This window comes from Synechococcus sp. CCAP 1479/10, from assembly GCF_019038515.1.
Lineage (GTDB): Bacteria > Cyanobacteriota > Cyanobacteriia > PCC-6307 > Cyanobiaceae > Cyanobium.
In genome coordinates this window covers 1-84,848 of the sequence record NZ_JAFKRJ010000003.1, presented here as the reverse complement: position 1 = coordinate 84,848, position 84,848 = coordinate 1, and the positions used below count along the sequence as shown (strand labels likewise).

At 68.5% G+C, this 84,848-nt stretch carries 96 protein-coding genes, 2 pseudogenes and 1 riboswitch; of the genes and pseudogenes, 50 read left to right on the top strand and 48 right to left on the bottom strand.

The features are described 5' to 3' along the window. Together KUG39_RS17200 and KUG39_RS01025 are read left to right on the top strand one after the other, a co-directional pair. Positions 1-112 (top strand): annotated as a pseudogene (locus KUG39_RS17200) (Crp/Fnr family transcriptional regulator); the annotation flags it as partial. A gap of 6 nt (positions 113-118) precedes the next feature. Continuing rightward, positions 119-391, top strand: a complete 273-nt coding sequence (locus KUG39_RS01025; protein ID WP_094584089.1) for a hypothetical protein — start codon at positions 119-121, stop codon at positions 389-391. Positions 392-431: 40 nt separating this feature from the next. On the opposite strand, the gene KUG39_RS01020 is transcribed toward KUG39_RS01025, so the two are convergent. Beyond that, positions 432-1,007 (bottom strand): ferritin, encoded by a 576-nt coding sequence (locus tag KUG39_RS01020; protein WP_216912151.1) that lies wholly within the window; start codon positions 1,005-1,007, stop codon positions 432-434. Between the two features lie 143 nt (positions 1,008-1,150). On the opposite strand from KUG39_RS01020, the gene KUG39_RS01015 reads away from it, so the two are divergent. After that, on the top strand, positions 1,151-1,654 hold the full coding sequence (locus KUG39_RS01015) for a hypothetical protein (protein WP_216912149.1): 504 nt from the start codon (positions 1,151-1,153) through the stop codon (positions 1,652-1,654). Here KUG39_RS01015 and KUG39_RS01010 read toward each other — a convergent pair. The 3 genes from KUG39_RS01010 to KUG39_RS01000 form a co-directional block, all read right to left on the bottom strand. After that, positions 1,579-2,616: a histone deacetylase family protein gene (locus KUG39_RS01010; RefSeq protein WP_286192826.1), complete on the bottom strand. Its 1,038-nt coding sequence runs from the start codon at positions 2,614-2,616 to the stop codon at positions 1,579-1,581. The genes KUG39_RS01015 and KUG39_RS01010 overlap by 76 nt on opposite strands. Beyond that, positions 2,541-2,816 (bottom strand): DUF1830 domain-containing protein, encoded by a 276-nt coding sequence (locus KUG39_RS01005; protein ID WP_233133757.1) that lies wholly within the window; start codon positions 2,814-2,816, stop codon positions 2,541-2,543. Before KUG39_RS01005 ends, KUG39_RS01010 begins: the two co-directional genes overlap by 76 nt. 159 nt (positions 2,817-2,975) lie before the next feature. Then, the gene (locus KUG39_RS01000; RefSeq protein WP_216912147.1) at positions 2,976-3,278 is read right to left on the bottom strand and encodes a DUF8638 family protein; all 303 of its coding nucleotides are present in this window, start codon (positions 3,276-3,278) and stop codon (positions 2,976-2,978) included. 206 nt (positions 3,279-3,484) lie between these two features. On the opposite strand from KUG39_RS01000, the gene KUG39_RS00995 reads away from it, so the two are divergent. Next, a complete protein-coding gene (locus KUG39_RS00995) occupies positions 3,485-3,925 on the top strand; it encodes a DCC1-like thiol-disulfide oxidoreductase family protein (RefSeq protein WP_190612444.1) in 441 nt (146 codons plus the stop codon). A 26-nt stretch (positions 3,926-3,951) separates the two neighbouring features. On the opposite strand, the gene KUG39_RS00990 is transcribed toward KUG39_RS00995, so the two are convergent. From KUG39_RS00990 to KUG39_RS00980, 3 genes are all read right to left on the bottom strand, one after another. Continuing rightward, the gene (locus tag KUG39_RS00990) at positions 3,952-4,629 is read right to left on the bottom strand and encodes a M23 family metallopeptidase (protein WP_216912146.1); all 678 of its coding nucleotides are present in this window, start codon (positions 4,627-4,629) and stop codon (positions 3,952-3,954) included. A 100-nt stretch (positions 4,630-4,729) separates the two neighbouring features. Then, the gene (locus KUG39_RS00985; RefSeq protein WP_216912145.1) at positions 4,730-5,437 is read right to left on the bottom strand and encodes a hypothetical protein; all 708 of its coding nucleotides are present in this window, start codon (positions 5,435-5,437) and stop codon (positions 4,730-4,732) included. An 18-nt stretch (positions 5,438-5,455) separates the two neighbouring features. After that, a complete protein-coding gene (locus KUG39_RS00980) occupies positions 5,456-5,950 on the bottom strand; it encodes an RDD family protein (RefSeq protein ID WP_216912144.1) in 495 nt (164 codons plus the stop codon). Between the two features lie 44 nt (positions 5,951-5,994). On the opposite strand from KUG39_RS00980, the gene KUG39_RS00975 reads away from it, so the two are divergent. Both KUG39_RS00975 and KUG39_RS00970 read left to right on the top strand, forming a co-directional pair. Continuing rightward, complete coding sequence (locus KUG39_RS00975; protein ID WP_216912143.1) at positions 5,995-6,231, top strand: hypothetical protein; 237 nt, start codon at positions 5,995-5,997, stop codon at positions 6,229-6,231. A gap of 61 nt (positions 6,232-6,292) precedes the next feature. Next, positions 6,293-6,697: a molecular chaperone DnaJ gene (locus tag KUG39_RS00970; RefSeq protein ID WP_216912142.1), complete on the top strand. Its 405-nt coding sequence runs from the start codon at positions 6,293-6,295 to the stop codon at positions 6,695-6,697. Between the two features lie 39 nt (positions 6,698-6,736). Here KUG39_RS00970 and KUG39_RS00965 read toward each other — a convergent pair whose 3' ends face one another. The 7 genes from KUG39_RS00965 to KUG39_RS00935 form a co-directional block, all read right to left on the bottom strand. Next, positions 6,737-7,363 carry a methyltransferase family protein gene (locus KUG39_RS00965; RefSeq protein ID WP_286192825.1) on the bottom strand — a complete coding sequence of 209 codons (627 nt, stop codon included), beginning with the start codon at positions 7,361-7,363 and terminating at the stop codon, positions 6,737-6,739. 65 nt (positions 7,364-7,428) lie between these two features. Next, entirely contained in the window at positions 7,429-8,397 is a 969-nt protein-coding gene (locus tag KUG39_RS00960; protein WP_216912140.1) for a lytic transglycosylase domain-containing protein, read from the bottom strand. 38 nt (positions 8,398-8,435) lie between these two features. Continuing rightward, positions 8,436-10,493, bottom strand: coding sequence for an alpha-amylase family glycosyl hydrolase (locus KUG39_RS00955; RefSeq protein ID WP_353617305.1), 2,058 nt, complete (start codon positions 10,491-10,493; stop codon positions 8,436-8,438). After that, complete coding sequence (locus KUG39_RS00950) at positions 10,393-11,316, bottom strand: PfkB family carbohydrate kinase (RefSeq protein WP_216912138.1); 924 nt, start codon at positions 11,314-11,316, stop codon at positions 10,393-10,395. Before KUG39_RS00950 ends, KUG39_RS00955 begins: the two co-directional genes overlap by 101 nt. Before the next feature lie 3 nt (positions 11,317-11,319). Beyond that, complete coding sequence (locus tag KUG39_RS00945) at positions 11,320-12,156, bottom strand: HAD-IIB family hydrolase (protein WP_216912136.1); 837 nt, start codon at positions 12,154-12,156, stop codon at positions 11,320-11,322. Positions 12,157-12,178: 22 nt separating this feature from the next. Continuing rightward, complete coding sequence (locus tag KUG39_RS00940) at positions 12,179-14,320, bottom strand: HAD family hydrolase (RefSeq protein WP_216912134.1); 2,142 nt, start codon at positions 14,318-14,320, stop codon at positions 12,179-12,181. A gap of 73 nt (positions 14,321-14,393) precedes the next feature. Beyond that, on the bottom strand, positions 14,394-14,642 hold the full coding sequence (locus KUG39_RS00935; protein ID WP_190612448.1) for a chlorophyll a/b-binding protein: 249 nt from the start codon (positions 14,640-14,642) through the stop codon (positions 14,394-14,396). Between the two features lie 146 nt (positions 14,643-14,788). Between KUG39_RS00935 and KUG39_RS00930 the strand changes: the two genes are divergently transcribed. Further along, positions 14,789-15,088: a hypothetical protein gene (locus tag KUG39_RS00930; protein WP_216912132.1), complete on the top strand. Its 300-nt coding sequence runs from the start codon at positions 14,789-14,791 to the stop codon at positions 15,086-15,088. On the opposite strand, the gene KUG39_RS00925 is transcribed toward KUG39_RS00930, so the two are convergent. Together KUG39_RS00925 and KUG39_RS00920 are read right to left on the bottom strand one after the other, a co-directional pair. Then, positions 15,069-16,025, bottom strand: a complete 957-nt coding sequence (locus tag KUG39_RS00925; protein ID WP_216912130.1) for an isopenicillin N synthase family dioxygenase — start codon at positions 16,023-16,025, stop codon at positions 15,069-15,071. The genes KUG39_RS00930 and KUG39_RS00925 overlap by 20 nt on opposite strands. Positions 16,026-16,037: 12 nt before the next feature. Continuing rightward, positions 16,038-16,844: a prohibitin family protein gene (locus KUG39_RS00920; protein WP_216912128.1), complete on the bottom strand. Its 807-nt coding sequence runs from the start codon at positions 16,842-16,844 to the stop codon at positions 16,038-16,040. 95 nt (positions 16,845-16,939) lie between these two features. On the opposite strand from KUG39_RS00920, the gene KUG39_RS00915 reads away from it, so the two are divergent. Genes KUG39_RS00915 through KUG39_RS00905 form a run of 3 tightly spaced genes read left to right on the top strand, consistent with a single transcriptional unit; the run spans position 16,940 to position 20,890 of the window. Further along, positions 16,940-17,884: an AEC family transporter gene (locus tag KUG39_RS00915; protein ID WP_216912126.1), complete on the top strand. Its 945-nt coding sequence runs from the start codon at positions 16,940-16,942 to the stop codon at positions 17,882-17,884. 36 nt (positions 17,885-17,920) lie between these two features. Then, entirely contained in the window at positions 17,921-18,502 is a 582-nt protein-coding gene (locus KUG39_RS00910) for a rhomboid family intramembrane serine protease (RefSeq protein WP_094584070.1), read from the top strand. A gap of 6 nt (positions 18,503-18,508) precedes the next feature. Beyond that, on the top strand, positions 18,509-20,890 hold the full coding sequence (locus KUG39_RS00905) for a CPBP family glutamic-type intramembrane protease (protein ID WP_216912125.1): 2,382 nt from the start codon (positions 18,509-18,511) through the stop codon (positions 20,888-20,890). Here the strand turns inward: KUG39_RS00905 and ppk2 are convergent. The 3 genes from ppk2 to KUG39_RS00890 form a co-directional block, all read right to left on the bottom strand. After that, on the bottom strand, positions 20,881-21,849 hold the full coding sequence (gene ppk2 / locus KUG39_RS00900) for a polyphosphate kinase 2 (RefSeq protein WP_216912124.1): 969 nt from the start codon (positions 21,847-21,849) through the stop codon (positions 20,881-20,883). The two genes, KUG39_RS00905 and ppk2, sit on opposite strands and share 10 nt — an antisense overlap. A 105-nt stretch (positions 21,850-21,954) precedes the next feature. Next, entirely contained in the window at positions 21,955-22,161 is a 207-nt protein-coding gene (locus tag KUG39_RS00895; protein WP_094584067.1) for a hypothetical protein, read from the bottom strand. A gap of 71 nt (positions 22,162-22,232) precedes the next feature. Continuing rightward, the gene (locus tag KUG39_RS00890; RefSeq protein ID WP_190612454.1) at positions 22,233-22,370 is read right to left on the bottom strand and encodes a hypothetical protein; all 138 of its coding nucleotides are present in this window, start codon (positions 22,368-22,370) and stop codon (positions 22,233-22,235) included. A gap of 226 nt (positions 22,371-22,596) precedes the next feature. Here KUG39_RS00890 and KUG39_RS00885 point away from each other — a divergent pair, with 226 nt between their 5' ends. The 9 genes from KUG39_RS00885 (at position 22,597) to KUG39_RS00845 (ending at position 30,597) form a co-directional block, all read left to right on the top strand. Continuing rightward, positions 22,597-22,875, top strand: coding sequence for a DUF3136 domain-containing protein (locus KUG39_RS00885; protein WP_094584066.1), 279 nt, complete (start codon positions 22,597-22,599; stop codon positions 22,873-22,875). A 68-nt stretch (positions 22,876-22,943) separates the two neighbouring features. Beyond that, positions 22,944-23,103: riboswitch (guanidine-I (ykkC/yxkD leader) on the top strand. A 31-nt stretch (positions 23,104-23,134) separates the two neighbouring features. Next, a complete protein-coding gene (speB, locus tag KUG39_RS00880) occupies positions 23,135-24,349 on the top strand; it encodes an agmatinase (RefSeq protein ID WP_216912123.1) in 1,215 nt (404 codons plus the stop codon). 3 nt (positions 24,350-24,352) lie between these two features. Further along, positions 24,353-24,748, top strand: coding sequence for a hydrogenase maturation nickel metallochaperone HypA/HybF (locus KUG39_RS00875; protein WP_216912122.1), 396 nt, complete (start codon positions 24,353-24,355; stop codon positions 24,746-24,748). Positions 24,749-24,754: 6 nt separating this feature from the next. Next, a complete protein-coding gene (gene hypB, locus KUG39_RS00870) occupies positions 24,755-25,456 on the top strand; it encodes a hydrogenase nickel incorporation protein HypB (protein WP_216912121.1) in 702 nt (233 codons plus the stop codon). Next, on the top strand, positions 25,456-26,820 hold the full coding sequence (gene glnT, locus KUG39_RS00865) for a type III glutamate--ammonia ligase (protein WP_216912120.1): 1,365 nt from the start codon (positions 25,456-25,458) through the stop codon (positions 26,818-26,820). The genes hypB and glnT (KUG39_RS00865) overlap by 1 nt, the downstream gene beginning before the upstream one ends. 127 nt (positions 26,821-26,947) lie before the next feature. Next, a complete protein-coding gene (locus KUG39_RS00860) occupies positions 26,948-27,958 on the top strand; it encodes an ABC transporter substrate-binding protein (protein ID WP_216912119.1) in 1,011 nt (336 codons plus the stop codon). Between the two features lie 5 nt (positions 27,959-27,963). Further along, positions 27,964-28,740, top strand: a complete 777-nt coding sequence (locus tag KUG39_RS00855) for an ABC transporter permease (protein WP_216912117.1) — start codon at positions 27,964-27,966, stop codon at positions 28,738-28,740. A gap of 5 nt (positions 28,741-28,745) precedes the next feature. Further along, a complete protein-coding gene (locus tag KUG39_RS00850) occupies positions 28,746-29,513 on the top strand; it encodes an ABC transporter ATP-binding protein (protein ID WP_216912115.1) in 768 nt (255 codons plus the stop codon). Between the two features lie 34 nt (positions 29,514-29,547). Beyond that, on the top strand, positions 29,548-30,597 hold the full coding sequence (locus tag KUG39_RS00845; protein WP_216912113.1) for an aromatic ring-hydroxylating oxygenase subunit alpha: 1,050 nt from the start codon (positions 29,548-29,550) through the stop codon (positions 30,595-30,597). On the opposite strand, the gene KUG39_RS00840 is transcribed toward KUG39_RS00845, so the two are convergent. Next, positions 30,546-30,761: a hypothetical protein gene (locus tag KUG39_RS00840; RefSeq protein WP_216912111.1), complete on the bottom strand. Its 216-nt coding sequence runs from the start codon at positions 30,759-30,761 to the stop codon at positions 30,546-30,548. The genes KUG39_RS00845 and KUG39_RS00840 overlap by 52 nt on opposite strands. A 16-nt stretch (positions 30,762-30,777) precedes the next feature. Beyond that, positions 30,778-31,638: a sugar phosphate isomerase/epimerase family protein gene (locus tag KUG39_RS00835; protein ID WP_353617304.1), complete on the bottom strand. Its 861-nt coding sequence runs from the start codon at positions 31,636-31,638 to the stop codon at positions 30,778-30,780. A gap of 171 nt (positions 31,639-31,809) precedes the next feature. Between KUG39_RS00835 and KUG39_RS00830 the strand changes: the two genes are divergently transcribed. From KUG39_RS00830 to KUG39_RS00815, 4 genes are all read left to right on the top strand, one after another. Continuing rightward, the gene (locus tag KUG39_RS00830) at positions 31,810-32,781 is read left to right on the top strand and encodes a fatty acid desaturase (protein ID WP_353617303.1); all 972 of its coding nucleotides are present in this window, start codon (positions 31,810-31,812) and stop codon (positions 32,779-32,781) included. Positions 32,782-32,792: 11 nt separating this feature from the next. Continuing rightward, positions 32,793-33,878, top strand: coding sequence for an alpha/beta fold hydrolase (locus tag KUG39_RS00825; protein ID WP_216912109.1), 1,086 nt, complete (start codon positions 32,793-32,795; stop codon positions 33,876-33,878). 114 nt (positions 33,879-33,992) lie between these two features. Continuing rightward, positions 33,993-35,240, top strand: a complete 1,248-nt coding sequence (glnT, locus tag KUG39_RS00820) for a type III glutamate--ammonia ligase (protein ID WP_216912107.1) — start codon at positions 33,993-33,995, stop codon at positions 35,238-35,240. A gap of 680 nt (positions 35,241-35,920) precedes the next feature. Further along, complete coding sequence (locus KUG39_RS00815) at positions 35,921-37,921, top strand: glycosyltransferase family 2 protein (RefSeq protein WP_216912105.1); 2,001 nt, start codon at positions 35,921-35,923, stop codon at positions 37,919-37,921. On the opposite strand, the gene KUG39_RS00810 is transcribed toward KUG39_RS00815, so the two are convergent. Beyond that, positions 37,830-38,186, bottom strand: coding sequence for a winged helix-turn-helix transcriptional regulator (locus KUG39_RS00810; RefSeq protein WP_353617302.1), 357 nt, complete (start codon positions 38,184-38,186; stop codon positions 37,830-37,832). The genes KUG39_RS00815 and KUG39_RS00810 overlap by 92 nt on opposite strands. Before the next feature lie 146 nt (positions 38,187-38,332). Between KUG39_RS00810 and KUG39_RS00805 the strand changes: the two genes are divergently transcribed. The 10 genes from KUG39_RS00805 (at position 38,333) to KUG39_RS00760 (ending at position 46,170) form a co-directional block, all read left to right on the top strand. Further along, positions 38,333-39,400 (top strand): alkene reductase, encoded by a 1,068-nt coding sequence (locus KUG39_RS00805; RefSeq protein ID WP_216912103.1) that lies wholly within the window; start codon positions 38,333-38,335, stop codon positions 39,398-39,400. 1 nt (position 39,401) lies between these two features. Further along, entirely contained in the window at positions 39,402-39,920 is a 519-nt protein-coding gene (locus KUG39_RS00800) for an NAD(P)H-dependent oxidoreductase (protein WP_094584053.1), read from the top strand. A gap of 11 nt (positions 39,921-39,931) precedes the next feature. Further along, the gene (locus tag KUG39_RS00795; protein ID WP_216912101.1) at positions 39,932-40,624 is read left to right on the top strand and encodes a pirin family protein; all 693 of its coding nucleotides are present in this window, start codon (positions 39,932-39,934) and stop codon (positions 40,622-40,624) included. Positions 40,625-40,696: 72 nt separating this feature from the next. Beyond that, positions 40,697-41,062 (top strand): hypothetical protein, encoded by a 366-nt coding sequence (locus KUG39_RS00790; RefSeq protein WP_094584051.1) that lies wholly within the window; start codon positions 40,697-40,699, stop codon positions 41,060-41,062. A 13-nt stretch (positions 41,063-41,075) separates the two neighbouring features. Then, a complete protein-coding gene (locus tag KUG39_RS00785) occupies positions 41,076-41,504 on the top strand; it encodes a Hepatitis C virus core protein (protein WP_094584050.1) in 429 nt (142 codons plus the stop codon). A gap of 105 nt (positions 41,505-41,609) precedes the next feature. Next, positions 41,610-43,778, top strand: a complete 2,169-nt coding sequence (locus KUG39_RS00780) for a glutamine synthetase III family protein (protein ID WP_094584049.1) — start codon at positions 41,610-41,612, stop codon at positions 43,776-43,778. Between the two features lie 136 nt (positions 43,779-43,914). After that, a complete protein-coding gene (locus tag KUG39_RS00775; RefSeq protein ID WP_190612406.1) occupies positions 43,915-44,151 on the top strand; it encodes a DUF3136 domain-containing protein in 237 nt (78 codons plus the stop codon). 110 nt (positions 44,152-44,261) lie between these two features. Then, positions 44,262-44,681, top strand: coding sequence for a tellurite resistance TerB family protein (locus tag KUG39_RS00770; RefSeq protein ID WP_233133751.1), 420 nt, complete (start codon positions 44,262-44,264; stop codon positions 44,679-44,681). Next, complete coding sequence (locus KUG39_RS00765; protein ID WP_216912099.1) at positions 44,678-45,811, top strand: FAD-dependent oxidoreductase; 1,134 nt, start codon at positions 44,678-44,680, stop codon at positions 45,809-45,811. The genes KUG39_RS00770 and KUG39_RS00765 overlap by 4 nt, the downstream gene beginning before the upstream one ends. Before the next feature lie 86 nt (positions 45,812-45,897). Further along, positions 45,898-46,170: a hypothetical protein gene (locus KUG39_RS00760; RefSeq protein WP_353615196.1), complete on the top strand. Its 273-nt coding sequence runs from the start codon at positions 45,898-45,900 to the stop codon at positions 46,168-46,170. A 22-nt stretch (positions 46,171-46,192) separates the two neighbouring features. Here the strand turns inward: KUG39_RS00760 and KUG39_RS00755 are convergent, their stop codons facing one another. From KUG39_RS00755 to KUG39_RS00745, 3 genes are read right to left on the bottom strand one after another with little or no spacing between them, the layout of a single operon-like run. Then, positions 46,193-46,471: a DUF427 domain-containing protein gene (locus KUG39_RS00755; RefSeq protein ID WP_216912163.1), complete on the bottom strand. Its 279-nt coding sequence runs from the start codon at positions 46,469-46,471 to the stop codon at positions 46,193-46,195. Positions 46,472-46,530: 59 nt separating this feature from the next. Beyond that, positions 46,531-47,109 (bottom strand): DUF2808 domain-containing protein, encoded by a 579-nt coding sequence (locus KUG39_RS00750; RefSeq protein ID WP_286192822.1) that lies wholly within the window; start codon positions 47,107-47,109, stop codon positions 46,531-46,533. Between the two features lie 26 nt (positions 47,110-47,135). Further along, positions 47,136-48,416: a glutathione S-transferase family protein gene (locus KUG39_RS00745; RefSeq protein WP_216912095.1), complete on the bottom strand. Its 1,281-nt coding sequence runs from the start codon at positions 48,414-48,416 to the stop codon at positions 47,136-47,138. Between the two features lie 116 nt (positions 48,417-48,532). Between KUG39_RS00745 and cpcB (KUG39_RS00740) the strand changes: the two genes are divergently transcribed. The 4 genes from cpcB (KUG39_RS00740) to KUG39_RS00725 all read left to right on the top strand — a co-directional run bounded on the left by cpcB (KUG39_RS00740) (position 48,533) and on the right by KUG39_RS00725 (position 51,946). After that, entirely contained in the window at positions 48,533-49,051 is a 519-nt protein-coding gene (gene cpcB, locus KUG39_RS00740; protein WP_094584041.1) for a C-phycocyanin subunit beta, read from the top strand. Between the two features lie 201 nt (positions 49,052-49,252). Beyond that, positions 49,253-50,662 carry an ammonium transporter gene (locus KUG39_RS00735; protein WP_286192821.1) on the top strand — a complete coding sequence of 470 codons (1,410 nt, stop codon included), beginning with the start codon at positions 49,253-49,255 and terminating at the stop codon, positions 50,660-50,662. Positions 50,663-50,676: 14 nt separating this feature from the next. After that, complete coding sequence (locus KUG39_RS00730) at positions 50,677-51,015, top strand: P-II family nitrogen regulator (protein ID WP_094584039.1); 339 nt, start codon at positions 50,677-50,679, stop codon at positions 51,013-51,015. Between the two features lie 208 nt (positions 51,016-51,223). Beyond that, a complete protein-coding gene (locus tag KUG39_RS00725) occupies positions 51,224-51,946 on the top strand; it encodes an SDR family NAD(P)-dependent oxidoreductase (protein ID WP_216912161.1) in 723 nt (240 codons plus the stop codon). 6 nt (positions 51,947-51,952) lie between these two features. Here KUG39_RS00725 and hemN read toward each other — a convergent pair whose 3' ends face one another. Both hemN and KUG39_RS00715 read right to left on the bottom strand, forming a co-directional pair. Further along, positions 51,953-53,323 (bottom strand): oxygen-independent coproporphyrinogen III oxidase, encoded by a 1,371-nt coding sequence (gene hemN / locus KUG39_RS00720; RefSeq protein ID WP_216912091.1) that lies wholly within the window; start codon positions 53,321-53,323, stop codon positions 51,953-51,955. 77 nt (positions 53,324-53,400) lie between these two features. Then, the gene (locus KUG39_RS00715; RefSeq protein ID WP_216912090.1) at positions 53,401-54,090 is read right to left on the bottom strand and encodes a biliverdin-producing heme oxygenase; all 690 of its coding nucleotides are present in this window, start codon (positions 54,088-54,090) and stop codon (positions 53,401-53,403) included. Between the two features lie 149 nt (positions 54,091-54,239). On the opposite strand from KUG39_RS00715, the gene KUG39_RS00710 reads away from it, so the two are divergent. From KUG39_RS00710 to KUG39_RS00695, 4 genes are all read left to right on the top strand, one after another. After that, positions 54,240-54,665, top strand: coding sequence for a hypothetical protein (locus KUG39_RS00710; protein WP_216912088.1), 426 nt, complete (start codon positions 54,240-54,242; stop codon positions 54,663-54,665). 203 nt (positions 54,666-54,868) lie between these two features. Beyond that, entirely contained in the window at positions 54,869-55,909 is a 1,041-nt protein-coding gene (locus KUG39_RS00705; RefSeq protein ID WP_216912086.1) for an L-lactate dehydrogenase, read from the top strand. A gap of 262 nt (positions 55,910-56,171) precedes the next feature. Further along, positions 56,172-56,750: a beta-class carbonic anhydrase gene (locus KUG39_RS00700; protein WP_216912084.1), complete on the top strand. Its 579-nt coding sequence runs from the start codon at positions 56,172-56,174 to the stop codon at positions 56,748-56,750. 49 nt (positions 56,751-56,799) lie between these two features. Continuing rightward, a complete protein-coding gene (locus KUG39_RS00695; RefSeq protein WP_216912082.1) occupies positions 56,800-58,095 on the top strand; it encodes a bifunctional o-acetylhomoserine/o-acetylserine sulfhydrylase in 1,296 nt (431 codons plus the stop codon). Positions 58,096-58,179: 84 nt separating this feature from the next. On the opposite strand, the gene cpcA is transcribed toward KUG39_RS00695, so the two are convergent. From cpcA to acsF, 9 genes are all read right to left on the bottom strand, one after another. After that, on the bottom strand, positions 58,180-58,671 hold the full coding sequence (cpcA, locus tag KUG39_RS00690) for a C-phycocyanin subunit alpha (protein WP_216912080.1): 492 nt from the start codon (positions 58,669-58,671) through the stop codon (positions 58,180-58,182). A gap of 38 nt (positions 58,672-58,709) precedes the next feature. After that, a complete protein-coding gene (cpcB, locus tag KUG39_RS00685; RefSeq protein WP_106222827.1) occupies positions 58,710-59,231 on the bottom strand; it encodes a C-phycocyanin subunit beta in 522 nt (173 codons plus the stop codon). Positions 59,232-59,675: 444 nt separating this feature from the next. After that, on the bottom strand, positions 59,676-60,920 hold the full coding sequence (locus tag KUG39_RS00680) for a cysteine desulfurase (RefSeq protein WP_286192820.1): 1,245 nt from the start codon (positions 60,918-60,920) through the stop codon (positions 59,676-59,678). Positions 60,921-61,395: 475 nt separating this feature from the next. Next, a complete protein-coding gene (locus KUG39_RS00675; RefSeq protein ID WP_216912078.1) occupies positions 61,396-62,325 on the bottom strand; it encodes a family 2A encapsulin nanocompartment shell protein in 930 nt (309 codons plus the stop codon). 151 nt (positions 62,326-62,476) lie between these two features. After that, the gene (gene epsC, locus KUG39_RS00670) at positions 62,477-63,505 is read right to left on the bottom strand and encodes a serine O-acetyltransferase EpsC (protein ID WP_353617299.1); all 1,029 of its coding nucleotides are present in this window, start codon (positions 63,503-63,505) and stop codon (positions 62,477-62,479) included. Continuing rightward, entirely contained in the window at positions 63,483-63,860 is a 378-nt protein-coding gene (locus KUG39_RS00665) for a rhodanese-like domain-containing protein (RefSeq protein ID WP_216912076.1), read from the bottom strand. The genes epsC and KUG39_RS00665 overlap by 23 nt, the downstream gene beginning before the upstream one ends. An 89-nt stretch (positions 63,861-63,949) precedes the next feature. Next, positions 63,950-64,963, bottom strand: coding sequence for a cysteine synthase A (gene cysK, locus KUG39_RS00660; protein WP_216912074.1), 1,014 nt, complete (start codon positions 64,961-64,963; stop codon positions 63,950-63,952). Positions 64,964-65,022: 59 nt separating this feature from the next. After that, positions 65,023-65,712 carry a long-chain fatty aldehyde decarbonylase gene (locus KUG39_RS00655; RefSeq protein WP_286192819.1) on the bottom strand — a complete coding sequence of 230 codons (690 nt, stop codon included), beginning with the start codon at positions 65,710-65,712 and terminating at the stop codon, positions 65,023-65,025. Positions 65,713-65,788: 76 nt separating this feature from the next. Next, on the bottom strand, positions 65,789-66,817 hold the full coding sequence (gene acsF / locus KUG39_RS00650) for a magnesium-protoporphyrin IX monomethyl ester (oxidative) cyclase (protein WP_216912072.1): 1,029 nt from the start codon (positions 66,815-66,817) through the stop codon (positions 65,789-65,791). A gap of 146 nt (positions 66,818-66,963) precedes the next feature. On the opposite strand from acsF, the gene KUG39_RS00645 reads away from it, so the two are divergent. From KUG39_RS00645 to gorA, 3 genes are read left to right on the top strand one after another with little or no spacing between them, the layout of a single operon-like run. Then, on the top strand, positions 66,964-67,269 hold the full coding sequence (locus tag KUG39_RS00645) for an ArsR/SmtB family transcription factor (RefSeq protein ID WP_094584033.1): 306 nt from the start codon (positions 66,964-66,966) through the stop codon (positions 67,267-67,269). After that, entirely contained in the window at positions 67,247-67,927 is a 681-nt protein-coding gene (locus tag KUG39_RS00640) for a pentapeptide repeat-containing protein (protein WP_216912061.1), read from the top strand. Before KUG39_RS00645 ends, KUG39_RS00640 begins: the two co-directional genes overlap by 23 nt. Beyond that, a complete protein-coding gene (gorA, locus tag KUG39_RS00635; protein WP_216912059.1) occupies positions 67,924-69,282 on the top strand; it encodes a glutathione-disulfide reductase in 1,359 nt (452 codons plus the stop codon). The genes KUG39_RS00640 and gorA overlap by 4 nt, the downstream gene beginning before the upstream one ends. Positions 69,283-69,297: 15 nt before the next feature. Here the strand turns inward: gorA and KUG39_RS00630 are convergent, their stop codons facing one another. The 3 genes from KUG39_RS00630 to cysK (KUG39_RS00620) all read right to left on the bottom strand — a co-directional run bounded on the left by KUG39_RS00630 (position 69,298) and on the right by cysK (KUG39_RS00620) (position 71,127). Beyond that, entirely contained in the window at positions 69,298-69,579 is a 282-nt protein-coding gene (locus KUG39_RS00630; protein WP_094584030.1) for a 2Fe-2S iron-sulfur cluster-binding protein, read from the bottom strand. Between the two features lie 95 nt (positions 69,580-69,674). Continuing rightward, entirely contained in the window at positions 69,675-70,109 is a 435-nt protein-coding gene (locus tag KUG39_RS00625; protein ID WP_216912057.1) for a hypothetical protein, read from the bottom strand. Positions 70,110-70,146: 37 nt separating this feature from the next. Then, positions 70,147-71,127 carry a cysteine synthase A gene (gene cysK, locus KUG39_RS00620; protein WP_190612432.1) on the bottom strand — a complete coding sequence of 327 codons (981 nt, stop codon included), beginning with the start codon at positions 71,125-71,127 and terminating at the stop codon, positions 70,147-70,149. Positions 71,128-71,262: 135 nt separating this feature from the next. Between cysK (KUG39_RS00620) and KUG39_RS17510 the strand changes: the two genes are divergently transcribed. Genes KUG39_RS17510 through KUG39_RS00600 form a run of 4 tightly spaced genes read left to right on the top strand, consistent with a single transcriptional unit; the run spans position 71,263 to position 73,224 of the window. After that, entirely contained in the window at positions 71,263-71,760 is a 498-nt protein-coding gene (locus KUG39_RS17510) for a MotA/TolQ/ExbB proton channel family protein (protein ID WP_216912055.1), read from the top strand. Beyond that, a complete protein-coding gene (locus KUG39_RS00610; RefSeq protein ID WP_094584026.1) occupies positions 71,757-72,110 on the top strand; it encodes a hypothetical protein in 354 nt (117 codons plus the stop codon). The genes KUG39_RS17510 and KUG39_RS00610 overlap by 4 nt, the downstream gene beginning before the upstream one ends. After that, the gene (locus KUG39_RS00605) at positions 72,107-72,472 is read left to right on the top strand and encodes an ExbD/TolR family protein (protein ID WP_094584025.1); all 366 of its coding nucleotides are present in this window, start codon (positions 72,107-72,109) and stop codon (positions 72,470-72,472) included. Before KUG39_RS00610 ends, KUG39_RS00605 begins: the two co-directional genes overlap by 4 nt. Continuing rightward, entirely contained in the window at positions 72,469-73,224 is a 756-nt protein-coding gene (locus tag KUG39_RS00600; RefSeq protein WP_216912053.1) for a hypothetical protein, read from the top strand. Before KUG39_RS00605 ends, KUG39_RS00600 begins: the two co-directional genes overlap by 4 nt. 13 nt (positions 73,225-73,237) lie before the next feature. Here the strand turns inward: KUG39_RS00600 and KUG39_RS00595 are convergent, their stop codons facing one another. The 7 genes from KUG39_RS00595 to corA all read right to left on the bottom strand — a co-directional run bounded on the left by KUG39_RS00595 (position 73,238) and on the right by corA (position 80,229). After that, complete coding sequence (locus KUG39_RS00595; protein WP_216912153.1) at positions 73,238-74,410, bottom strand: aminotransferase class I/II-fold pyridoxal phosphate-dependent enzyme; 1,173 nt, start codon at positions 74,408-74,410, stop codon at positions 73,238-73,240. A gap of 34 nt (positions 74,411-74,444) precedes the next feature. Beyond that, positions 74,445-75,545 carry a sensor histidine kinase gene (locus KUG39_RS00590; RefSeq protein ID WP_094584022.1) on the bottom strand — a complete coding sequence of 367 codons (1,101 nt, stop codon included), beginning with the start codon at positions 75,543-75,545 and terminating at the stop codon, positions 74,445-74,447. Further along, positions 75,546-76,238: a response regulator transcription factor gene (locus KUG39_RS00585; RefSeq protein ID WP_216912051.1), complete on the bottom strand. Its 693-nt coding sequence runs from the start codon at positions 76,236-76,238 to the stop codon at positions 75,546-75,548. Positions 76,239-76,282: 44 nt separating this feature from the next. Beyond that, on the bottom strand, positions 76,283-76,915 hold the full coding sequence (ptrA, locus tag KUG39_RS00580; protein ID WP_094584020.1) for a Crp/Fnr family transcriptional regulator PtrA: 633 nt from the start codon (positions 76,913-76,915) through the stop codon (positions 76,283-76,285). A gap of 77 nt (positions 76,916-76,992) precedes the next feature. After that, positions 76,993-77,952 (bottom strand): CHAD domain-containing protein, encoded by a 960-nt coding sequence (locus tag KUG39_RS00575; RefSeq protein ID WP_094584019.1) that lies wholly within the window; start codon positions 77,950-77,952, stop codon positions 76,993-76,995. A gap of 17 nt (positions 77,953-77,969) precedes the next feature. Beyond that, complete coding sequence (locus tag KUG39_RS00570; RefSeq protein ID WP_094584018.1) at positions 77,970-79,001, bottom strand: PstS family phosphate ABC transporter substrate-binding protein; 1,032 nt, start codon at positions 78,999-79,001, stop codon at positions 77,970-77,972. 130 nt (positions 79,002-79,131) lie between these two features. Continuing rightward, positions 79,132-80,229 carry a magnesium/cobalt transporter CorA gene (gene corA, locus KUG39_RS00565; RefSeq protein ID WP_233133746.1) on the bottom strand — a complete coding sequence of 366 codons (1,098 nt, stop codon included), beginning with the start codon at positions 80,227-80,229 and terminating at the stop codon, positions 79,132-79,134. Between the two features lie 220 nt (positions 80,230-80,449). On the opposite strand from corA, the gene KUG39_RS00560 reads away from it, so the two are divergent. Continuing rightward, the gene (locus KUG39_RS00560; protein ID WP_094584197.1) at positions 80,450-80,665 is read left to right on the top strand and encodes a DUF7219 family protein; all 216 of its coding nucleotides are present in this window, start codon (positions 80,450-80,452) and stop codon (positions 80,663-80,665) included. 44 nt (positions 80,666-80,709) lie between these two features. On the opposite strand, the gene KUG39_RS00555 is transcribed toward KUG39_RS00560, so the two are convergent. Together KUG39_RS00555 and KUG39_RS00550 are read right to left on the bottom strand one after the other, a co-directional pair. Further along, positions 80,710-82,419, bottom strand: a complete 1,710-nt coding sequence (locus tag KUG39_RS00555) for a pyruvate kinase (RefSeq protein WP_216912043.1) — start codon at positions 82,417-82,419, stop codon at positions 80,710-80,712. Next, positions 82,416-84,356, bottom strand: a complete 1,941-nt coding sequence (locus tag KUG39_RS00550; RefSeq protein ID WP_216912041.1) for an NAD-binding protein — start codon at positions 84,354-84,356, stop codon at positions 82,416-82,418. The genes KUG39_RS00555 and KUG39_RS00550 overlap by 4 nt, the downstream gene beginning before the upstream one ends. A 132-nt stretch (positions 84,357-84,488) precedes the next feature. Between KUG39_RS00550 and KUG39_RS00545 the strand changes: the two are divergent. Further along, positions 84,489-84,848, top strand: a pseudogene (locus KUG39_RS00545) (glycogen phosphorylase); the annotation flags it as partial.

The following is an 84,848-nucleotide window of genomic DNA, read 5'->3' as shown; positions in this document are numbered from 1 at the left end:
CACCCGGCTGATCTCCCGCATCCGGGCCGCCGACCTGATGCAGGTCCCCAGCGGCGAGACCAGCCTGCGCCTGGCACCGGCCCTGGTGGATGGCGCTCCCCTGGCGGCCTGAACCGCGATGGCCGCCCCGATCCACACCGGCGACAGTCTCATCGGCAGCCTCTGCCGCGACATGGCCGCCGTGCGCCAGAGCTGGCAGCGGCTGAAGGGGCAAGGGGCCGCCTGCCGCGACGAACGGCTCCGCCTGAGGCTTGGCCGTGAAACCCGCCGACTCGAGCAACGCCGCCTGGAACTGCAGCGCCAGGCCCATGCACTGACGCGTCTGCCCCTACGCGATCCCCTCGGCGCCGCCTTTCTGCTGGAGATCACCAGCCGGCCCCTGGCCGCCTGATCCGCCGGGGGGAAGGGGGCCGTTCCCCGAGGGTTCAGACCTAAGCAGCGACCGCCGCCTGGGCCGCCGCCAGTTCCCCATCGATCAGCAGCATCGAGGCAGCCTCCTGGCGCCCGAAGCGCACCCGACCGAGCAGGTGGGCCGCGCCGTTCTCGGCGGCGATCTGGCCCTGGATCATCGGGTCGAGGAAGACGGTGGTGCGCACGTCGCCGGCGCGCTCGGCCATGGAATAGAGGAGCTGCAGGGACGTGGTGACATCGGCCTCGAGGCGGAAGGCGTCCGCCAGCACAGCCTCGAAATCGCTCCAGCTCTGGCAGGGGGCGGGCAGCTCCCCGAGGTCCACCGTCTGGCCGCGGGCGATCAGGTAATCGGCCAGCAGGCCGGCATGCTGCTGTTCACCACGGGACTCGGCCATGAGGTGGGCGGCGAAGCCACGCAGTTCCCGCTCAGCGAACCAGAGGGCCATGGCCCAGTAGGCGGCGCTGGCCTTGCGCTCCAGACCCAGGTGGTCCTGCAGACCCTCCAGCAGCCCGGCATCCATGGGCTGGGCCATGGGCCTCCCGGCGGGCCCGGTGGCCACCGCGGTGCTGGGCAGGGAGGAGGTCGTGGAGGTCATCACAAGCAGCCTGGGGGGAAGGACCCATGGACCGTCCGCCCAATGTAAGGAGCCTGGCAACGAACCGGCCCATCAAGAACCGAGCCATTCCGCACGCGTCGCAGGCGGGGCTGCCCAGACTCAGGGGGCCCTGGAACGTCCCCATGGCCACCGTTGTCGACCACGCCCTGCGTCTGCGCAGCCTCTGGATCGCCTGGCTGCTGGCGATGCTGTTCCATGTGGAGCTGGGCCTGATGCCCCTGTTCCACGGGATCTCCCCGGAGATCCACGGCCATGTGGCGGCCGCCCGGCTGCCGCTGCTGTTCGGCGCCATGCTGGCGTACTTCCTGGTGCCCCTGGCTGCGGTCGTGCTGATCGCCTACGCCGCCAGTGATCCGGGCCAGCCGCGCCGCTGGCGCCACTGGCGCTCTGCCCATTTCTGGCTGAGCGTTGTCTATACCCTCACCAACCTGCCCCACCTGGCCGCCGACATCCTGGTGCCGGACGCCCGGGCCGACCAGATCGTGCTGATGCTGGCGATGGTGCTGATCGGCCTGCTGATCAACCGCGAGGCCTGGTTCTGGTGGCGTGGTCAGCGCGGCCCGCTGTCCCCCAGCAGGCAGGCCACGTGGGCGACACTGGCCGACGCCAGGCCCTTCAGGTCGTAGCCGCCCTCCAGGGCGGACACCAGACGGCCCTGGGCATGGTCGCCAGCAATGGTGAGCAGCAGCTGGGTCAGGGCCGTGAAATCCCCGTCCTGCAGCAAGAAATCCCCCAGGGGATCGCCGGCCCTGGAATCGAAACCGGCCGAGATCAGCACGAAGTCCGGGGCGAAGGCCTCCGCCAGCGGCAGGAGCTCCTCCCGCCAGGCGGCCACCAGCTCGGGCCCCGACGTTCCGGCCGGCAGGGGGCAGTTGCGGGTGGTGCCGGCCCCGGCCCCCTCCCCCCGCTCCTGGCGGGTGCCCGACCCTGGATAGAGCGGCGACTGGTGGCTGCTGAAGAACAGCACCGAGGGGTCGCTCCAGAAGATGTCCTGGGTGCCGTTGCCGTGGTGCACGTCCCAGTCGACGACCAGGATCTTCTCGAGACCATGGACCGCCTGCAGGTGGCGGGCGGCGACGGCCACGTTGTTGTAGATGCAGAAGCCCATGCCCCGCGCCGCACTGGCATGGTGCCCAGGGGGCCTGACAACCGCATAGGCCCGGCGCACCCGCTGCTCCATGACGGCCTCCACCGCCGCCAGCACCCCCCCCGCCGCCAGCCGCGCCGTGCGCTCCGATTGGGGGCTGATGGCGGTGTCACCGGTGGAGAGCTGGTCACGGCCCGCCTGGATGTCCTCCTTGACCCGCTGCAGATACCCCGGGGTGTGGCAGCGCAGCAGCTCCGCGTCCGTGGCCGGGCGCGGTGGAAGGATCCGGCAGCGGGCCAGCAGACCGGCCCGCTCCAGGCCCTGGATCACGGCATCGACCCGGGCGGGGCACTCCGGATGCCAGGGGCCGGTGATGTGGTCGCGGTAGCTGGCGCTGCAGACGATGCCGACGTCCGCGGCCGGCGTCAGTGGGGCAGAAGGCAGACCGAACTGGCGTTGCCCCTCACCCCCACCGCTCGGCTGGGAACCTGGGGCAGCCATTCCGGACGGGGCGACACCTCACTCTGCTGCATGGCCAGGGCGTCGGCGGGGAGCTGTTCGCTGAGGACGACACCCACCGAATCCCGCGCCCAGATTTCCACATCCGTAGCGGGCGGGCAATGGAAAGTGAGCACTTCGAAGGGAAAGACAACCCGTTCGAGGAAGAAATCCTCGGGCCCACAGCAGCGGATGATCCGCATCCGTTCCGAACAGTTGCGATAGCTACAAAGTAAGGCGTCCATGGTGCCCTCCGACCTGGCTGAGACCTGACCATGGCATCAACACACGGTCCCTACGGCATGTCGGTTGCCGATGCGACGAAGAATCGGCAATGAGTGTTTCTACCGCTTAAGGGCGACTCAACTGCGCCTGAGCCAATGCGGAGCTCCGCTGAACCAGTCGCCCAGATCGTCCCGGCCGGGATCGAATCCGCCGCTGTCACAAGGGTCGCCCAGATCCAGCGAGCCCGTGAAGCGATCGAGTTCCGATTCGGGCTCACCCCGTTGCTGGGTGCGCTGGGCCCGCCGCAACCAGCTCCAGACACTGGCATCGCGATCAGCGAACTTCTGAACATAGATGCGCTCATGGAGGCTGACCGGGCGGGAATCGGCAATCCTGCCGATGATCTCCTGGAGCCTCAGACGGGTGGTTGGTGTGAGCATCTTTCCAGTCATCCATTGGCAGAGGATCTAACCGTTCTGAGGAATCGAACGGTGCCGAGGATCACAGAATCCAGCCACCTGTCAGGACTTGGTGAAATCGATCCTTCGACGCCCCTGCGCCGCTCTTCTGCCGCCGGCGCCAGAATCGAATCTTCCGATCACGCTGCCGAAGTCTCGGCCGCCCACCCTTGATCCCCCCTGCCGCGATGGGCGCCCCCCCATCCCCACCGCCCGATCCGGCCCCGCAGACCCTGGGGCTCGTCGCCCCGCAGACCCTGCGCCTCGTCTACGACGGGGGCTGTCCGTTCTGCCGTCACTTCGCCCTCAGCAGCGAACTGCGCGGCGGGATCCCCCATCTGCAGATCGTCGATGGGCGGGCCGACGCGGCCCTGCGCCATGACCTGCGGGAGCGGGGCCTGCCGCTGGCCCAGGGGGCGGTCCTGCTCCAGGGGGAGAGGGCCTGGCACGGGGCGGAGGCCGTGCGGCAGCTCTGCGCCCTGATGCGGCCCAGTGATCCCCTGCTGCAACTGCTGGTGCCGCTGTTCGACGGACCGTCCCGCAGCCGCCGCCTCTACCCCCTGCTGCTGGCAGCGCGGCGCCTGGCCCTGGCCCTGAAGCGCCTGCCGCTGGATCCGGACCACGCCTGAATGGCGAAGCCCGCCGACACCCTGGCTCAGGGCAGCGGCGGCAAGGGCGCCCGGCCCGCCACGGAGGGGCCGGTGCCGATCGTCTGCAGCAGCGGCGAGGGGTCCACAGCCACCAGCCGTCCCTGGCGCATCTGGCGCCACTCGAAGTGCAGATGGGCCGTGGTGGCCGAGCCACTGCTGCCCACCCGGCCGATGGGCTGCCCCGCCACCAGGCTCTCCCCGGGCAGAACCGCCACATCCAGCAGGTGGGCGTAAAGGCTCTGCCAGCCGAGGCCATGGTCGATCACCACGAGCAGGCCGTAGCCACCCACCTCATCCACCAGCCGCACGGTGCCGGGCAGCACGGCGAACACCGGCGTTCCCTCCGGGGCGATCAGATCGAGGCCGGTGTGCACGCGCCAGGCGTTGCGCGCCTCCGCCAGCCGCCAGCCGAACGGGGCCTGCTCGCTGGGCTGCAGGCCGAGGGGATAGCCCAGGGCCCCGGCCTGGGGCACCGGAAACGCCCCCACCGGTGCCGGCTTGTAGCGGGACCGCAGTGGATCCGGCAGACGGTCGTTCTGCCCCAGGTCCCCCACCGGCACCTCCAGGGGAATCTCCAAGGGCCGGGGCGGCGGCTCCCCCATCGCCAGCAGGGGCAGGGGCGCCAGGGACACCAGCCAGGGCAGGGCCAGCGCCGTCAGAAACCGTGGGAAGCGGGAGTCCATCCGCCTGCTGCAAGGGACCGTGAAGGCCTTGGTAACGCCCCTGGCCGCCGCTGCCAAGACGGGGATGTCGGGACGCGGATGCCCGTCGAGCCCGGCACGGTCAGGGAGCGCTGGCGGGCTCCGGGCTCTGGGGCAGCACCACCATGGCACTGGCGATGGCGGTGTCCATCACGATCCGCAGCGCCAGGCAGGGATCGATCACCTCCCGGCCCATGGTGATCGCCTTCTGGGCCACCAGGCCGTACAGGATCGGCCACTCCACCGCTTCGGGGCAGAACCGCTGGGCCAGCGGCAGCAGGGCCGGCCAGAGGCTCGGCAGCGCCTGCAGGGATTCGGGCGACGGCTGGTGGGCGTCGGGCACCTGGGGCACGCCGAAGTCCCCCTGGCCGAGGTGCTCCATCCCGTGGCGCCACAGCGCCGTCGGGTCCGGCAGGGCCGTGCAGCCCGCCTGCTGGGCGGCACCGGCGGCCAGACCCCAGGTGGAATAGGGATCGTTGAACAGGGCCTGGACCAGCCCCTCGCCCACCAGGCAGGAGCCCCCGTCCCCGGTGCCGACGACGTGCAGGCCCGAAAGCTCCGCCAGGCCGGCCGCCCTGGACCGGGCCCGCACACCGGCCTGACAGGCCTGGCCCGCCAGGGCACCGCAGACCGCCAGCAGCGATTCGACGTGCACGCCCCGGTCGGACGCCATGGCCTTCAGGAGCCGGCGGCTGATCTCTTCGGCACCGATCCGGGCCCCCACCAGGGGGTCCTGGGCGCGGCGGGCGGCGATGGCCTCATCGAGGGGATCGGGGGAGGGAGCTGTCATGGCCGCAGGGGACGGATGTCAGGGAGGTCCAGCACCAGCGTTCCCGGCCCCGGTCGCGCGATGGGGCACACGGATCACCACCGTGCCGGCGAGCTTGTCGTGCCAGCCCTGGTGCCGGGGATCCCAGGCGATCCAGAGGAAACCCAGGAGCAGGGGCAGGGTCGAGAGGATGTAGCCCCCATAGCGCAGGCACCACTGACGCAGGCCGGGCTCGCCGCCGGTTCCGGCATCGACGATTCTCAGGCGGAGCATCAACTTGCCGGGCGTGCCCTGCTTCCAGCGCCAGAACAGGATCACCACCAGGGCCGACACCACCGTGCTGAGAACCAGCACCGCCGTCTCGTCCGGCACGATGAAAACCAGGAGCGGCAGGGGGGCGGTGATGATCAGCATCAGCACCGAATCGATCAGCGAGGCCGCCGTACGGACCCGGAATCCCGCGTAGGCGATGGCCGGGGCGGGGGAGGTTTCGCTGCGCTCCATCGGGCCATCTTCTCCTCCCGAGAGCGACATGGGGCGGAGTGGTGTTAGGACTGTGGAGATTCTGTCCTTGGCCAATGAGAGCCCTTACCTTCCTCTTCGCCCTGATGGTGGGTCTGGCCATGGCGTTTCTCGCTCCGGCGATGGCCGGCGGCCACGACCAGGCCCCCGCAGCGATGGTGGCTCCCGAGTTGGCCGATGCGGCGGCCACGGATCTTCTGGCCACCGATCTCCTCGCCAGCGATCTGCTCTCCAGCGACCTGCTCGCCGAACTGAGCATCGATCCGGCCCCCGGCCTTGACGTCGCGGCCTGAGTCGCGACCACCCTCTCAACCCAACCTCATCAACGCAACGGTCGGGCTGGCACCTGAACCCATGGCTCGCACCCTGCTTGACCCCCGCCTGACCCTGGTCTCCCTGCGGCCGGAGCAGCCCGACAGCGCTCCCTCGGACAGGCCCGATGAGCCGCTCGGCAAGGGCTTTGCAGCCTCACGCACCCGCGGCCAGGGAAAGGCCACCGGCACCAAGGGGCGCCGCAAGAAGGGCACGGGCCTCTCCGCCGCCGACCACGGCCCCCTGGGCCGAAGCCCCAGCCTGGAGGCCATCGAGGCCAGGGCCCGTCTCGGGCTGGCGCTGGCGGGCCGGCTCCGGGAAGCCGATGTGACCGTGGCCTGGAAGAGGGCCGCCGCCGAGCATCACCCCGACCGGGGCGGCCGCCACGCCACGATGCAGGCGGTCAATGGCGCCAGGGATGTGCTGCTCGGCAGGGGTCTCGGCTGAGGCCAGGCGTTGGGGCCCTGCCCTTCTTCCCCTGCAGCGCTAGACGAGCCCGGGCAGCAGCCACCAGCTGCTCTGGCGATAGGCCTCGAACGCGGGATAGCGCTCGGCCATGGAGGCTTCCTTGCGGATCATGCGAGGGAGGTAGAGCGCCAGCACCGAGGCGGGCAGCAGCCAGGCCCACGGCGAACCGGCGATCACCGCGAAGCTGCTGTAGCGGAGCAGGTCGCCCAGGTAGTTGACATGGCGGACCCGGCGCCAGGCCCCGTCCGCCACCAGGGTGGCCCCCAGGGCCTTGGCGGTGCCCTTCTGCACATCGGCCGCCGTGTTCAGCAGCGATCCGAAGATATACAGGCTGAGCCCCAGGGCGATCGTCAGCGGGCCGATGGGCACCGGATTGGCCATGGCCAGCCAGCCGGGCACGGCGTAGAACACCCCGACGTAGAGCACCACCGCGACGGCCTGCGGCGGCTGAACCACCTCGGTGAAGAGCTGGGTGGTGCGCCAGGGGAACAGCACCTCCTCCAGCAGCCACCAGAGGCAGTAGCTGATGTGGAGGGCGAGGTAGATCGCGACCCGCCCGGAGTCCAGCCCCAGCACCAGGGCCGGCACCAGCAGCCCCACGATCGTGGTCACCTTGGCGATGTTGATCGCTTGCAGCTGGGTCATGGGCCGCTGGGTCATGGGGAAGCCGGGTCATCGGAGCCCAGCGGGATCCCATGCTGGCAGGCCCCTCAGGGTGCTGGAGGGGCCGAGGCGGGGAAGCGCTTCAGGTAGGTGGCGACCGGAAGGGGGCGGGGCTGGTTGTAGCCCACCGGCAGCCAGAGGTCGCCGGCGGAGGAGGCGTAATGGATCTCCCAGTGGTACAGGCCCGTGAAGGCCTGGGGATCCATGCGCAGCAGCTCGGCGTAGAGCAGCACGGCCCTGACGTAATGCCGGCTGTTGTTGTAGCCCCAGAGCCCCCGGCGGATGTCCCGCAGGCCACCGCGCCGCACCAGGTAGCGGGCGGCGGCGTGGATCGCGTCTTCGGGATCGCGGATGTCGCCCTTGCCGACGCCCGGCTGGGCCCAGGTGGTGGGAAGGAACTGCATCGGGCCCCGGGCGTCGGCGACGGAGACGCCATCGATGCGGCCCATGCCCGTTTCGACCAGGTTGATGGCGGCCAGGACCTCCCAGGGGATGCCGGTGGCGGCGGAGGCCTCCCGGTAGTACCGCAGCAGGTCGGCGGCGGGCTCGGGCGGGATGATCCGCCAGGCGGGAACGACGGACGGGCGCCGCCCCCCCCGATGCATGGCAAGAAACTCCCGGCGGGCCGCCACGTGGCGGTCCATCACCCCCTGCCAGCGGACCGGCAGGAAGGCCCGCACCCGGGTGGCCAGGGCCGGTTCGGTGGCGAGCCGGCGGTAGATGACCTGCTGGCGGTGCCCCAGCTCGCCCAGGAGTTCGGCCGGGGTTTCGGCGGAGCGGAGGGCCAGCTCGGCGGCGGCCAGCTGGGAGGCGATGGCGGCTGGGTCCGCCGGCAGCCGGGGATAGGCGCGCGGGGCTGGCTGCGGCGGCGATGGCTCCGGCGTCGCGGGTGTTGTCGCGGCTGGAGTGGACGCTGCGGGGGTGCTGCCGCTGGGGGGCGGCTGCACCGACACGGTGACGGCCACCGCCGCCGAGGCCAGCAGCAGGGCCAGCAGAACGGGGGTGACGACGCGCATGGGCAGGGGAAGCGTCGGGCGGGGGGAGAATCGGGCGCTCAGGTCTTGGTCAGCCAGTAGAACTGGTAAGCCTGCAGCACGATGCGACTGCCGGACTGGGACGGCCGCCGGCCCGAGTGAAGATCGACCAGTCCATCGTGGCTGCTGAAGACCGGCGGCACCAGGCTTTCGAGATCGAAGAACCGGGGCTGGTCGTTGAAGTTGGCCACCACCAGCACCAGCTCCGATGGCCGCAGGTGGTTGGTGCGCACAAAGGCCAGCAGATGGTCGTTCTCCAGGGGCAGGATCTGGCGATTGTTGAAATCGGCAAAGGCTGAGATCTCCTTGCGGATCGCGATCATCTTCTTCATCGCCGAGAAGATCGCATGCTCCACGGTCCCCTGCTTCCATCGGAGCTCGGCCCTGGTCCAGTCGATCTTCGGGCGATGCACCCAGCGGGTGTCATTGCACTTGCTGGGGTCGGCGTAGAAGCTGTAATCGTTCAGCACGCCAAGGGCATCGCCGTTGTAGATGAGCGGGATACCCCCGAACGACAAAATGACCCCATGCATCAGCAGGATGCGGCTGATGGCGGTGGCGATCAGCTGCTGATCCTTCGATTCGAGGGCCGACTCCAGACCGACGAGGGAGGCCAGGGAACCGCAGATTCGCGCATCACCCGTGGTGTCATTGGGCATGAAGATGAGCCCGCGGGGAATCGCATCGAAGTCCCCCTTGAAATACTCAATCAGAAAACGCCGGTGGGCACGGGGGTCGTAGCCCACCTGTTCGATGTCACTGTCATCGAAACCGAAACCGATGTCGTCATGGCAGCGGACGTAGTTCAGCCAGGTGGCCCGCTCCAGCTTGCTGGGCAGGCTCTTGAGGCCCTGGCAGAGGAGTCGGGTGTTGCGGGTGGCCACACCGTCCCAGAGCAAGGCCATCAGGGTGGCGTTGTAGGCAATCTCACATTCCTTGGCCACGATGGCGTCTTCACCGAAGTATTTGGTGATTTCGGTGGGGGCCACGATGGCCTCGGCGATGAACAGGACACCCGGGGCGGTCACCTGGCAGCAGTCCTTCATCAACTGCAGGATGAGGTGGGCCTTGCGTTCGTTCTGGCAGCTGGTGCCGAGCTTCTTCCAGAGAAAGGCAACGGCATCGAGCCGCAGAACATCCACACCCTGGTTGGCCCAGAACAGCAGCACATCGAGCATTTCGATGAACACCGCCGGGTTGGAGTAGTTGAGGTCCCACTGGTATTCGTGGAAGACCGTCATCACCCACTTCTGCATCTCCCCATTCCAGGTGAAGTTACCCGGATCGCTCTCGGGGAACACCTCGGGCATGCTCTGCTCGAAGACATCAGGAATATCCCGGTTGTCAAAGACGTGGTAATAATCCTGATAATGTTGTTCACCGTCCATGGCACGCTGGGCCCATTCGTGCTCATCCGATGTGTGGTTCAGCACGATATCCAGCACCAGCAGAATCTCACGATTTCTGAACTCGTCGGCAATCCTGCGCAGGTCATCAAGCGTGCCGACCCTGGCATCGATGCGGCGGAAGTCACTGATCGCATAGCCACCGTCGCTCTTTCCGGCTGGGCACATCAGGATCGGAAGGATGTGCACCATGTTGATCCCCAGCTCCTGGAAGTAGCCGATCTTGCTGGCCAGATCAGGAAGATTCTCGGCGAAGCCATTGGAGTAAACAGCCATTCCGACCCACTTCTGGGAGAGGAACCAGTTGTAGTCATCCTCTCTCAGAATATCGAGCGCTTCAAGATCTGGCGAACGGTCGATGTAGCCACGGGCCATGGTTTCGACCAGGCGCAGAAGCTGGAACTTGAAGTCGTCACGATGGCCATAGAGGGTGACGAACAACGAATGGATGGCGTAGAAGTTGGCGCCCAGCCTTGTGTAGAAGTGACGCAAGTCCTGGCGTCGGATCTCTGGACGCAGATCATCCAGGATGGAATTCAGCAGGGAGTGGGAAATCTGTTCGTACATCGGATCAGCCAACCCCCCATGACGCCAGAAACTGCGTGTAGACCGACGGGTCATCGATGGTGGCACCCCGCTGTGACACCAGGGCCGCGGCGAAATCGCCGGCACGGGCGACGGTCTCGGCCCATGGCCACCCCTGGCTGAGCCCCAGCAGCAGGACGGCGGCGAACCCGTCCCCCGCACCCACCGTGTCGACGACGGGGCCAGCGGCGGCGGCGGCGACGGAAACGATCGCGCCGCCACGCCAGTGCAGGGCACCGAGGGCACCGCGGGTGACCACCAGGGTCTCCAGCCGGTGACGTTCGGCAAAACGGTGCATGGAGGCGGCCAGGGCATCCCGATCGTCCTCGGGGGGCGCGTCGTCCTCGGGCGGCGCGTCGTTGCTCAGCAGGGCCAGCTCCGCCGCATTGAGCTTGACGTGATCGGCATCGTCCACCAGGGGCAGAACCGTCTCGATCGACCACCAGGGACGGCGCAGGTTCACATCCAGGACGATCGGACCTTGGTGCAGTGACTTCAGGGACGCCAGGGCAGCCGCCGAGGGGGGATGGCGAAGGGCCAGGGTGCCGTGATACAGGAGGCCTGTGCCCGGAACCATGGACGGTTCGGGCGGATCGATGAAGTCGTAGGCGCTGCCCGACACGATCGCGTAGCAGGGCTCGCCATTCACGAGGGTGACGCTCACCCGGCCGGTGGCATGGATCGGGTCGGTCTGCAGAGCGGAGACATCCAGGCCCCAGTGCCCCATGGCGGAGCGGATCCGCTCGCCCCTGGCATCCCTGCCGACCCGGCTGACAAGTCGGGAAGAGAGACCAAAACCCCTGAGGTGCCAGGCCACATTGAAGGGCGCACCACCAAGAACTTCGGTGCCATCCGGAAAACAATCAAACAGAACTTCTCCAAAGACGGTGATCGGACATCGCGTCGGCATCGTTCAATCCAGCTCCGGAATGGCTTCGGCATGAAAATGGCCGATCCCTTCCAGGATGCCGGCACTGTAGTTGCCGTTCATGCCCAGAAAGCCACCTCTGGCAAGATACAAAAACTCAGACGTACCTTTTCGGGCCGACTCCCGCACAGCCTGCTCGGCCACATCCGGATGGGCATTGGCAACCAGCACGGCCGGCAGCCCGCTGGTGAGCACGCAGAGATCATTGCCGCTGTCACCGGCATAGAGCGTCTGTTCAGCTGAAAAGCCCTGCTCCCGCATCAGAAACTCGACCGCATGGAGCTTTCCGGCCCGCTGCGGCAGGACATCCAACAGACCGACACGCGACGATTCATCGTTGCTGAAGATGAGCGTGGTCGCGATCGCCAGGGGCTCAAGGCAGGCGTGGATGGCCCTGGTGAGGGCGGGGAGATCGGCCAGCGGTGAAAGGAAGAAACTGAGCTTGTGGGCGTTCTGCCTGTCCTCGGGCTGCAGCACCAGGCCGGGACATCCCCCCAGAAGGGCGCCCAGCTGGCCCGCGGAACAGCCCTGCCAATCTGCGGCGATGTACCGCGACCAGGCGTCCAGAAGGGACCAGCCATCGCCGTCCCTGACGTGGATGGAACTGCCGACGTCGCCGATGATCCAGTCCGGCTGGGGCAGGTCATAGTCCCGAATCGATTGCTCGATCAAGGCCAGATGCCGGCCGCTGACATAGGCCAGCGAGAACCCCGACTGGCGGAGCACCCTGGCGAGCATGGCTCGGGCCCCCTCCGATTCGGGCAGCTCACCATTGGGAAGCAGGGTACGATCCAGGTCCGTGCAGAGCAGCAGACGTCGCATCGGCGGGAGGTGCGGGGACTGCTCATCGCCCGAAGAAGTCATAGTGGTCGATGGCCTCGAGGATTCCAGCGGCATGGGATCTGGCAGAGAAATAGACCCGTTCGGCGTCACTGAGCTGGGCCAGTTCCTGACGATGGGGGCTGTCGACCACCACGCCAAGGGTCTGGCCACGGAGCATGTCTTCATCATCACGGGATCCACCGTTCACCAGAACATGCTGCAGGGGAATCTTCCACTGGTTGGCGACATAGCGCAGGGCCTGGCCCTTGGAGGCACGGGCCGGAACGAAGTCAAGAAACTGGCCGAACGAGAGGCTGGTATGGGCAGAGAGCTCATGCTGCCGCAGCAGGGTGAGAATCTCCTCCATGGCAGGCGCCTGCTGGGGATCATAGAAATAGGAGAGCTTGAATCGGCTCTGATGTTCCTTCGCCTGCAGGGTCAGACCGGGCAGTGGATCCATCAGGCGTTTGAGAGCCTGGGGTGTCCAGAGATGATCAATGTGGTGGATCCAGGAGATGTCCGTCGTCAACTGGGGTGGGGTATAGATCTCGGTTCCCAGGCTTGTGATCAGCACATCGGGCATAGGGATGGCATGAATCTTCAGGAGCTTGAGCACCGAGTTGAGCCGTCGTCCGGTGGCAATCCCGAACAGAACCCTGCGGTGCTGCTCCCTCATCAGCTTCACGAAGCGGGAGAGGGCCTCCGGATCACCCAGAAGGGTGTTGTCGATGGCGGTGAAGATGGCGCGGGTTCTTGTCTGAACGGCGGGCGGCTTCGCCAGCGGGGCCGGACGGGCCACGACTCGCTTCTGAACGATCAGATCCTCCACCAGTTTCAGATACCGGCTGGCATGGGCTTCCCAGGAATAGAACCTGGCAATCGTCGTCAGGCCGTTGCTGGAAAAGGTTGACCACACAGCATCATCTTCGAGAATCATCAGCAGGGCGCCGGCAATCGATGCTTCATCAAGAGGATCAATCAGCAGACCATTCCTGCAATTGCCGATGATGTCGACGGGTCCACCGACTTCCGTCGCCACGAGCGGCAGTCCACTGGCCGCCGCCTCGAGCAGGGTGAGCCCGAAGGGTTCAGTGAGGGCCGGGTTGACGAAAACCCCTCTTGAGGAGGCGGCCAGTCGATAGATCTCAGCCACATCACTGGGGGCATGGTGCTTGGGGAGGGCCACCAGGCCATTGAGCTCATGGCAGTCGATGACAAGAAGCAGCTCGGTGAGAACCTGCTGGGCGCCCTCGTTCAGCTCACGGATGTCATTTCGATTCCCGGCAACAATCACAAGATTGGCCAGCTTCTGCAGGCGCTTTGACTTGCCGTAGGCCTCCAGGAGGGTGACGATGTTCTTGCGCTCATCCGGCCTTGAGAGGGCCAGAATCATCGGCTTCTCAGGCTCCCGGAGATACTTGGCAAGGGTGCCGGCAAAGGCGACCGGGCCATCCTCGGGTGTCGGTGGATGGAACTGATTGAGGTCGGTGCCCGGGGGGATGACCGACATCTTCTCAGGGGTGTAGCAGTCGTAGAGTTCGTATTGGTCTTCAATCTCATTGTGGGTGCTGGTGATCACAAGGCTGGCACTGTTCAGCACATCTTCTTCGGCACTGATTCGCTCGGCCATCCGATAACGCTTCTGAATCTCCTCCACAGACAGACCGAGGGCCAGAAGCCGGCGCAGCTTGTCCCTGCCGAGGGAGTGGCCGGTGTGAATCAGCGGCAGACCCGTGAGATGGGACAGGCGAACACCGACATAACCGGCATCGGCGTAATGGCTGTGAAGAATGTCCGGCCGTCGCGGCTGATGATGGAGCCAACTGAAGAGCTCATCGGTGAAGGCATCGAGATGGCCCCAGAGCTCTTCCTTGGGGATGTAGAGATCCGGTCCTGCAGGAAGCCGAAGGATGCGTGCGTTGGCATCCAGAACCTCGATCGGCTTGCCGTAGTCCTTCGAGACGTCAGCATCCTTGATGCAGCGCGTGACCAGATCCACCTGGGCAACCGCAGGCTGGCGGGCCAGGGCCCTGGTCAGTTCCACCACGTATTTCGTCTGCCCGCCGGTATCGGCGTCACGGCCGAGCTCCAGATTCTCTCCACGGATCAGGCCATGGAGGCTGATCATCAGGATGTAGAGGGGGCTGCCAGCGGCTGCGGCCATCACGATTCCCGTCGGGGATGGCCGGCTGGTGAGGATGGCTTCGGCCAGGGACGATCGCCCCGGAACAGGGGCCTCAGCCCAGCAGCCAGCGCAGCATCAGGGCCAGCTGACCAAGGATTCCCCTGCCGGTGAACTCCTCGCCGATCAGGGCCGCCAGGAATCCGATCATCGCCACCCGCCCGTTGAGACGCTCGACCCCCGCCAGGGCAGCCCGGTTCCAGGGGCGGGCGGTGGTGAGGCCTTCCCCGAAGCGCTCGAGGGGCTCGTATTGAAAGGCCTGGCCGCCCGCGGCCGTGTTGCGCTCGTTCGCGCCGGTCTCCAGTGTGCTGCCTTCGCCTCTGCTGCCTTCGCCTCTGCTGCCTTCGTTCACGGATTCCGCCTCTGGGTGGGCCCAGCCTATGGGGCTCCCGCAGACCGGTGGCGCGCCGAAGCGATCCAGTTACAGTACAGGTGTACCAGAGGTCTGCCATGGCACCCGGCCAGATCGATCCAGCGGTGGCCCCCCTGAGGCGGGCCAACCCCCAGCGCTTCCGGGAGGCGCGAGCCGGGCACCTGGCCGTGGTGGCCATGGCCGGCAGGCCGTGGTTCATCGGCCGGATCTGCGAGCTCAGCGGCCCGACCCCGGCCGATTTCGCCCGGGTGCTCAACATCGACACCGGCGACATCGAGAGAATCCCGGCACCCTGGATCGTCGAACTCATGGGTGACGGCGGCCTTCTGAACGACCGCTATCCTCGCCAGCGGATGCTCAGTTCTCGAGCAGATTGATGCGGTAAAGCACCTCTTCGAGGGCATCTGCAGCGGATATGGCGCTGTAACGCTGCGGCTGATCCGGGCCGCAGCAGGAGGGCACCGGCGCCAGGACCGTCCAGGGTCTGGCATGGCAGAACTGCACGACGCTGAAGCGCTCATCGGTGGCCCCCGGCGGCGCCACCACCCGATGCCAGCCGGTGGGGATGCGGCCGTTGGAGAGACGCTCCAACATCAGCCCCGTGTTGATGATCACCCGGCCCTCCGGCGGAGCCGCCTCCACCCATTCCCCGGCCACGCGCACCTGCAGCCCCGGCCCGGTGGCCCTCGGCAGGGCTGTGATCAGATTGATGTCCCCATGGGCCGCCGCCCAGACATGCCCCTCCCCCGGTGCCTGGGCCATGGGGGGATAGCGCAGAGCCCGGGTGAGGGTGGGGGCCTCACGCACCATCTCCTCGAAGAAGCCATCACCGCAGCCCATGGCCACGGCGATCACCCGCAGAAAGCGCCGCTGCAGATCGGCGATCGCCCGGTGGAACTCCTCCAGCACGGCGGTGATGCCGGGAACGGCCGCCTCCGGCAGGACCTGCTCGGGATAGAACGCCGGGAACCGGAGCCGCAGGGGATGGCCGGCCGCCAGGGGGGCCGACCAGTTCAGCATCTCCTTCCAGTCCGGGTGATTGCTGCCGGCGGCCGTTTCCACCAGCACCTCCGTGTAACCGGTCTGACCGCTGGCGCCGGGCGCCCGGAAGCGCCGCTTGGTGTCGGCCTCGAGGGCGAAGAACCGCTGCAGGAGCCCGTAGGCGGAGTCCAGCAGGTCAACGGGCAGATCGCTGCTGGTGTAGACGAAGCCGTTGGCCAGGCTGCGCCTCACCCCATCGACGACGGCGTCGCGGGCCCTCGCGCCGCCCCGTTCGAAGGCCAACAGATCCACATCGAGAATTCCCTCGTCCATCGGGCGTCCCGCTCAGCGGCGGCCGTTGACGATCACCGGGCTGCCGCCGCCCCCGGCCGCCCCGGGCAGGGCCGGCACCACCGAGGTCTGCCCATCCCATTTATCCAGGAACAGCTTGTAGAGCACCTGGTCATCGAGGCTTGAGTTGAGGGTCTGGTACCGCTTGGCCTCCTGCTCGGCGATCAGCACCTCCGTCTGGGCCCGCAGCAACTGTTGCTCGGCGATCTGCTTCTGCTCGATCGCGGCGCGGTACTCCTCGGCAATCTGCAGGCCGGTGAGGTCCAGGCCCTGGACGGTCACGTAGTCGAACTTGCGCAGTTCCTCGGCCACCTTCTCCTGCACCAGTTCGGAGATGGAGTTCCACTCGGTGGCGATCGTCACCAGTTCGTACTGGGAGAACACCGACTTGAGGGCCTTCAGCAGGGAGGGCTGGATCACCCGCGGATAGATCTGCTGGTCGTCGGTGGCGATCGTCTCGTAGATGCGACCCGCTTCGGCGGGCTTCATGGCGTACTTCACGGTGGCGGTGGCCTGGATCACCTGCAGGTCCTTGGTGAGGGTGGAGAACTGCTCCGGCCGCACCTGGGTGCGCACATCGAAGAGGGAGGTGTTCTGGGCCAGGGGGACCTTGAAGTTGGCCCCCGGCTGCCGTGGCTCACCGGTGACCTTGCCGAGGGTGGTGACCACGGCCACGCTGCCCGCCGGCACGATGAACACCGTCTGGGTCAGCAGCACCAGGCCTGCGAGCACGGCGGCGAAGACCAGCTGCCAGAGCCCGCCGAAGCCGTTGTCGGCACCGGAGCGCATGGGGGATTGCATCGAAGACCTGGGCATCTGGGGAAGCGACGACCCTAGGCAGCGCTGCAGGCCGGGGACCGCCATGGTGGGTACGCCAGGGGTGCGGTGGAGGGCTGGTGCTGCGGTTCCTGCTCGAACTGATCCCCTGCCTGGGCCTCGGACTGCTGCTGGGGATGCGGTTCCCCGGGCTGCCCGGACGGCTGGCCCCGCCGCTGATCACCTGGGGCATTCCCATCAGCCTGGTGGCCCTGCTGCTGCGGTCGGGCTTCCAGGCCGAGCTGCTCACGGCGGCCCTGATGGCGGCGGCCGCCTCGGGCCTGGGCCTGCTGCTGCTGCGCCTGCCGGCCCTGGGCCGGTGCATCCCTGAGGGCAGCCTGCAACTGGGCTGCGTCGTGGGCAACACCGCCTACTGGGGGCTGCCCGTGGCCCTGGCCCTGCTTCCCCCCGAGGCCATCGGCTTCACGATCGCCTTCGATCTGATGGCCACGCTGATCACCTGGAGCCTCGGTCCGCTGCTGGTGGACCGGCGCGCCACCGGCGTGCGCCGCCAGCTGCGGGTGCTGGCCACCAGCCCGGCCATGCGGGGACTGGCGCTGGCCGTGCTGCTGCACCAGACCCCTTGGAGCGCGGTACTGGCCCAATGGCTGTGGTGGCCGGCCCGGCTGGTGGTCCTGGTGGCCCTGGCCCTGGTGGGGATGCGGTTGGGCCTGATGCTCCGGCGCCGCCCGGCGGGCACGGCCGGCCCCGCCGGCGGTTCGGCCCTGCTGGCGCCCCTGGTGGGCAAGCTGGTGGTGCTCCCGGCGGCCATGCTGCTGCTCGCCGTCCTGCTGGGGCTGCCCTCCCAGTTGCGGGACGCGGTGGTGCTGCAGGCGGCGGCCCCCACCGCCATCTCGGTGCTGCTGCTCACGGAAGCGGCCGCTGCCGGGCGGCAGGAGACCGCCGGAGCCGGGCGGCGGCAGGCGGCCGATGGGGTGGCGTCGCTGGTTCTCTGGAGCACCGCCCTGGCCCTGGTCTCGGTTCCGCTGTGGTGGTGGCTGCTGAGCGGTCCGCTGGGGAGCTAGGACAGGCCGACACGCACTGCCGGTTCGCCTGCAGCCATGGCCGGATCCCTTGCCCAGCGGCTCGACCGCAGCCTGTCCCGCCTGAAGGGCATGGCCGTGCTGCCGGTGCTGATCCTGGCGGTGCCCTGGGTCCAGGAGATCATCGACCAGGTCTTCTTCGGAGGCCGCTGGAACCTGCCGATGGTGCCGGGAGGGCCCTTCCTCGGGGTGCTCACCGCCCCCTTCAGCCACGGAGGCTTCGGACACCTGATCAGCAACAGCCTCTGGTTCCTGCCCCTGTCCTGGCTGGTGCTGGCCAAGAGCCGGGGCGACTACCTGGCCGTGTGGCTGGGGGTCTACGCCACGGCCATCCCCGTCTGGCTGTTCTGGCACCAGGCCAGCCATGGCCTCTCCGGGGTCATCTACGGACTGCTGGGCTACCTGCTGCTGATCGGCTGGCTGGAGCGCCGCCCCCTCTCGATCCTGCTGTCGCTCACCGCGCTGTTCGCCTACGGGGGGGCGCTGCCCAGCCTGCTGCCGTTCCTGAGTCCCCCGGGGGTGAGCTGGATCGGCCACGCCTCCGGTTTCGCCGGCGGCGTGCTGGCGGCCCTGGCGATCCACCGGGAAAGCGGCGGTTAGGACCCCATGCCGCCACCTGCCAAGCCCGGGCGGCCTCGCCCCGACCGCCGCCGCCGGCTGACCCTTCTGACGGCCGTTCTGGCCATGGTGCTGCTGGTCCTGCCCCTGGCCAGGGGTGCCCTGGGCGCGCCGCCCCCCCCACCGCCCACCAGCTACGACCTGGCCTGGCAGGCCCCCTTCAACCGTCCGGAGCACTATCCGCTGGAACGTCGGCCGGACCCGGCCCTCTACCGACCACATGGCGACTGGTTCGGGCGCCTGATCCTTCCCGCAGCGGCCGAGATGGCCCGGGGCGGCGGCGACTGGGTGTGGCTGGAGCTGGAGCAGGCCCCGGCGGGCCAAGAGGCCCTGGTCGGCCAGCGCCTGCGGCTGGGCTGGCGGGACGAGCCGGTGCTGCGGGCCCTGGTGGGCAAGGTGAGCACGCCGGTGCGGCTCGGGGCCCAGGCCCGGCTGGCGGCCCAGCAGGGCAATGTGGTGCCCACCCGCCTGGATGGGCGCAACGATGTCGGGCCGCTGCAGACCCTGGCGGGGGCCCATCCCCACGACGACATCACCGTGGCGCTCGAGGACGTGGACGTCGAGCGGCGGGACGGGGACACCGTGCTGCGGATCGCTCGCCCGCCCCTGCAGAGCACGGGCCGCTGGGTGGCTCTGGTGCGGCTGCTCTCCCGCGACCCTGCCGACCCGGAGCGCTTCCGGGTGCAGCACTACGACCGGGGCCGGGGGGACTTCGGCGGTGCGATCGAGACGGTGCGCCTGCCCCGTCAGCCCCCCGATCGCCATGGCCGGCGCTTCTTCGATCCGCAGGGACTGCTGGAGTCCCCCGTCGGCAGCGACGGCTGGTACCTCTACGGCGCCCCGGACAGCGACGGGACCTTCACCGCCCAGGCCCTGGAACCCCGCCACCTCACCCGCCTGGAGAGCGACCAGGTTCTGCGGGGCACCGCCGCCGGCCTCAACGCCATCAGCCGGACCAACTGGAGCGACAGCGAGACCCGGCGCGGCCGCTTCAGCCGGGTTGGCCTGGATCCCGATGGGGAGCACGCCCCCTGGCAACCCGGCGACCGATCCCTGCTGATCCACAACTTCGGCGGCATCGGCGGGCCCGATGGCGAGCCGATCAGCGGCTTCACGGTGACGGGGCACTTCGCCTTCGGTGCCGCCCGGGTCGTGATCGATCCCTTCAGCGGGGAGCCCCGCTTCGACCTGCGCTACCACCAGATCTACGCCAACAATCCCAACGGCATCGTCTCGGGCAGCCAGGACTGGAGCGCCTACACCGGCAACCTGCAGCGGGGCTGGCTCGGGACGCGGCCGATCTCGGACGTGCTGGTGCGCACCGACCCCCTGCTGCTGGAGGAACTGGCGATCCAGGCGGAGGTGCTGATGGCCCGCTACCGCAGCGGTGACGGCGGCGGGGTCTCGCTGGTGTCGCCGGCCATCTCCTGCGTGCAGGATTCCAGCCAGGCCCTCTGGATCGCCATCGACCAGCTGCGCCGCCGCCGCCGCGAGCTCGACGGCACCGAACTGCCCCGGCTCGCCTCCCTGGCCCGCTCCCTCGATGCCCTGCTGACGCCCTTCGGCATGGTGCGCGCCGACTGGCGCCACAACTCCTCGCTGATGGACCGGCCCGGCGATGCACCGGACCGCTTCCGGGCCAGCCCCAGCCTCTGGGATGGACTGCTCAGCTGGCGATCGATGCTGCCCCGCCGCGCCCACGACGAGATGGCCCGGGTGTTCCTGCGCCACGGGGACCCGCTCCATGTGCTGCGCACCAACCAGCTCCCCGGCGCCGACCGGCGCCTGGCCCCCCTGGCGCCGACCCAGCTCCTCGGTCAGCTGCCCGTGGTGGGGCTGGCCCTGCCCCGGCTGATGGATGCCTTCTTCACGCCCCTCGGTGGAGCCGGCCTGGCCCTGACGGCCCTGCTGCTGGGGGCCTACGCCGCCATCGCCCTGCCGCTGGGGCGCCGCAGCGGCTTCCTGCCGGCGACGGCTTCAGCGGTGCGGCCCTGGCTGCTGCTGCGCCAGGCCCCGGCCCTGCTGCTGACCCCGGCCCTGGTCGAGGAGACCCTGTTCCGGGCCGCCCTGCTGCCCCACCCCCTGGAAGGTCTCGGCATGGCGGACACCGCCGCCTGGGGGGCCCTGAGCGTGGGGCTCTTCGTCGCCTGGCATCCGCTGGCCGGCCGGCTCTGGTACCGCCGGGGCCGCAAGCTCTTCGACGACGGTCGCTTCCTGCTCCTGGCCGCCCTGCTGGGGGTGACGTGCGTGGCTGCCTACCAGCTCACCGGGTCCATCGCGGCCCCGGTGCTGATCCACTGGCTGGTGGTGCTGGTCTGGCTGGAGCTGCTCGGGGGCCGCCGCTGGCTGGTCGAGGGGGCTCAGGGATAGGCGTTGGGCACGAAGAACTGTTCGTTCATCGGGGGGCGCTGGTAGTCGGCACCGCTCTTGCGGGGGGGCAGTTCGATCGCCTTGGGTGTCATGTCCTCGTAGGGGACCTTGCTGAGCAGGTGACGGATGCAGTTGAGCCTGGCCCGGCGCTTGTCATTGGCCTCAACGGTGAACCAGGGGGCCTCCGGGATGTTGGTGTGGGCGAACATCTCATCCTTGGCCCGGGAGAACTCCACCCAGCGGTCCCGGGATTCCAGGTCCATCGGGCTGAGCTTCCAGCGGCGGGCCGGATCCTCCAGCCGGGAGCGGAAACGGGCCTCCTGCTCGTCGTCGCTGACGGAGAACCAGTACTTGATCAGGGTAATGCCGCTGCGCACCAGCATGCGCTCGAACTCCGGGCAGGAGAGCATGAATTCATTCACCTGCTCCGGCGTGCAGAAGCCCATCACCTTCTCGACGCCGGCCCGGTTATACCAGCTGCGGTCGAACAGGACGATCTCCCCGGCGGAGGGGAAATTCTCGACATAGCGCTGGAAGTACCACTGGGTCTTCTGCTGGTCGGAGGGGGTGCCGAGGGCCACCACGTTGCAGCCCCGAGGGTTGAGCGGCTCGGTGATGCGCTTGATGGTGCCGCCCTTGCCGGCCGCATCCCGGCCCTCGAACAGCAGGATCATGCGGTACCCCACATGCTTCGCCCAGTACTGCATCTTCACCAGCTCCACCTGGAGCCGGGCCAGTTCCTTCTCGTAGAACTTGCGATCCAGCTTGGGGGGGCGTCCCTCGGAATGGTTGGCGAGGTCGTCGAAGATCGGAGAGGGCCTGTAGAGATCCGACTCGCTCACGGCGGAAGCGCCGAGGCTTCGGGATTCTTTCGCCTTCGGCGGCTTGATCGTCAGGGTCTTGATCTTGAGACTTCCTTTTTCCTTTTTGCCAGGACCTTTACCCGAACCTTTGCCCATACCTTTGCCCGTACAGCCGACAGGGGTGTGCTGTCTACGGAATAGCCGATGGATGGGCTCCCGAGAGCAACAAGGAACACCCGACGGCAAAGCGAGAGATTTTCTTCATGTTGGCGCCGGTGCCGACGCGCCGCCGCCCATGGGGGAGAGGCTCGGGGAGGGCAGGTCGGAGGCGGCCACCCACTGGGCGATCAGCTGTTCCTGCCGCACCAGCCGGTAGCGGTTCCGCTCGCAGGGATGGTGCCGGTACTGATCCCGGAGGCTCTCCAGCCTGGCGACCAGGGAGTGGTAAACGGGGTGGTTCTTGTTCATCACCTCACGGGTGAGGCATCAACAGGGGGTGGGGACGGGGGGCCATCGGGCCGCCCTGGCCAGGGCGAGACTCAGACAGCGACGCTGACGCCGGGGGCCCACTGGGCGATCAGCTGCTCCTGGCGGACGACGCGGTAGCGGTTGAGCTCGTTGGGCAGGTCGCTGTACTGCTCGTTGAGGGAGCGGAGCTGCTCCAGCAGCGCGTTCATGACGGGATGGTCCTTGTACATGCCGGGAATCCTCTGCTGACAAAACCTTAACTGAATCGGAAGGGCCGCCACCCCCCTGTGCCGTCCGGGTCAGCGAACCCCCATGGCGTCCCCCTCCGGCCGGGGGAGGCCATGGGCGGGAATGTCCCCGGATGGGGGGCGCGCCCCGGCCGGCCATGGACGACAGTGGATGGATCTCTGCGGGGCCTGCCCCGAAGGATGGCCGATGACCGCCCGATCGCTTCCAGCGTCCCTACCGAAGGTCACGATCCCGAAAGTCACCATCGGTGAACTGGAGGCCAACTATTCGATGTACTGCAAGGCCCTGCGGCTGCTGGTCCGGGAAGGTCGAACCCTCAAGAAGATCCAGCGCACGGTCTGCTGGCACCGGCTCGAGCAGCTGCACCAGTGCCTGCCGAGCCAGTACAAGGACCCGGACTACCTCTTTCTGCTGCTGCGCCGCGAGACCAACCGCAAGGCGGCCGGTCTCCCCTGTCCTTCCTGAGGCGACCGCACCGATCCCGTAGCAACCGTCACAACCGTCCCGCCCGGGGGCCTTCAGGATCCCAAGGCGGAAATTGCTTCTAGGGTTCCGGTCCCCCATTGCTGGCACTGCCATTCCTGGCACTGCCAGCAGGCGTAGGGATGCCTGGTCCGAGAGAAGCGCACCCACCGAATCCGAGAACCCAGTTCTCACCGGTGTGTGGCACGGAGGGACAAAAGCCCGGGAGACCGCCCCATTCCCACCGTGCCCAGAGGTCCGAATGAACGATCCGTCCAGCGGGAGCCAGGCCGATGCGGCCGAGGCCTTCGACCGGGGGCGCCACCCCGCCGGCAGTGAAGGGGCCAGGGCCCTCGAGAAGGAAGCCGCCCTTCCCCTGACCGGCTGGCAGCAGGAGGTCGACCAGGGCCTTCGCCATGGCCTGGAGGCCGCCGAGAGCATCGTCGACCGGCGCATCTCCACCTTCTCCCGCGGTGAGCTGCCCCACTACGCCGGCATCAACACCTTCATGAAGGCCCCCTACCTGGAGGATGTGAACCGGGTTGGGGAGTTTGATGTGGCGGTGGTGGGGGTTCCCCACGACAGCGGCACCACCTACCGGCCCGGCACCCGCTTCGGTCCCCAGGGCATCCGGCGCATTTCAGCGCTGTACACCCCCTACAACTACGAGATGGGGGTCGACCTGCGCGAGCAGATCACCCTCTGCGACGTGGGTGACATCTTCACCATCCCCGCGAATAACGAGAAGAGCTTCGATCAGATCTCCAAGGGCATCGCCCACGTCTTCGCCAGCGGCGCCTTCCCGATCATCCTGGGCGGCGACCACTCGATCGGCTTCCCCACCGTCCGGGGCGTCTGCCGCCATCTCGGCGACAAGAAGGTGGGCATCATCCACTTCGATCGCCACGTCGACACCCAGGAGACCGACCTGGACGAGCGTATGCACACCACCCCGTGGTTCCATGCGACCAACATGGCCAACGCCCCGGCCGAGAACCTGGTGCAACTGGGCATCGGCGGCTGGCAGGTGCCGCGGGAAGGGGTGAAGGTCTGCCGCGAGCGGGGCACCAACGTGCTCACCGTCACCGACATCTGCGACATGGGCCTGGAGGCGGCGGCCAAGTTCGCCATCGAACGGGCCACCGACGGCACCGATTGCGTCTACATCTCCTTTGACATCGACTGCATCGATGCCGGTTTCGTGCCGGGCACCGGCTGGCCCGAGCCCGGCGGCCTGCTGCCGCGCGAGGCCCTCAAGCTGCTGGAGCTGATCGTGCGCAACGTGCCCGTCTGCGGCCTCGAGGTGGTGGAGGTCTCCCCCCCCTACGACGTCAGCGACATGACCTCCCTGATGGCCACCCGGGTCATCTGCGACACCATGGCCCACCTGGTGGTGAGTGGTCAGCTGCCCCGCAAGTCAGCCCCCGCCTGGCTCTCCAAGGACTGCAACATGCAGGTCGACCGCGCCTGGAGATAGGGCATGCATGAAGTCGACATGACGCGCTGCCTGCTGCTGTCCATGAACGAGTGGAAGCAGCAGCACGCTCCCCGGGTGCCGGCGGTGGATCGGGTCCATCTCGAAGTGGGCACCTTCACCTGCGTCGAACCCGACCAGCTGGTGGTCACCTGGGCCGATGCCGTCAAGGGCAGCTGGCTCGACGGCGCCGAGCTGGTGATCGAGTCGGTGCCCCTGGTGGGGCGCTGCGTCCGCTGCCAGGCCACCTACAGCCCCGTTCAAGCCGACGGCTTCCGCTCCCCCTGTTGCCACCACCCGATGGAGGAGATCGTCAGCGGCCGCGAACTGCGGATCCGTTCGGTCGCCTACGGCTTCGATACCGCCCCGTCCACCGCTTCCCGTCCCACAGCCGCCCGCTGATCCGCCATGCACATGCCCCTCGAAGACAGCCTCGGTCTGAATCTGCTGGCGGCCAACCAGCACCGGGCCGACCACAACCGCGAGCACTTCGACGCCTGGAACCTGCTCTGCCTCAACGTGATGAGCAGCCCCGGCGCCGGCAAGACCTCCCTGCTGGAGCGCAGCCTCGCCGCCCTCGCCGGCCGCTGGGCCATGGCCGTGCTGGAAGGCGACATGACCACCCTGCTCGACGCTGAGCGGCTGGAGGCCGTGGGGATTCCGGTGGTGCCGATCACCACCGGCCGTGCCTGCCACCTGGATGCCGCCATGGTCAGCGGCGGCCTGAAGCTGCTCCGCCAGCGGCTCGATCCCGCCGCCCTGGACATCCTCTGGGTGGAAAACGTGGGCAACCTGGTCTGCCCCGCCGAGTTCGCCATCGGTGAGCACCGCAAGGTGGCGCTCCTCAGCGTCACCGAGGGGGACGACAAGCCGCTCAAGTACCCGGTGATGTTCCGGGAAGCCGACTGCGTGCTGATCACCAAGGTGGATCTGCTGCCCCACCTGCCCGTGGATGTGGAGCGGATCGAGGCCCACATCCGCCAGGTCAACCCCCGCACCGCCGTGTTCCGCCTCTCCGCCACCACCGGAGAGGGCTTCGAGGCCTGGCACGACTGGCTCGACGCCCAGCGCCAGGCCGTTCAGACCTCCCCCGCCCTGCTGCACGCCTGATGAGTCACCAGCATCCCGCCTCCGATTCCACCTCGGCCCTGCAGGCCGACCTGCGCGCGAAGGGCGTCCGCTACGCCCTGGCCAGCTTCGTGGACCTGCACGGGGTGAGCAAGGCCAAGGCCGTGCCCCTCGAGCACCTCGACCAGATGATGGCCGGCTCCGAACTGTTCACCGGCGCGGCCCTCGACGGCGTTCCCCAGGAGGTGAGCGACGACGAGGTGGCCGCGGTCCCCGATCCCGCCAGCGTCACCGTGCTCCCCTGGCAGCCGGAGGTGGCCTGGTTCGCCAGCGATCTGCACCTGCACGGCCGCCCCTTCGACGCCTGCAGCCGCCACATCCTGGGCCGGGTGCGCCAGGAGGCCGCCGCCATGGGCTTCCGCTTCAACCTCGGCATCGAGACCGAGTTCTTTGTGCTGAAGAAGGGGGCGGCGGGGGGCTGGGTCCCCTTCAGCGACCGCGACACCCTCGACAAACCCGCCTACGACGTGCGCGGCCTGCTCGACAACCTGCCCTGGCTGGACGAGCTGGTGCAGGCGATGAACGGCCTGGGGTGGGGGGTCTATTCCTTCGACCACGAGGACGGCCCCGGCCAGTTCGAGACCGACTTCGACTACGCCGACGTGCTCACCATGGCCGACCGGCTGACCTTCTTCAAGCTGATGGCCAAGGAGATCGCCCATCGGCATGGGCTGCTGGCCACCTTCATGCCCAAGCCCTTCGGCGACCGCACCGGCAGCGGCGCCCACTTCAACATGTCCCTGGCGGACCTTCAGACCGGGGTGAACCTGTTCGCCACGCCCGAGGCGACCCCCGGGGAGGTCACCCGGCTGGCGGAGCACTTCATCGCCGGTGTGCTCCGGCACGCCCCCGCCATCTGCGCCGTGATCGCCCCGACGGTCAACAGCTACAAGCGCCTCGTCGCCCAGGGGAGCATGTCGGGGTTCACCTGGGCACCGGTGTTCGTCTGCTACGGCAACAACAACCGCACCAACATGCTGCGCATTCCCTCTCCCGGCGGCCGGGTGGAATGCCGGGCGGCCGACATCTCCTGCAACCCGTACCTGGGTGCGGCCCTGATGCTGGCCGCCGGCCTGGAGGGGATCCGCGAACAACTCGATCCCGGCGCCCCCAACCTGGTGAATGCCTACACACTCAGCGCGGCGGAGCGGGCCGAACGGGGCCTGAACATGCTGCCCCGAACCCTTGGCGAGGCGGTGGAGGCCTTCGCGGCGGATCCACTTGCCGAAAGCGTATTCGGTGATGCCATGTTCAAGGCGTTTGTCTCCTACAAACGTGAAGAGTGGGAGTCCTACCACTCTGCTGTCTCCGAATGGGAACAGCAGCGTTATCTGGAGTTCTTCTGACCCTCTCCAGCGGGGGCTCCCTTCACCCAACAACCCCACGGAACCGAACCCAGCATCCATCTGGGATCGCGTCAAAGACGCGACCCTCTCCATCTGCGCAGGCACCACCCTTTCCCCGATTTACCTGATGTTGAAAGCCACCTTGTTCCGTCGTCAACGCCGGGCCGTCGCCCTCACCCTGATGGCCGCTCTCGGGGGAGGATTGCTGGCCGGTTGCCAGCAGCCTGCGAGCCAGGAGGCGCCCGTCAAAATCGGCTACAGCGCCTGGCCGGGCTGGTTCCCCTGGAAGGTCACCGAGGTCAAGGAGCTGTTCAAGGAGCAGGGGGTGGCGGCCTCGATGCAGTGGTTCGACGGCTATCTCGATTCGATCAACGCCCTCAACGCCGGTCAGCTGGATTGCAACAGCCAGACCCTCAACGACACGATCAGTTCGGTGGCGGGTGGGGCCGATCTCCAGGTGGTGCTCCAGAACGATTTCTCCACGGGCAATGACCAGATCATCGCCGCGGCGGAGATCAAGTCGATCCCCGAGCTGAAGGGCAAGAAGGTCGCCGCCGAGGAAGGCACCGTCGACCACTTCCTGCTGCTCAAGGTGCTCAAGGATGCGGGTCTCTCCGCCAAGGACATCACCTTCGTTCCCCTCGAAACTGGCGCCGCCGCCGCGGCCTTCGCCGCAGGCAAGGTGGACGCCGCCGGCGTCTATGCCCCCTTCACCACTCAGGCCCTGAAGCGGCCGGGCAGCCGGGCCCTGGCCACGTCCAAGGATCACCCCGGGGCGATCAGCGATCTGCTCGTCTGCCGTACGGAATTCGTCGCCAAGAATCCCGAGAAGGTCCAGAAGATCGTCAACGCCTGGTTCGCCACCCTCAAGACGATCAAGGACGACCCCACCGGCACCCTGCCGATCCTGGTGGAACGCTCCGGCGTCAGCGAAGCCGAGTTCAAGGAGTACAACGCCGGCACCACCATCCAGACCCTGGAGGAAAACCGCAGCAACTTCAAGCCGGGCACCACGATGCTGTCGCTGCCCTATGCCGCCGAACAGATCAGCGTCTTCCTGGTGGAGACGGGCCTGGCCAAGACCAAGCCTGACCTCACCAACCTGCTGAACTCCCAGTTTGTCGACAACGCCCGTTGAGCACCATGGCCCGGTCCCCCGCCCTGCGTCGCTTCCTCAGCCACCCCTGGGTCCTGGGGGTGCTCGGCATCCTCACCGTCTTCCTGGTGTGGTGGCTGGTCACCGCCAGCGGCATGGTCGACAAGCTCTTCCTGCCGGGCCCTGGAGCGGTGTGGATGGCGGGAACCGACCAGTTCCAGCGCGGCATCCTGGTGGCGGATGCGGTGGCCAGCATCAAGCGGGTCTTCATCGGCTTCGCGATCTCGGCAGGGCTGGCCCTGCCGATCGGCATCGCCATGGGCACGAACCGCACCATCTGCCACTTTCTGGAACCCCTGATGGCGCTGATCCGCTATATGCCGGCGCCGGCCTTCATCCCCCTGCTGATCATTTATTTCGGCCTCGAGGAGCTGCCGAAGGTGATGCTCATCTTCATCGGCACCTTCTTCTTCAACACCCTGATGATCATGGATGCGGTGAAGTTCGTTCCCTCCGAACTGGTCGAAACGGCCCTCACCCTGGGTGGCCGGGGCCTTCCCATCCTCACCCGGGTGGTGGCTCCCTACATCGCCCCCCAGGTGCTCGACACCTACCGCATCAACATGGCCTCGGCCTGGAACCTCGTGATCGTCGCCGAACTGGTGGCCGCCAACGAGGGCCTGGGCAAACGCATCAGCCTGGCCCAGCGATTCCTGCGCACCGATGAGATCTTTGTCGGGCTGATCGTGATCGGACTGATCGGTCTGATGATCGATCTGGGTTTCCGGTTTCTGATGCGACGGGCCTGTTCCTGGGCCAACTGAATCCCATGCATCTCCAGGTTTCCCAGGTTTCCAAGAGCTTCGGCGAGGGGCGGGATCGCAAGCTCGTTCTCGAAAACATCTCTTTCGAGCTGTTTTCGGGTCAGTTCATGGCTCTGGTCGGCAGTTCGGGATCCGGCAAGTCCACCGTCATGCGCCTGATCGCCGGCCTCGAGCGGCCCAGCGAGGGCAGCATCCACCTCGATGGCGTGCCGGTCCGGCGCCCCGGCTCCGACCGCGGCATGGTGTTCCAGAAGTACAGCCTCTACCCCTGGCTCACGGCGGCCCAGAACGTCGCCTTCGGCCTGTCCCTCCAGGGACGGGGCAAGGCGGAGATCCGCGAGCGGACCGCCTACTTCCTCGACGTGGTCGGGCTGGCCGACGCGGCCCGGCTGCTGCCGCGGGAACTCTCTGGGGGCATGCAGCAGCGGGTGGCCATCGCCCGGGCCCTGGCCACCGAGCCGAAGGTGCTGCTGCTGGACGAACCGTTCGGGGCGCTGGATCTGCAGATCCGCGAATCGATGCAGGAGTTCCTCCACGACCTCTGGAAGCGCACCGGGCTTACCGCCCTGCTGATCACCCACGACATCGAGGAGGCGCTGCTGCTCGCCGGCACCGTCCACATCATGGCGCCGCGGCCCGGCAGGATTGTCCACACCGTCGACGTCCAGCTGGACCGCTCCGACCTGCGCCACCTGCGCGTGTCCCAGCCCTTCCTGGAACTGCGCGAGGAACTCGCCAGCCGCCTGCGCAGCCTGGATGGCTCCCTGCTCTGAGCGTTCCCTCCGCCCTGCCCTGACCGTTCGTTCCATGGACACCGCCACCCGGGCCGCCTTTCTGCCAACGGAGCTGTACGGCTCGGCGTCCGTGGCCGCCCTCGAGCGCGAGCACTACGCCAGCCGCTTCTGGCACCCCGTCGCCGCCGCCGCCGATCTGCCGCCGGGGCATGTGCGGGCGCTGGAGCTTCTGGGCCTGCCCGTGCTGCTAAGCCACGGCAGCGATGGCGTCGTGCGGGCCTTCCGCAACCGCTGCCCCCACCGAGCCGTGGCCTTTCGCGAGCCGGCTGAGGGCAGCGTGGCCTGCCGGAGGCTGGTATGTCCCTACCACGGCTGGACCTACGACCTGGGCGGCACGCTGCTGGCGGCCGCCCGCGAAGGGGAGTTCGTCGACCCCTTCGATCGCGGTGCCTGGCCACTCGAGGGCCTGGGCTGCCAGGTGCGCGCCTCCCTGATCTGGGTGGCCCTGGGGGCCGATCCGATCCGCCTCGACGACCAGCTCGATCTGCCGCTGCAGGAAGCCCCCGAAGCCCTGGCCCGAACCCTGGTGCCCCTGGCCTTCCACGAACAGGGGCTCGCCTGCAACTGGAAGATCGCCCACGACAACACCCTCGACGATTACCACGTCGCCATCGCCCATCCCACCACCCTGCATCGGCTGCAGGGCCCGGTTCGCGACTACCGCCATCGCTTCGGCACCTGGGCCAACGTGCTGGCCACCCCCTGGCCTGAGGCGGAGGGTGAGTTCCTCACCTTCGGCCTGCCGCCATGGAACCACCTGCTGCTGTGGCCCGACGGACGGATGGCGATGATCCAGTTCCTGCCCGAGACGCTGGACACCTGCCGCATGCAGGTGTGGCTGCTGGGCCCCGCCTCACGCCAGGCCGAAGGGGAGGCGCTGATGGCGGAGATGGTCCATTTCCTGGCCGAGGACCGGGACCTGGTGGAGTCGGCGCAGCGCGGCTACGGAGACGGGTTCCGCACCGGCCCCCCGCACAGGCTGGAGGCCCGGATCCTGCACCAGCAGGCGATCTATGCGGCGCTGCTGGAGCCCTGGTACGCGTCGGGGCGGATGCCCAGGTAGGCGGCCTCCTTGAACAGGGCGCGCTTGGCATCGGCGTCCTGGCGCTGCTCGGCGATGGCGTAGCGGGCGCGCAGCGAAGCGACCAGGGTGGCCTGGCGGGGATCGGACCCTTCGCTGGAATGGCTGGACGACGGTGAGGCGGTCGGGGCGCCGTTCACGTTCATCACGACGTAACTCTGTTCAAGATGAACACATCTTATCGCTGTCGTCGGCTAACGGCTGACTCCGTAACCACTGCGCCATCGCCGTGTTGATCGTCAGCAGATCGGCCACCGGGCGGTCAGTGAAGGGCAGGGTGGGCATGTAGCCATCCGGTCCGAATTCGGGAGTGAAGCTGGGCGGCGGCGCCCCGCGCTGGAGCGCCCTCTCGGTGAACAGGCGCCAGCAGGCCCGATGGGCCGCCAGCGCCTCCGCGTGCTCAGGGGCGAAGGGGTGGGACACCTGGGGACCCTGGGCATGGCCCACCCGGGCATGGATGTGGTCGACCCGCTCGGCCATCAACCGCACCGGCTCCAGATCCGGGGTCATCAGCCGTTCGGCCACCACGCACCAATGGCTCAGGTCGGCCGTGAGCCGCAGCCCGGGCACGGCCTCCAGCAGCGGAGCGATCGTCCAGGGCATCCCCAGGCAGCGGGACCGGTGGGTTTCGAAGCTCACCGGCAGGCCGCTGGCTGCCGCCAGGGCCTGGGCCTCGGCCAGGAAGGTCAGTTGCCGCTCCAGGGGCCAGGCATCGCTGCCGGTGAGCACGGTCACCCGGTGGGGGCGGAGGTCGGCGCAGCGGTTGAGCTGGTCCTCCAGTTCCGCCAGGTGCTGCGCCGGCGTGACGGCCAGCTGCGGCACGTAATCCCCACCGGTGACCACCTCCAGCACCAGGGGCCTGCCGGACGACAGCAGGCGGGCGGGTCCGTCCGGGTCGCCGACCAGGGACGGATGGTGGATGTTCAGCTCCAGCCCGTCGAAGCCCCCCCCTTCCGCCGTCTCCAGGGCCGTGGCGAGGGGGCCCTCGAAGCCCCAGAGCGAGAAGAACAGCAGGGAAGGCACCGGGCCTGCACGACGCAGGTCCCACTCTTCCCTGCCGCGGGGCATCAGCGCGTAACCATCCCCACAGGGCGCCACACCCGGTGGGAGTGTTCGTGACGAACGGTGTCCGGCGGACCCCGAGCGGGACAGTGGGTCGACGACGTCTCCCTCCGCCGACCAACGGCGACCTTCGTGACCGCCTCCCCACCCTCCGCGCCACCGGCGGCCGGCCCGGGCGCCGCTGCGCCGCTGCTGTCCGCTCCGCTGCTGCAGCGCCTCAACGAGCGACGGGATGGGCCCGGCTGGCGCCGGCTGGCCTTTCACCTCACCGTGCTGGGGCTGGGGGCCGTGCTCTGGGGATGGCCGATGTCTCCCGCCCTACCCACCGCAGCGTTCTTTGGCCTGCGGCTGGTGGGCCTGCTGCTGCTGGGCTGGGGCCTGGCCTTCGGCTTCTGCGCCATGCACGAATGCGGCCACCGCACCGCCTTCGCCGGTAAGGGCCTCAACGACGCCGTGGCCTGGTGGGCCGGTCTGCTGAGCTTCTACAACGCCGATTACTACCGCCGCTACCACCAGTGGCACCATCGCTACACCCACCAGCCGGGCCTCGATCCGGAGCTGGAGGACGCCCCCCCCAGCAGCCTGGCCGGTTATCTGCTCGAGCTCAGCGGGCTTCCCTGGTGGATCGGCAAGCTGCGCGGCCATGCCGCCGGCCTGCGCGGTGACTTCGGCGGCAGGCCCTACCTTCCCGCCGAGGCGGCCGCGGCCGTCACCCGTTCGATCCGGATCCAGGTCGCCGTCTACGCCGTCCTGCTGGTCGCCTCCCTCTGGCAGGGCAACGGTGCCCTGTTCTGGTTCTGGCTGCTGCCCCTGGCCGTCGGCCAGCCGCTGCTGCGCTTCGTGCTGATGGCCGAGCACGGGGGTTGCAGCACCGACACGGACGGCCTCAGCAACACCCGCACCACCCTGACGCTGCCGCCCCTGCGCTGGCTGATGTGGGACATGCCCTTCCACGTCGAGCACCACCTCTACCCCTCGGTGCCCTTCCACGCCCTCGCCGAGGCCCATGGCCATCTGGCGCCCCATCTGGTTCACACGGGGCAGGGGTACCTGGCGGTGCACCGCGACTTCCTGCGCGATCCCGCCCGACTCGCCCTCCCCTGAACCCCGCTCCCTTGCCCCCAAGCCCCGCCCCCCCGCGCCGCTTCGCGCTCGGGGACTTTCCCCTCGCCGCCGGCGGGATCCTTCCCGCCGCCTGGCTCGACTATCGGGTCTACGGAACGCTGGCAGAAGACCGCTCCAACCTGGTGCTCTACCCGAGCTCCTATGGCGCCTGGCCCGAGGACATCGACTGGGTGGTGGGGCCGATCCTCGATCCGGAGCGCTGGTGCGTGGTGCTGGTCAGCCAGTTCGGCAATGGCCGCTCCACCAGTCCCAGCAACTCAGGAGCCGGCCTGGTGGCCGGCCGCTGGCCCGTCGACCACCGTGACAACGTGGCCGCCCAGCGCCGGCTGCTGGAGGAGGTCTTCCAGGTGGGCGCACCGGCCCTGATCTACGGCTGGTCGATGGGGGCCCAGCAGGCCTACCACTGGGCCGTGCTGGAGCCGGAGCGGACCCGGCGGATCTGCTGCGTCTGCGGCACGGCGCGCACCACGGCCCACAACCGGGTGTTCCTGCTCAGCCTGCGCCAGGCCCTCACCGCCGATCCCCACTGGGATGGGCGCTGCTTCCGGGGCGTACCGGAGCAGGGGTTGCGCACCTTCGCGCTGATCTACGCCAGCTGGGCCGCCAGCCAGCCCTTCTATCGCCGCGGCGCCCATCGCCAGCTGGGCTACGCCAGCGTCGAGGCCTACGTGGAGCAGGCCTGGCTGCCGGCTTACCGCCGCCACGACCCCCATGACCTGCTGGCCATGCTCGATGTCTGGCTGGCGAACGACGTGGCGGCCGCCGCCGGGATCAGCGCCGCCGATGCCCCTGACGATGGTGCTGCCGATGGCGATCCAGAAGCCACTAGCCAAGGCGATCCCGATGCCGACCTGGCCGCGGCCCTGGGCCGGATCCGGGCCCGCACCGCCGTGATCGCCGGCCGCCACGACCTCTATTTCACCCCCGACGACTGCCAGGCCGAGGCCGCCCTGATCCGCGGTGCCCACTTCGAGGTTCTGGAGTCCGACCTGGGCCACCGGGCCGGCAATCCCCGCGACGCGCCGGCCGAGCAGCGCCAGCTGCGGGCCGCCGTGGATCGGCTCTGCACTGACTGACGCCTCTGCGCCGACTGACGGCTCTGCAACGACTGACGGCTCTGCGCTGACGGATCGCCTCCGGCCAGCCCCCACTCGCCGCCCCCACACCCGCCTCACCCCTCACCACCCCCGATGACCGATCTGGCCCGCTTCGCCGCCACCCATGGCATCCGCCACTTCCTCTTCTCCTTCTGCGACCTGTTCGGGGTGCAGCGGGCCAAGCTGGTGCCGGCGGCCGCGGCGGCCGAACTGGCCCGATCCGGGGCCGGCTTCGCCGGTTTCGCCGCCTGGCTCGACATGACCCCGGCCGATCCGGACGTGCTGGCGATCCCCGATGTCACCAGCCTGATGGTGCTCCCCTGGCAGCCGGACGTGGCCTGGGTGGCCACCGATCTGCAGGTGGAGGGCAAGGTGCTGGAGCAGTCGCCGCGCCGGGTGCTCCAGCGTCAGATCGCCCGGGCGGCGGCCATGGGCCTGCAGTTCCGCAGCGGCGTCGAGGCGGAGTTCTTCCTGATGGACACGGAACGGGACGCCATCGCCGATGGTCTCGACCGGCAGTCGAAGCCCTGCTACGACCAGCTGGCCCTGATGCGCCACTACCCGCTGATCAGCGAACTGCTGGACGGCATGGAGAGCCTCGGCTGGGGGCCGTACCAGGCCGATCACGAGGACGCCAATGGCCAGTTCGAACTGAACTGGACCTACGCCGAATCGCTGCTGACCGCCGACCGCCACGCCTTCTTCCGCGTGATGGCGGCCGCCCTGGCGGAACGCCATGGGGTGCGGGTGAGCTTCCAGCCCAAGCCGATCCCGGCCCTCACCGGCAACGGCGCCCACCTGCACGCCTCGCTCTGGGACGAAGGGGGGCGCAATGTGTTCCACGACCCTGCCGGGGAGAAGGGCCTGTCAGAGGTGGCCTACCGGTTTCTCGCCGGCCTGCTGGCCCATGCCCCGGCCCTGTGCGCCCTCACCAATCCGGTGGCCGGCAGCTACCGGCGCCTGGCACGTTCCGTCACCAGTTCCGGCGCCACCTGGTCCCCCTCCTGGATCAGCTACGGCGGCAACAACCGCACCCACATGGTGCGCATCCCCGACGACCAGCGGATCGAGCTGCGTCTCGGCGACGGCGCCGCCAACCCCTACCTGCTCCAGGCGGCGGTGCTGGCGGCGGGTCTGGACGGCATCGAACGGCGGCTCGAGCCCGGCCCCCGCAGCGATCTGAACACCTATGTGGAGGCACCGACGGGGGCGGCCTCCCTGCCCACCTGTCACGCCGATGCCCTTGAGGCCTTCCGCCACGACGCACCGCTGCGGGACTCCCTGGGGGAACCGTTCTGCACCGCCTACGAAGCCCTGGTGGCCCAGCGCAACGACGAGTGAGGGCCCAGGAAGGCGACCCAGCCCTGCGCGGGCGAAGACCAGCACGATTGCCTATGGCCAGGGCGGCCGGGAGGGATGAGAGTGAATTCAGAAACCAGGAGGCTCCAGCGATGGAAGACACCCCGCCCGGTCAGATGTCAGGAGTGTGCTGACGGCAGGCCCCTGCTCCAACAGTCTTGTTCCCTACAACGGTTTCCCGATCGTTCGCCGATTACCCGATGCATCGTTCAGGTGCCCACGGGTCCATGGAAACCGGCTCCTGGATGCCTCGGCCCCAGGTGCCTCCCCTCCGCAGCTCCGACTCCGAAACCCACCCCAGGGGACTCCCTATGGATCCCCAGCCCAGCTGACCTCTCTTTGATGGCGCGTCCATGGCGGAGGAGCATCCTCGTCTCCCTCCCCATCACCCATCCACGGTCCCCAAGGACCCGATCGTCAGCCCTTCTGATCGTCAACGCTTCCGAATGTCAACCGTCTAACCGACCGTTCAACCGGAGTCACCACCGACATCAGACAAACCGAACCACGTCAGGAACGTCACCGTTCCACCCCAAGCCCGGCGATCCTGGACGCCGGGCTTTTTCATGGGCCAGTGGCACCTGAGGCCGCGGCCATGGGCCGGCCCGATCCCGGTGCGCCGGGAGAACCGCCTAGATTTGCTTAACAATTGGTCCGGGTCGATGGCACGCCTGCCCTGGGCCGTTCTGCTGCTGACACTGCTGGGGGCCCGTTATCTGAACTGGCGCTTCAGCGCCAGCCTCAACCTGGCCACGCCGTTGTCCGCCAGCCTCAGCCTCCTGACCCTGGCGGCGGAGCTGGTCCTGCTGGCCGGGTTCTTCCTGCAACTCTGGTTCACGCTCCTGCCCGAACGGCCGGCTCCCCCCGCAGGTCCGATCCCCACGCCCGTGCCGTCGGTCGACGTGCTCGTGCCCAGCTGCGGCGAACCGGTCGAGCTGGTGGAGCGCTGCCTGCGGGGCTGCCTGGCGATGGACTACCCCAGCCACACGGTCTGGCTGCTCGACGACAGCGACCGGCAGGAGCTGGCGGAACTCTGCGACCGCCTCGGCTGCCGCTATGTCGCCCGCCGGGAGCACGCCCATGCCAAGGCCGGCAACCTCAACCACGGGCTGCGCCACTGCCAGGGGGAGCTGGTGGCGGTCTTCGACGCCGACGTCGTGCCGCTGCGACCCTTCCTGCGCCGCACGGTTGGCCTGTTCGCCGACCCGTCGGTGGGCTTCGTGCAGACGCCCCAGAGCTACATGAATGCCGATCCGGTGATGCGCAATCTGCGCCTGGAGCGCTGGCTGCTGCCGGACGAGGAAAGCTTCTACCGCTGGATCCAGCCCACCCGCCAGAACCTCAATGCCGTGGTCTGCGCCGGCACCTCCTTCCTGATGCGGCGCGAGGCGCTGGAGCGGGTGGGCGGCTTCGAGACGGCCACCCCATCGGAGGACCTGGCCACCGGCATCCGGATCACCGCCGCCGGCTACCGCAACCACTACCTCTCGGAGAAGCTGAGCGCCGGCCTGGCCCCCTTCACGGCCGCGACCATGGCGCGGCAGCGCTGCCGCTGGGGCAGCGGTTCTCTCCAGACCCTGCGCACGGGAGCCGATCCGCTGCGGATCCCCGGGCTCAGCCCCCTGCAGCGGCTCGCCTACAGCGAAGGCATCCTGCACTGGTTCACCTTCCCCGCCCAGCTGGTGCTGCTCTGCACGCCGCTCAGCCTCGGCCTGCTGGGCATCGCCCCGATCCTCTTCAGCGGCGATGCCCTGCTCACGGTCGCCATGCCGTTCGTGTTCAGCCAGCTGCTGCTCACCCGCTGGCTGAGCGGCCACGCCCGCGCCGCGATCCTGCCGGAGCTGTACCGCTGGATCTTCCTGGTGCCGATCTGTGCCGCCGTGGTCGCCACGGCCCTGGGCCGGCCGCGGCGGTTCCGGGTCACGCCAAAGGCGGTGGTCGGCCGGGACACCGGCCCGGATGCGGGCCTGCTGCTGCCGCTGCTGGCCCTGCTGGCCCTGCAGCTGGTGGCGCTCTGGAACGTGGCGCAGGGTCGGCTGCCGCTGCTGGCCGGCCAGGAGGGGCTGCTGCCGGCCTCGGCCGCCACGGTCGGGGTGGTGCTGGGCTGGAGCCTGCTCAACGGCCTGCTGCTGCTGCTGGCGATCCGCAGCTGCTGGGACCGGCCCCACCGGGATGGGGTTCCCTGGTTTGCCCTCTCGGTGCCGGTGCGGCTGCAGCACAGCGGCGGAACGGTGCACGGGCGCCTGAGGGCGGTGAGTGCCACGGGCGCCGAGCTCGGCCTGGAGAGCCCGGAGGACGCTTTGGTGCTGCAGGCGGCCGACAGCCTCAGGCTGGAGGGGCTGGTGCCGGGTCTGGCGCTGCCGTTCCTGGCGATGGCCCGGGAGGCCGGTGCCATCGGCGGGGTCTGGGGACCGCTCACCCCGCCGCAGCGGGATCAGCTGGAGACCCTGCTCTACCGCCGCGAGGGGCTGTGGCCGACCCTGCGGGCCCCCTTCGAGCTCCGCACCCTGCCCCTGGTGCTGCTGCGCACGCTGCAGCGGGTGGAGCCGGAAAGCTGGTTCCGCCGCAGCCTCATTCCCCAGCTTCCACCCCTGTCGGGGTTGCCGCTCCCCAGGCATGCAGACCTTCCAGCACGGGCAGGAGCGCCCGACCCCGCTCGCTGAGGTCGTACTCCACCCTCGGCGGCACCTCACCGAAGACGCGGCGGCAGACGACGGCATCGGCCTCCAGCTCCCGCAGCTGGGCCGTGAGCACCTTGTGGCTCACCCCCACCAGGGACCGCTGCAGGGCCGAGAAGCGCTGGGGACCCTCCCGGAGCCGGCAGAGGATCAGCAGCTTCCATCGGCCGCGCATCACCCGCAGGGCCAGCTCCGCCGGGCAGAGCTGGGAACCATCGGAGTCCAGGGAATCGGGGAGAGAGGCCGTCACAGGGATCGGGGTTACCGGCAGGTGCCCCAGGCACAAGCGGGTGCGTTCTTGTCAGTCAGGGTGGGGGTCCGCCAGAGTCCCCCCATGACCTTAACAATCCCTTACGGCCCGGGGCATCCCCGCTCCAGCCGGTCGGTCACCGCCCCATGAGCGACCTGTTCACCCCCCTGAGCGTGGGCCCGCTGCAGCTGCCCAACCGGGTGCTGATGGCCCCCCTCACCCGATGCCGGGCCGAGCCGGAGCACGTTCCAGGCCCGCTGATGGCCACCTACTACCAGCAGCGGGCCAGCGCCGGCCTGCTGATCGCCGAGGCCACGATGGTGCTGGAGGGCAACTCGGCCTTCTGGCACGAACCCGGCATCCATTCGGCGGCCCAGGTGGCGGGCTGGCGGCTCACCACCGACGCGGTCCATGCCGCCGGTGGGCGGATCGTGCTGCAGATCTGGCACGGCGGCCGGGCCTGCCACCCCCTGCTCAACGATGGCCGCCAGCCCGTGGGGCCGAGCCCGATCGCCATCACCGGCGACGAGGTGCACACCCCCGAGGGGAAACAGCCCTATGTCGTCCCCCGGGAGCTGGCCGACGACGAACTGCCCGCGATCGTGGCGGGGTTCCGCCAGGCCACCCGCAACGCCATCGACGCCGGCTTCGACGGGGTCGAGGTGCATGGCGCCAACGGCTACCTGCTCGACGCCTTCCTGCGGGACGGCAGCAATCGGCGCCAGGGTCCCTACGGCGGGCCGGTGGCCAACCGGGCCCGGCTGCTGCTCGAGGTGCTGGAGGCCGCCCGGGCCGAATCGCCCCTGGTGGGCCTGCGGATCTCGCCGCTGAACGGCTACAACGCCATGGTCGACAGCGACCCCATCGGACTGGCCGCCTGGCTGGCCCAGCGGCTGGAGAGCACCGGCCTGGATTACCTGCACGTGATGCGGGGGGACTTCCTCGGCCAGCAGCACGGCGATGTGCTCACCCCGATCCGTTCCGGCTTCAGCGGGGTGCTGGTGGGGAACATGGGCTACACGGCCGAGGAGGCCAATGCCGCCATCGCCGCCGGCCAGCTGGACGCGGTGGCCTTCGGCACGCCGTTCCTCGCCAACCCGGACCTGCCCGAGCGCCTGCGCCGCGGCGCCCCCCTGCAGTCCCCCGACCCGGCCACCTTCTACTCCCCCGGTCCGGCCGGCTACACCGACTACCCCTTCCTGGAATCCGCCTGACATGTCCCCCGATCTTCTGGTGCTCAGTGCCAGCAACGGCGAGAACCTGAAACTCGCCGAGCGTTTCGCCGCCGCCGGCCGCGCCCGCGCCATGGCCGCCGAGGTGCTCGACCTCACCACCCTGTCCCTGCCGCTCTACAACCCCCGCACCCACGCGGAGTCCGGCCTTCCCGCCGAGGTGGAGGGGCTGAGCCGCAGGCTTGAGGCCGCCCCCCGCTGGGTGATCTGCGCCCCCGAGTACAACGGCTCCCTCCCACCGGTGCTGACCAGCGCCATCGCCTGGCTCTCGGTGCAGGGGGACGGCTTCCGCACCCTGTTTAACGGTCGACCGATCGCGATCGCCACCCATTCCGGCGGTCCCGGCGTCGAAGTGCTGGCCGTGCTGCGCATCCAGCTGGCCCACCTCGGAGCCCACGTGGTGGGTCGCCAGCTCTCCAGCAGCCGCAGCAATCCCGCCAAGGACAGCAGCATCGACGACATCGTGCAGCGGCTGCAGCGCATGGAACTGATCCAACCCTGAGACCCCGCCCCATGACCCTTGTCTTCCGACCCGCCGCCGAGCGCTTCCACAGCCGTCTCGACTGGCTGGACAGCTGGCACAGCTTCTCCTTTTCCCACCACCACGATCCGGCCTGGATGGGGTTCGGACCGCTGCGGGTGATCAACGACGACACCATCGCCGCCGGCCGCGGCTTCGGCATGCATCCCCACCGGGACATGGAGATCGTCACGGTGATGGTGGATGGCCAGCTCAATCACCACGACTCCATGGGCCACAGCGAGGTGCTGCGGGCCGGAGAGGTGCAGGCGATGAGCGCCGGCACCGGCGTGGTCCACAGCGAGGTGAATCAGGGCGAGAGCCCCTGCCGGCTGCTGCAGATCTGGATCGAGCCGGATCGGGCGGGCCACCCCCCCGCCTACCGCCAGGAGCCGTTCCGGCTCCAACCTGGCTGGACGCCGCTGCTGGATCCGGATGGACGCCAGGGGGCCCTGGCCATCAACCGGCCGGTGCGGCTCTGGCGAGCCAGGGTCGGGGCGGGCGAGCGGCTGGAGCTGGCCATCGCCTCCGACGCTGCCGGCTGGCTTCAGGTGATTGATGGGGAGGGCATGGCCTTCGGCCGGCCGCTGCAGCGGGGCGACGGTCTCGGCTTCCCGGCGGCCGCTCCGGACAGCCTCCAGGCCGGCCCCGACGGAGCGGACGTGCTCCTGTTCGAACTGCGCTGAGCGGCCCCCGGCGGGCCGCGGCGGGCGCCGCCCCCCGGCACGGCCCCAGGATGGGGGGAACAGCCTGACGTCATGGCCCGCTTCCTGCTGCTCTTCAGGCCCCGGGCTCCCCTGCCGCCGACGGAGCTCATCGGTCGGCTGGATCCCCTGTTGCTGCGGTTCCACGCCGACGTGGAGCACCGCTCCCCCGCCCATCTCAGCGCCATGGTCCGGGGTGAGCACGAGACGCTGCGACTGCAGCTGATCGCCGACGTGCAGGCCAAGGCGGATGGGCCCGTGCTGGAACTGGTGCTGATGAGCAGGGAGGCCATGGGGGCGGGGGCGCCCCACACCAAGCAGCTGTTCGAGACCCTGGTGGCGATCGCCGCCGAGGTGATGCCCGACCTTGACCTGGTGTTTCGATCCGACAGGGACGGCGCTTTGCCTGACCGCAACTGAGAGAATCGACCGAATGCAGACGCTCTCGCCGACCCCTGCCGCCCTCGCGGAGCTGCAGCCGCCCCGCGGCTATCGCGTGCTCGCCTGGCTCGGTCTGGTGGCCAACCTGCTGGCCCTGCCGCTGGGCCTGGCGGCAATCCTGCTCACCAGCCTCTGGCGCACGGCCAATGTGGTCGTCTACACCAGTGCCGTGCTGCCGGCGGTGGCCCTGGGGGTGGTGGCCTGCGTCGCCCTGCTGAAGTGGCGCCTCTGGGGTCAGGTGCTGGCGATCGTGGCCCTGTCGCTGGATCTGGCGATCGAGATGGCCTACGGCATCGTGCGGCTGGCGCTGGTGGGTGAGGAACGGCTCCTGCTGGCGGTGGGCGCCCCCCTGGCCTGGGGCCTGACCCTGGCGGCCCTGGTGTTCTGGTGCCGTCCCGCGATCCGCTCCTACCTGCGCTGAGGGCCGCCGGGGCCCGGCGGGCAACCTGCCGTTCTGTATCAACGGCTCCACCCATGGGGCAGGACACAAGGATTGGATACCCTCCAGCCGACCCAAGCTGTTTCCATGCCCAGCCCCCAACGCTTCGCCGCCATTCAGGAGATTCACCAGCGCCCTCCGGTGGTGACCCCCCCCATCGAGTCGCTGGATGAGCTCTGGGCCAGCGACGTGTTCAGCCTGGCCAAGATGAAGGCGGCCCTGCCCAAGGAGATCTTCAAGTCCGTTCAGCGCACCATCAAGGAGAACGGCAAGCTCGACGTCTCGGTCGCCAACGTGGTCGCCCAGGCGATGAAGGAATGGGCCACCGGCCGCGGCGCCCTCTACTACGCCCACGTCTTCTACCCGCTCACCAACGCCACCGCCGAGAAGCACGACGGCTTCATCTCGGTGCAGGGTGACGGCTCCGTCATCACCGAGTTCACCGGCAAGGTGCTGGTGCAGGGCGAACCCGACGGCTCCTCCTTCCCCAGCGGCGGCATCCGCACCACCTTCGAGGCCCGCGGTTACACCGCCTGGGACATCACCAGCCCGGCCTTCCTGATGGAGACCCCCAACGGTCTCACCCTCTGCATCCCCACCGTCTTCATCTCCTGGACCGGTGAGGCCCTCGACAAGAAGACCCCCCTGCTGCGCTCCAACGCCGCCATGAACAAGCAGGCCCAGCGCCTGCTGCGGCTGCTCGGCGAAACCGAGGTGGCCCCGGTCAACTCCAGCTGCGGCGCCGAACAGGAATACTTCCTGGTCGACAGCGCCTACGTGCCCCTGCGTCCCGACCTGCTGCTGGCCGGCCGCACCCTGTTCGGCAAGCCCTCCGCCAAGGGCCAGCAATTCGACGACCACTACTTCGGCGCCATCCCCCTGCGGGTGCAGGTGTACATGCAGGACGTGGAGCGCCAGCTCTACAAGCTGGGGATCCCCGCCAAGACCCGCCACAACGAGGTGGCACCGGGCCAGTTCGAGATCGCCCCGTTCTTCGAGGCGGCCAACGTGGCCACGGATCACCAGCAGCTGATCATGACCATTCTCAAGAGCACGGCACGCCGCCACGGCATGAACTGCCTGCTCCATGAGAAGCCCTTCGAAGGCATCAACGGCTCCGGCAAGCACGTCAACTGGTCGGTGGGCAACCCCACCCAGGGCAACCTGCTGGATCCCGGCAGCACCCCCCACGAGAACATGCAGTTCCTGCTGTTCTGCGGCGCCGTCATCCGCGGGGTGCACAAGTTCGGTCCCCTGATGCGGGCCGTGGTGGCCACCGCCGGCAACGATCACCGCCTCGGCGCCAACGAAGCTCCCCCGGCGATCATCTCCGTCTACCTGGGCAGCCAGCTGGAGGACGTCTTCCGCCAGATCAAGGAAGGCGACGTGACGGGCTCCACCCATGCCGGCGTGATGCAGCTGGGTGTCGACACCCTGCCCGAGTTCCCCAAGGATCCCGGCGACCGCAACCGCACCTCCCCCTTCGCCTTCACCGGCAACCGCTTCGAGTTCCGGGCCGTCGGCTCCAACCAGTCGGTGGCGGGCCCCCTGGTGGCCATGAACACGATCCTGGCCGATTCGCTGGCCTACGTGAGCGACCAGCTGGAGCAGAAGATGGCCGCCGGCGAAAGCCTGCCGGGCGCCGCCTTCTCCGTGCTCAAGCAGATCATGACCGACCACGGCAACGTGGTCTTCGGCGGCGACGGCTACTCCAGCGAGTGGCACCGCATCGCCGTGGAGGAGCGGGGCCTGGAAAACCTGCCCACCACTGCCGATTCCCTGCCCGTGCTGCAGCGGCCTGAAGTGCGCGACCTGTTCGCCCAGCAGGGTGTGCTCACCCCCCTGGAACTGGAGAGCCGCTTCGAGGTCTACGCCGAGCAGTACGTGCTCGCCATCGACGTCGAGGCCAAGCTGGCGGTGCAGATCGCCCAGACCCAGATCTACCCGGCCGCCATGCGCTACCTGGGTGAGCTGGCCAGCTCCCTGCAACTGCAGACCTCCATGGGCCTCCAGGTGTCCCCGGAAACCCAGCACAAGGTCGCGTCCCTCAGCGCCAAACTGATGGAACTGAGCGGTGCCCTCGAGAGCGCCATCAGCAACGCCCCCCACGGCACCATCGCCCACATGCGCTACTCGGCCGACACCCTGATGCCGCTGATGCACCAGCTGCGGGAGGCGGTCGATGGTCTCGAGGCCCTGGTGGACGACAACCTGTGGCCCCTGCCCTCCTACCAGGAGATGCTGTTCATCCGCTGAACGGCGCACGTTCCGCTGCGGGGAGGGCCTTTCGGGGCCCTCCTTTTTTTGGCCCCACGGGGGGAGATCTCAAGATCTGCACGCTTGGTTCCCATCGGCACAGTCGCTGGCCGAGGGGAGGTGCTGGAGTCGTTGGATGAGCGTTCCCGCCGACCTCCCGGACCTGGACGAGCACTACGGCTCCTACTGCCGGGCCATGCGGATGCTGGTGCGGGAAGGCAAGAGTCTCAAGAACGTGCAGCGGACCGTCTGCTGGCAGCAGCTGGCCCGTCTGCACGACTGCCGCCCGGCCCGGTATCAGGAGCCGGATGCCCTCTATCTGAAGCTCTGCCGCGAAGGTGGTGCCGCCGGTGGAGCGGCCCCGAAGCGCTGAGGACCGGACGGCGACGAGGGGGAGCTTTTCCCGGATTCGGTCACATCGGCCACTGACAGGCACCCCTGGAGCGAACGATGACGGGTGTTCCCATGCTTTCGACGTTGTCCATGGACGCACCTACGGCCTTCGCCGCGGTCGCTCTCGCCGCCGTCTCCTGGGACGGGGCCCTCACCATGGCGGGCACACGGGCCCTTCGCCACGCCCTCGACTACCGCGCCCCCTTCAAGGGGAGGAGCGACAAGGAGATGATCAGCCTGATGGACACGCTGCTCCAGGGCCTGCGGGCCAAGGGGGCGATCGGCCTGATGGAGGAGGCAGCCGCGGTGCTGGACGACCGGCAGCGGCACACGGCCTATGCGGTGGCGGCGGAGATCATGCGCTCCGACGGCCCCCTGGAGGACCAGGAGCAGGCGATCCTCGCCGACCTGGCCGGCACCCTGCGCCTCGACCCGGAGGAGACCACCAAGGTCCTCGAGGTGATGGACGTTCTCCATGCCAGCATCCTGGAGCCTGCCGTGAGCGCATGAGTTCCGCCCCCGCCGGCCTCCGCATCGCCGTGGTGGGGGCCGGCAGTTCCGGCCTGCTGCTCGCCCTGATGCTGCAGCGCCAGGGCCACCGCGTCTCCCTGTTCGAGCGCTCCGGGCGGCTGCGCACCGAGGGCTGCGGCATCCTGCTGGTGAAGAGCGGTGTGGAGGCGGTGGCGGCCGCCGCCGTCCCGGGCCTGCTCGACGACCTGCTGGCGGGCGGCCATCCGGTGCAGCGGTTCGTGTTCCGCAACCTCAGGGGCGACCTGATCGAAGCCAGCCCGGCGGAACGGGAAGCGGGGGAGCTGCCCTCCCTGCTGATCCACCGCCGCGCCATCCTCGATGCCCTCTGGCACCATCTGGATCCCTCCGGCTTCCACGGCGACCATGCGCTCGTCGGCTGGAGCCAGAGCGAGGACGGTGTGGAGGCCCGCTTCGCCGATGGCCGCCAATGGAGGGGCGATCTGCTGGTGGGGGCCGATGGGATCTTCTCCCGCGTGGCGGCCCTGCTCTGCCCGGAGCGACGCCTGCAGTACCTGGGTGATCGGGTCTGGCGCGGGGTGGTGACGGACGCGACCTTCTGCACCGACGGGGATTTCTTCGTCTATGCCCGGGGCCGGGGCATCTACGCCAACTTCTTCGATCTGGGCCCCGACGCCCAGGGTCGGGGGCGCACCCACTGGGGCTTTTTCCAGGAGGAGGAGCTGCCCGACGACCGGGAAACCCGGCAGAGCCTGCTGGAGGAGGGGGTGCCCGCCGCCGCCCTCGCCAAGCTTCCGGCCGATGCGGCCGCGGTGATCGCCGCCACGGCCCCGGCGGGGGTGGTGGCCAACTGGTCGTTCGACATTGATCCCCTGCCCGCCCTCGTCGCCGGCCGGGTGGCTCTGATCGGCGATGCCGCCCACGCCATGAGCTCCTCCCAGGCCAGGGGGATGACGGCGGGGCTGGAGGATGCGGTGACCCTGGCGGCCCAGCTGGCGCCCGGCGCCGCCGCCACACCGCAGCTGGCTCTGCAGGCCTACCAGGAGGAGCGCCTGCCGGTGGTCCACCGCTACCAGGAGCGCAGCCGCCAGGTGAGCCATCGCACGGGCCGGAAACGCCCGCCGACCCGGGATACCGCCAGGACCCGGTAGCGGAGCAACACCGAAAGATGTTGTGAAGGTGACAGTTCGGATCTGGCACAGGGCCCAGAATGCCAATCCTGTATACGAGGCAAGACGTGGCGATCTCCTTACCTCAGTCCTCCCGCTCGCGCAGCAGCGCCCAGACCCGCAGCAACGTCCAGACGTGCCGCACCTACCGGCTGGTGGATCAACAGGGTGATCCCCATCCCATCCTCGACGACCTTTACGACTCCCTGGATGCCGCCTGGAGCGAGGCGCTGCATTGGTGGCAGGAGGAATTCGGCCCCGTGCAGGGTCCCGTCGGCATCGGCGTGGAGGTGAGCACCCTGAGCGGCGAGTGGCGCACCCTCCGTTATCCAGGCAGCTGATACCCGGAAAGCTGAGAAGGCCTCAGGCCACCGTCACGCCCTTCCAGAACGCCACCCGCCCCCGGATGTTGCTGGCCGCTTCCTTGGGCTCCGGGTAGTACCAGACGGCATTGGCATTCTCCTTGCCGTCGACGATCAGGTCGTAATAGTGCGCTTCCCCCTTCCAGCCGCAGAAGGAGCGGTGGCTGGAGGGGCGGATGCAGGCTGAATCGAGCGCATCGGCCGGGAAGTAGGCGTTGCCTTCCACCGTCACGATGTCGTCACTGCTGGCGATCACTTTTCCGTTCCAGCTGGCCTGCATCGTGGGCGTCATCAGGGGTCCCCATCCTGGCGCGTGCCCAGCCACGCCGGCCGATTCACTCACCAATCATTGGGCTGGTAGATCCTCAGGGTCCCCACCCCCACCGGACTGGGCACCGGCCCCGGGCCGGCAGGGATCGCCGTCACCTGGAAGAGGTAGGTGTCGGCCTGGACGGGGTTGAACCAGGGCCGCAGCGACACCGTCACCGTCGCGCCGGGGGGGACGGGCTCGGGGAAGCTGAGGTCGAAGCGCCGGGCAGCAGGATCGAACGCGGCCTGCACCGGGATCCGGCGCCCCTCACGGCGGGGCACCCCGAGAAAGGCGCGGGTCCGCTCGACGGCAAACGGGAACTGCCAGTCGGCACCACGGGTCTGCTGGATGGTCATGCCGCCGAGGGAGGCCCCCGCCCCCTCATCGAGGCTGAGGGTGAAGAAGTACTCCGCGGGCGACTGGCCCACGTTGGTGGTGTAGCTGGTGAGGGTGACCTTCCAGGGGGCCCGCACGAACTGGGTGCGACCGCCCAGTTCCAGGGCCTGGACGGCGGGAGCGCCGGCCGCAAGGGCCAGGCTCAGCACCGCCAGCGGCGGCACCACCCGGCTGAGGCCCGCCAGGGAAGCACGACCCGAAATGCCTGCCATGGCCTCCAACACCATCGAGGCCAACGCTAGGGGGCGGTGCCGAGGGGCCGGCCCGCGGCGGCAAGAAAGGGGGACGGATCCTGGTCGCGGCGATGCTGCACCGGGATCGGCTCCCCCGCCGCCGAGGGAGCGGCCGGATCGAGACGGGCCGTGGCCTCCAGGGAGCGGCGCAGCAGGCGGGCCGCGTGCAGCGGCATGTCCCTGGGCACGCTGATGCGATCCCTCAGGTAGCGCAGGCCACGGGCCGACCCGGGGGGAGGCGGGCAATCCTGGCCGGTGATCAGCCGGGTGAGGGCACAGCGCAACGGTCGGTCGAAGCCATCGGATCCGAGCGGATTGCGCGCCAGCAGGGGCCCACGGTGCCGGAGCACCCGGGCCAGGGCCACGGAGGCCGCGTCGGCCGGCTCGCCCTGGCTGGTCTCGGGATCGGACCCGGGTGGGGCCACGATCGGCCAGGGGCCGGCGTCGATGCGGTCGGCGAGATTCCGCTGCTCGCCGCTGCCGCTGGCATAACACCCTCCCATCTGGGGGGGCAGGTCGTGGGCGTGGGTGTGGAAGTCGCTCTGGGTACCGAGGTAGGTGGAGCGCTCCTCGAGAGCCCGGAACCAGCGATCGATGGCGGGATGGCGCTCCCGCAGCAGGTAGCCCTTGTAGTAAGCCAGGCTGGCGTTCATGCGCTCGACGTAGGGCACGAAGATCAGGTCCACCGTGCCCAGCTCCCCGACCAGAAACGGTCCTGGCTCGGCCTCGAGGGCGCTCGCGAACCGTTCGGCCCAGCGATCGAAGCCCTCCCGGCCCCGGGCCTCGTCGGCGGGCCCCCGGGCCGGGACGCAGAGCCATTGGCACCAGGCCCGGAACAGCTGACGCTCCAGCTGGCGCAGCGGCAGGGCCACGGACGAGTGCATCGCCGGCCCCAGGGGGCCGAAGCTCTCCTCGAGGGCCTCGAGGATGCGGTCGCTCTCGGTGATCAGACGACCATCGAGCTCGAGGGCCGGCAGCATGCCGCTGGGGACCCGCTCGGTGTACCAGGGCTCCTTCCGCCCGTAGCAGAACATCGTCACCTTGCTGGTGCGATGGGGAACCTGTTTCTCCTCCAGCCACAGCCAGACCTTCTGGCAGTAGGGGCACCAGGCGTGGTGGTCGCGGTACAGCGTGACCCGGACCTCAGACTCCGGGCGACCGAACAGCCGCAACCGGGCCTGGGGGCTGGTGGGACCTGCGGTCGGATCGCTCGGCGCCTGCCCGGCGGCCAGGGCCAGCGCGCCCCAGTCCATCGGCTCGGGAGGCATGCTTGCGGGGCCGGCCATGCAGAGGCTTTGGGGCCAATCACCCTAGTCAAGCTGCCAGGGGCGCTGGCTCCGGGACCTCGCACAACCCCGGCCGGCGAATCTAAAGTTCACATCCACGCTTCCAAGCAGCCCCCATGTTCGACGCCTTCACCAAGCTCGTCGCCCAGGCCGACGCCCGCGGCGAATTCCTCAGCCCCGGCCAGATCGATGCCCTGGGCGCCATGGTGGCCGAGAGCAACAAGCGGATGGACACGGTCAACCGCATCACCTCCAACGCCTCCAAGATCGTCACCAACGCCGCCCGCGACCTCTTCGACCAGCAACCCGCCCTGATCGCCCCCGGCGGCAACGCCTACACGCACCGCCGCATGGCCGCCTGCCTGCGCGACATGGAGATCGTTCTGCGCTATGTCACCTACGCGATCTTCACCGGCGATGCCTCCGTGCTTGAGGATCGCTGCCTCAACGGCCTGCGCGAGACCTACCTGGCCCTCGGCGTGCCCGGTGCCTCCGTGGCCGAAGGCATCCGCAAGATGAAGGACGCCGCCATCGCGATCGCCAATGATCGCAACGGCATCACCCCCGGCGACTGCTCCGCCCTGATGTCGGAAGTGGGCACCTACTTCGATCGCGCCGCCGCCGCCGTCGCCTGATCTGAGCGTCCGCCGCGACCATCCCGCCGGGGCACTGCCCCGGCTTTTTTGTGACCGTTCACTGGCCGGAGGGCCTGTTTGTTCGTTTGGCTACACAACCATCCTTCCCCAGCGCTGAGGGTGAAATTTGCCTTTCCCAAGGTTCACCCCCCTTTCCCGATGCATGGATCACCGACTGGTGCATCGACGTCATCCGCATTGATGACCTTCGATCGCCTTCGCGGCCGCTTTCTGGCTGGGCTTCAGGATCAACGGCTGAGGAAAATCGCCTTCTTTCTGCTGGCGGTGGGGGCCGGCATCGGTCCACTGCTCGCCGGCTCGGCCAAGGCGGCCCTGGCCATGGCTCCCACCGATGGGGCCGACACCCTCTTGATGCTGGTCGGTTCGGCCCTGGTCCTGCTGATGACCCCTGGCCTGGCCTTCTTCTACGGCGGCTTCACGCGGCCCAAGAACGTGCTGAACTGCATGATGATGAGCTTCTTCCTGATGGGGCTCATCGGGGTCCTCTGGGTGGTGATCGGCTACAGCCTGGCCTTCGACGTCGGCTTCGGCAGCCCCTTCATCGGTGGCCTGGGATCGATGTTCCTGCATGGCGTCGGCGGTGAACTCGGCGACCAGCCCCTGGCGGCAGGCTTCCCGATCAGTGCCACCTCCTTCGCCCTGTTCCAGGGCATGTTCGCGATCATCACGCCGGCCCTGATCTCAGGCGCCCTGGTGGAGCGGGTCAGCTTCAAGGCGTGGTTCTGGTTCTGCCTGATCTGGAGCCTGCTGATCTATTCCCCCATGGCCAAGATGGTCTGGGGCGGCGGTTTCATCGGTCCGTTCGGATCGATCGGCGCCATCGATTTCGCCGGTGGCACCGTGGTCCACATCGCTTCCGGCGTGGCGGCTCTCGTGGCCGCGGCCATCATCGGCCCCCGCACCACCTGGCCCAACAGCAAACGCCCGCCCCACAACGTGCCCTTCATCCTGCTGGGGGCAGGCCTGCTGTGGTTCGGCTGGTTCGGTTTCAACGGAGCCAGCATGTTCGCCTCCAAGACGGCAGGGTATCCCTTCCTCACCACCACCACCTCCGCCTCGGCCGCCCTGCTCACCTGGTGCCTGATCGAATGGTTCAAGGACGGCAAACCCACGGCCGTTGGAGCAGCCACCGGTGCCGTTGCCGGCCTGGTGGGCATCACCCCGGCGGCAGGGTTTGTGTACATGGAGCAATCGCTCCTGATCGGCATCCTCACGGCGGTGGTCTGCTTCATTGCTGTCAGGGTGAAGGCTGCCATCCAGTTCGACGATTCCCTTGACACCTTCATGGTCCACGGAGTGGGCGGGACCGTGGGCGCTCTGCTGACCGGAATTCTTGCCTCCAAGGCGCTTGTGCCTGCGGATTACTTCCCCTTGTCGGCCAAGATCCTTGAGGAATCAGGAAATTTCGGCCTGTTCATCGCCCAGTTCAAAGCCGTTATCCTCACCTATGGATTTGTCGCTCTCGGCACGGCTATTATTCTCTGGATTCTTGGGGCCCTGATGCCACTCCGCGTCAGCCCTGAAGAGGAAGAGCGCGGTCTCGACTTCGTGGCTCACGGGGAAGAGGCGTACGATCCAATGACCAACTGACGACCAAACCTTCCATGAAAATGATCACGGCCATGGTCCGCCCCTCCAAGGTGGATGCCATCAAGACTGCCCTCGTCGCCCTTGACATCATCGGCATGACGGTCACCGACTCCCGTGGATTCGGTCGCCAGAAAGGCCAGGTCGAGCGCTACAGGGGAACGGAGTTCACCGTCGAGTTCCTGCCCAAGGCAAGGATCGAGATCGTCGTTCCCACCGCCAAGCTGGACGCGGCGATCGCCGCCATCACCCAAGCCGCCCACACCGGTGAGATCGGCGACGGCAAGCTCTTCGTCACCCCGGTCGAATCGGTGATCCGGATCCGCACCGGCGAATCCGGCGAATCCACCCTCTGAGCAGCGGCCGCCGACACCGGCGCGTCCACCGTTCACCACCCGGAGCTGGCCATAACGGTCAGCTCCTTTTCTGTGGGCACCTGACGGACTCCTGATGGGATTCCGGCGGACCTCTGTGGGGCTCCAGTCCGTCTCCCGCAGCCGTCCCGCAGGCCCCCGCCCCGGCCATCCGCCAGGATTTCCGGACCCGCCGCCGCCGTCGCCGGCCATGGAGCAGCCCCGCACCCTGCTGATCAGCGGCGCCAGCCGGGGTATCGGCCGGGCGATCGCAGAACGGGCCCTGGCCGAGGGCCATCGGCTCAGCCTCGGCCTGCGCGATCCCGCCGCCCTGGCGGAGGGCCCGCTGCGGGAGGCCGCCCGTCAGGGGGGCCACCGGGTGATGGTGCATCCCTACGACGCCCGCGACCCCGGCCAGGCAACGGCCTGGGTGGCGGCGACGCTGGCCCACTTCGGCGCGATCGACGGGGTGATCCACTGCGCCGGGCTCTTCTCCCGGCTGGGCCTGCTGTTCGCGCCGGGCGGCGAAGGGGAGATCGAAGACCTGTGGCGCGTCAATCTGATGGGCCCCTGGTGGCTCACCCGGGCCGCCTGGCCGGCGCTGGTGGCCAGCGGCGACGGCCGGGTGATCACCCTGGTGTCGATGAGCGGCCAGCGGGTGAAGGGTTCCCTGGCGGCCTATCCCTGCAGCAAGTTCGCTTTGATGGCCCTGTGCCAGTCGATGCGCAACGAGGGCTGGGACGCCGGGATCCGGGTGACGGCGATCTGCCCGGGCTGGGTGAACACCGCCATGGCCTCCCAGGTGACGGCCCTGCCCGCCGACGCCATGACCCAGCCCGAGGACCTGGCCGCCCTCACCGCCCAGCTGCTGCGACTGCCCGCCAGCGCCGTGCCCTTCGAGCTGAAGATCAACTGCGTGCTGGAACCCTGCTGAGGCGGCTCAGATCAGCCGCGAGCCGGAGGCCGCCTGGCGCTGGGAGGGGTCGAACACGGCCGCCACGGTGCGGATCAGCCAGCGGCCCGCGGCGGTCACCTCCACCAGGCCCCGACCATCGGCCTGGCAGAGCCGCACCAGGCCGTCGTCGGCCAGGTCCTCAAGGGCGGCCCACTCGGCGGCGTAGCGCTCCGGGTCGATCGCCACCCGGAAATGGCACATCACCTGGCGGATCAGCTCCCGCCGCTCCAGCACCTCCGGATCACTCACCACCAGCCCCCGCTCCACCGGCAGCTGGCCGGCGGCGATGCTGGCGGCATAGGCCTTGAGATCCCGCTGGTTCTGGCTGAAGAGCCCGGGGAACTGGCTGATCGCCGTGGGACCCACCCCCAGCAGCTCCAGCTCCCCGCCGGTGGTGTAGCCCTGAAAATTGCGGTGCAGGCGCCCCTCTCTGGCCGCCACGGCCAGGCTGTCGCCGGAGAGGGCGTAGTGATCCATGCCGATGGCGTCGTAGCCGCAGCCGCCCAGGCGCGCGGCGGCACTGTCCAGCATCTGCAGTCGCTGGCGCTGGCTGGGCAGATCCTCGGCGGCGATTTTCCGCTGCAGGGGCAGCTGCTCGGGCAGGTAGGCGAAGGAGAACAGGGACACCCGGTCGGGGCGCAGGTCCTGCACCAGGGCCAGGGTGGCGTCGAACCGCTCAGGCGTCTGCAGCGGCAGACCGCAGATCAGATCCACGTTGACGCTGGCGAAACCCGCCTCCCGCATCCAGCCCATGGCCCGGCGCAGCTGGTCCACGGGCACCACCCGGTTCACCGCCTTCTGCACCAGGGGGTCGGCATCCTGGATGCCGAAGCTGATCCGCGTGAAGCCCAGACGGCGCAGCTCCATCACGTCCTGGCGGCTGAGGGCCTCCGGATTCACCTCGATGGAGGCCTCCAGATCGCTCTCCAGGTCGAAGTGGCGCTCGATCAGCTCCCAGAGCCGCCGGCGCTCGGGGATCGTCAGATAGTTGGGGGTACCCCCGCCCCAGTGCAGCTGGGCGAGGCGACGGCGCTGGCCGGAGTGGCGGCTGATCAGCTCCAGTTCCGCGGCCAGGGCCTCCAGGTAGGGTTCCACCACCTTGGAGCCGGCGCCGGTGGTGATGCGGTTGCAGCCGCAGAACCAGCAGGCGTTGCGGCAGAAGGGCACGTGCACGTAGAGCGACAGCGGCGCGTCGGTGGGGCGGGCCAGCTGGACCTCCAGATCGGCCGCGCTGACGCCCCCGTGGAACGCGGCGGCCGTGGGATAGCTCGTGTAGCGGGGAACGGGCCGGTCGTGCTTGAGCAGCAGGTCGATCGGGGTGGTGGGACGGGGGGAAACGGTGGCCGCAGGGGTCATGGGGAGGGGATGGGAGCGTGGCGGGAGCAAGAGGGGACAGGGGGGGCGGCCGGTGCGGCCAGGGGCGCGCGGGGCGGCTAGGCGGCGAGCTCCCCCAGCTCCGCCAGCAGCCGCTGGGTGTCGTGGAAGGCGATCACCGATTCCTCCAGCAGTTCCAGCTCCTCGTCTGCGCTGAGGTCCATCCGTTCGATGGCGTCATGCAGCTCCTGCTTCAGCACGGGGATGGGGCGCTGGAACTGCCAGAACTGCAGGGGCGGCAGGCCCTGGTCCGCGAGGATGGCGTTGGCCTGCTCGGCCAGTTGCTGGCCCCCGGAGAGGTCGCCGCCGTAGCGCACGTAGACGTGGGCCATGAACCGGTGCGGGGCCTGCTGGGCCAGGCGCTGCAGGTGCTCCAGCCAGATCTCGGCCGCCGCGGAAGCGGGCGTGGCCGGGACAACGGCCAGCCGGGCGATGTCCTGGTGCAGGGCCTGGCTGCGGGCCAGGTCGGCCCAGGGGAACCCCTCGGCTCCCAGGGCGGCCGCGAGCTGGGGGCCCCGGGCCTCGATCAGGCCGTAGGCGGGGGCGAGGGCGCGGATCAGGGCCGCCAGCTGGCGGGGGTGGGCCTGCCCAGCCAGCAGCGACCGGGAGAAGGACATGCCCTCGGCCTGGTGGTGGGCGGCACCGATGCGGCCATGGAGGCGACGCACCCGGGGGCCGAACCCCTTGCGGGCGAGCACATCGGCGGGGCCGGCATGGTCGGAGATGGCGACAGGGACGGCGGTGGTCATGGGGAACGGTGCTGGGGGAGAACGGGCCCGCGAGGGGCGCTGTTGCCTACGGTATAACGGTACTGTTGTTCCATGCTTCTGTAGCAACAAAATCGTTGCAGCCTCCGCATCCGCTCCCCGCCCCCATCCCCTCCGCGCCCCTCTCCGCCATGTCCGCCACCACCCAGGTCCCACCCACCGCGCCCCTGCGCTCCCTCTCCTTTCTGGTGGCCCCACTGGGGCAGCTCAGCGGGGACGGCCAGCTGCGGGAACTGATCGAGGAACGCCGTCAGCGCAAGGGCGCGGACGTGGAGCTCTGGTATCTGGGACAGGATCTGGTGGAGGAGCTGCGCCTGGCTCAGGCCTTCCGCCATCCCCCTGCGAAAGACCAGGAGCGGACGCGGCCACAGGGGCCCATCGAAGCGATCGTGGCCGGCGACGCGGCGGTGATCACCTGGCTGCAACTGCGCTTCGGCGGCTGCGCAGGCACGCTCGCTCTGCCGACAGGCTGGCTGCAGGAGCGGGCGGCAGCACTGCCGCCCGGGGCGCCGGCCGCCGACACCGCCACCAGCAGCGCTCGCGCCGACAGGGGATAGAGGGGGGATCCCGGCGCCGGGGGCCACCGGTGGCCGGCCGCGGGGAACACCCCCGGCTGTGGTCCCGGAGCCGTGACAGCGACGCTCAGGGGTGTTTCCGTTGGGCTGACGGCCCGATTCCCAGGGCGGAGGCGCAGTGAACCCGACCGCAACGAACCCGACCGCAACGACCCGTTCGAGCCACCCCCAGGCCCCTGCCGCCGGTGCCTGATCTCACCCCGGCCGTCGGCGACGCCTCAGCCGCCCCCTTCTGCAACCTGCTCCTGCCCACCGGCGCCCAGGCGCGGGGTCGCACCCTCCCCGGCCGCAAGGTCGTGATCGTGGGCTGCGGCGCCGTGGGCATGGCCTGCGCCGTGGCGATCCTGCACAGGGGCTGTCAGGAGGAGCTGGTGCTGGTGGATGTGGCCCATGACCGGCTGGAGGGGGAGGTGATGGACCTCTGCCATGGCCTGCCATTTCTGCCCCGCACCGACCTGCGGGCCGGGAGCGTGGAGGAGGAGGGACGGGATGCCGATCTGGTGGTGATCACCGCCGGTGTGGCCCAGCAGCCGGGCCAGTCGCGGCGGGAGCTGATCGAGCGCAATGCGGCCCTGTTCCGCAGGCTCGTGCCACCGATCGCGCTCCACTGCCCCCGGGCGGTGCTGCTGGTGGTGAGCAACCCGGTGGATGTGCTCACCCACATCGCCGGCCAGCTGAGCGGCTTCCCCGCCCACCGGGTGATCGGCTCAGGCACCGTGCTCGATTCGGCCCGCTTCCGCATGGCCATCAGTCGCCGGCTGGGCATCGATCCCCACGACGTCCAGGCCTGGGTGATCGGCGAACACGGCGATTCCGAGGTGCCGGTCTGGAGCCGGGTGACGGTGGCTGGCTCCGGGCTGGTGGATGGGGGCTGGGAAGGCAGCCGCACCCTGGCGGATCCTGAGCTTCAGGAGCTGTTCCACGCCGAAGTGCGCCAGGCGGCCTACGAGATCATCCGGCTCAAGGGCAGCACCTCCTGGGCGATCGGGCTGGCCACCGCCGAGATCGTCGAGGCGGTGCTGCGCAGCAAGGACCAGATGCTCACGGTGAGCAGCCGCAGCCACGGCCACTACGGCCTGCCCGATGTCTGCCTCAGCCTGCCCACGATCGTCAACGACAGCGGCGCCGCCGCCCTGGTGCAGATGGCCCTGACCGAGAAGGAGATGGGGCAGCTGCGCCACAGCGCCGAGGTGCTGCGGGGGATGCTCGATGAGGCGGGATTCTGAGGGGGAGCGAGGTGTAGTCGCAGCGCAGCGACCATGTGGTCAGGACAACGCGGCAGTCCCGCGGACTCGTGCACTCTGGTGGGGTTCTCGATAAGAGAAGGGTTGGGCAAAGGGGGAGGGAGGATGTCTATCCTTTCTTCCTTTTTTTTGTCCATTGCAGAGCACCTGCCGCAGCGTTGGTTCGTCCTACAGGGTGTCGCCTGGACGACGCGTCGACCCTCGCCTTTGACAGAGAACGGATCCATTGCTCTTGAAGCCGACCATGGGCGAACGCACCGAAATTCTGGAGGCCAATGCTGGGTATGCATCCAGCTTTGGAGACAAAGGATCACTGCCACTTCCACCGGCACGGAAGCTGGCACTGCTCACCTGCATGGATGCACGTCTGTTGCCTTCCAGGTTCGCTGGACTTCAGGAGGGGGATGCGCACGTGATTCGCAATGCGGGTGGCAGAGCCAGTGATGATGCGATTCGGTCGCTGGTGATTTCCTACAAACTGCTCGGAACCAACGAGTGGTTCGTGATTCACCACAGCAACTGCGGCATGGAGTTGTTCAGCGGGGACACGATCACCGAACTCCTGTCCCGCAGTCTGGAAACGGCTGTGCTCGGGTCCAACGGCTTTGAGGACGTGGGCCCCGGGCCAGGATCGGAGGCCGCCAGGGACATCGACTGGCTCACGATTGAGGACCTGGATCGCAGCGTGGTGGAGGACGTCCGACGGATCCGTGAGCATCCCCTGGTGCCCGGCCGAATCCCCATCCACGGCTTCATCTATCAGGTGGAAACCGGCGAGCTCCGCGAGGTACCGGCCGCCGCCGCCATCGGGGCCCCCCGCTGACGCATCGACCTTCCGACCGATCCTTCGCCCCCTCACCCGAGTTCCCTTCATGACCCAAGGCTTCGCCACCCGTCAGATCCACGCCGGCACAACCCCGGACCCCACCACCGGCGCCCGGGCCGTGCCCATCTATCAGACCACCAGCTACGTCTTCCGCGACACCGAACACGCCGCCAACCTCTTTGGGCTGCGGGAACTCGGCAACATCTACACGCGGATCATGAACCCCACCCAGGCAGCCTTCGAGGCGCGGGTGGCGGATCTTGAGGGAGGCGTGGCGGCCCTGGCCACCGCCAGCGGCCAGGCGGCCGAAACGCTCGCCCTGCTGAACCTGGCCGAACACGGCGGCCACATCGTCGCCAGCACCTCCCTCTACGGCGGCACCTACAACCTGTTCGCCTACACGTTGCCGAAACTCGGCATCGAGGTGAGCTTCGTTGACGATCCGGATGACAGCGAAGCCTGGCGGCGTCAGATCCGACCGAATACCAAGGCCTTCTTCGGGGAAAGCATCGGCAATCCCAAGGGCGACGTGTTCAACTTCGAGGCTGTCGCCGACGTGGCCCATGCCAATGGAATTCCCCTCGTGATCGACAACACCCTGCCCACGCCCTACCTGCTTCGCCCACTGGAGCATGGCGCTGACATCGTGATCCACTCGGCCACCAAATTCATCGGAGGCCATGGCACGGCGATCGGCGGGGTGATCGTGGACGGGGGACACTTCGACTACGAAGCCAGTGGGCGCTTCCCCCAATTCACCACGCCAGATCCCAGCTACCACGGCCTCGTGTTCAGCCAGCTGCCGGAGGCCCTGCACCCTGCCCGCTACATCCTGCGGGCCCGGGTCACGCTGCTGCGCGACCTCGGCCCAGCCGTGACCCCGTTCAACTCCTTCCTGTTCCTGCAGGGTCTGGAAACCCTTTCGCTGCGCCTGGAGCGGCATTCCAGCAATGCCCTGGCGGTGGCCCAGTGGCTGGAGGCCCGCCAGGACGTGGCTCGGGTGGTCTATCCGGGGCTTGCCAGCAGCCCCTGGCACCAACAGGCCAGGCGCTATCTCCCCCGGGGCCAGGGGGCGATCGTCTCGTTCGAGCTTCCCGGAGGCCTGGAGGCGGGCAAGCGCTTCGTGGAGGCCACCGAACTGTTCAGCCACCTGGCCAATGTCGGCGACGTGCGCAGCCTGATCATCCATCCGGCGAGCACAACCCATAGCCAGCTGAACGAGCAGCAGTTGGCGCAAACCGGTGTCACAGCCGGTCTGGTGAGGCTGTCGGTCGGACTGGAAACACTGGAAGACCTCCTCACCGATCTGGAGCGGGGCTTCCGGGCGACCAGGCAGCAGTGAAACCCTGCCGGAACCTGCCGGCGGCAACGCCAGCAAAAAGGGGCCCTGGCAGGGCCCCCGGTGGTCTTGCGTGGAAGGTGATCTTCAGATCAGGGCGTTGATCGCGTAGTCGATGTAGTTGTTGGCGATGACGCCGGGGTCTCCGGAGATGCCGTGGTTGGCCTTGATGTGGTTCAGGGCTTCCACGTACCAGGAGGGGGAGAGCTCGAAGGCACGGTTGATTTCGTCGAGACCGGCGATCAGGTACTCGTCGAGGGGGCCGGTGCCGCCGGCGACCAGGGAGTAGGTGATGTGACGGAGGTAGTAGCCGATGTCACGGGAGCACTTGGCCTTGCCGCGGGCATCGGAGGCGTAGTTGTTGCCCTGCAGCTGGGTGGTGTAGGGAAACTTGTTGTAGACGGCCTGGGCGGCACCGTTGACGAGTTCGTCAGCCTTGGCGGTGAGGGCCTTGGCGGCCTCAAGGGCGTTCTTGGCGCGCTCGTAGCGACCGAAGGCGGCGTTCAGCTCGGTATTGCTGAGGTACCGGCCCTGGGAATCGGCGGCAGCAACGGCTTCGGTGAGGGGAGTCTTGGACATGACGGGAGGAATTGCAGAGGTGAATGGGTGGAACGACGTCAGCTGACGGCGGCGGCGGCGCGGTCGAAGTAGGTGCCGATCTCAGAGGCCAGCGCGGAGCAGTCCCCCTGGGTGATGCCGTTGCGGTCGAGCACCAGATCGATCGCTGCGCCCTTGATCAGGCGAACGCCTTCGGCCACCGACGCTCCGGGCACACCCAGGGCCAGATAGGTTTCGCGCAGACCGTTGAGGCAGCGGTCCTCGAGGACCGAAGCATCCCCGAGATAGACCGCGTAAGTGACATAGCGGAGGATGATGTCGAGGTCGCGAAGGCAGGCGGCGACGCGACGGTGGGTGTAGGCATTGCCGCCGGGCGCGATCAGGGCGGGCTGTTGGGCGAACAGCTCGCGGGCGGCGTTGGTGACGAGGGTGGAGGCGCTGGACGTGATCCGATTCACGGCATCCAGACGCTTGAAACTGTCGGCGACGACGCCGGAAAGAGCATCCAGCTGGCCGGAATTGAGAAACTCGCCGCGGACATCTGCCTGGGCGATGAGCTTGGTGAAAGCGTCGTAGGTCATGACAGTGACTACTTCTCCCGATGTGGGGATGAGGTTGTTTGAAAGTTACGCGTACCACTCCGGCCGAATGATCCGGCCAGGAGGGTTCATCGCGTCCAGACATTCTCGTCACCTAGGGGCTGCTCTTTTCCCATTAACTTCACAAATGGTCATCACATTTTTGGCCATTGTAGCTTCAACCACAATGGCGAATGTGGACCCGATAGCCTGATCTGGCAAGAGAAGGATAACGTGCCCCCTGTTGTAGTTCTGGCCACTCCATCTTGAACCGACGCTTACAACGACCTACCCGGATCCCCTGGCAAGCCGATCTGTGGGGAGGCGGGATCCAAAGTGGTTCTCACGGCTGAAACAGAGGTGCACCGATCGTCGCCCATGGCTCGTTGGTCGCGGCTTCCGTTCGCCCGGGAACGTCCCTCCCCGGGCCTCCAGCGGGACGTCAGCTCAGGCAGCCAGCCGCCGCAACGCAGCCACCAGGGAATCCACGTCGCTGTGGGTGTTGTAGAGGCCCAGGGTCGCCCGCACAGTGCTCTCCACCCCGAAGCGACGCAGGATCGGCTGGGCGCAATGGTGGCCAGCGCGGACAGCGATTCCCTCCTGGTTGAGGGCCGAACCCACCGCCTCGGGTGCCTGCCCATCGAGCAGGAACGAGAGAACACCAGCCTTGTGATCGGCACGACCAAACAACCGCAGGCCGGGAATGGCGAGCAGCAGAGGCGTGGCATAGGCCAGAAGATCCTGCTCGGCACGATCGATCGCGTGCATGCCGATCCTCTCCACGTACTCCAGGGCCGTGGCCAGACCCACGGCGTCAGCGATGTTGCCGGTACCGGCCTCGAAGCGCTGGGGCGGATCCTGGTAGTGGGTGCGCTCAAAGGTGACGTCACGGATCATGTTGCCGCCCCCCTGCCAGGGGGGCATCGAGTGCAGCAGATCGCGCTTTCCGTACAGGACGCCGATGCCGGTGGGCCCGTAGATCTTGTGACCCGAGAACACGTAAAAATCCACATCCAGGGCCTGCACATCCACCGGCGTGTGGGCGATGCCCTGGGCCCCATCCAGCAGGACCAGGGCGCCATGCCGGTGGGCGATCGCGACCATCTCCTCAACCGGAGGGATCGTGCCGAGGGCATTGGACACCTGGGTGAAGGCGACCAGTTTCGTGCGGGAGTTGAACAGATGCTCGTACGCCTCCAGGATCACCTGGCCGGTGTCATCCACCGGGGCGATCCGCAGCCGGGCTCCCTTCTCATGGGCCAGCTGCTGCCAGGGAACGATGTTGGCGTGATGCTCCAGGTGCGTGAGCACGATCTCATCGCCCGCCTCGATGTGACGCCGACCCCACGACTGCGCCACCAGATTGATACCCTCAGTGGTACCTCGCACAAACACGATCTCCTCGCTGCTGGCGGCATGCAGAAATCGGGCACAGGTTGAGCGGGCCTGCTCATAGGCCTCGGTGGCGCGCGCCGCCAGCTCATGGGCCGCCCGATGGATGTTGGAGTTTTCGCTGCGGTAGAAGCGCTCCAGCCGCTCGATCACCGCCAGTGGCTTCTGGGTGGTGGCGCCATTGTCCAGCCACACCAGTTGCCGCCCGTGGATGGGCTCCTGCAGGATCGGAAAGTCGCGCCGCAGGTAGGCCGGATCGAGGGGTTGCGCCGTGTGGGAAGCCTGCTTGGTCAGGTCCAACGGCGAGAACTCCGCTGGTGCTACTGCCAGGGCCTCGGGTAGGGGTGACTCCGAGGTGGGGAGTCGAGGGGGGGATGGGGCGCGTTCTGCCATGAAGTAGGGCAGGTCCATGGCCACGGGGAACTGGCTGATCACCCCGTGCAACGAAGGGAAGGGATGGGGAATCTCAATGGCGAGGGGCTTCAGTGTGCGGGGATCTGCCCTTTCAGGCACCGCCTGGGGAGAGAGATGGGTTGCGGAGACGTCATCGCGCAGTTGACGGTCCACATGGAGCTCGGATCCTCCCGAAACGGCCTGGCTCATTGGCTGGTCTGTGGAAAGACCATCCGATACAGCGGGGTCAGGGACAACGGATGCAACGGATAGGGATGGATGGCCAGACAGCTGGGCCTGGATCAGCTGGGCCAAACGGCCCAACTCCGCCTCACTCGGGAAACCGTACGGAATGGCAACCTCGTCACGGGCCCCGTGATGATCAGCGGTAGTCATGCTGGTAGTGATGGAATTTGTCCACTTCAACGTTTTCGAGCACGGCGATGGCGTCTTCTGTGAGAACGGCCAGTGAGCAGTAAAGCGAAATCAGATAGGAGGCGATCGCCTTGCGTCCGATACCCATGAATTTCACCGACAGGCCCATGCCCTGTTCGCCGGGAAGGCCTGGCTGGTAAAGACCCACGACGCCCTGGCGAGCCTCACCGGTGCGCAACAACAGAATGCTGCTGCGTCCCGCCTCGATCTTCAGCTTGTCGCTGGGGATGATCGGCAGGCCCCGCCAGGTGATGAAGGGTGAGCCATAGAGGGTGACCGTCGCCGGAGGAACACCACGACGGGTGCATTCCCGGCCGAAGGCGGCAATAGTACGGGGGTGCGCCAGGAAAAAGGCCGGCTGCTTCCATACTTTGGTGATCAGTTGATCGAGATCATCAGGAGTGGGCACACCACTGATGGGCTGAAGGCGCTGGGAGGGAATAACGTTGTTGAGAAGCCCATACTCCTTGTTATTAATCAGTTCACTTTCCTGCCGCTCCTTGATCGTTTCGATCGCCAGCCTCAGCTGCTGCTGGATCTGATCATGGGGATTGCTGTAGAGATCGGAAATGCGGGTATGAATATCGACCGTCGTCGTGACGGCACTGAGAAAGTACTCACGGGGTTGCTCTTCATAATCAACAAAGGTTTCAGGAAGATCGATCTCATCTCGCTGTGAGCATGCCGTGAGGACTCGGGACTCATCCTTGACCTTGTTGACGCGGTAGATGCCGGCCTCAACCCCAACCCAGGACAGCATCGGCACCAACCATCGCGGCGAAATGCCGAGCAGTTGAGGGACGGTCTTGGTGGCATTCGCCAACTGGCGTGCCGCTGCATCACCTAAAGCGAGATGGGACGATTTGCTGGTTGCCATGGAGATTCTATCAAGCAGTGGAAAAAACTAAACTCAGAAAGCCGATTGGGAATAGAGGCCTGGGGAAGAGATAACCTCGGTGACCAGAACCGTAATCACTCAGGCATAAGGAGGCTCTTCGCCATCACATGGATGAAGACGAAGATTGTGTTCAGATGCCGCCCCCCTCTCCAAAGGTCTCAGAAAGAACTTTGGCCTGGGTGATGGTGGTGCCTGGCGGGACGCTGCTTGTCAGCCAGACATTCCCACCAATCGTTGATCCTTTTCCGATGGTTACCCTGCCCAGGATCGTAGCCCCAGAATAGATAACGACATCGTCTTCAACGATCGGATGGCGGGACTCGCCCTTGACGAGATGCCCATGCTCATCGACAGGAAAGTGTTTCGCACCCAAGGTGACGGCCTGATAGAGGCGCACATTCTTCCCAATGATGGACGTCCCACCGATCACCACGCCCGAGCCATGATCGATGAAGAAGCTATCGCCGATGACAGCCCCGGGATGAATATCCACACCCGTGGCGGAATGGGAAAGCTCAGCAATGATGCGAGCCACCACTGGCGCACCGAGGCTGTGAAGGGCATGGGCAAAGCGATGGTCGGTGATGGCCTTCATGCCTGGGTAGCAGACAAGCACCTCCTCGATACTGCTGGCGGCAGGGTCGCCTCGAAACGCCGCATTGAGGTCGGAGTCGAGCTGGGAACGGATGCGCGGAAGCTGATGGGCGAAAGCGAAAACAATCTCCGTAGCCTGCTGATCAAGCGTCGGATCCTGCCTGCCGTCATGGGGCAAGGATCGACGGGACTCGATCTCAATGCGGACCTGGTGACGGAGCTCCCGCAGGCAGGTGTCGAGCGTATGACCAACGAAGAAGTCGGTGGCCGTCGAAGAGCTTGGAACGCCCATCAGATCGGGCTCCGGGAGCCCCAGGCGATGGGGATAGAGGGAGGCTCTCAGGCCCACCAGCACCCGTTTCAGCGCATGGGTTGAAGGCAGGGGAACCAGGGTGTTTGGATGTTGCCAGCGGAGTGAAGACTGGACCCGAAGTTCCCGGAGGGAGTCGACAATTCCTGCCAGGTTCAAGCCATGATCCCCCATACCTTCAGGCTCATCGAGGAGAGATTCGGAGCGACGGTGTCGCACAGAGGTGATCACGTCAGCGCCCAGCAGCGACAGCACGCACCAGCGGATCCGGCCAGTCGCGCAGTCCCGACTGCAACGAAGCCACGGCTGTGTAAGCGAGGTCTTGAAGTTCGAGGGCTGCGAGGGCGCTTCTGTTGCCACCAGCGCAGACCACCACAACGGAATGGGATGGATCCTTGAGGATCCTAGGGATCTCTTGGGAGAGGATTGAAGCCCTCACATTGATGGCACCAGGGATGTGCCCAGCTTCAAATTCCTCTGGTTCACGGACATCGATGACTGTGGCTCCATCAGCGATCAGTTGCTTCACGCCGTTGGCATCAGACTCCCGGATCTGCGAGCGCGCCGCCGCCGCTCTCTGAAGGAAATCCGAGCCATGCAGAAGAGACATGTGGTCGCTCCGTGATCACATGATCATCCCTCGATTGGTGTGCCTGGCAACGTAGTTTCACCCACATCGCCGGGTACGTGCGACTTCAATCAAAGCGCCAGGCCATGCTCATTGAAGAGCCCTTCGAAGAGCGCTGAACTCAGATAGCGCTCGCCGGAATCCGGCAGCACCACCACGATCGTCCGACCCGCAAAGGCCTCCTCATGGGCCAGCCGCACCGCCGCTGCAGCTGCAGCACCGCTGGAGATCCCGGAAAGGATCCCCTCTTCGCGGGTGAGGCGCCGTGCAAAGGCCACCGCTTCCGCACTGCTGACCTGTTCGACCCTGTCGACCAGATCGAGATGCAGATTGGCGGGAACGAATCCCGCGCCGATCCCCTGGATCTTGTGGGGCCCTGGCTGAAGCGGCTGACCCGCCAGGGCCTGGCTGATCACCGGACTCTCCACCGGCTCCACGGCCACCGACACCAGGGGCTCGCCGAGGGTTCGCTTGATGTACTGACTGACGCCGGTGATCGTGCCGCCGGTGCCGACGCCTGCCACCAGTGCCGCCACGCGACCGCCGGTGGAGGCCCAGATCTCCGGTCCCGTGGTGTCGTGGTGAATGCGTGGGTTGGCTGCATTGGCGAACTGCTGCAGCAGCACATAGCGATGGGGATCGGATGCGGCGATGTCCTGGGCCCTGGCGATCGCACCGGCCATGCCCCGGGCACCCTCGGTCAGGACCAGCTTCGCTCCGTAGGCGATGAGGAGCTTGCGCCGCTCCAGGCTCATGGTTTCCGGCATGGTGAGGGTGATCGGGATCCCCCGCGCCGCTGCCACGAAAGCGAGGGCGATGCCTGTGTTGCCGCTGGTGGGTTCGACGATCTCCTTTCCGGGACCGAGCAGACCATCCTTTTCCGCCTGCCACACCATCGCCGCTCCGATCCGGCACTTCACCGAATAGGCGGGATTGCGTCCTTCGATCTTGGCGTAGACGATTCCCTTGGCCTCACCGACAACGCGATTGAGTCGAACCAGCGGCGTCTGGCCAATCGTGAGGCTGTTGTCTTCAAAGGCGGGAAGGGCCGCCGCCGGCGTGGCGGCGAAACCTGTGGAGGTCATGACGGGGCGACGAAAAGCCAGACCTAGCCATGGACCTCCCAATCCCGTCGTGGTGGCGATTACACCCCCACCTCCACCGCCCGGCCAGCCAGTCGCGCCACCAGCCCCCCGGCCTGGCGCGGCTCGAAGCCCACCGTCTCGATCGCCGCCTGGAAGCAGCCCACGAATTCGCCCACCAGGTCGGGGGGATCGATGCCGATGGCCGTCAGGTCGTCGCGGACGCTCTGGAGCATCGCCATCACGATCGGGACGGCCCGCTCACAGCAGGCCGCGATCGGTGCGGCCACCTCCGGGAACCAGGCGGCCAGCCAGCGTCCGCCGTACGCGAGGTGTTCGGCCTCATCGGTGAGCACCGACTCGATGATCGGCGCGGCGAAGGGGTCGGCCACCGGCTGGTAGCAGCGGTACGCGGCCACGGCGAAGCTTTCCACGATCAGGCACTGGATCACCAGGGCGCTGACGCGGTCGCCGCTGCTCACCGCCTCACGGAACAGCCGGTGCAGCGGTGCGAACAAGCGACGCGCCAGCGGCAGATCCGGGCGGATCCCCAGCTGCCTGCCGCAGCCCGAGAAGTCGCGGGCATGGTGCCCCTCCATGGCGGCGAGCCGCAGCAGGTCGTCCCGGTCCTCCGGAAGGAGGCCGGCCAGCAGGCGGAAGTGGCTGTCCGCCAGGCCCTCACCCACGATCACCAGGGCGTTGATGCGGCTGTAGGCGTCGCAGTAGGCGGCGCTCAGATGGGGCTGGGGCATGGGGGAAAACGCAAGGGAACAGAAGCTGAACGATCCGCTGGGGGAGGCCGCAGGGAAAGCCGCGGGCAGCCCGGGCTCAGCCCGCCTCCGCCCGCACCATCGGCTGCCAGAACTGCCGCCACAGCAGCCCGCCGAAGCGCAGCCTCAGGCCGATCTGGCGCCAGGGGCCGGCCCCCTGGCGGCGAGCGGCCCCCATCTCCTGGAAGCAGGCGACAAGGCGGTTCCGCAGGGCGATGAAGCCGCCGGACTCCAGATCGAACACCCAGGGGAAGGCCCGGCGGGCGGTGCGGTTGGTCTGACGCATCACCTCGGCGTCGAAGGCCTCCGGGTCCATCCCCAGGATCCGGTAGAACTCGCCGCGCTCACAGACCGTGAGGCTGTGGGTGAGAAACACCGACCACAGGAAGAAGCGACTCAGCAGCTTGCCGCGCAGCCCCTGGCGCAGGGCCGGCCAGCAGCGGATCAGCATGTTGAAGATGTCGCCATGGCGATTCTCGTCCTGGCACCAGGGCTCGAAGAAATCGAACAGCGGTGCGAAGTTGCTGTCGGGATGGGCCTTGAGGTGGCGGTCGATGAGGATGTATCGCCAGTAGCCGATCTTCTCCGACAGGAAGACGCTGTAGAGCACCCAGCTGAGGGGGAACCAGGTGATCGGTCGCTTGGTGCTGAGGCTGGGCAGGTCGATCTCGATGCCCTCGGCCACCAGGGCCCGGTTGAGGAAACCGGCATGGCGGGCCTCATCGCGGGCCATCAGCTGGAACAGCCGCCCCATCTCAGGACGCTGCGCCTGGAACAGCCGCCGGGAGAGCTCCTTGAACAGCAGGAAACCGGAGAACTCCGACACGCAGGAGCGCACCAGATAGCTCTCGTAGGCCTCCTTCTCCTCGGGGCTCAAGTCCCGGAGCCGGTCCAGCGGTGCCTTGCGATCGAAGTGGTCGCGGTTGTAGTCCGCCTCCATCTCGGCGAGCATCGCGTCGAAGGCCGGCCGCTGCGGCTCCAGATCCGTGCGGGCCGCCTTGGCGATCTGGGTCGTATAGAACCGCGGGGTCAGCAGGTCTTCCCGCAGGTGGGGCGCCGCAGCAGGGGTGGAGAGGGTGGCGGTCATCAGGGGGCGACGCGGCTGCGCGTCATAACGACATCGTGATACTACGTGATCCGGGTGAAGCAGACCTGTGGTTTCACGATTCTGTATCAACAGTCTGAGACGCAAGCGTGGTAGCCTCGCCACCATCCCGGGCTTCGCTGCGGTCGATGGAATCTCTGGCCGACTACTTCAAGGTGTTCTCCGAGCCCAACCGGCTCACCGTGCTTGAGACCCTGCGGCCGGGCCCCCTGAACGTCACGGCCGTCGTCGAGAAGACCGGCCTCAGCCAGGCCCTCGTGTCCAAGCATCTCAAGCTGCTGACGATCGCCGGGGTGGTGCGTCGCCGTCCCGAAGGCAGCCTGGTGTTCTATGAAGTGATCGACAAGGGCGTCTTCCAGCTCCTGGCCCAGGCCCGGAAGCTGATGCTCGCTTCCCGCCGCCAGCAACTCGATGCCCTTGCGGCCATCCTCTGACTGGCCCGCCGATCTGCCGGGCGACCTCCCCGCCGACCTGGAGGGCCTCAAACGCGCGCTGGCCGGGGGTCGCCGCCACTTCGCCGGCCTGCGGCTGGGGGATCTCGATGGCGTGGCCCTGGATCTGGGCGACTGCGACCTGCACGGCGGCTGCTTCAAGGAAGGTCGGTTCGGCCACGCCCGGCTGGCGGGAGCGAACGTGGAGGCCGCCTGCTTCCAGCAGGCCCTGCTCTGGGGGGCCGACCTCTCCGATCTCAAGGCCAGCGGCTCCTTCTGGCACGACGCCGACCTGTCGGCAGCCCGGCTGCAGGGGGCCGATTTCGGCGGCGCCCTGATGCACCGCTGCTGTCTGCGGGGGGTGCTCGGGGCCCACAGCCGCTGGCGGTCCACCCGGCTGGTGGAGGCCGACTTCCGCGGCGGGCTCGACCAGCCCACCGACCTGGGCGGGGCCGATTTCCAGGGGGCCGACCTCAGCTTCGCCCAGATGCAGGGGGCCCAGCTGCAGGGGAGTGATCTGCGCGGTGCCTGCCTCTACGGCACCAACATGGGAGGCGCCGACCTGCGTGATGCCGATCTGAGCGGCTGCGACCTGCGGGACACCGATCTCCGGGACGCCATGCTGGAAGGCACCGTGCTCCACGACGCCCTGCTGCCATGACCGACTGCTTCGATCTGATCGTCCTCGGGGCGGGCTCCGGTGGCCTGGCGGCCGCCAAACGGGCGGCCTCCTACGGGGCCTCGGTGGCGATCGTGGAGGGCGATCGGGTGGGGGGCACCTGCGTGATCCGCGGCTGCGTGCCCAAGAAACTGCTGGTCTACGGCTCGGCCTACCGGCACCTGCTGGCCGATGCGGCCAGCTACGGCTGGCAGCTGGATGGCTTCCGGCCCGACGCCTCCGTGCTGCTCGCCAATGTGCGCCGCGAGGTGGACCGGCTCAACCAGCTGCACATCACCCTGCTGGAGAAGGCGGGCGTCGAGCTGGTGCGGGGCTGGGGCCGCTTCGCCGATCCCCACCACATCGATGTGGTCCAGGGCGCCGAGACCACCCGTCGGCTCAAGGGGGAACGGATCCTGATCGCCGCCGGCGGCCGGCCGCACCGTCCCAGCTTCCCCGGGGCCGAACTGGGCTGGGTGAGCGACGACATGTTCCTGCAGGAGCGCTTCCCGGACCGGGTGGTGGTGGTGGGGGCGGGCTTCATCGCCTGCGAATTCGCCTGCATCCTCCATGGCCTGGGTGTGGCGGTGACCCTGCTGGTGCGGGGCGACCACCTGCTGCGGGGCTTCGACCGGGAGGCCTCCCATGCGGTGCAGGAGGCCATGGAGGCCGAAGGCATCGAGATCCGCTTCGCCCACAGCCCCGCCGCCATCACTGGCGTGCCCGGGGCCCTGGAGCTGGTCACCCAGAGCGGTGAGGTGCTGCCCTGCGGCGGCGTGCTGCTGGCCACGGGCCGGCGGCCCTTCCTCGAGGGGCTGCAGCTGGAGTGCGCCGGGGTGGCGGTGGAAGGCCACCGCATCCCGGTGGATGCCGACCAGACCACCAACGTGCCCCACATCCATGCGGTGGGCGACGTGACCGACCGCATCAACCTCACCCCGGTGGCGGTGGACGAAGGCCGGGCCTTTGCCGACACCGTCTACGGCAACAAGCCCCGCCAGGTGAACCACGACCTGGTGGCCAGTGCCGTGTTCAGCCAGCCGGAACTGGCCGGGGTGGGGCTGAGCGAGGAGGCGGCGATCGAACGCTTCGGCTCAGACGGCATCCGGGTGCACCGGGCCCGCTTCCGGCCCATGGCCCAGGCCCTGCCGGCCCGGGGCCCCCGGGTGCTGCTCAAGCTGATCCTGGAGGCGGCCACCAACAAGGTGGTGGGCTGCCACATGGTGGGCGAGCACAGCGCCGAGATCATTCAGATGGCGGCGATCGCCATCGGCATGGGGGCCACCAAGGCCGACTTCGACCGCACCATGGCCCTGCACCCCTCGGTGGCCGAGGAGTTCGTCACCATGCCCGGCTGATCGAACACAAGCGGATCAGAGATCGTCTTCGACGCCCGGCTTGATGGTGCAGTCGGAGAGGGGGTAGCTGACGCAGAGCAGGGCGAAGCCTTCGCCGATCTGGTCATCGTCGAGGAAGCTCTGGTCGGACTGGTCGACACTGCCGGAGAGGATCTTGCCGGCGCAGGTGCTGCAGGCTCCGGCGCGGCAGGAATAGGGCAGATCAATGCCCTGCTCCTCGGCCGCGTCGAGGATGTAGGTGTCGTCGGGACAGCTGAAGGACTTGCCTCCTTCCAGGCTGATCGTGAAGCTCGCCATGGTGACGCAGGAGGACGATCAGCAAATCCTTGGGGAACCTGCCCCGGCAGTGTGTATCGCAGCGAACAGCGTGCGCGGGCGGGCACACAGGGCCTTCAGGACCCGGCCCCGCCCTGGAGGTCGGCGGGGAACCCCCAGGCCCGGCGGAGTCCCGGGTCGGACAGCTCCCAGGCATGTTCGCTGGCCACCACGGCGGCCCGCACCCCTTCCCCCGTCAGCCCCCTGGCCGCCCGGGCGCACTCCAGCAGCTGGCGGAACCGCAGGCTCTCCTGCAGCAGCCGCTCGACCCGCTCCGGCCCGCCGGCGCTGGCGAGCATCGTCGGTTGCCGGGCGCAGAGTTCGAGGGTGTCGATGTGCTGCTCCAGCCAGGCGGCCTCGTAGTGGAGCATGGCGTCGCTGCAGCCCTGGAGCCGGGCGGCATACAGCGTCAGATGCTCCTCCAGCACGGCAGGATCGCCGGAGCGGTCAACCGGAGCCGGAGCGGTGGAGCGGTCATGGAGCCGCTGCATGATCTGACGCAGGTAACTCATCGGCGGTGGCCTCGCGGCGCTCGTGCGGTCGGTGGGGTCAGACGGCCGCCAGACCCCGTTCGTTGAACACGCCTTCGAACAGCACCGAACTGAGGTAACGCTCGCCGGAGTCGGGCAGCACCACCACGATCGTGCGGCCCTCGAAGGCCTTCTCCCTGGCGAGCCGCAGGGCGGCCACCGTGGCGGCGCCGCAGGAGATGCCGGCCAGGATCCCTTCCTCCTTCATCAGGCGCCGGGCCATGCTCACCGCCTCCTCGTCGCTGACGGCCTCGACCCGGTCGACCAGGCTGAGGTCGAGGTTGGCGGGGACGAACCCGGCGCCGATGCCCTGGATCTTGTGGGGACCGGGCCGGAGATCCTCGCCGGCAATGGTCTGGCGGATGACGGGGCTGTTGAACGGCTCCACCGCCACCGACACCAGCGGCTTGCCGAGGGTGGTCTTGATGTAGCGGCTGACGCCGGTGATGGTGCCGCCGGTGCCGACGCCGCAGACCAGGGCATCAACCACCCCGCCGGTGTCGGTCCAGATCTCGGGGCCGGTGGTGTCGTGGTGGATGCGGGGGTTGGCCGGGTTCACGAACTGCTGCAGCATCACCCAGCGGTCCGGTTCGGACTCCGCCAGCTCCCGGGCGGCGGCGATGGCACCCCCCATGCCCAGCCTCCCCTCGGTGAGCAGCAGGTGGGCGCCGTAGGCCGTGAGCAGCTTGCGCCGCTCCAGGCTCATCGTCTCCGGCATGGTGAGGGTGAGGGGGATGCCCCGGGAGGCGGCCACGAACGCCAGGGCGATGCCGGTGTTGCCGCTTGTGGGCTCGATCAGTTCCTTGCCGGGCCCCAGCAGTCCATCCTTCTCCGCCTGCCAGATCATTGCCGCGCCGATGCGGCACTTCACCGAATAGGCCGGATTGCGGCCCTCGATCTTGGCGAGCACCCGGGCGCCGCATCCCTCCGTGACGCGATGCAGCTCCACCAGCGGGGTCTGCCCGATGCTGAGGCTGTTATCGGCATGGATGGGGCTCATGGTGCTCCCTCTGGATCCGGTCCATGGGCACCTTAGTCAGCGCGCGATCCCAGGGGACTGTCAAGCAGCTGGGGCACGTCGTCCGGGCGACGTCGGCCCATACGATCGCCCCCGTCGGACGCAGCGTCGCCAGGGGTGAAGACACCGGTCCCCGGGATCCATGGACCCATCGCCCTGTTGCTGCTGCTGCTCTCCATCGCCGTGGTGACCGTGGTGATCGACCGGGGCCGCTACTGGTGGAACTGGTGGCGCAGCCGCTCCTCGAGGCGCCAGCAGTGGGAACGGGTGCTGGCTGACCAGGGCGGTTCGGCCGCCGGGCGCCTGCTGGAGGACTGGGAGCTGGAGATGCGTTTCGGCGAACCGCTGCTGCAGGCGGCCGTCGTGCTGGCGCCGCTGCTGGGGCTGGTGGGCACCGTGCTCGGACTGATGCAGGTGCTCGCCAGCCTCGGCCCCCAGCTGCTGCTGCCGGCAGGGGCCAACCTGGCTGGCTTCGGCCGGGTGCTGCTCAGCACGGCCCTGGGCCTGATCCTGAGCCTGATCGCCAGCACCGGCCTGTTCGCCAACCAGTGGCTGCGCCGCAGCCAGTGCCTGCGACTGCAGCGCCTCGGCCGTCCCTGGGCACCGCTGGCATGAACCACGCCCTTGCCGCCCTGGTGGGGTTGACCCTGCTGCTGTGCGGGTCGGTGGCGGCGCTGGCCGACCTGGCCCGGCAGCGACAGCCTCGGCTACGCCCCCCGGGGGGCGACTCCCTGACGGGGGCCCTCTGGATCGTGCGGGCGCCCGGCGATCGCTGGTTCGTGAACGGTGAACCCGTCTCCCACGGCCGACTGCCGGGCCTGCTGGCCTCCCAGCCGGCCGGCAGCGAGATCCACTTCCTGCCGGCGGCCCGCCTGCCCCTGGGCGAGGTGGCCCGCTCCCTGGCCCACCTGCGTTCGATCAGCCCCCAGCCGGTGGGGCTGGCCCTGCCGGAGGCGGGGCCATGAACGCCGACACCGGCCAGACACCTGCCTGGGGGGCCGCCCTGGACGCTGCGGCGCTCGGGGCGATGGCCACCGCACTGGCGCTGCTGACCCTGGCCCTGATCCTGGTTCCCCAGCGGCTGGCCCAGCGTCCGGCGAGCCAGGGGATCGTCAGCCTGCACCTGGGCGCCGACGGCCGGCTGCGGCTCTGGAACCAGTCGGTCCCGTCCGCTCAGCTGGCCGCGGTGCTGAAGGGTCTCAAGGACGGCCCTGGCCAGCCGACCCTGCGTCTGATCCCCGATCCGGATGTGCCCTGGGGAGCGGTGCAGCAGCTGATGGAGCGCCTGGGCCGCACCGACCTGCCCCTGGAGCTCCAGCTGCCATGAAAGCCAGCCTCCCCCGTCCGTGGGTCTTCCGCCTGCAGACCCTCCCCCTCCCCCGCTGGCGCCATCTGCGGCTGCCCCTGCTCGGGGCTCTGGCCCTGAACGGGCTTTTTGTCGCGGCGGCCCTGCGTCCGCCCGCCAGGACAACCCCCGCCGTGGCCGCCACGCCGCCGGATGACACCCCCGAACTGCTGCGGTTCAGCCGCCAGCAGGCACGCGAGCCTTCCCTGACGGCCCTGCCTCTGCCGCCGCTGAGCGCCCTGCCGCCCCCTCCGCCGATGGATCTGCCGGCGCAACCACGCCGCGGGGTCGCCGGCCCCCGGCGCGGCGATGGCGGCACGACAGGGAACCGGGAGCGGGCGGCGGCGGCCACCCCGGCGCCACCGGGAGCCCCCCAGGAGCGCGCCGGCTCCGGGCCGGGCGCGGAGCTGGCAACCCGGATGCTCGCCCTGGCCCTGCAGGCCCGGCCGCTCGAGGCGGCCGAGGCCACTGCCGTTGCGGCCCTCTGGGAGCAGGCGACGCCCACCCGCGAGGTCCCCTCCGGGATGGTCCCCGCTCCGGACGGGATGGAACTGCGGCGGCTGCCGCTGGCCAGGGTCCGCAGCGCCGGACTGCCGTTCAGCGATCCCCTCGCCGTGCTGGCGGGCGGCAAGATGCTGCTGCTGTGGCCCGACGGGAGCACGCTCTGGATGCTGGCGGCCGCCGGGGACAGCCGTGCCGCCAGCGACAGCCGTACCTCCAGCGCCAGGCCCTGAGCGGGGGCAGGGCTCAGTCGCCGCTGGCCTGCAGCACCGCCAGCGCCTCGAACAGGCGCCCCAGGGCCTCCGCCAGGGCGGTGGCGTCGAGCATGCCGTAGCTGAGCCGCAGCAGGGCCTGGCCGCCGGCCGGCGGCAGGCCGAAGCTGTCACCCGGCAGGGCGGCCACCCCGTGCCCCAGCACCAGATGGCGCATCAGCGGCTCGCCCCGCAGAGCGCAGGGGAACCGCAGCAGGCCATAGAAGGCGCCGTCGGGGGGGCCCAGCAGCTCCAGCGCCTGGCCGCCGGCACGGGCCGCCGCCACCGCCTCGACCAGCTGCCGGCGCCGCTCGCCCAGGGCAGCGATGTGGGGCCGGCACCAGGCCGGACCGGCCTCCAGGGCCGCCAGCGCCGCCTGCTGGCTCACCTGGGGCGGACAGATCAGCACCGTGTCCTGCACCTTGGCCAGGGCCCCCATCAGCTGGCGGGGAACCGCCGCGTAGCCCACCCGCCAGCCGGCCATGCCGTAGGCCTTTGAGAGGGAGAACAGGGACACCGTGTGCCCGCCGCTGCCTGGCAGCCGACCGGGGCTTCCGTGGGGCACCGTCCCATGGATGAAATCGGCATAGGCCTCGTCGCTCACGTGCACCAGCCCGTGGCGGTGGCACAGGGTGTTGATGGCCGCCAGCACCTCCGGCGGCGCCACCAGGCCGCTGGGATTGCTGGGGGAGATCGTCACGATGGCGCGGGTGCGTGGGGTGATCGCCGCCGCCAGCCGCTCGGGGTCGGGCACCAGCCCCGCCGCCACCGGCACGGGCACGCCGCCGGCCAGGCGGATCGCCATGGCGTGGTTGAAATAGAAGGGCAGCGGCAGCAGCACCTCGTCGCCCGGGTCGCAGAGCACCTGGGCGATGGCGTGGAAGGCCATGTTGCTGCCGGCGGTCACCAGCAGGTCGCTGCCCTCCAGATCCAGCCCCCGCACCTCGGTGAGCTCCCGCCGGACCGCCTCCAGCAGGGCCTCCTCGCCCTGCACCGGCCCGTAGCGGTCGAGCCGCCGGTCGGCCTCCAGCAGCGACCGGCCGACGGCCTGGCGCACCGCCTCCGGTGGCCCCCAGCTGACCATGCCCTGGGCCAGGGAGAGGGCGTCCGGGCGCTGACGCATCAGGGCCCCCACCTGGGCGATCACCGGGTCGGCCACCGCCGCCATCCGGCCCGCGGCTCCGGGAGCTGTCCTTCCCATCTCAGGCCACCGCAGGGAGCAGCAGTTCCATCAACGCCCCGCCCCCGGGATGGTTGGACGCCTGGATGCGGCCGCCATGGGTGACGGCGATCTGCTGGACGATCGCCAGACCCAGCCCGCTGCCGCCCCGGTCGCTGCGCACCCGGGACGGATCACCGCGGTAGAAGCGCTCGAACATGTGCTCGAGGTCGTCCTCGCTGAGCCCGGGGCCTTCGTCGCGCACCGACAGCAGGCACCAGCCCGCCGTCGCTTCGATCTCCACCCACACGGTGCCCTCCTCCGGGCTGTAGCGCAGGGCATTGTCCAGCAGGTTGAGGACGGCCCGGTGCAGCCGGGAGCCATCCCCCAGCACCGCCAGTTCGCCCTCGGCAATGAGCTCCAGGCGGATGGAACGCCGCTCGGCCAGGGGCCGCAGACCGAGCCAGACCTGCTGCACCAGCTGGGGCAGATCGACACGGCTGCGCAGGCGCACCCCCTCGGGCAGGGTGTTCTCCAGCCGGGAGAGCTCCATCAGGTCGCCCACGAGCCGCTGCAGCCGCAGCAGCTCCCGCTGCAGCCGTTCCACCAGCACCACATTGGCATCGTTGACGTGGGCGGCCAGGCTGTCACCCACCAGCAGCAGGGCCGTCAGGGGCGTCTTGAGCTCGTGGGCCACATCGCTCACCCAGCGCTCCTGCTGCTCCAGCTGGGCTTCGAGCGAACGACGACTCTGGAGCAGCAGCGCCACCCAGCCGTCGTCCCCGGGCAGGACGAACACGGCCAGCTGCTGCTCGCCGAGCTCCCAGTCGAGGCGCTGGGGACGCTCCCGCCGGCGGGCGTTGCGGACCACCTCCAGCAGCTCGGGCGAGCTGCAGACCCGATCGAGGGGTTCCTGGCGCCGCAGTCCCGCTCCGGGGGCCTCCAGCAGCCGTTCGGCCCGCTGGTTGATCAACTGGATGCGGTCGCCGCTGTCGAGGATCAGCCAGCCATCAGGGGCCTCCCCGATCCAGCGCAGCAGCTGGCGGTGCCACAGGCCGGAACGGGCCCGGCCGGGCCGGCTGGTGCGGCGCGCCAGCAGCCAACCCAGGGCCAGCCCCAGCAGCCCCGCCAGCAGAACCCCCATTCAGCCGAAGCGGTAGCCGAAGCCCCGGACGGTGATCAGGTGCTCGGGCGCCGAAGGGTTGGCCTCCAGCTTCTCCCGCAGCCAGCGGATGTGGACGTCGACGGTCTTGCTGTCGCCGAAATAGTCGTAGCCCCAGACCCGCTCCAGCAGCTTGTCGCGGCTCCAGACGCGGCGGGGGTACTGCATGAACAGCTCCAGGAGCCGGTATTCCTTGGGCGAGAGGTTGACCTCGAGGCCGTCGCGGGTGACGCGGCATTCCTCGGGGTACAGGCTGAGGTTGGCGTGCTGGAGCACCTTGGCGGCCACCTCCACCGAACGGCTGCGGCGCATCAGGGCGCGGCAGCGGGCCACCAGCTCCCGCAGGCCGAAGGGCTTGATGAGGTAGTCGTCGGCCCCCACCTCCAGCCCCAGCACCCGGTCGGTCTCGCTGTCGCGGGCGCTGACCACCAGGATGGGGGTCTGGTTGCCGGCGGAGCGCAGCTGGCGGCAGAGATCCAGTCCCCCCAGCCCGGGCAGCATCAGATCAAGCACCACCAGGGAGAATTCCTCCCCCGGAGGGCATTCCTGGAGGGTGCGCAGGGCCTCCCGGCCGTTGCCGCAGGCCGTGACCGAAAACCCCTCCAGAACGAGGACGTCGCGAATGGTCTCGCGGATCGTGTCGTCGTCCTCGACGACCAGGAGGGGGGGATGCATGACGGCATTATCGGCGTCCGCAGCGGGCAGACCCCAGAACTGTCTCAACGCCGTGGCAGATAGCTGACCACCAGACGCCGCTGGCTGTCGAGCTGCAACCAGCCCTCGTCGCGCAGGGTGCCGATCACGCGCGTGACGGTGACCCGTGTGGTCGCCAGGGCGCTGGCCACCTCCTGGTGGGTGAGGCGCAGGTTGAGGCGCAGGCCCGATTCGCAGGGCTGGCCGTACTCGCTGGCCAGCAGTTCGAGGAAGCCACGCACCCGTTCATCGACGCGTTTGAGACCCATCAGGGCGAGCAGGGCCTGGCTCTGCTGGATGCGCTGGCCGAGGGCCTCCAGCATGGCCACGGCCAGGGTGCCGTCCTGGCGGATCTCGCTGCAGCTGAGGCAGAGCAGGTCGGTGTCGGCCAGGGTGGTGGCGGCGTAGGCCTCGACGCCATTGAGGGGATCGCCGAACGGCTCGTTGGGGCCGGCCAGGCCGAGCAGCATGTCGTCGCCGTGAATGGTGATGGCGCTGAGCTTCACCATGCCGCGAACGACGAGCCAGACGTTGTTCTTCAGCAGCGGTACATGGCTCCCGGCGCTGACATGAACCAGACTGCGTTTCTGGTAGTTCGCTTCAAGAAGTTCTCGGAATCCATCCTTGCTGCCGGATTCACGGGAGGGCGTGAATACCATCGGGGAAAGCGCATCGGATGCAGCGAACTGTATGCAGCGACACCCGCCGGACGGGCAAAGGGCTGGTAGTGCTTTGGTTAAGAGCTCGGTAAGGCGAGGGCCAGCGGGGGCGCTTCCGGGTGGCTGTCGGAACGCCGTTCGAGCCAGAGCGCCATCGAGAGGCTGCGCCGGCGTTCGGGGAGGATCAACCCATCGGCTCGCTGCCGCCACTGGTCCCAGCAGACCTGGGCCCTCCGGCGCAACAGGGCCTCCAGATCCGGCAGGCTCCTGGCCAGTCCGGCCGGCAACTGATCATCGATCGCCCTCTCCAGGACATGGAGATCGTTGAGTTCTCCGAGCAGTTCCTGCAGCTCCCTCAGTTCAGCCACCCACTGCCGGCAGCGTGAGCCGGTGACGGCCCCGAGATTCTCGAGTCCGTAACGGGCGGTCTTGAGTCGTTTGCGCAGGTCGTGGACCCGCTCCATGTCCCCCTCCTGTTTGAGGATGAACCAACCCGGATGCTGGAACAGCCCGGCGATCATCGGGGCCTGCCACTCCAGGGTCCAGGCCAGCAGCGGCAGCTCCCCCAGCCGCGTGAACTCGGGATGTCGCAGCCAACCCTGCAGCTGGGACAGCAGCTTCAGGTAGCCGCTGCTCTGGAGGGTGGTGACCACCTGCTCATAGGCCAGGGCCCGTTCACGCCGGAGTTGCTTCAACACGGGCTTGAGAGCCCGTTGTTCCGTCTCGGGAAGCTCGGGCATCAGATCCTTCTCCAGCCGATCCCTGAGCACATCCAGGTCCCGCGCCATGCCGAGCCGGCGCACGGTCTTGGCCAGGCGGGGGTCAGCGACGGCCTTGGGCAGCTGCAGGGCGGGGCCGAACTGGTGCAGGCAGGTGCGCAGCCGCCGCAGCGCCACCCGCATCTGATGCAGGGGTTCGGGATCGTTGTCGGCGAGCACGGGCCCCTGCAGCGACGCGAGCTTGTGGGTGAAGCGCCCGATCAGATCGACGGCAAACGCTCCATTGCTGAACGGGTGATCATCGTGCGGGCTGGCCATGGGAGGGGCCGGAGGCCTCAGCGGGGTGTTTTCGAACGGATCTGCTGGAAGCTGCGCCGGATCGCTTCGTTGATCGAGAGCCCGACGGGCAGATCGCCCCCGAAGGAGGTGCCGATCAAGTGGCGATAAAGCTTGGATTCAACAACACGATAGGTGTCCGGAGGCAGGGGGATCACACCGGCCCGCTCGCTGAAACGCAACCCACCCTGGACCGTGAAGGTGATGAAGCGACGCACCTCGGGCCGATCCCTCAGATCCTTGTCGTTGATGTAGACGAACAAGGGTCGCGAGAGAGGCACGTAGCGCTCCTGCTGCACGTTGTCGACGGTCGGCGGCCAGGTTCCCTTGGGACCCGTGATAGCGAGCGCCTTCAACCTGGCAGCCTGAGCACGATAATAGGAAAAGCCGAAATAGCCCAGCGCCAGAGGGTTTTTCTCAACACAACTTACCAGAACGTTATCATCTTCACTGGCGGTGTAATCGGTGCGGGAATTGCGAGAATCCCCATTGATGGCCTTGTTGAAGTAATCAAACGTTCCTGAGTCGGCCCCCGGGCCGCACAGATTGATCGGCCGATCCGGCCAGGAGGCGTTCACCTGCTTCCACCGCTTGATGCGTCCCTGGGCCTTGCGGTTCCACAGGGTGGAGAGCTCGGCCGTGCTGATGCGGCTGGCCCAGCTGTTGCTGGGATGGACCACCACCGAAATGGCATCGAAGGCCAGCGGCAATTCAATGAAGGTGACCCCCTTGGCGGCACAGGCCTTCAGCTCCCTGGAGCTGATCGGACGGGAGGAGTTGCTGATCGGAATCTCTCCGCGGCAGAACCTGCGCATGCCAGCCGAGCTGCCCGTCTCCTTCAGGGCGATGGACACCGGCGAACCCTGGCGTTTCTGGAAGGCCTTGGCGGCCTCCTCCAGGATGGGGAACACCGTGCTGGAGCCCTCGATGCGCACCACCGGAGCCGTCCCCGTCTGGGCCTCCGCGGGCACCAGGGCCAGCCATGGCGTCAGCCCGACGCCGAGGAGGGCACCCAGTCCACTGAAAGCCATCACGCCCCTCGACCGGACTGTCGCAGGAAGCTTCAGGACCATGGTTCGAGACCAGCGAAGGAAGGACGCTGCGCCGATCCTGCACCAGCAAGCCGAGGGGTTGGGTTAAGGACAGATTGTGGGCGCCAGCTCAGCCCTGTCCCGTCCAGTCCTGGAACCAGCCCCGCCGCCACAACCACCAGGCCTGCACCGTGGCGATCAGAAGCATCAGCAACATGACAAACGCGTAACCATGGCGCCATTTCAGCTCGGGCATGAACTCGAAGTTCATGCCGTAGACGCCAACGATGAACGTGAGCGGCGCGAAGATGCTGGTGAGGATGGTGAGGGTCTTCATCACCTGGTTCATCCTGTTGCCCACACTGGCCGCATAGGACTGGGTGATCGCATCGCACTGACCCCGCAGCGACCCGCAGGCCTCGAACAGCTGGTCAACGAGTTCGGCCATGTCCCGGAAGCCCTCCAGGGCCTCGGTGCCCAGCAGCCGCTGGCGCTGGCGGAGCAGCAGCCTGATCTGATGGCGCAACGGCCAGATCAAGGTGCGGATGATGCGCAGATTGCTCCTGAATTCGTAGGAACGGCGCAGGATCAGGGGGCGGGGATTGCGCAGGGAGGATTCCTCCAGCGCATCCAGCCGCTGGGACATCGCCTCCAGCATCGGGAACAGATCATCGAGCAGGTCATCGATGACGAAGTGCAGGATGTCGTCCAGGTCCCGGTCGGCCAGGGACCCCGACTTGGACAGCAGCCACTCGGTGAGATCCGGGAAGGGATCCCCGCCGCAGCCCTCCTCCAGGGTGATCAGCAGGCCGGGCAGCAGCACCAGGCCCACCTGCTCACTGACGAGATGGGCCGGATCCTTGGCGAAGCTGAGCCGGTGCAGCACCACCAGCAGCACATCCTCCAGTCCGTTCACCTGGGGGCGCTGGGGCACCTCCAGCAGGGGGGCCAGCAAGACCGCCGGCACCTCGAGGCGATCGAGCAGCTGCTGGATGTAACGGCGATCACCAAGCCCCTGCAGGCGCAGCCACAGGGGGGTGCCGGCCTGGCGCAGGCTGGCCAGCCGCTCGATGGCGGGGGAGGGGGTGCGCACCGGCCCGGAATCCAGGAACAGCACCGCATCGGCCCGGGTGGGCCCGAGCCCGCCATGGACATAGAGATGGGTGGGCAGACCGGCCGGACGCTGCTCCAGGCGCTGGGAATTCAGCGCCCCTGGGGTGAGTCGCACCACGGGACTTCCGGTTGTTGCCACGATTCAACCGCAACGGCCCGATGGTGGGTATGGCAGGCGTGGCTGGGGTTTTGGGGCTGGCCCCTGGCCTTTACGGAGTCTTAAGGCTGGCTGGCTAGGTTAAGCCATTGCTCTTGACGATTCGTTGACCAACCAGCCCTCCACGGGATCATCCAACCCCGAACTCGGCCGGCAGGAACGGGATGTCCAGTCGCCCATGGAAGCCCATGGCAGCTACCGCGGCAGCGACTGGAGCCCGGAGCGGCTGATGTTTCATCAGAATCTGGAATCCTTCGCCGACCAGGTGGGGTTGATCGTCGGCCTGCAGGCCAACGGCAAGATGAGCCAGGACGAGGCCTACGCGAAAATCAAGAAGATCTGGAAAGGCCTCAAATTCACCCGCAGTTCCCTCTTCGACGAATCCACGGACTGAATCGTTTCCGCTGATTCCCAGGGGCAGGCTTCCCAGGGGCAGGCTCACGGCAGCGGGTTGCCCCCTTCACAGTTGCTCCGGAACGCCAGGCAGGTGAGCAGGGGCTGGCTGGGGTCGGCGGTTGTGCGGGCCCCGATCCCCTCCAGCACCGTCACGGTGGCCCAGAGGCAGGGCACGTGCGCCGCGCCGCAGATCCGCAGGATCTCCTCCTGAATCGGAGCCAGGGACTCCCAGCCGCACTCGATCGCCAGATCGCTGCGGGCGATCATCACGCCCACCGGGGCGCCGTGGGCCATGGCCGCCAGCAGCAGCCCAGGCAGGTTGAGAAAGGCCTGGCGGGTTTCGATCCTGAGCATCACCGCCAGATCGCCCCGGCCCCTCTCCTCCAGGCACTGGCGCAGGGTCTGGATGTCGGACTCCCGGTGCACGAAGGACGAGTTGACCATGTCGGCGTGCCGTGTCACGAACGCCAGATCCTCGATGTCCTTGGCGGTGAGGGCCGGCGTGCGCAGGTCACTGTCGGGGAACCTGATCCCCTTGTCGGAGCGGAGCCGGCTGCCCCTGGCCCGGGCCGTGGTGACCTTGAGCCGCACCTCCCGGGCTGACACCCTCCGGACCACGGCGCCGATGCGGCCATCGTCGAAGAGCACCCGCTCACCGCGGCGCAGATCGACGAACACCTCCGGCAAGGTGCAGGGGAGCGTGCCGGCACCCTGGTCCGGCTCAGGCGTCAGACGGATGGCATCGCCCGGGCGCAGCAGCCGTTCGCCGCTCACCGGCGCCAGCGGACCCACCCGCAGCCGGGCTTTGCCATGCCGCTGGCGGAACACCAGGCCGGAGGTGAAGTGGCAGGTCTTGTCGGCCTGCAGCAGCAGAACCCCATCGGGGCCACGTCGAACCACCTGGAGGGTGCGTCGGCGGCCGGAGGCATCCCGCCCCTGCAGGCGATTCCCCTGCTTCAGCCGCTTCGCCTTCGACACTCGCGCCGGCAGCAGCACGGCGTCCGTGTCCTGGGGCCGGGGCAAGGCCCCAGGCGACACCGCCAGAATCCGCACCGGCTGGGTGGGCCGCCCCATCCGGTCGCGGGGGGGACGGGCGCGGATCACCGCAGGCTGGGGGGCCAGCTGGCCGGTGCGCAGCTGCGGGCCCGCCAGGTCCATGGCGATCGCACAGGGGCGGCCGCTGGCCGCCCGGGCCGCTCTGAGCGCCTCCACCATCCGGCCCCAGACCGCGGGGTCGTCATGGGCGCAATCGATGCGGGCGATGGTCATCCCCGCCGCCAGCAGATCGGCGACCAGGGCGGGGCGCTTGGCCGCCTCCGCCGGCAGGGTGACCATGAGTCCGGCGACCCCCGGGGCCAGGGCTCCGAACAACCGGTCGCAGCGCCGCCCCAGCAGATCGGGACCGCCCAGGCCAGGGGGGCCGCCCGGCTGGTCCTGCGCCGCCGCCGCCGAAGGGCCCAGACCTTCGAGCGCTTCGAGGGCGGTGATCACCGCCTCCAGGCTGGCCAGCAGGGGGGCATCGCCATCGGTGAGGGGAGACAGGCCCCTGTGCCGCAGCGCCTTCGGCAGGCCCGGATGGGCATGGCGATGGAAGGCCATGGCGTGCAGCAGGTTGCGGGCACTGGCCCGGTGGTCGGGGTGAATGGCCTCCAGGCAGGCGGCCTCTTCCACCTCGATGCGCTCCAGGGTGGCCCTGAGGTCCCGCAAGGTGTCGAGCAGCCAGGGGGCAGGGGCTGGGGTGGGGTCCTTCACGGCCGCAGGCCCTCGCTGGCCACAGCGTCACCCACGGCAACCGCTTCCACAGCGCAGTGCAGGCCCTGGCGGCGCAGGTCCTCCGCCAGCTGTTCGGCCAGCTCCCGGTCGAGGGCCGGGGTGAGGTGCTCCCCACCGTCCAGCAGGGGGGCCATCGCCCCGGGGGCGCCCCCCAGGTGCCGCGCCAGGGACTGGAGCGCGGTGAAATGGCCCTCCGGCCGGGGGGAGCCCCGGAGGCGCAGGCGCCATCGGGGCGGATCCGGGCAGCCCAGCTCGATCCGCCGCAGCTGGCGCAGGGTGGCCAGCACCACCAGTTCATCCCCCGCCGACAGAACCAGATCGAGGGACGGCAGCACCAGGGGGGATCGGCGGCCGCGACGCAGCAGGTGGATGGTGGTGACCCCGTAGCCCTGCTCGACCCGGCTGAGATTCAGCCCCAGCAGGCCATCGCCCTGGCGGATCCGGTACCGCACCAGCAGATGGTTGGCCCCATCAATGCGGCAGATCTCCTCCACCCGTTCGCCGAACGCCGTGGCCACGACCGCATCGGCCACCAGGTCCATGCTGGAGATCACCGCCACGCCGCCCAGCAGGTCCCCGAGACGCTCGGCCGCCTCGACCGCATGGGAGAGGATCGCGTAACGGGCGTCGGGCCAGGACTTCTGCAGCTGGAAGGTCTCCTGCAGGTTGGCCAGCAGATCGACGGAGAGCAGGCCGATCCCCTCCAGCCGGCAGTGCTGCAGCGCGGCGAGGGCCGCCTCCCAGCGCTGGACGATCACCAGGCCCGGCCGCTGCAGCGCCGGCCCGGGTCGCGGATCGATCCGCAGCACCTGCAGGCCATCCCTGACCAGGTTGTCGGCCACCCGCGCGGCAAGTTCCTCCCCCTCCGCCAGCAGGATCCAGCGGCTGCCCCGCCGGAAGCGTCCGGGACGGCCCAGGCCGAAGCGCTCCCGCAGCAGCCGTTCCAGGATCACGGCCACCAGGGCGGAGGTGAGCAGCGTCCCGATCAGGGAATACAGCAGGGTGACGCCGATCAGCCAGGGGGCCGCTGCGGCGATGCCGTCCCCCGGGGGCAGCATCACGTTGACCGGATCGACGAACTCCCCCAGCAACAGCGCCAGGGTGACAAACACCCCCTGCCTCCAGCCGCCACCAGCAGAGAACAGGGCCAGCCCCAGGGCCATCAGGGCCAGGATCACCAGCAGCCCCGCCTGCTGGAGCGGGCTGCACTGCCGCCACCGCCGCAGCGGGGCCCCCAGGCTGCGCCCCAGGGCCAGCCAGCGGCCCTGGACCCGGGCGGCGGGAACGGCCTCGGCGGCACGGTGGTGGTGCGAGGCCATCGGCACCACCTGCAGGGGCCGGACCGGATCCGCGCCGTCCTGGCGCAGGCTGCGCTGCTGCCGGCGGGCCGGGTCGTTTCCCTCCACCACCAGATAGGACTCACCATCCACCCGGAAGCAGGCCTCCTGGTCGCCGGGCCGGAGGGCCTCGGTGATGGCCCCGGCCGTGAGCAGCAGGGGATCGACCACGGCCACCCCCGGCAGGCGCTCCTCAAGCAGGGCCCCGAGGCTGGCCAGCTGGCCGGAGGAGCGCACCACCAGGTCCGCCGTGGGATTCAGCAGCCTCACCTGCAGGGCCGCCTCCACGTTCACCGTGCTCTCGGTGCTCAGCAGCAGCACGGCGCGGGCCGACGCGACCCCGGCCTGCGCGAGCACGTGGGGCAGGCGCATGTCACCCAGCACCAGGGTGGATCCGAAGCGTTCCTCCAGGCGCGGATCGCGCCAGTCCGGTCGCTCACGATCCAGACACCGCAACGGCACATCGAAGGGCAGCAGGCGCAGCAGGCAGGCCTGGCCCAGGGATCCGAGGCCACAGATCAGCACCGACCCCTCCCGCTGGCTGGACGCCCCGGGAGCGGACAGCGGCGCGGGGGCCACCCCGGACTGGGCTGCAGGGTCGGAAATGGGAGCTGGGCAGGCCCCCCCATCTTCCCAAGGTGAGGGGATTCCTGCGTTCCCCGGGTCTTAACCCTCCCTGGTGATGGTCGAGGGGTGCCGTGACCATCCAGCATGACAAGCACCCTGGCCAACGTGATGGGTCTCCCCGAAGCTGGCGCCTACACCGATCCCCAGCGCAACGGCCTGACGGCGCAGGATCTGCTCGACGGCCTGATCGAGCACCTGCTCTATTCCCTCGGCCGGCGGGTGCAGAAAGCCGACCGCCATGACCTCTACATGGCGCTCAGCTACGCCGTGCGGGACCGGCTGATGACCCGCTACCTGGCCGGTACCGAGGCCATCGACGCCCACCCCAGGCGGATCGTCGCCTACCTCTCGGCCGAGTTCCTGATCGGCCCCCAGCTCGGCAACAACCTGCTGATGCTCGGCATCCAGCAGGAGGCCGCCGAGGCCCTGCGCCAGTTCGGCATC

Bases quoted from the DNA above. Each gene is read 5' to 3' on its own strand.
- KUG39_RS01025 (WP_094584089.1), top strand. From the start codon at position 119: ATGGCCGCCCCGATCCACACCGGCGACAGTCTCATCGGCAGCCTCTGC.
- KUG39_RS01020 (WP_216912151.1), bottom strand. From the start codon at position 1,007: ATGACCTCCACGACCTCCTCCCTGCCCAGCACCGCGGTGGCCACCGGG.
- KUG39_RS01015 (WP_216912149.1), top strand. From the start codon at position 1,151: ATGGCCACCGTTGTCGACCACGCCCTGCGTCTGCGCAGCCTCTGGATC.
- KUG39_RS01010 (WP_286192826.1), bottom strand. From the start codon at position 2,616: ATGGCTGCCCCAGGTTCCCAGCCGAGCGGTGGGGGTGAGGGGCAACGC.
- KUG39_RS01005 (WP_233133757.1), bottom strand. From the start codon at position 2,816: ATGCGGATCATCCGCTGCTGTGGGCCCGAGGATTTCTTCCTCGAACGG.
- KUG39_RS01000 (WP_216912147.1), bottom strand. From the start codon at position 3,278: ATGCTCACACCAACCACCCGTCTGAGGCTCCAGGAGATCATCGGCAGG.
- KUG39_RS00995 (WP_190612444.1), top strand. From the start codon at position 3,485: ATGGGCGCCCCCCCATCCCCACCGCCCGATCCGGCCCCGCAGACCCTG.
- KUG39_RS00990 (WP_216912146.1), bottom strand. From the start codon at position 4,629: ATGGACTCCCGCTTCCCACGGTTTCTGACGGCGCTGGCCCTGCCCTGG.
- KUG39_RS00985 (WP_216912145.1), bottom strand. From the start codon at position 5,437: ATGACAGCTCCCTCCCCCGATCCCCTCGATGAGGCCATCGCCGCCCGC.
- KUG39_RS00980 (WP_216912144.1), bottom strand. From the start codon at position 5,950: ATGTCGCTCTCGGGAGGAGAAGATGGCCCGATGGAGCGCAGCGAAACC.
- KUG39_RS00975 (WP_216912143.1), top strand. From the start codon at position 5,995: ATGAGAGCCCTTACCTTCCTCTTCGCCCTGATGGTGGGTCTGGCCATG.
- KUG39_RS00970 (WP_216912142.1), top strand. From the start codon at position 6,293: ATGGCTCGCACCCTGCTTGACCCCCGCCTGACCCTGGTCTCCCTGCGG.
- KUG39_RS00965 (WP_286192825.1), bottom strand. From the start codon at position 7,363: ATGACCCAGCTGCAAGCGATCAACATCGCCAAGGTGACCACGATCGTG.
- KUG39_RS00960 (WP_216912140.1), bottom strand. From the start codon at position 8,397: ATGCGCGTCGTCACCCCCGTTCTGCTGGCCCTGCTGCTGGCCTCGGCG.
- KUG39_RS00950 (WP_216912138.1), bottom strand. From the start codon at position 11,316: ATGCCGACGCGATGTCCGATCACCGTCTTTGGAGAAGTTCTGTTTGAT.
- KUG39_RS00945 (WP_216912136.1), bottom strand. From the start codon at position 12,156: ATGCGACGTCTGCTGCTCTGCACGGACCTGGATCGTACCCTGCTTCCC.
- KUG39_RS00940 (WP_216912134.1), bottom strand. From the start codon at position 14,320: ATGGCCGCAGCCGCTGGCAGCCCCCTCTACATCCTGATGATCAGCCTC.
- KUG39_RS00930 (WP_216912132.1), top strand. From the start codon at position 14,789: ATGGCACCCGGCCAGATCGATCCAGCGGTGGCCCCCCTGAGGCGGGCC.
- KUG39_RS00925 (WP_216912130.1), bottom strand. From the start codon at position 16,025: ATGGACGAGGGAATTCTCGATGTGGATCTGTTGGCCTTCGAACGGGGC.
- KUG39_RS00920 (WP_216912128.1), bottom strand. From the start codon at position 16,844: ATGCAATCCCCCATGCGCTCCGGTGCCGACAACGGCTTCGGCGGGCTC.
- KUG39_RS00910 (WP_094584070.1), top strand. From the start codon at position 17,921: ATGGCCGGATCCCTTGCCCAGCGGCTCGACCGCAGCCTGTCCCGCCTG.
- KUG39_RS00905 (WP_216912125.1), top strand. From the start codon at position 18,509: ATGCCGCCACCTGCCAAGCCCGGGCGGCCTCGCCCCGACCGCCGCCGC.
- ppk2 (WP_216912124.1), bottom strand. From the start codon at position 21,849: ATGGGCAAAGGTTCGGGTAAAGGTCCTGGCAAAAAGGAAAAAGGAAGT.
- KUG39_RS00895 (WP_094584067.1), bottom strand. From the start codon at position 22,161: ATGAACAAGAACCACCCCGTTTACCACTCCCTGGTCGCCAGGCTGGAG.
- KUG39_RS00890 (WP_190612454.1), bottom strand. From the start codon at position 22,370: ATGAACGCGCTGCTGGAGCAGCTCCGCTCCCTCAACGAGCAGTACAGC.
- KUG39_RS00885 (WP_094584066.1), top strand. From the start codon at position 22,597: ATGACCGCCCGATCGCTTCCAGCGTCCCTACCGAAGGTCACGATCCCG.
- speB (WP_216912123.1), top strand. From the start codon at position 23,135: ATGAACGATCCGTCCAGCGGGAGCCAGGCCGATGCGGCCGAGGCCTTC.
- KUG39_RS00875 (WP_216912122.1), top strand. From the start codon at position 24,353: ATGCATGAAGTCGACATGACGCGCTGCCTGCTGCTGTCCATGAACGAG.
- hypB (WP_216912121.1), top strand. From the start codon at position 24,755: ATGCACATGCCCCTCGAAGACAGCCTCGGTCTGAATCTGCTGGCGGCC.
- glnT (WP_216912120.1), top strand. From the start codon at position 25,456: ATGAGTCACCAGCATCCCGCCTCCGATTCCACCTCGGCCCTGCAGGCC.
- KUG39_RS00860 (WP_216912119.1), top strand. From the start codon at position 26,948: ATGTTGAAAGCCACCTTGTTCCGTCGTCAACGCCGGGCCGTCGCCCTC.
- KUG39_RS00855 (WP_216912117.1), top strand. From the start codon at position 27,964: ATGGCCCGGTCCCCCGCCCTGCGTCGCTTCCTCAGCCACCCCTGGGTC.
- KUG39_RS00850 (WP_216912115.1), top strand. From the start codon at position 28,746: ATGCATCTCCAGGTTTCCCAGGTTTCCAAGAGCTTCGGCGAGGGGCGG.
- KUG39_RS00845 (WP_216912113.1), top strand. From the start codon at position 29,548: ATGGACACCGCCACCCGGGCCGCCTTTCTGCCAACGGAGCTGTACGGC.
- KUG39_RS00840 (WP_216912111.1), bottom strand. From the start codon at position 30,761: ATGAACGTGAACGGCGCCCCGACCGCCTCACCGTCGTCCAGCCATTCC.
- glnT (WP_216912107.1), top strand. From the start codon at position 33,993: ATGACCGATCTGGCCCGCTTCGCCGCCACCCATGGCATCCGCCACTTC.
- KUG39_RS00815 (WP_216912105.1), top strand. From the start codon at position 35,921: ATGGCACGCCTGCCCTGGGCCGTTCTGCTGCTGACACTGCTGGGGGCC.
- KUG39_RS00805 (WP_216912103.1), top strand. From the start codon at position 38,333: ATGAGCGACCTGTTCACCCCCCTGAGCGTGGGCCCGCTGCAGCTGCCC.
- KUG39_RS00800 (WP_094584053.1), top strand. From the start codon at position 39,402: ATGTCCCCCGATCTTCTGGTGCTCAGTGCCAGCAACGGCGAGAACCTG.
- KUG39_RS00795 (WP_216912101.1), top strand. From the start codon at position 39,932: ATGACCCTTGTCTTCCGACCCGCCGCCGAGCGCTTCCACAGCCGTCTC.
- KUG39_RS00790 (WP_094584051.1), top strand. From the start codon at position 40,697: ATGGCCCGCTTCCTGCTGCTCTTCAGGCCCCGGGCTCCCCTGCCGCCG.
- KUG39_RS00785 (WP_094584050.1), top strand. From the start codon at position 41,076: ATGCAGACGCTCTCGCCGACCCCTGCCGCCCTCGCGGAGCTGCAGCCG.
- KUG39_RS00780 (WP_094584049.1), top strand. From the start codon at position 41,610: ATGCCCAGCCCCCAACGCTTCGCCGCCATTCAGGAGATTCACCAGCGC.
- KUG39_RS00775 (WP_190612406.1), top strand. From the start codon at position 43,915: ATGAGCGTTCCCGCCGACCTCCCGGACCTGGACGAGCACTACGGCTCC.
- KUG39_RS00770 (WP_233133751.1), top strand. From the start codon at position 44,262: ATGGACGCACCTACGGCCTTCGCCGCGGTCGCTCTCGCCGCCGTCTCC.
- KUG39_RS00765 (WP_216912099.1), top strand. From the start codon at position 44,678: ATGAGTTCCGCCCCCGCCGGCCTCCGCATCGCCGTGGTGGGGGCCGGC.
- KUG39_RS00755 (WP_216912163.1), bottom strand. From the start codon at position 46,471: ATGCAGGCCAGCTGGAACGGAAAAGTGATCGCCAGCAGTGACGACATC.
- KUG39_RS00750 (WP_286192822.1), bottom strand. From the start codon at position 47,109: ATGGCAGGCATTTCGGGTCGTGCTTCCCTGGCGGGCCTCAGCCGGGTG.
- KUG39_RS00745 (WP_216912095.1), bottom strand. From the start codon at position 48,416: ATGGCCGGCCCCGCAAGCATGCCTCCCGAGCCGATGGACTGGGGCGCG.
- cpcB (WP_094584041.1), top strand. From the start codon at position 48,533: ATGTTCGACGCCTTCACCAAGCTCGTCGCCCAGGCCGACGCCCGCGGC.
- KUG39_RS00735 (WP_286192821.1), top strand. From the start codon at position 49,253: ATGACCTTCGATCGCCTTCGCGGCCGCTTTCTGGCTGGGCTTCAGGAT.
- KUG39_RS00730 (WP_094584039.1), top strand. From the start codon at position 50,677: ATGAAAATGATCACGGCCATGGTCCGCCCCTCCAAGGTGGATGCCATC.
- KUG39_RS00725 (WP_216912161.1), top strand. From the start codon at position 51,224: ATGGAGCAGCCCCGCACCCTGCTGATCAGCGGCGCCAGCCGGGGTATC.
- hemN (WP_216912091.1), bottom strand. From the start codon at position 53,323: ATGACCCCTGCGGCCACCGTTTCCCCCCGTCCCACCACCCCGATCGAC.
- KUG39_RS00715 (WP_216912090.1), bottom strand. From the start codon at position 54,090: ATGACCACCGCCGTCCCTGTCGCCATCTCCGACCATGCCGGCCCCGCC.
- KUG39_RS00710 (WP_216912088.1), top strand. From the start codon at position 54,240: ATGTCCGCCACCACCCAGGTCCCACCCACCGCGCCCCTGCGCTCCCTC.
- KUG39_RS00700 (WP_216912084.1), top strand. From the start codon at position 56,172: ATGGGCGAACGCACCGAAATTCTGGAGGCCAATGCTGGGTATGCATCC.
- KUG39_RS00695 (WP_216912082.1), top strand. From the start codon at position 56,800: ATGACCCAAGGCTTCGCCACCCGTCAGATCCACGCCGGCACAACCCCG.
- cpcA (WP_216912080.1), bottom strand. From the start codon at position 58,671: ATGTCCAAGACTCCCCTCACCGAAGCCGTTGCTGCCGCCGATTCCCAG.
- cpcB (WP_106222827.1), bottom strand. From the start codon at position 59,231: ATGACCTACGACGCTTTCACCAAGCTCATCGCCCAGGCAGATGTCCGC.
- KUG39_RS00675 (WP_216912078.1), bottom strand. From the start codon at position 62,325: ATGGCAACCAGCAAATCGTCCCATCTCGCTTTAGGTGATGCAGCGGCA.
- KUG39_RS00665 (WP_216912076.1), bottom strand. From the start codon at position 63,860: ATGTCTCTTCTGCATGGCTCGGATTTCCTTCAGAGAGCGGCGGCGGCG.
- cysK (WP_216912074.1), bottom strand. From the start codon at position 64,963: ATGACCTCCACAGGTTTCGCCGCCACGCCGGCGGCGGCCCTTCCCGCC.
- KUG39_RS00655 (WP_286192819.1), bottom strand. From the start codon at position 65,712: ATGCCCCAGCCCCATCTGAGCGCCGCCTACTGCGACGCCTACAGCCGC.
- acsF (WP_216912072.1), bottom strand. From the start codon at position 66,817: ATGACCGCCACCCTCTCCACCCCTGCTGCGGCGCCCCACCTGCGGGAA.
- KUG39_RS00645 (WP_094584033.1), top strand. From the start codon at position 66,964: ATGGAATCTCTGGCCGACTACTTCAAGGTGTTCTCCGAGCCCAACCGG.
- KUG39_RS00640 (WP_216912061.1), top strand. From the start codon at position 67,247: ATGCCCTTGCGGCCATCCTCTGACTGGCCCGCCGATCTGCCGGGCGAC.
- gorA (WP_216912059.1), top strand. From the start codon at position 67,924: ATGACCGACTGCTTCGATCTGATCGTCCTCGGGGCGGGCTCCGGTGGC.
- KUG39_RS00630 (WP_094584030.1), bottom strand. From the start codon at position 69,579: ATGGCGAGCTTCACGATCAGCCTGGAAGGAGGCAAGTCCTTCAGCTGT.
- KUG39_RS00625 (WP_216912057.1), bottom strand. From the start codon at position 70,109: ATGAGTTACCTGCGTCAGATCATGCAGCGGCTCCATGACCGCTCCACC.
- cysK (WP_190612432.1), bottom strand. From the start codon at position 71,127: ATGAGCCCCATCCATGCCGATAACAGCCTCAGCATCGGGCAGACCCCG.
- KUG39_RS00610 (WP_094584026.1), top strand. From the start codon at position 71,757: ATGAACCACGCCCTTGCCGCCCTGGTGGGGTTGACCCTGCTGCTGTGC.
- KUG39_RS00605 (WP_094584025.1), top strand. From the start codon at position 72,107: ATGAACGCCGACACCGGCCAGACACCTGCCTGGGGGGCCGCCCTGGAC.
- KUG39_RS00600 (WP_216912053.1), top strand. From the start codon at position 72,469: ATGAAAGCCAGCCTCCCCCGTCCGTGGGTCTTCCGCCTGCAGACCCTC.
- KUG39_RS00595 (WP_216912153.1), bottom strand. From the start codon at position 74,410: ATGGCGGCGGTGGCCGACCCGGTGATCGCCCAGGTGGGGGCCCTGATG.
- KUG39_RS00590 (WP_094584022.1), bottom strand. From the start codon at position 75,545: ATGGGGGTTCTGCTGGCGGGGCTGCTGGGGCTGGCCCTGGGTTGGCTG.
- KUG39_RS00585 (WP_216912051.1), bottom strand. From the start codon at position 76,238: ATGCATCCCCCCCTCCTGGTCGTCGAGGACGACGACACGATCCGCGAG.
- ptrA (WP_094584020.1), bottom strand. From the start codon at position 76,915: ATGGTATTCACGCCCTCCCGTGAATCCGGCAGCAAGGATGGATTCCGA.
- KUG39_RS00575 (WP_094584019.1), bottom strand. From the start codon at position 77,952: ATGGCCAGCCCGCACGATGATCACCCGTTCAGCAATGGAGCGTTTGCC.
- KUG39_RS00570 (WP_094584018.1), bottom strand. From the start codon at position 79,001: ATGGCTTTCAGTGGACTGGGTGCCCTCCTCGGCGTCGGGCTGACGCCA.
- KUG39_RS00560 (WP_094584197.1), top strand. From the start codon at position 80,450: ATGGAAGCCCATGGCAGCTACCGCGGCAGCGACTGGAGCCCGGAGCGG.